Below are 115,343 nucleotides of genomic sequence, written 5' to 3'. Positions count from 1 at the left end.
GGACCTCGACGCGCTGGGCGAGGACGGACCAGAAGGCGACGAGGTTGGCGTCGATGCCGGAGTGCGGCTGGACGTAGGCGTGACGGGCGCCGAAGAGTTCCTTGGCGTGCTCGGCGGCCAGGGACTCGACGGTGTCGACGTTGCGGCAGCCGGCGTAGAAGCGGCGGCCGACGGTGCCCTCGGCGTACTTGTCGCTGAACCAGTTGCCCATCGCGAGGAGGGTGGCCGGGGAGGCGTAGTTCTCGGAGGCGATCAGCTTGAGCATCTCGCGCTGGTCCTGGACCTCCTGGCCGATGGCGTCGGCGACGCGCGGCTCGACGGCGCGGATCACGTCGAGGGCGGCGCGGAATGCCGTGGACTGGGTGGACAGGGGCTGCTGCTCTGACATGGCGGCCTCCGGGCTGCGTGGCTTGTGGCGGTCACGGATCACGGTTCGGCCCAGGCGCACGGCACTTGGTCACTCACAGGCCGCTCCCCGATGGTCCGTCCCATCCCAGCGCGCCAGTCACGGCCTGTCGGCCAGCCTACCGGCCGGGGTGAGCGGCGCCGGTGCGGCGTCCACCATGCGAGCGACGGCTTCGAGGTCCGGTCGCGGGTTCCGGGCCTCGAAGCCGTGGCAGCGGACTACGTCAGAACAGCAGGTCGGCGAGGCGGTCGATCTGGTCGGGGTCCGAGGCCCAGCAGTAGAGCATCACCTCGTCGGCGCCGATGCCGAAGTAGGCGTCGGTCGCCTCGCGGATCTGCCGGGGGGTGGTGAGCATGCCGCTCTCCATGTACGCGACGTGCTCGCTGAACGCGTAGTAGTCGCGGAGGTTGCCACGGGCCCGGTCCAGGGTGCTGTCGGGGCCCAGGGCGACGTTCGCCTGGGCGACCAGGCGCGGGCGGCCCAGGCGGTCGTGCCTCTGCCAGGCCGTCTCGGCGTCGCGGAACAGCTTGGACATGAAGGAGGGCGGCAGGGCGGCGCCGAGGAAGCCGTCACCGAAGCGGCCGACCCGTTCGAGGGCGGCGGGAGCGAAGCCGCCGAACAGGACCTCCGGGCCGCCGGGGGTGGCGGGGGCGGGGCCGATGGGGCCGACGCCTTCGCCGTACGGCTCACCGGACCAGGTGCGGCGCAGCAGGGTCATCTGCTCGTCGAGGCGGCGGCCTCGGCTGTGGAGGTCGATACCGGCCGCCAGGCAGTCGTCCTCGCGTCCGCCGACGCCGATGCCGAGGGTGAAGCGGCCGCCCGAGAGGCGGTCGAGGGTCGCGGTCTGCTTGGCGAGCAGGGCCGTGTTGTACAGAGGCGCGATGAGGACCTCGGTCTGGACACGGATGCGGGACGTGGCGCCGGCGAGGACCGCGAGGGTGACGAGGGGTTCGGGGTTGTCGTAGACGAGACGGTCGAGCAGGCCCAGGGTGCTGAAGGGGCCCGCGTCGGCGCGCCGGGCCCAGGTGAGCAGGTGGGCGGGGTCGTCGACGGGCAGGCCGAGGCCGATGTTCATGGGAGTGTCCTCCGGAGGGCGTAAGGGATCCGCCGGTCGGCCGGATCCTGTGCCGCCCCTCCGTGGCGCCGCGCGCTGTGCGCGGACCTGCTCTCGTTCTGCGGCGATGGTTCCAGAGAGCGTGTGCTTCAGAGTGCGAGGACGGTAACGCGGTGAGGCCCGGCGTGACAACGCGTTTTCGGCACACTCGCCAGAGGCGCCATCACGGCACGGCCTCGTGGACCCACTCCGCCGAAAAGGCCCGGCGGCCCCCTCGGGAAGTCCGGCTAACTGCCGTTCCACTAGCCGCCCTTGAGGGAGGGGACGAGTTTTCGGTCCTTGTCCGCGACGGCCTGGCGCCCTTGCCGAGGGTGTGGCTGCCGTGGCGGGCGGGCGGGCCCGGACCGCCGAGCGCGATGGTGCCCGGGCGAATGAGTCGGTGTGCGGCCGCCGTGTTCGCGTCTCCCGCCGGGCCGGGCTGTGGGCCTGGTGTGCCGATTTCCGACGTCCGGCGGGGAGCCGAGAGATCAGTAAGAGCTCGACCGGAAGCGGCCCACCCTTCACCCCCTGGCCTAAGGTCCCTTTGTGCTCTTTGGAATGGTGTGCGCTCTCGGTGCTTCCGCCTGCTTCGGAACGGCCACCGTGTTGCAGGCGATGGCGGCGCGGACGGCGGACGCGAGCGACGGCGGCGACGGGTCGGCGTTCGCGGTGACGTTGTTCCTGCGGGCGGTGCGGCAATGGCGGTATCTGGCGGGGCTGGCACTGGACGGGGTGGGGTTCCTGCTGCAGATCGCCGCGCTGCGTTCGGTCCCGATCTACGCCGTCGGTGCGGCGCTCGCGTCGAGTCTCGCGGTGACCGCGGTGGTCTCCGCGCGGCTGCTTCGGGTTCGGCTGAACAGGAGCGAGTGGGGTGCGGTCGGGGTGGTGTGCGCGGGGATGGCGCTGCTGGGGATCGCGTCCGGGACCGAGGGCGGCCGGAGCGCGCCGGCGGCCCTGGGGTACGTGATGCTCGGGGCGTCCCTGGCCGTGCTGGGGCTGGCGCTCTCGGGCGGGAAACTCCCGGAGCGGGAGCGGGCATTGGCGCTCGGGCTGGGCGCGGGGTGCGGGTTCGGGGTGGTCGAGGTGACGGTACGGCTGATCGACTCGCTCGCCCCCTCGGAGCTGTTGACCAACCCCGCGGCCTACGCGCTCCTCGTCGGCGGGAGTGCGGCCTTCCTGGCGCTCACCTCGGCGCTGCAGCGGGGCTCGGTGACCACGGCGACCGCGGGGATGGTGATCGGGGAGACGATCGGGCCCGCGCTGGTAGGGGTGGTGTGGCTCGGGGACCGCACCCGGGAGGGGCTGGGGTGGGTGGCGGTGCTGGGCTTCGCCGTGGCCGTCGCGGGGGCGTTGGCGCTGGCCAGGTTCGGGGAGGCGCCGGCAGAGGCGGAGTGACGGTGCCGTTCACTCCGATTCTCCCTGGTGAGTTCCGGGCGGATCCCAGGCGCCTTCCGGCCGGCTTCGGGGCGGATCTCATGCGGCTTCCGCACGACTCCAGGCGACTTCCGATTGCTTTCCGTAAATGAGCTCGCCGAATTCCGGAAAAGTTACTCCCGGTACCACTCGACAGAGCACACCAAGGCGACCGAAAGTCCAATAAAGGGCCACGATCCGGACACTCGAAAAACATCGTTGAAAATTTGAACGTGCTGTGAAGAAGCTGCGTACTGAGTGCCGTGAGCAGCAATCCCGTCACCGTCACCGTGGCCTATCACGTGGTGCCGGGCCGTGAGGCCGACTTCCACTCGTGGGGGTGGGCCATGCTGGCCGCGAGTTCGGCTCAGCCGGGCTTTCTGGGGGGTGGCGTCCTTGTCGACCGAGAGGCGGAGTGGCATGTGGTCTATCGCTTCGCCAGTGAGGGAACGGCCCGGGCCTGGGAGGATTCGGCCGCCCGGACCCAGTGGCATCTCCGGGCGGTGGACTTCGCCCGGCAGACGGAGCGCAGGAGCGTGCGGGGCTCCAAACTGTGGTTCGACTCCCAGACCGCCATGCCGAAAGCGCCCACCCCGCCGGCGAAATGGAAGCTCTGGTTCGTGAACATGAGCGCGGTGTTTCCGCCGGTGCTCCTGTTCAATCTGATCGCTCTTCCTTATCTCGGCGGACTTAATCCGCTTGTCCGCACGTTGCTGTTGTGCCTGTGTGTGACGGCTCTCGTCACCTGGATTCTTATGCCCCGGCTTCAGCGTTTCCTCAAGAAATGGCTGTATCCGCCGCTCCAGGCCCTCCGCGGACGGCACAAAAGACGGACCGCATAGGTCCGGAACGAACCGAGGGAGGTGGGCGGGTGAAGACCCTGCTCATCGACAATTACGACTCGTACACGTACAACCTGTTCCAGCTGCTCGCCGAGGTCAACGGCGAGGAACCGGTTGTGGTCCTCAATGACGCGGTCGCCGCGATTCCCGATCTCGGGGAATACCTCGCGGCATTCGACAACGTCGTGGTGTCGCCCGGACCGGGGCACCCGGCCGAGCCGCGCGACTTCGGCCTGAGTGCCGCTGTACTGGCCGAGTCGTCCATTCCCGTGCTGGGTGTCTGCCTGGGGCACCAGGGCATCGCGCTCGGGGAGGGAGGCCGGGTGACAGCCGCACCGGAGCCGCGGCACGGGCATCTGTCGTCGGTCCGGCACGACGGACGGGATCTGTTCCGGGGCCTCCCCCAGGACTTCACCGCGGTCCGCTACCACTCGCTGGCCGTGTCCGAGCCGCTCCCGGAGGCACTGGAGGCCACCGCCTGGGCCGAGGACGGCGTACTGATGGGGCTCAGACACCGCAGCCGGCCGCTGTGGGGTGTGCAGTTCCATCCGGAGTCCGTACTCACCGACTACGGCCACCGCATGCTCGTCAACTTCCGTAATCTCACGGCGGAACGGGCCCGCAGGCTGCGCACGAAGAACACCGCCGTGCCGCCTCCCGAGGCGACGATCCCCCGGTCCTCGTCGGTCATTCCGCGCCCTCGGCGGGCCGCTCCCGCCTACCGTCTGCACACCCGGCGGATCGCGGGCGCCGTCGACACGGAGGCCGCGTTCACCCGGATGTACGCGGCGTCACCGCGGGCGTTCTGGCTGGACAGCGCGCTCGTCGAGGAAGGGCGGTCACGCTTCTCGTTCTTCGGTGACGACAGTGGTCCGCTCGCGGAGTTCGTCCGCTACGACGTCGAGAGCGGCCGATGCGAGATCGAGCGGGCCGGGCGGCCGACGCGGAAGGTCACGGCGAGTGTCTTCGACTATCTCGGACGGCAGTTGACGAGCCGTCGGGTGGACGGGTCCGGGCTGCCCTTCGACTTCACCGGGGGCTATGTCGGCTACTTCGGGTACGAGACGAAGGCCGACTGCGGCTCGCCCAACCGGCACTCCTCCGAAGTCCCGGACGCCTGCTGGCTGTTCGCCGACCGTCTGATAGCCGTGGACCATCTGAAGAGGTTCACCTACGCGGTCTGTCTGGCCGAGGACACCCCGCAGGCCGCGCGGGAGGCCGAGGACTGGCTGGAGAGCGCGCTGGCCCAGCTGACCTTCGTCGCCACCGAACCCGACGAGACTCCCTCGCCCGGCAGCAGGGCCGTACCCGACGGCGGGGCATCGTCCGGCGGCGGGGCGTTGCGGGGCAGGACCCCGTCGTCCTCCGCTCGGCAGACACCGTCCGCGCAGTCCGATCCCGACATCGGCGCCGCCGAGCCGTGGCTGGTGCGGGACCGGGCGACCTATCTCGCCGACATCGAGTCCTGCGCGCGTGAGCTGCGGGCGGGTACGAGCTACGAGGTCTGTCTGACGAACGCGGCCCGGTTACCCGCCCCGCCGGACCCGTACGCGTTCTACCGGGTGCTGCGCCGGGTCAACCCGGCGCCCTACGCAGCGTTTCTGAGGTTCGGGGACGTCGACGTGGCCGGTTCGTCGCCGGAGCGGTTCCTGCGGATCACCGGCGACGGGGTCGCCGAGGCGCGGCCCATCAAGGGCACCGCGCCTCGTGGTAGCGGGCCGGAGGAGGACGCCCGGCTTCGGGACGCGCTCGCGTCGGACCCCAAGACGCGCGCCGAGAACCTGATGATCGTCGACCTGCTCCGCAACGACCTGGGGCGGGTGTGCCGGACCGGGTCGGTGCGGGTGACGAGGCTGATGGCCACGGAGACGTACGCGACGGTGCATCAGCTCGTCTCGACCGTGGAGGGGCGGCTGCGCAAGGGGATCGACGCGGTGGACTGCGTGCGTGCCTGCTTCCCGGGCGGCTCGATGACGGGGGCGCCGAAGCTGCGCACCCTGGAGATCATCGACTCCCTGGAGACCGAGGCCCGCGGTGTCTACTCCGGCGCCCTCGGATATCTGGGGTGCGGAGGGGGCGCGGATCTCAACATCGTGATCCGGACGGCGGTGTTCGCCGACGGGCTGATGCATCTGGGCGCCGGGGGCGCGATCGTCCTCGACTCCGATCCGGTCGCCGAGTACGACGAGATGCTGTTGAAGACGGCGGCCCAGATGAGAGCCCTGCACCTGCACACCGCGGACCGGATGGCGGAGCAGCGGCAACAGACGGCGGTCCACGGGGAACGCACGGCCACTGAGGAGTCCCTCCGATGACGATTCAGCAGACCGCGCCGTCATCATCACCGCCACCGTTTCCGTCCCCGTTTCCGTCATCGGCACCGGCTGTGTCTCCGGTCGGCTCCGACGTACCCGGCAACCTCGCGGCCCAGCTCGCCGATCTCGCCGAGCGGCGGGGCTGGGTCGAACGGCCCGCCTTCCACCAGGGCCACCGGGCCTGGACCCACGGTGAGGTGCACGCGCTCGCGGCCCGGGCGGCCACCGTGCTCGCCGGTCATGGCGTCACCGCGGGTGACCGGGTGGTGCTGGCGTTGCCGGACGGGATCGCATGGGTGGTGGCCTTCCTCGGCATCGCGCGCCTCGGTGCGGTCGCCGTGCTCGTCAACCCCGAACTCCCCGCGGCGGACCACGCGTTCATGGCCATGGACACCGGCGCCGCGCTGTGTGTGACGGGGCCGGGGCTGGAGGACCGGTTCGCCGACCGGGCCCGGCTCGGTGCCGACCAGTTGCTCGCGCTCACCTCCTCCGCCGAGCCGGCCCCCGCCCATCCGGTCGACGCGCACACACCGCTGTACGTCCAGTACACGTCCGGCACGACGGGCAGTCCCAAGGGGGTCGTGCACACGCACGGCGACCCGAAGGCGTACCACGACCTGATCGGCCGGCGGCTGCTGCGGATCACCGGGGACGACGTGACCCTGTCGGTGTCGAAGCTGTACTTCGCCTACGGATTCGGGAACGCGTTCGTCTTCCCGCTGTTCTCCGGTTCGTCCGCGGTGCTGGTGGACCGACGCCCGACCCCGGCCGCCGTGGACGAGCTCGTGGTCCGGCACCGGGTGACGCTGCTCTACTCGGTGCCGTCCGCGTACGCCGCGCTGGTGGCCGACCGGGGCCGTGGACACGGGACGTGCTTCGCCTCGGTGCGGGCCGCGGTGTCGGCCGGCGAGGGGCTGCCGGGGGAGCTGGGGAGGCAGGTCACTGAGCTGCTCGGGGCGCCGGTGCTGGAGCAGATCGGCTCCACCGAGTCCGGTCACGCCTTCTGCGCCAACAGCTTCGACCACAACCGTCCCGGCACCGTCGGCCGCCCCGTGCCCGGCTTCGAGGTGGAGCTGCGCGACCGCGCGGGCGCCTCGGTCCCGGACGGCACGGAGGGCGAACTGTGGGTGCGCGGACCGACGGTGACCTCCGGTTATCTGAACCGGCCCGAGGAGACCGGGCGCACCCTGGTCCGCGGCTGGCTGGCCACCCGTGACCGGGCGGTCCGCGAAGCCGACGGCACCTACCGGCACCTGGGCCGCGCCGACGACATGGAGATGGTCGGGGGGATCACCGTCTCCCCGCTGGAGGTGGAGGCCGTACTGCGTACCCACCCGGCGGTGAAGGAGGTCGCGGTCGTGACCGTCACCGACGGGACCGGAGTCGGCCGGCTGCGCGCGTTCGTCGTACCCGCCGCCCCGCAGGACATCGGCCTGCAGAGCCTTCAGTGCCTGCAGGAGGACCTCCTCCGGCTCGCCCGGGAGCGGCTGGCCGCGTTCAAGGTGCCCAGAAGCGTGAGTCTCGTCCCCTCGCTCCCCCGCACCCCCACCGGCAAACTCCGCCGCCACCTGGTCCGTCAGGGCGCCTGGTGACCACCGCACAGGCGCCGCAGAGGCACGACGGACCCACCCGCAGACGTACCGCAGAGAGGAACGGCCCCATGCGAGAGCAGCAACCCCCCTTCGCCGACCGGGGGTTCTATCTGGGCCCGGTGTTCCGCCGGGCGGCCGACCGCCACGGCGCCGTGTTCGTCACCCTGGACCGGCCCCTGGACACCCACCCGGCCCTCGGTGTCGACCTCACCTACCCGGTGCTCGCGGACGTCGTCGAGGACCTGTCCGGCCGGCTGTGGGAGGCGGGTGTACGGCCCTCGGAGCAGGTGATCGTGCACAAGACGGACAACGTCGACATCGTGCTGCTGACCTGCGCGATCGCCCGTATCGGCGCCGTGCCGGTGCTGCTCTCGCCCGGCCTGGCCGGTGAGGTGGTCGGGGAGCTGATCGAGCGGCTCCGACAGCCGTGGCTGGTGACCGACGGGGCCAAGCTGGCGGGGCCCCTCAAGGGGGTGGGGCTGCGGGTGCGGCAGGTCCTGTCGGTGGACGCGGCGCCGGGGGCCGAGTCCCTGGCGCAGTACTCCGGCGCCGAGCCGCCGCCTCCCGTGCGCCTGCACCCCCGTGAACCGGCCCTGATCACCCACAGTTCGGGCACCACCGGACTCCCCAAGCTGGCGGTGCACTGCGCGAACACCATGTGGAACCGGCTCGTTCCGCAGAAGGCCATGGGCTGGCCGACGCGTGGGGAGACAGCGGCGCTGCACATGTCGTTCGTCCACTCGCGCTTCTACCATCTGCTCGGTGTCCTGCTGCACTTCGGCAGCCCGCTGGTGCTGATCACCGACCCGGACCCGGCCGCCGTGGCGCCGCTCTTCACGCGGCACCGGCCCGGCATCGTGGAGACGCATCCCAACACCTTCGTGCTGTGGGAGGAGTTGGCCGACGCGCCCGGGGCGCCCCTGTCGCGGGTGCGGTCGTACGGCTCGACGTTCGACGCGATCCATCCGCGGACGGTACGGCGGCTGCTGGACGCCTCGAAGCGCCGTACGCCCTGGCTGATCCAGTTGTACGGGCAGAGCGAGACCGGGCCGGTCGCCTTCCAGTGGTTCACCCGGCGCAGTGCCGCACGCGCGGACGGGCGGCGGGTCGGCATCGGGATACCGGGCTTCACACGCGTGCGGGTCACGGGGCCGAGCGGTGAGCGGGTCGCCGCCGGCACCACCGGCCGGATCGAGGCCCGTACCCGGGGGCGGATCCTCACCTACCTCGGTATGCAGGACCGCTACGACCGTCAACTCGACGACGGCTGGTGGGAGATGGGCGACATGGGCTACCGGAGCCGGCTGGGCGGTCTGCATCTGATCGACCGGGAGATCGACCGGATCGACTCCGTGCACAGCAATCTGGAGGTCGAGGACACCCTGATGGAGCGGCTGGAGGAGCTGCGGGAGGTCGTCATCGTGCCGGGCGCCGACCGGGAGCCGGTGCCGGTGGTGTGTGTGCGGGGCGAGCAGCCGCTGGACCCCGAGCGCTGGCGGGAGGCGACGGCCGACCTGCCGGCGATGGCCGAGCCGCGGCAGTGGCGGTTCGAGGAGCTGCCGTTGACCGCGACCTGGAAGGTGAAGCGGGTCGAGATCACCCGGATGCTGGCGGAGGGTGCGCGCGCGTGACACCGGTCGTGGTGGTCGGTGCCGGACCGGTGGGTCTGTCCGCCGCGCTCGCACTGCGGGCGCGGGGCCTGCCGGTCGTGCTGCTGGAGGCGGACCCGAAGGACCGTGAACGGCCGGGCAGCCGGGCCCTGTTCGTGCACCGGGAGACCCTCGCGCTGCTCGACGGGATGCTGCCGGGGCTGGCCGACGAGATCACCTCGTACGGGCGGACCTGGGGGACCAGGCGGACCCTGTACCGGGGGCGTGAGGTGTACTCCCGCACCCATCCGCCGAGGCCGGGCCGACCGCCCTTCACCAGCCTGCGCCAGGTCGACACCGAGCGCTTCCTGCGGGCCGCGTGCGAGCGCGCGGGCGTGGAGTTCGTGTGGGACGCGCGCGTGCTGGGCGTCCGCACGACGGCGACCGGGGTGCGGCTGAGCTGCGCGGACGGGCGGGAGTGGAGCTGCGCGTACGCGGTGGCCGCCGACGGCGCCCGGTCGGTCGTGCGGGGCTCGCTGGACGTCGCCATGGAAGGGGAGCGGGGCGAGGGCTTCCATGTGGTCGTCGACGTGGCCGACGTTCCCGGTGCCGGGCTGCCGCTGGAGCGGGTCTTCCACTACGAGCATCCGGGGGTCGGCGGCCGCAGTGTGATGCGGGTGCCGTTCACCGGTGGCTTCCAGGTCGACCTCCAGTGCCGGGACGACGACCTGGAGGAGGAGTTCGGGACCGAGGAGGCCGTTCGGCGTTGGCTGCCGGGGGTCGTGGGCGAGGGGTACGGCGAGCGGATCCTGTGGGTGTCGACGTACCGCTTTCTGCGCAAGGTGGCCGTCTCGTTCACCGATCCGCACCGGCGGGTGCTGCTCGTCGGGGAGGCGGCGCATCTCTTCCCGCCGTTCGGGGCGCGGGGCATGAACAGCGGCATCGCGGACGCGGCGGCCGCCGCGGAGGCGATCGCCGGCGGTTCGGTCGAGGAGTTCGCCGACGTACGGCGGGCCGCCGCGCTGTTCAACAGTGCCGCCGCCGGTGCCGCGCTGGACCATCTGCGGCCCCGGCGCCGGATCGTCCGGGTCGGACAGCGGGCGGCGGCGGCGCTCGCGCCCGTACTGCCGTGGTGCGGGTCGTGGCTGGAGCACGCGCCCTACGGGCCGCGGCACGGAGCGCCGGTGAACGCCGGCGGCAAGTACTGAGGGAGGAAGGAACCGCTGTGACACAACCGGTCGTCGCGGAGGGCCTGTTGGCATGGTCACCGAGCCGGGGGCTGACCCCGGCGTCGGTGTCGACGGCGCCTCTGCTGGTCGCGGACTCCTGGCTCGTACGGGACGGCAGGGTGCGCGGGTTCGAACGGCACCGGGAGCGGTTCCTGCGGGCCTGCGGCGAGGCCGGCGGACCACCGTTGCGCCGGTTGCTGGAGTTCTGGCGGGACATGGCCGACACGTTGCCGCGTACGGGTGAGTGGTTCCCCCGGGTCGAACTCGGGCCCCGCTCCCTGGAGTTGCGGCTGCTCCTGCGGCACGCGCCCCCGCTCGGGGCGGGTGTGCGGGTCTGGGCCGCGGGCCAGTCCGATCCGCGAATCGTGCCCCGGCGCAAGGGCCCGGACCTCGGCACCCTCGCCCGAGTGCGCGAGCGGGCGGCCGGACAGGGCGCGGAGGAGGCGGTGCTGGTCGTGCCCTCCGGCACCGTGCTGGAGGCGGCCACGGCCAGCGTCCTGTGGTGGGAGGACGACACCCTGTGCCTGCCTCCGCCCAGGCTGCCGGTCCTGCCCGGGGTGACCGTCGCCCTCGTTCAGGAGCGGGCCCGGCGCGACGGGATCCACGTCGCCCACCGGGAGCGGACCGTGGCCGAGCTGGACGGCCGTGAGGTGTGGCTGGTGAACGCGCTGCACGGAATCCGGCCGGTGACGGGATGGACCGGAGGGACTCTGCGGGCGGCGCCGGCGGTCCGCGCCCCGGAATGGCGGGCCTGGCTGGACGACATCATGGAGCCGCTGCCGAGTTACTGAATTCCCTCACCGGAAAGGCGCCGCATCGAAGAGGACGCGGCGCCTTTCCGGGTGCCTGAATTCAGCTGTTCCGCAACTCCTCTTCGGCTCTTCTGCGGCTTTTCTTCAGCTCTTGGGCTTCGGCTGATAAGCCCCAGGTGCCATTCGGGTCGCGATGGCGATCCGGTTGTACGCGTTGATGACGGTGGCCGCCCAGATCAGTGCGGCGACCTGTGTCTCGTCGAAGACCTCCGCGGCCTCGGCGTAGACCGCGTCCGGCACCTGGCCGTCGTGCACGAGGGTCACGGCCTCGGTCAACGCCAGTGCGGCACGCTCGCGGGCGGTGAAGAAGGGGGTCTCCCGCCAGGCGTTCAGGGCGTAGACGCGCTGCTCGGTCTCCCCCGCCGCGCGGGCGTCCTTGGTGTGCATGTCGAGGCAGAACGCGCAGCCGTTGATCTGGGAGGCGCGGATCCGGATCAGTTCCAGGAGTTCCGGTTCGACCTTGGCGTCCTGGGCCGCGGAAACGGCGGCGACATGCAGGGAGCCCATCGCCGAGGACACGTCGGGGGTGATTTTCTTCAGGGCCACACGGGATATGGATTCACTGTTGCTCATGGGGGCGACTCTATCCGCGCAATCGGATTCGGGAATGATGAACAGCCCAAACAGACGGCGCAATTACGGGCGGTGTTATTCGGGCAACGCCGCGCACAGCGCTTCCAGGGCGCCCGACCATGCGTGGTCCGGCGGTGTCCCGTATCCGACGACGAGCGCGTCGCGCCGCTCGACGGTCGCCTCGGGATGCTGGTAGCGGTGCAGTCCGTGCACCGCGAGGCCCCGCCAGGCCGCCGCCCGCAGCGTCGCCTGTTCTGTGCCCGGCGGCAGCCGCAGCACCACGTGCAGGCCGGCCGCGATCCCGGTGGCGTGGACCTGCGGGGCCCGCCGTGCGAGCTCGGCCACCAGGGCGTCGCGGCGGCGCCGGTACCGCAGCCGGGCGGCGCGCACATGACGGTCGTAGGCGCCGGAGGCCATGAACTCGGCGAGGGTCAGCTGGTCCAGGGAACCGCAGCTGTCGATGCCGCCCTTGGCCGCGAGCACCTCCTCCATGAGGCCGGGCGGCAGCACCAGCCAGCCCAGCCGCAGACCGGGGGCGAGGGACTTGCTGGCCGTGCCCGCGTAGACCACGTGATCGGGGTCCAGTCCCTGGAGGGCGCCGACGGGCTGGCGGTCGTAGCGGAACTCGCCGTCGTAGTCGTCCTCGACGACCAGCCCGCCCGTGCTGCGCGCCCAGTCGACGACGGCCGCCCGCCGGTCGCGGTGCAGGGTGCCGCCCATCGGGAACTGGTGGGCGGGCGTGAGCAGGGCCGCGCCCTGGTCGGTCAACTCCCCGGGATCCGTGCCGCGTTCGTCGAACGGCAGCGGCACGCTCCGCAGACCGGCGCCCGCCAGCAGTTTCCAGTGCACGTCGAGGCCGTACGACTCCACGGCCACCGTGCGCGCGCCCCTGGCCCTCAGCACCGCGCCGAGCATGCGCAGTCCGTGCGAGATCCCGGCACACACCAGGATGCGATCGGGGTCGGCGCGCACGCCGCGGGCGCGGGCGAGGTAGCCGGCGAGAGCGGTACGCAGTTCGACACGGCCGCGCGGGTCGCCGTAGTCGAGAGCCTGGTAGGGCGCGGTGGCGAGGGCACGGCGGGCGGCCTTGAGCCACTGGGTGCGGGGGAAGGAGGCGAGGTCCGGGGTGCCGGGATCCAGGTTGTAGGCGGGCCGATGCGCGGGCGGAGAGCCGGGGGTGCGACGGGCTGCGGCCACGGGGGTCACGGGCAGGAGGCCGGATGCGCCAGGGCGAAAAGCGGAAGCAGAAACCGCAGACAGGCCCGACGCGCCGGAGCCGGAGCCATGAACGGTCCGCGCCCCAGAGCCAAAGCCCCCACCCGCACCCGCACCCGGAACGTTCCGCAGGCCGGAGAAGGCGAGGTGCGTCTCGGCGGTGGGCGGAGGGCGTTCCGGGGTGACGGGGTGGGCGGTGGAACCGGAGGGTGGCGTGAGGGTCCGTTCGGCCACCCGGGTGCCCGAGCCCTGGCGGGCCGCGAGCCAGCCCTCCGCGACGAGGTCGGCGTAGGCGTCCGCGACCGTGTTGCGGGCGATGCCCAGGTCGGCGGCGAGGGAGCGGGAGGAGGGCAGCCGGGTGCCCGGGGCCAGGCGGCCCGTACGGACGGCCTCGCGGAGGGCGTCGGTGAGGCCGCGACGGATGCCGGGCCCGGTGGGTTCCAGGTGGAGGTCGACGCCGAAAGTGGCCCAGGGTTTCGCCATGGAAGTGGACCATACTCCTGGGCTGCCCTGCTCCTAGGGTCGAGGCATGACCACAGCGCGAACCGACTCCAACGCCCCCGAACACCAGCCCCGTCTCGCCTGGGCCCAGCACGCCCCCGAGGTCTACAAGGCGATGCTCCGCCTCGACACGGCCGCCCGGCAGGGCCTGGACCCGAGGCTCCTGGAGCTCGTGAAGATCCGCGCCTCGCAGCTCAACCACTGCGCGTTCTGCCTCGACATGCACTCCAAGGACGCCCTCGCCGCCGGGGAGAGCGTCGAGCGGATCGTCCAGCTCGGCGCGTGGGAGGAGTCGGCGCACTTCTACACGGAGAAGGAGCTCGCGGCCCTGGCGCTGACCGAGGCGGTCACGGTCCTCACCGACGGCTTCGTGCCCGACGAGGTGTACGCGCACGCCGCCAAGCACTTCGAGGAGGCCGAGCTGGCCCAGTTGATCGCCGCGATCACCGTGATCAACGCGTGGAACCGGTTCGGCGTGACCTGCCGTATGGTCCCGGGGCACTACGAGGCGGGGAAGCACCAGTGAGCCGTACGGACCTCCTCGACCGCGAGGTCGCCCAGGCCCTGTCCGCGCTCAGTGCGGCCGCGAAGGAGGGGCTCGGCGATCCGGCCCTCGCCGAACTCGTCGTCATCCGGGCCTCGCAGCTCAATCACTGCGCGTTCTGCCTGGACATGCACCTCACGATCGCCCGTGAGCACGGGGTGAGCGAGAGGCAGCTGGACCTGCTGGCCGCCTGGGAGGAGGCCGAGGGCGTCTACGACGAGCGTGAGCGGGCCGCGCTCGCGCTGACGGAGGCGGTGACCGTCCTGACGGAAGGGTTCGTGCCGGACGCCGTCCTCGCCGGAGCGGCCCGGCACTTCGACGACCGTCGGCTCGCCCATCTCATCGCCCTGATCGTCGCCATCAACAACTGGAACCGGGTGATGGTCAGCCGCCGGATCCCGCCGGGAGGTCATCGGCCATGAGCAAGGTGGACGTCTTTCGCGCCCTGCACCACCACCGTCTCCCGGACGACCCCCTCGTCCTGCCCGGCCCCTGGGACGCGGCCGGCGCGCGGGTGATGGAGGAGGCGGGGTTCCCGGCGCTCGCGACGCCCAGCGCCGGGATCGCGGCGTCGCTCGGCCACCGGGACGGTGCCACGCCGGCCGGCGAGATGTTCGCCGCGGTGGCGCGCGTCGCCGGGGCCGTGGACATCCCCGTGTCGGCCGACGTCGAGGGCGGGTACGGGCTGGTGCCGAAGGAGCTGGTGGAGCGGCTGCTGGAGGCGGGGGCCGTCGGCTGCAACCTCGAGGACTCCCACGCGGGTGTCCTCAAGGACCCGCACGAGCACGCCGAGTGGCTCGCCGAGGTGCGGCACGCGGCCGGTGACCGGCTGTTCGTCAACGCGCGCGTGGACACGTTCGCCCACGGCGACGGCGATCCCGGAGAGGCGATCGGGCGGGCCGCGCTGTACGTCGCCGCGGGCGCCGACTGCGTCTATCCGATCGGCGCCCCGGTGGGCGTACTGCCCCTGTTGCGGTCCGGCATCCAGGGGCCGCTCAATGTGTTCGGACTCCTGGACGGCGAGGGCCCCTCGCCCACCGCGCTCGGTGAACTCGGGGCCACTCGTGTCACGTTCGGGCCGGCCCTGCAGCGCCGGGCGGCGCTGGCGCTGCGCGGGATGGCCGACGAACTGAGGCGCTGAACGGGGTCAGGACAGCCACGCCTTCCAGGTGGACGGGTGGCTGTCCACCCACTTCTTCGCCGCGTTCTCCGGCGTCAGCTTCTGGTCGGCGATCATCAGGGAGACCTCGTTCTGGTCCTCGGTCGTCCACTTGAACTTCTTCAGGAGGGCCGCGGCCTTGCCGCCGCTCTTCGCGAAGTCCGTGTTGAGGTACTTCTGGAGCGGGGTGTGCGGATAGGCGCAGGTGATCTTCGCCGGGTCCGCGTCGCAGCCCTCCTTGTAGGCGGGCAGTTTCACCTCGGTCATGGGGACCTTCTCGAACAGCCACTGCGGGGCGTACCAGTAGGACAGGAAGGGCTTCTTCTCCTTGGCGAACTGTTTCATCTGGGTGATCTGCGCAGCCTCCGAACCGGCGAACACCACCTGGTAGTCCAGGTCCAGGTTCGTCACCAGCGCCTTGTCGTTGGTGACGTAGGACGGGGAGCCGTCCATCAGCTGGCCCTTGCCGCCGCTCTCGGCGGTGCGCAGCTGGGAGGCGTACTTGTTGAGGTTCTTCCAGTTGGTGACGTCCGGGTGCTGCTTGGCGAAGTACGTCGGGACGTACCAGCCGATGTGTCCGGTCACGCCGAGTCCGCCGCCCGGCGTGATCGTCTTCTTGTCCTTGACGTACCGCTGTTCCTGCTCGGGGTGGCCCCAGTCCTCCAGGATGGCGTCGACGCGGCCCTGGCTGAGCGCGTCCCAGGCGGGGACCTCGTCGACCTGGACGGTGTCGACGCGGTAGCCGAGCTTGTGTTCGAGGAGGTACTGGGCGACGGCCACGTTGGCCTGCGCGCCGACCCAGGACTGGACGGACAGGGTCACCGACTTGGCGCCCTGGGCGTTGGCGAAGGGCGAGGCCTGCTTGGTCATGTCGGCGGCTCCGCAGCCGGTGAGGAGCAGCAGGGCGCCGCCCACGGCGATCGCGCGTGCACGCATGTCAGGCTCCCTTCCTGGTGCGGCGTTCTGTCGGCTGGGTGACCCGGTCGAGCATCAGGCCGAGGCAGACGATGGCCGCGCCGGCGACGAGTCCGGTAGCCAGGTCGCCCTGGGCGAGTCCGAAGACGGTGTCGTAGCCGAGTGCGCCGCCGCCGACCAGGCCGCCGATGACGACGACGGCGAGGACGAGGACCACGCCCTGGTTGACGGCGAGCAGCAACGCGGGCCGGGCGAGCGGGAGTTGGACCTGCCGCAGCTGCTGCCGGCTGGTCGCGCCGAGCGACCTCGACGCCTCCATGGCGGCCGGGTCGACCTGGCGCAGGCCCTGCGTGGTGATGCGGACGACGGCGGGCAGCGCGTAGACGACGGCCGCCGCGGCGGCGGGCGCGCGGCCCACGCCGAACAGCGCGACGACCGGGATCAGGTAGACGAACTGCGGCATCGTCTGGAAGACGTCCAGGACGGGCCGCAGCAGTCGTTCGACGCGGTCGCTGCGGGCCGCGGCGACGGCGGTCGCGAAGCCCAGCACGAGGGTGACGGCGACGGCCGCCAGGACCTGCGACAGGGTGTCCAGCGCGGGTGTCCACACACCGAGCACGCCGATCGCGGCCATGGCGAGGACCGCGGTGAGCGCGGTGCGCCAAGTGCCGATCAGCCAGGCCAGGGTGGCGACGATGAGCAGGACGGACCACCAGGGCAGTGCCTGCAGACCGTCGCGGACCGGGTCGAGGATCCAGGTGGTGAAGTGGGCCGCCCAGTCGGCGGTGCCGCCGATGAGGGGGACGCCGGAGTAGAGGTGGCCGGTCATCCAGTCGACGGCCCGGTTGACGGGCTCGGCGATGTTCAGGGTCCAGGAGCCGGGCCAGTCGAGGCGGCCCGCCAGGCGTCCGACGACCGCCACGGCCACGGCGGCGACGAGGGCGTAGGCCCAGCCCGCGCGACCGGGCCGCTCGATCCCGTCGCCCGCCGCTGCGGTCACCCGGTCCAGGACGACGGCCAGCAGCACGATCGGGATGCCGGCCGCGAGGGCCGCGCCCACGTCGACCGAGGCCAGCGCCTGGTAGACGCGGTCTCCGAGGCCGCCGGCGCCGATCACGGACGCGATGACGGCCATCGACAGCGCCATCATGATCGTCTGGTTGAGGCCGAGGAGGAGCTCCTTGCGGGCCAGCGGGATACGGGCGGTCAGCAGCCGCTGCCGGGCGGTGGTGCCGAGCGACTCGACCGCTTCCAGCACCTCCTTGTCCGCGCCCTGCAGGCCGAGCGCGGTGAGTCGGGCCATGGGCGGGGCGGCGTAGACGACGGTCGCGAGGACGGCGGCCGGGACGCCCATGCCGAAGACCAGGACCACCGGGAGGAGGTAGGCGTAGGCGGGCATGACCTGCATGGTGTCCAGGACCGGGCGCAGGATCCTGTCCATACGGTCGGACAGTCCGGCGGCGAGCCCCAGCAGGGCGCCGACGACGACCGAGGCGAGGACGGCGACGACCATCAGGGCGAGGGTCTGCATGGTCGGGACCCACATGCCGAGCAGACCGCAGGCGAGGAACGCCGCCGTCGTGCCCAGGGCGAGCCTGACACCGGCGACACGCCAGGCCACGAGGGCGCCGAACGCGGTGACACCGGCCCAGCCCGCGCCGAGCAGGACCAGGTACACGGCCCGTACGGAGATGACGACGGCGTTGCTGACGTAGCCGAAGAAGTAGAGGAACAGGGGATGGCTGTCCCGGTTGTCGATGATCCAGTCGCTCACCTTGCCGAGCGGGCCGGTGAGGTCGACGGTGAGGGCGTCGGGCCAACTGCCGCTGGCCCATTGGGCGTTGGCAAGGGGAACGAGAACGGCCGCGGCGAGGGCGATGAGCAGGAGCTTGTGGACCGCCCGGTGCTTCAGCAGGCCGCTGGGGAGGGTGCGGGGCGTGGACGCGGTGACGGTCGCCATCAGACGGCCTCCTTGCGGAGCTCCGTTCCGGCCACGACGTCGATGAGACGCTCGTGGTCGACGACGCCCAGGCAGCGCCCGTTCTCCACGACGCACACCGGCCGGCCGCTCCGGGCGACGACCTTGATGGCGTCGGCGACCACGGCGTTCGGGGCCAGTGCGCCCGGGTGGTCCGGGCCTGCGCAGCCGCCGGTCCGCATGGCCCTGCGGACCGTCATGACCTGCTCGCGCGGCACGTCCCGGACGAACTCGCGGACATAGTCGTCGGCCGGGGAGCCGACGATCTCCTCCGGGGTGCCCATCTGGACCACCCTGCCGTCCCGCATCAGGGCGATGCGGTCGCCGAGTTTGAGGGCCTCGTTCAGGTCGTGGGTGATGAAGACCATCGTGCGGCCCTCCTCACGGTGCAGGCGGACGACCTCCTCCTGCATGTCCCGCCGGATCAGCGGGTCGAGGGCGCTGAACGGCTCGTCGAACAGCAGGACCTGGGGGTCCACCGCCAACGCCCGTGCCAGACCGACGCGTTGCTGCTGGCCACCGGACAGCTGGGAGGGCTTGCGCTGTTCCATGCCCTCCAGGCCGACCTTCGTGACGACCTCGGCGGCCCGCGCCCGGCGCTCGGCCTTGCTCATGCCCTGGATCTCCAGGCCGTACGCCACGTTGTCGAGGACCGTGCGGTGCGGGAGGAGACCGAAGTGCTGGAAGACCATCGCGGCGCGGTGCCGGCGCAGTTCACGCAGCCGGGACTTGTCCATCGCGCGGACGTCCTCGCCGTCGATGCAGATCGTGCCGGCCGTCGGTTCGATGAGGCGGGTCAGACAGCGCACCAGCGTGGACTTCCCGGAGCCGGACAGGCCCATGACGACGAAGACCTCGCCCTTGCGGACATCGAAGCCGACGTCCCGGACGGCGGCCGTGCAGCCGGTGCGGGCGCGCAGGTCGGCGGGGTCGAGGGCGGCCAGTTCGGCGTCGGCGGGGACGCGTTCCGCCTTGGGGCCGAAGACCTTCCACAGGCCGTCGACGGAGAACACCGGCTCCGTGGTCGGCGGCTTGTCCAGGGTCGCGGTCGTACTCATCACACACCACCTCCGAGCAGGTCAACGGCTTTCTCACCGACCATGAGCACCCCGATCATGGGGTTCACGGCGGTCATGGTCGGGAACACGGACGCGTCGGCGATCCGGATGCCGTCCAGCCCGCGGACCCGCAACTCGGGGTCGACGACGGCCTGTTCGTCCTCGGCGGCACCCATACGGCAGGTGCCGGCCGGGTGGTACACGGTGTGCGCGACCTTGCGGGCGTACTCGCTCAGCTCCTCGTCACCGGTGACGTCGGGGCCTGGGCACACCTCCCGCTTCAGCCAGCCGGCGAGCGGTTCGGTCCGCGCGACCTCGCGGGCGATCCTGATGCCGTCGACGAGGGTGCGGCCGTCGTGGTCGTCCTCGTCGGTGAAGTACCGGAAGTCGAGGGCGGGCTTCACGGCCGGGTCCGCACTGGTCAGATAGAGACGGCCGCGGCTCTTCGGCTTGGGGATGTTCGGGGTCATCGAGACGCCGTACGCCGGGCGTTCGTAACCGAGACGTTCAGGGTTGTCCGTGAAGGGGACCTGGTAGAAGTGGAACATCAGGTCAGGGCCGGCGTGGTCGGGGTCGCGGCGCACGAACAGGCCCGCGTCGGAGTCCATCGCGGAGTTCTCGGGGATCGGTCCGTTCGTCTCCCAGACGATCACCGACTCGGGATGGTCGAGGAGGTTCTCGCCGACGCCCGGCAGGTCGTGCACGACGGGGATGCCGAGCGCTTCGAGGTCCTTGCGGGGGCCGATGCCCGAGTGGAGCAGCAGCCGGGGCGAGTCGACGGCGCCCGCGCACAGGACGACCTCGCGGCGGGCCCTGATCAGGGTCTCCTCGCCGTCCTTCGCTCGCACGTGGACGCCTCGCGCGCGCGTGCCGTCGAGCTCCAGTTTGTGGGCCCAGGTCTCCAGCAGGATCGTGAGGTTCTGCCGCTCGTCCATCACCGGGTGCAGATACGCCACCGACGCCGAGGAGCGCTTGTTGTTCTCCGGGTGGTAGGCGAGGTCGAAGAAGCCGACGCCGTCGTCGAACGGCTTCTTGTTGAAGCCCTCGACGCGGGGGACGTCCAGCGCCTTCTGGGCCGCGTCGACGAAGTCGCGGGCGATGGCGTTCCGGTCCTTCTCGTCGACCGGGACGATGTTGTTCTTCAGCCGGGCGTAGTACGCCTCCATCGGCACCGCGCCCCAGCCCTTGGCGCCGGCCTCCTCCCACTCGTCCCAGTCGGAGGGCAGCGGCTTGAAGGCGATGAGGGTGTTGTGGGAGGAACAGCCGCCCAGGACCCGTGCGCGGCTGTGCCGGATGTGGGAGTTGCCGCGCGGCTGCTCGGTGGTGGGGTAGTCGTAGTCGAGCTCGCCGCCGAGGAGGCCCATCCAGCGGCGCAGGGTGAGGACGTCGTCTCTGCCGACGTCGCTGGGGCCGCCCTCGATGACGGCGACGGTCACATCGGGGTTCTCGGTGAGCCGGGAGGCTATGACGGAGCCTGCCGTTCCACCGCCGATCACGACGTAGTCGTATTCGTTCTCGTGCATGGGGGTACTCCAGGAGAGTCTTGCGTGGGGGGAGAGGGGAAGACGGGTGGGGACTCAGGGTCGGTGGTCCGGTGGCCGATCGGATCGGCCTCTGAACCCCGGCGGCACGATGACCCAGGACCCGCCTGGCTCAGTGACCGACTGCCTCAGTGGCCGAGTGACCGACCGACCCGGTGACCGACCGGCTCAGCCTGCGAACCACCGCACCGGCTTCGGCGCCAGGTTCTGGTAGACGTGCTTGGTCTCGCGGTACTCGGCAAGCCCGGCGGGACCGAGTTCACGGCCCACTCCGCTCTTGCCGAAGCCGCCCCACTCCGCCTGCGGAAGATAGGGGTGGAAGTCGTTGATCCAGATGGTTCCGTGGCGCAGCCGTCCCGCGACCCGGCGGGCGCGTCCGGCGTCGGCGGTCCAGACGGCACCGGCGAGGCCGTACTCGGTGTCGTTGGCGAGGGCCACGGCCTCCTCCTCGGTCCGGAAGGTCTCGACGGTGAGAACCGGCCCGAAGACCTCCTCCCGGACGACCCGCATCTCGCGGTGGCAGCGGTCGAGGACGGTCGGCTCGTAGAAGTAGCCGTCCTCCGGGCGTTCCGCGGCCGGCTTGGGCCGCTGCCCGCCGGAGCGCAGCACCGCGCCCTCCTCCAGTGCGGAGGCGACGTACGCCTCGACCTTGGCGCGCTGCTGCTCGGAGACCAGGGGCCCGCACTCGACGCCGTCCTCGGTACCGCGGCCGAGGCGGATCTGCCCGGCCCTGCGGGCGAGTTCGGTGACGAAACGATCCCTCACCGACTCCTCGACGATGAGGCGGCCGCCCGCCGAGCAGACCTGGCCGCTGTGGATGAACGCGGCGTTGAGGGCCTGGTCGACGGCGGTGTCGAAGGCCTCGGGGGTGGCGCAGGCGTCGGCGAAGACGACGTTGGGGTTCTTGCCGCCGAGTTCGAGGGCGACCTTCTTGACGCTGGGAGCGGCCGCCTGGGCGACCTTGGTGCCGCTGATCAGGCCGCCGGTGAAGGAGACGAGATCGACGTCGGGGTGCTCGGCGAGCCGGGCACCGACGGTGTGGCCCGGCCCGGTGACGATGTTGGCGACGCCCTGAGGCAGACCGGCCTCGGCCAGCAGCTCGATGAGCGCGATCGTCGTCATCGGGGTGATCTCGCTCGGCTTGACCACGAAGGTGTTGCCGGCGGCGAGCGCCGGGGCGATCTTCCAACTGGCCTGGAGGAGCGGGTAGTTCCAGGGGGTGATCAGCGCGCACACACCGACGGGCTCGTGCACGACGACGCTGTGGATGTCGGGCGAACCCGCGTCCACGACCCGGCCGGGCGCCTCGGCGGCCACGAGGTCGGCGAAGTAGCGGAAGGCGTCGGCGACACAGTCGATGTCGACCCGGCCCTCCTCCACGGTCTTGCCCGCGTCCCGGCTCTCAAGGAGCCCGAGTTCTTCGCGGTCGCGTACGAGAAGATCGGCGACGCGGCGCAGCAGTGCGGCGCGTTCGGCGACCGGAGTCAGCGGCCAGGCGCCCTGGCCGCCGTCGAAGGCCTGGCGGGCGGCGGCGACCGCCAGGTCGGTGTCCTTCTCGTCGCCCTCCGCGACCACGGCGAACGGTCGCGCGTCAGCGGGGTCGAGAATCTCGCGGGTGGCTCCGGAAACGGCTGCACGCCATTCGCCGCCCGCATGGATGGTCTGCGGCTCCTGCCGCGCCTGCTGTCCGGCCATGATCGATGTTGCCTTCCGTTCCAGTTCAGTGCCCCTGCGTCACACACATGCCACTCACCGGGACCGTCATCGCCTGCCCATGACCTCCCATTGCATGCGCAATCGATGGCCGAAAGTGTGCTGGGTCACTGAACATGCGGCCAAATGGTGTAAATCGTACGCTGGACCTGCCCCCATGGAGGTGACGCCATGGCACGGAGAGCATGGATCCGTACGGCGGTGAGTGCCGCCCTGCTCCTGTCACCGGGCCTCGCCCCGGTCGCCGCCGCCGCTACGACCGCCGACGGCCCGAGCGCACGCGAGCTGGTCCACCAGGCGAAGAAGAACCTCCTCGACGCCGAGTCCGTCCATCTGAAGCTGACGGACCGCGGCGCGGACACGAAGACCAGCAGGACGCAGCCCACCTCGATGGACCTCGCCCTCGACCAGGACGGCAACTGTGCCGGATCACTGCGGATGGGCTCCGGTGGCGGCGGCGTCGAGATCATCAAGCGGGGCGACGAGGTGTGGATGAAGCCGGACACCGCGTTCTGGAAGGCGCAGGTGCCGGGCGGGCAGGGTGACGCGGTGGCCGAGCTCTTCAAGAACCTCCCCCACTCTCAACTTCGTTCGAGCGGGGGGACCCCCATCATCCACGGCTCCACGCACGACGCCATGCTGCGGGGCATGGCCGACACCTGCGATCTGACGTCCTTCCAGAAGGACATCACCGGCGACTCCTCCGACCCGGGGCGGCTCACGAAGGGCAGGGAGACGAGGATCGACGGCACGGACGTGATCCCGCTGAAGGGCACGTCGGAGGGCAACTCGGTTGTCCTGTACGTCACTTCGGACTCTCCGCACCGGCTGGTGCGGGCCACCCAGAAGGGTGCCGGAACCGACACGACCCTGTCCCTCTCGGACTACGGCGAACCGGTCCCGTCGAAGACGCCGTCGGCGGACGACAGCGTGGACGTGGGGAAGCTGCAGGACGAGTTGCAGGGCGTGTGACACGGCCGGACACCACCGAGCGGGGCCGGGGGTGAGCCTTCGACCGTCACCGCAGCCCGGGTGTGTCGTGTCCAGCGCGGCCGTCCCGTCGGTGGCCCGGAGTCCGGTGAGGTCGGCGCGGAGTTCGCGTACGGCGTTCAAGCGCCTCGGCGGCCTCGTCGCGCCAGGGCGTCGAACCGTGGTGGCTCTCGGCGTGCGCGTGGCTCATGGAGACGCACCGCCGCCGGGGAAAACCGGGACGGTCACGGGCCACCTGTCCGGTGCGGGCGGACGCCCCCGCGCGCGGCCTCGCCCTACGGCCGACCGGTCCGGACATTCACGCACTATCGCGTTCGCCCGGAAACGAGTACTGTCGCGTTCTGCCCGCCGCTGTACCAACCGCCCCCGACCGCACCCGAGTTGACCGAGGAGCCGCCGTGCTCTCCCTCCTGAACCCGGTCGTCGGCCTGCTGATGCTCCGCGGCATCGTCACCGACACCGAACCGGCCGGTGAGCGCCGCGTGCACATCGAGGGCGACACCCTCGCCGGGCCCGACGTCCGCCCCGGACAGCAGGTGCGCAGCCCGACGCGTCGCCGTACTCCCTGTGGCGCCACGCCCCTTCCGGCGGCGTCGAGTTGTCTGCGCCACTCCACACCGGGACGGCGGGCGGCGGGCAGGTGTGTCGTCCCGCCGGGCCCGCGCGCTCGTACGCACTCCTTACCGTGAGGGGCGGCTCTGCGGATGGCGGACTCAGCCGGACTCAGCCGCACTCCGTGTCCGCCGGGCAGAAGGAGCTCAGTGCCCGGGTGAGCGGCTCGCGCACCAGGGCGGACGCGAGCGGTGCGGGGCCGGTGGCACGGATCGCGTACAGCGTGCCGTCGGCGGCCTCGAAGCGGTGGTCGACGACCTGGCGGGCACCGAGGTCCGGGTCGTCGTAGCGGTAGGCGAGTTCGGCCCAGGTGGTGCCGGAGGCCCGGTCGAGGACCTGGTAGCCGGGCTGGCGCGAGAAGCCGTAGCCGGGGTCGTTCTCGGCCAGTTCGAGTGAGCGGGCCGGGGTGTCCTCCACGAGCCGGAAGATCTGCAGCCGGCGGCCGTCCGCGGGGGCGTCGTAGACGACGACGGGAGCGAGTCGGCCCTGCTTCTGGGTACGGGTCCAGCCCCGGGGGACGTCGATCGTGTAGCCGACGGGGTCCCGGGTGCGGCGGTACGTGCCGGTGGCCGTGGAGGTGGAAGGCGACGAGGACGAGGCGGCCGAGACACTCGGGGCCGGACCGGATCCGGTGCGGGCCCCGAGGGAGGTGTCCCGGATGAGGAACCAGACCCCCGCGCCGACCGAGACCCCGACCAGGACGGCCACGGCGAGGGCGCCCAGCACCCGCCGGATTCGATGCGGCGCGGGCGGCGTCCGGGGCGGGGCGGTGACGGCCACCGTCCAGGAAGGCGCGAGCGGCGAGGACTGCGTCGGCGCGGCTCCCGCCCACGGTGGGACGAACGAGGTCTGCGTCTCCGCGGAAGCCCACCGCTGCGCGGCTCCCGTCTCCTCCGCGGCGGCCCACCGCGGTGCGACCCCCGTCTCCCCCGAGCTCCAGGCCGCCCGGCCTCTCTCCTCGCTCGGTGCGCGTTCCGCTCCGGAACCGGAGCTGTCGCCGTTCCAACCGCTCATCGCGAAACCCCCGGTTCACACCGTCTGGTACTGCTTCGACCGTAGGGCGAAAAACGGCCACGGGCCCCGCTCCGGAAGGAACCGGAACAGGGCCCGCGCAAGGTCGTGACAGAGCCGTCGAGAAAACCCGGACGGGCGGAACTCAGATGAGGCCGAGGGCGCGAACCGCCTCGCGCTCCTCCTCCAGCTCCTTCACCGACGCGTCGATGCGGGCGCGGGAGAACTCGTTGACGTCCAGGCCCTGGACGATCTCGTAGACGCCGTCCTTGGTGGTGACGGGGAAGGACGAGATCAGGCCCTCCGGGACGCCGTAGGAACCGTCGGACGGGATGCCCATGGACGTCCAGTCGCCGTCCGCGGTGCCGTTGACCCAGGTGTACACGTGGTCGATGGCGGCGTTGGCGGCGGACGCGGCGGAGGACGCGCCACGGGCCTCGATGATGGCCGCGCCGCGCTTGGCGACGGTCGGGATGAACTCCTCGGCGAGCCACTTCTCGTCGTTGACGGTCTCGGCGGCGTTCTTGCCGGCGACCGTGGCGTGGAAGATGTCCGGGTACTGGGTGGCCGAGTGGTTGCCCCAGATGGTCAGACGCTTGATGTCGGCGACCGTGGTGCCCGTCTTCTTCGCGAGCTGGGTCAGCGCGCGGTTGTGGTCGAGGCGGGTCATCGCGGTGAAGCGCTCGGCCGGTACGTCCGGGGCGGCGGCCTGGGCGATCAGGGCGTTGGTGTTGGCCGGGTTGCCGACGACCAGGATCTTGACGTCGTCCGCGGCGTTGTCGTTGATGGCCTTGCCCTGCGGCTTGAAGATGCCGCCGTTGGCGGAGAGCAGGTCGCCGCGCTCCATGCCCTTGGTGCGGGGGCGGGCGCCGACGAGCAGGCCGACGTTGGTGCCGTCGAAGGCGACGTTCGGGTCGTCCGTGATGTCGATGCCCGCGAGGAGCGGGAAGGCGCAGTCGTCGAGCTCCATGGCGGTGCCCTCGGCGGCCTTCAGCGCGGGGGTGATCTCCAGGAGGCGGAGCTTGACCGGCACGTCCGCGCCGAGCAGCTGGCCGGAGGCGATGCGGAAGAGCAGGGCGTAACCGATCTGGCCGGCCGCGCCGGTGACGGTGACGTTCACGGGAGTGCGGGTCATGGCGTTCTCCGTATGACAGCTGGCGGTGGGGCGTCCCTGCCCCGGACGTTTGATCGATCTCTTGGCGTCAAGAGAGATCCAGCGGTCAGGCTATCGCGCATCCGGGATGCCGGACATCCGCCTCCATGTGGCCCACCCCACACGCCGCCGGAAGAACGGCCGACAAAAGAGGCGGCCGCCCGTCCGGGAGAGGGTGGACGAGAGCGGCCGCCGTATGGGGTTGCCGGTTTTCCGGACTCCCGTGGGGGTACTGGTCCGCGTGCCCCCGATCCGGGAGCCCATGCGCACTCCCCGAAGATTTGACCGTCCGTGAGCGCGGGGCGTCCCGTCAGCCGGTGCACCCCTGCTGTCCGGAAGCCAGCGTCACGCACGCCTTCGCCGCACTCGCCGCCTTCACGGCGACCATCGGTGTGTAGGCGATCGTGTCCCCGACCTCGGTGATGCTCTCGCTCTTCTCGGACACCTTTCCGGCGCTCACCTCGACCGCGTCCCCCTGCCCGGCCTGGGTGATCCGCCCCCACGCCGCCCCGCAGGTCTCGCTGTACCGCACCTCGACGACGGTCGCCCCCACGGTCGCGGTGCTGGCGGTGGTCACCAGATTCCCGCTGCACCCCATGGCCTCGGCGTCCTTGCCGGTGCACCCCTCGACGCTGCACTTGACCCCGGCCGGCAGCGACACAGAGGCGCTGACGGACGGTGACGGAGATGTGCCGGCTCCTTCGTTCTTCTTGTCCCGGCCGACGTCGGTCAGGAAGAACACGGCGGCGACCACGACCAGAACCCCGACGGCTCCCGCGAGGAACATCGTCAGCCGCCGTTTCCCCGAGCCGCCGGAGCCGTCCGCGGGACGCGCGTCCTGAGGCTGCGCGTCCTGTGGCTGGTCGTACGGTCCCGGTGTGCCCGGCGTCCGTCCCGGACCGTCGGAGGAGCCGGATGCGGGCGTGGGTGTGGGCGTGGGCGTGGGTCCGGCGGTCTGCGACGGCCCCTGGTATCCGGCGATGCCCCAGGAGTTCGCACCGGAGGAGCCACCGCGTACCTCGGCGTTCTCGGCGTCCCGAGCGGGCCGGGTCTCCGGCGGCGCCGGCTGCGGCGGCACCGTGGGGGCGACTCCCGCCGGTCCCGCCACCCCTGGCGTCGCCGTCGCGCTGCCGCTCCTGCGGGCCGCCTTGCCGCCCTTGACGTTCGCGGGCGGCGCCCCGAACTCGCCGAGCGCGGCCCGCGCCTGGGAGATCCGGATGGCTTCCATGGTCATGTCGTGGCGCATCTCCGAACGGCTCCAGGCGCGTTCGGCGAGCTCCCACATCGTGGTCAGGTGAACGGGATTGGTGCCGGTCACCTCGGCCAGGGCGACGATCGCACCCTTCGGCGCGAGCAGTCTGCCGTTGAGATAGCGCTCCCAGGACGTCTTGCTGTAGCCCGTGCGGTCGGCGACGGCCGCGATGCTCAGGCCGCTGCGGTCCACGAGCCGCCGCAGCTGGCTCGCGAACTCCCTGACCTGCGGATCCAGTTCATCGGGCAAGGCCCTCCAACGAGGCATTGCTCCCCCCCTCTTCCCCCCGGTCGGTGCGGCTGTTCCCCGCATTTCCCCGTGCGTGGTGCCCTCTGCCGAGTCCCCGTTGTGGCTACCCACAAGGATGCGTCCCCTAAGGATCTCAGTTCCGCGGGTGGGGGGCGTACGGGAGCATCGACAAGTTCGACACGTTAGCTTCAGCTTCGAACAGCGCCGTATCAAATGCGCAAACTTGTCAATACATCACCACAGGAGGCACACACCGGAAATAACGCCGGTCACGGCAGTTTCCGGTTCACCCGGAGGCCACGACCCCGGCGATCCCGATCAGCAGCAGGACGGCGAGCAGCAGTACGGCGGACAGCAGCAGCCGGTTCATCCCGCCGCCCTTCTCCCGGGGCGGCTCGTCCCACCACGGCAGGGTCGGGTCGTCCTCGTACCCCTCTCCGGCGTCGGGCGGGGGCGCCGTGGCCGGCCGGGGCCAGGCCTGGACCGCCAGTTCCCAGCGCACGGCGAGGCGTTCGGTGTCGGTGCCGTCGAGCCCCGCGATCCGGCACAGGGCGGCGACGGCCTGGCGGGGCGGCGGCTGGGTGGCGTTGAGATAGCGGTGCCAGGAGGACTTGCTGTACGCGGTGCGGGCGCCCAGCGAGACGAGGCTGAGCCCCGTGCGGTCCTTGAGCCGCCTGAGCTGCTCCACGAAGTGCCGCACCTCCGGCGGCAGATCGTCGGGCAGCGCCTGCCAGCCACTCATCGCCCACCTCCACGGCGTCCACACCTGTTTCCAGGACCTGCTTCCAGGCAATTGACGACGTCAGAGACCTGATCGGTTCCTGGAACCGGGACGGCTGTGGCAGGTCCCGCACACCGTGCCGGAACCGTCACCGCTGTGACACAGCGCACTGACAGCTGTTGAACAGCCGGTTCACGGCACGGAAGGCTGGGTCGTGACGGCGGTCCGTCCCTCATCGGGGGTGGGGGCGGACCGCTGTCGCAGCCGGGGGTTCAGCTGCTGCTGACCGTGAAGTGCAGGGTGTCCTTGAGGAACGGGATCACCAGCCACGGGTGCGGCTGCACCATCATCGCCAGCAGGACGATCGCGGTGCCGAGTCCGCCGTAGGTGGCGATGTCGGTGAAGCGGGAGCGCACCGCGAGCATGCCGACATCCGGCAGCAGCCAGCGCAGCACGGCACCGACGAGCAGGGCGACACCGATCAGGAGTGTGCCGACGCGGAACTGGTCGAGGGCGGTCAGCAGCAGGCCGAGTCCGACCGCCGCGAGCACGGCGAGGATCGGCCACTGCCGGGCGGGCGCGGGCGCGTCCCGCGGTGCGGCCCGGCCACCGCCCTCGGGCCGCGCGGTGTCCCGGGTGAACAGCGGAAAGCGCCGGGTCGCCCGGCGCGGCTGCCCGTCGACGTCGGGCGCGCTGATCGCGTCCCGTACGACGATCCCGGCCTGCCCCTCGGGATCCCGCTCCCCGCCGGCGCTCGGCTCCTCGACGGCGCCGGACTCCTGGGGCTCCTTCACCTCGGCCGCCTCCGTGCTGCCCGGCTTCCGGGACCCACTCGCGTCAGCCGACACTGCGCTCCGCCGCCTCCACCACGTTGACGAGCAGCTGGGCGCGGGTCATCGGGCCGACGCCGCCGGGGTTCGGGGAGACGAAGCCGGCCACCTCGGCGACACCGGGGTGGACGTCGCCGACGATCTTCCCCTCGGCGTTGCGGGAGACACCGACGTCGAGGACGGCAGCGCCCGGCTTCACGTCCTCGGGACGGATCAGGTGGGCGGAACCGGCGGCGGCGACGATGATGTCGGCTCGCTTGAGGTGCGACGACAGGTCACGGGTGCCGGTGTGGCACTGGGTCACGGTCGCGTTCTCGCTGCGGCGCGTGAGCAGCAGGGGCATCGGGCGGCCGATGGTCACGCCACGTCCGACGACCACGACCTCTGCGCCCTTGATCTCGACGCCGTAGCGACGCAGCAGGGTGAGGACGCCGTTGGGGGTGCAGGGCAGCGGCGCGGGCTCGTTGAGGACGAGGCGGCCGAGGTTCATCGGGTGCAGCCCGTCCGCGTCCTTGTCCGGGTCCATGAGCTCCAGGATCCGGTTTTCGTCGATGCCCTTGGGCAGCGGCAGCTGGACGATGTAACCGGTGCACGTCGGGTCGTCGTTCAGTTCGCGGACGACGGCCTCGATCTCCCCCTGCGTGGCCGTTTCCGGCAGTTCACGCTGGATGGAGGCGATGCCGACCTCCGCGCAGTCGCGGTGCTTGCCCGCGACGTACTTCTGGCTGCCGGGGTCGCTCCCGACGAGGATCGTGCCGAGGCCGGGCGTGACGCCCTTCTCCTTCAGCGCCGCCACGCGGGCGGTCAGATCGGACTTGATCGCGGCTGCGGTGGCCTTGCCATCGAGAATCTGGGCGGTCATGCCCCCATCCTCGCGGATGACCCGGCCCCGGTTCCAATCCGGGTTCCACCGGGGCCCCGTCCATGATCGGCGAGGTTGCACTTGCACAACACATACGGAATGCCGCTGGACAACAACAGACCTGCCTAGAACGATATGTGGCGCAGTGTCGCGGTGGGTGTTCGGGGGCAAACCGCTCAGACCATGACGTTCCTCCGCGCAGTCCGCATTGTCCCCAGCTCGCTCGACGGAGGATCATCATGAGTTTCGGCTCGCCCAACAACCCTTACGGACAGCCGCAGGACCCCAAGCAGCAGCCCCAGCAGCAGCCCGGCTACGGCTACCCCCAGCAGCCGCCGCAGCAGCAGCCGCCCCAGCAGCCCGGTTACGGCTACCCGCAGCAGCCCCCGCAGGGTGTGCCGCCGCAGCAGGGCTACCCGCAGCAGCCGGGTTACGGCTACCCGCAGGCGCCGCAGGTCCCGGCCTCCGCCTACGGCTACCCGCAGCAGCCGGGCTACGGCGCGCAGCCCCCGTACGCGAACTGGGGCCAGCGCTTCCTCGGCACCCTGGTCGACATGCTCGTGTTCGTGGTGCCGTACATCATCGTGGGCGTCGGAGCGGCCAACAAGACGGCGGCCCTGATGATCATCGGCTACCTCGGCATCATCGGCCTCGCGATCTGGCTGCTGATCATGGAGGGCCGTACCGGCCAGACGCTCGGCAAGAAGGCGCTCGGCATCCGACTGGTGCGGGAGATCGACGGCCAGCCCCTCGGCGTCGGCATGGCCTTCGTCCGCCGTCTCGCGCACTTCCTGGACAGCCTCGCGTGCTACCTCGGCTGGCTCTGGCCGGCCTGGGACGCCAAGCGTCAGACCTTCGCCGACAAGGTCTGCTCGTCCATCGTCATCCGTACGAACTGAGCGCCGCTTCACCACCATTGACGGCAGATCGCCCATGGCCTTCTCGCCGTACTCTCCCCGGGGCCGTGTCACGCCGTGACACGGCCCCGGGGCGCTGCGGTACTTCCTGGAGGTCGGGCAGTATGAGGTGCAGGGCCGCGTTCCCCACCCCGGTACCGCCGTATCGCGACCGCTGCCCCGCGCCGGGCGATAGCCTCTCCCCGTCAACTGGCGTGACACGAGAGCACGTTGTGAACGGAAGAGGCAGGTCGGGGGCGTGACAGACATATCGGCGGTCGGTGACTCCGCGCTGCGGCAGGTGGGTGCGGCGCCCCTGCTGCCCGCCGACCCCGGGCGGATCGGACCGTACGTCCCGCTCGGGCTGCTCGGCAGCGGCGGCATGGGCCGGGTCTACCTGGCCCGGCACGCCGACGACAGCCCCGGGCTCGCCGCCGTGAAGGTGATCCGGCCCGAGTACGCCGAAGGGCCGGACTTCCGGCGTCGGTTCGAGCGGGAGGCCGCCGTGCACGGGCGGGTCAGGACACCGCGCGCACCGCACCTGATCGGCACCGGATTCGACGACACACTGCTGTGGATGGCCACCGAGTACCTGCCCGGACTCGGCCTCTCCGACGCGCTCCGCGAGTGCGGGCCGATGCAGCCGGCCGGGGTGTGGCGGCTGGTGGCGGAACTCGGTGAGGCCCTGTCGGCGCTGACCGCCTCCGGGGTCGTCCACCGGGATCTCAAGCCGTCCAACGTGATCCTGTCCCCCCGGGGCGCGCACGTCATCGACTTCGGCATCTCGTTCGCCGCCGACAGCAGCGCGATCACCACGACCGGCAACCGCGTCGGCACGCCCGCGTACATGGCGCCCGAGTATCTGCGCGAGGGCCGCTGCGACGCCGTCTCCGACGTATTCTCCCTCGGCTGCACCCTCGTCTACGCCGCCACCGGGCACGCCCCCTTCGGCGACGGGACCGGCGTGGACGTCATGCACCGGGTCGCCTTCGAGGCACCCGACGCCGAGGTCATGGCCGAACTCGCGCAGACGGACCCCGCGTTGGCCGCGTTGCTGTCCGCCTGCCTCGACAAGGACCCCGCCGGGCGCCCCACCCCGCGGCAGCTGACCGACGCCGCCACGGCCGCCGGGCACGGCCGCGCCGCCCACTGGCAGGAACCGCTGGCCTCCCGGCTCCTGGACCGGCAGCAGGGGTGCGCGGCCCTGGAGGGCGTGTCCGTCCGGCAGGGCGGACATCTCCGCACGCCGACCGCGCCCGTCCTCTCGCCCGTCGCCGCTCCGGCGAGCGCCGGGAACGGCAGACGGCGCAGGTCCTTGCTGACCGTCGCCGCGGGTGTCGCCGTCGGGGCCGTGGCCGTCGGCGCCTTCCTGCTCACCCGGCCGGGCCTCGACTCCCCGGCCGCAGCCGCCCCGACGTCCGTCGGCAGCAGCAGTGCCGCACCGGCCTCGTCCCGGCCCAGCGTCTCGGCCTCACCCTCCGGCAAGGCCGACGGCAAGAAGGACAGCGAGGACAAGGGCCAGAAGGGCACCGGCGGGGTAAGCAGCGGCGAGCCCGGGAGCACGCCGTCCGCGACGGCCACCCGCGCCGGTGACAGCACGGGCACGGGCGGTGGCAGCAGCACCGCTCCCACCCCCACCGCCACGGTCACGAAGACCACGGCACCCCCGGCCACCCCCGCCTGGATCTCCGGCTGCACCTACTACTCCGGCACCGAACTCACCGACTACGGCGACACGGGCCAGCGGGTCGTCCAGGTGCAGTGCATGCTCACCAAGCGCGGCTACAGCGTCGGCGGTTCGGGCGTGGACGGCGAGTTCGGCAAGGACACGCAGTCCGCGGTCAAGCAGTTCCAGAGCGCGAAGGGGCTGGAGGTGGACGGCCAGGTGGGGCCCAACACCTGGGCGGCGCTGCGCAGTTCGACGTAGCGTCGCCCTCTGGGCGGGTCGGTGTCAGTGGAAGAAGTGCCGCGTCCCCGTGAAGTACATCGTGACGCCGGCCTTCTGCGCGGCCTCGACGGTCAGCTCGTCGCGGAGCGAACCACCTGGCTGGACAACGGCCTTGACGCCCGCCTCGGTCAGGACCTCAAGCCCGTCCGGGAACGGGAAGAACGCGTCCGAGGCCGCGAACGAACCCCGCGCCCGCTCCTCGCCCGCCCGCTCGACGGCGAGTTTCGCGGAGTCGACGCGGTTGACCTGGCCCATGCCGACGCCGACCGAGGCACCGTCCTTGGCCAGCAGGATCGCGTTGGACTTCACCGCGCGGCAGGCCTTCCACGCGAAGGCGAGGTCGGCGAGGTCGGACGCGGAGAGCGCGTCGCCCGTCGCCAGCGTCCAGTTGGCCGGGTCGTCGCCGTCGGCCTGGAGGCGGTCGGTGACCTGGAGCAGCACGCCACCGTCGATCGGCTTCAGCTCGACCACGTTGGACGGGCCGGCCGGGGTCTTCAGCACGCGGAGGTTCTTCCGCTTGGCGAGGATCTCCAGCGCGCCCTCCTCGTAGTCGGGCGCGACGATGACCTCGGTGAAGATCGGGGCGACCTGCTCGGCCAGCTCCTTCGTCACAGGGCGGTTGACCGCGATCACGCCGCCGAACGCCGACAGGGGGTCACACGCGTGCGCCTTGCGGTGCGCCTCGGCGACGTCCGAACCGATCGCGATACCGCACGGGTTGGCGTGCTTGATGATCGCGACACAGGGCTCGGCGTAGTCGTACGCGGCACGGCGGGCGGCGTCCGTGTCCGTGTAGTTGTTGTACGACATCTCCTTGCCGTGCAGCTGCTCGGCCTGCGCGAGACCGCCACCGCTGCCGTCGACGTAGAGCGCGGCCGGCTGGTGCGGGTTCTCGCCGTAGCGCAGGGTGTTCTCGCGCTCCCAGGTCGCGCCGAGGAAGTCGGGGAACTGCGACTCGTCGACCGGCGCGTACTCGCTCGCGAACCAGCTCGCGACCGCCACGTCGTACGACGCCGTGTGCTGGAAGGCCTCCGCCGCGAGCCGCTTGCGGACGGCGAGGCCGAAGCCGCCGTCCTTGACCGCGGCGAGGACGTCCGCGTACCGCGCGGGGCTGGTGACGATCGCGACGGACGGGTGGTTCTTGGCGGCCGCGCGGACCATCGACGGGCCGCCGATGTCGATCTGCTCGACGCACTCGTCGGGGGTGGCACCGGACGCGACGGTCTCGCGGAACGGGTAGAGGTTGCTGACGACCAGGTCGAACGGCTCGATGCCCAGCTCGGCCAGCTGCTGCCGGTGGTCCTCCAGCCGCAGGTCCGCGAGGATGCCGGCGTGCACGCGCGGGTGCAGGGTCTTGACGCGGCCGTCGAGGCACTCGGGGAAGCCGGTGAGCTCCTCGACCTTGGTGACGGGGACGCCGGCGGCGGCGATACGGCCCGCGGTGGACCCGGTGGAGACGAGTTCCACGCCGGCCTCGTGCAGCCCGCGGGCGAGCTCTTCGAGCCCGGTCTTGTCATAGACGCTGACGAGCGCGCGACGGATGGCCCGCTTGCCGTTCTCGATGCTCTCGGCGGTCACTGGATAACTACCTTTCGTCCCTCAATGCGATGGCCGTTGCGGGCGATCCGCCCCACGACCTCGACGAGCAGTCTTCGCTCGACTTCCTTGATGCGCTCGTGCAGAGCGCTCTCGTCGTCCTCGTCCCGGATCTCCACCACGCCCTGGGCGATGATCGGTCCGGTGTCGACGCCGTCGTCGACGAAGTGGACGGTGCAGCCGGTGACCCTGGCTCCGTACGCGAGCGCGTCGCGCACTCCGTGGGCCCCCGGAAAACTGGGCAGCAGCGCGGGATGGGTGTTGACGAACCGCCCGCCGAACCGGGCGAGGAACTCCTTGCCCACGATCTTCATGAACCCGGCGGACACCACGAGGTCCGGTTCGTGGGCGGAGACGGCCTCGGCGAGCGCGGCGTCCCACTCCTCGCGGGTCTCGTGGTCCCTGACCCTGCACACGAAGGTCGGCAGCCCGGCCCGCTCGGCCCGCGCGAGCCCCTCGATGTTCTCCCGGTCGGCGCCGACGGCCACGATCTCGGCGCCGTACTCCTCGGGCCCGGCCTTCGCGATGCCGTCCAGCAGCGCCTGAAGGTTCGTACCGGATCCGGAGACCAGCACGACCAGGCGCTTGACCGGCTTGGCCTGCACGGCCACGGGCTTGGCGGCCACGGCGGGGCCCTTTCTCGGGGGAGCGTTTGTAGGGTCGTACGAATGCTTCGGGCCCCCGGATACGGGGAAGTCTACGAAGCGGCCGAACGTCAGCAACGATACCGGCACACCGGAAGGCCCCCACGGGACGGGGGCGTGGCCGGAAGGTAGCGTCTGGGAGGGACCGGTACGGGAACGCGGGTGACGTGCGCTGCGTTCACGGGATGACGGCTCGCGTCGGCGGGCCGGACGAACCGTTCCCGTTCGTTTCACGTAGCCATGCACGCCACATCCTTCAAGGGGAAGACGCTCACTTGATGTCGGACCGCAGCCTGCGACTCCTCACACTCCCCCGGCAGTCCGTGCAGGGAGGGGAGCGCAGCGGCATGCTGCTGCGGGAGCAGCCCGCCTCGCCGCCGGACGCGCCCTCGGGCCCTTCCGGCAAGAAGAACGGCGACGACCGGGGCGGTACGGCCGACAAGGACAACCCGTTCGCCCCGCCGCCCGAGGGCACCCCGGACCGCCCCTGGCAGCCGCGCCGCCCCGAGGGCTCGGACAGCGACCAGGACCAGGGCGGTGGGAAGAGCGGCTACACCCCGTGGGGCAGTCAGTGGAGCGACCGCCAGCCCGGCCGCTCCGACGGCGGCTTCGGCCAGCGCCAGGGCTCCGGTCCCGGCGGGAGCCCCGAAGGCCAGGGCACCACGGGTCCGAACCAGCGCTGGGACCCGACGGACCCCGCCCAGCGCCGCGCCCGCTACGCACTGCTCTCCGGTATGTGGGCCTTCTTCTTCGCCCTCTTCGGCTGGCCCTACGTGGCCCTGCTGCTGGGCGCTCCGGCCCTGTACTGGGCCATCAGCGCCCTGCGCGCCAAGCCCGGCACCGCCGACCCCGACACCCCGGTCCCGCCGCAGTCGGCCCGCCCGCAGACCACGGCGGCGATGAGCGGCCTGGTCACGTCCTCCCTGGCGCTCGTCCTGGTGGCCTCCGGCTTCGTCATGCAGTTCGTGTACAGCGACTACTACACCTGCAGGAACGACGCCCTGACCAACACGGCGCAGCAGTCCTGCTCCGACCTGCTCCCGAAGGGACTGCGCAACCTGCCGGGCATGGACAACTGAGTCGGTGGTCCGGCGGTCGGTGGTCCGGCGTTCAGTCGCCGGCCGGGGGCTCTTCGAGAGGTTTCTCCAGCGGTGTGGACGCCTCCTTCAGCGCGGCCCAGCGGCTCTCGCGTGACACATCCTCGTGCCAGGGCGTGAGCGAGGGCAGCCCAGCCCCCGCCATGGGCGCGGCGGGCAGGAAGTCGTACGGCTCGTAGGTGTCGTCCTGGTCGTAGGTGTCGGCCCGGTCATCGGTGCCGTGGCGGTCATAGGTCTCGTCCAGGTTGTAGGGGAGGGCGTCCTGCGGGGCGAGCGCCTTCACAGCCTCCACCGGCTCCACCGGTCCGATCCCTTGCACGGCCGCCGTCTTCCGTCGCTGGAGCCACGCCCGCACCCCGCCCCGGGTCCGGCACCGCCAGGCCCGCACCCCGAGGGCCACCGGCACTCCCACCCCGGCGAGCCATGCCAACGCCGCCCCGCCCACCTGCCACCACACCGGCCCGAACCGGGCCAGCGCGCTCACTCCCAGCGGACCTCCGGCCGACGCGGCCAACACGGTGACCGCCACCGCGCACAACACCGCCGCCCACCAGGCGGCCCCCGCCGTCCGCCGCCGTGGCCAGGCCGCGCCCGCCGCATCCCCCTGGCCCGCGCTTCCGGCGCGCCCCACGAACCAGCCGGCCACCACCCCGGCCACCAACGGCACCGCTCCCGCCGCCCAGTGCACCGGCCCCCCGGTCCCCGGCTCCGGCACCACCGCCAGCAGCGGGAACGGCGGCAACAGCGGCGCGGGATCCGACGACAGCGGTCCCACGACATGCCCGGCCCCGAGGACGAACCCGGGCCCGACGGCGTAACTCACCGCCCATACCGCCGCGTTGGGCAACAGCGTCACGCAGAGGAGCAGGACGGCGAACCGGCCCGACCACCCCTCCGTCAGCTGGAGGAACGACGCCCGCGCGGTCCCGCCGTGCACCACCAGCGACACCCCCAGCAGTACTGCCCCGCCTCCGACGAGCACCGCCACCCCGGCCCCCGCGGCCCGAGCCGCGGCGCCGAGCCGTTCCCGGGCCTCCGCCCCGAGGACGAGCCGACGCACTCCCGCGGGCAGCAGCACCAGTACGGCGTCCACCGCCTCGGAGGGACGGCCGTACGCCGTCCACACCCCGGCCCCGGCCGCGCCCATGACGAGGGCCGGCAGGCATACGCAGGTCCACGCCCAGGAGGGCCGCAGTTCCCCGCCGGACGCGTACAGCGCGGCGGCCGCGCCGACGGCGAGGTATCCGAGCACGACCCCGGCCCACGCCGTCCGCGCGGGCACCAGGGGCGACTCCTCGTCCCCGCCGGCCGCGTCCCGCGCCGCCCGGTGCACCAGCCACAACGGCAGCGCGAGCAGCAGCAGGGGGGTGAGACCGACGGGCGCGGGGCCACCGGAGAGCGTGTCCGCGCGGACCAGTTCGGCCCCGTGCGCGAGCAGCCACAGGGCGGTGGCCACGTGCAGCGCGCCGCCCGGCCCGCTGTCGGGATACGGCGAACTGATCCACAGCACGATCACGAGCACGGCGAACGAACCGAGCCCAAGACCGGCAGCCACCGCGCCGCCCAGAAGGCCGGCGGCCAAGCCGGGCGTCCGGTCACGCAGCCGGATGAGCAGGGGCGACAACAACGAGCGGCGAGCGGTCATCAGGATCACGACCGCCATGCTCCCAACGACACGCGCTTTCTCGTCGTAACAGGCGAACCGTCGATGTGTCGCTCAATATACGACTATGTACTTTTTCGTCCGAAGGGGCGCCCTGTGACGCAGAACCCTGCGACCCGCCTCCCCTCGCCGGAGGTGACGGGGCCTCAGCGGGAGCACACGGACCCTCTGCCCGAATCCGAGTCGCCGGCCGCCCCTCTGACGCCCGCTCAGGCATTCGACGCGCTGTACGCGTTCTGCTCCCCCGCCCTCGTCCGGCAGACGTATCTGCTCACCGGCCGCCGCGAACTCGCCCGTGAGTCGGTCGAACGGGCATTCCAACTCGCCTGGGAGCGCTGGCCCGAGGTGGCGGTGGACCGGGACCCGGCAGGCTGGGTACGGGCGATGGCGTACGAGTTCGCACTCTCCCCCTGGCAGCACCTCCGCCCCCGCCACCGGCACCCCGAGGCGCCCGTCGCCGACCCGTCCGACCGCGCGCTGATGGCCGTACTCCAGAAACTCCCGCCGCCGCAGCGCCGCACACTCCTGCTGTACGACGGTGTCGGCCTCGATCTCCCGGAGACGGCGGCGGAGACGGAGGCGAGCACCCCGACGACGGCCGGCCGGCTGCTGCGCGCCCGCGAAGTGGTCGCCACCCGGCTGCCGGAGCTGTCCGATCCCGGCGAGCTGCACCGACGGCTGGCCGAACTGGCCTCCACGGAACGGCTGCGCGCGGCGGTTCCGCGCACGGTACGGACGGGCGGTGAACGCCGGGTCCGCTTCTGGACGCGCGCCGCCATCGCGGTCACGGTGGCACTGATCGGCACGACGGCACTCACGCTGCGGACGGCACCGACCCACTACGAGCCGCCGGTCGCTCCGGGCGCGGAGGTGCAGGGGGTGCCGGCGCGGGTGGCGCAGGGTTCCCTGTCCGACGCCGAGCTGAAGCTGCGGAAGAAGCTGCGCGAGGCGACGGCGAGCGGGCCGGAGAGGCTGGTTCCGGACGGTCGGTGACTGCGGCCCGGCCTCAAGGGGCGCGGGCAACTGCGCGACCGGCCACGACGCACCCGCAGCCGACCGACGACATGCCGGTGGGCCCGCCCTCACGGAGAGGAACGGGCCCACAGACGTCCAGCTGGATACCTGCTCAGCCGGCCAGGATCTCGCGCGCGAGCTTCGCCGTCTCGGTCGGCGTCTTGCCGACCTTGACGCCCGCGGCCTCGAGGGCCTCCTTCTTCGCGGCGGCCGTGCCGGAGGAGCCGGAGACGATGGCACCGGCGTGGCCCATGGTCTTGCCCTCGGGCGCGGTGAAGCCCGCGACGTAGCCGACGACCGGCTTGGTCACGTTCTTCGCGATGAAGGCCGCGGCCCGCTCCTCCGCGTCGCCACCGATCTCACCGATCATCACGATCAGGTCGGTGTCGGGGTCGGCCTCGAACGCGGCGAGCGCGTCGATGTGCGTGGTGCCGATGATCGGGTCACCACCGATGCCGACGGCGGAGGAGAAGCCGATGTCACGCAGCTCGTACATCATCTGGTACGTCAGCGTGCCGGACTTCGAGACCAGGCCGATACGGCCCGGCTTGGTGATGTCGCCCGGGATGATGCCGGCGTTCGACTGACCCGGGGTGATGAGACCGGGGCAGTTCGGGCCGATGATCCGGGTCTTGTCGCCCTTGGACCCGGCGTACGCGTAGAACGCGGCCGAGTCGTGGACCGCGATGCCCTCGGTGATGACGACCGCGAGCGGGATCTCGGCGTCGATCGCCTCGACCACGGCGGCCTTGGCGAAGGCCGGCGGGACGAAGAGGACGGATACGTTCGCGCCCGTCTTCTCGATCGCCTCGGCGACCGTGCCGAACACCGGGATGTCGGTGCCGTCGATGTCCACGGACGTGCCCGCCTTGCGCGGGTTCACGCCACCGACGATGTTCGTGCCGTCGGCGAGCATGAGCTTGGTGTGCTTCATGCCCGTGGAGCCGGTCATGCCCTGGACGATGACCTTGCTGTCTTTGGTGAGGAAGATAGCCATGGCTGTGTCTGTCCCTCTTCCCTTACTTCGCAGCCGCGAGCTCGGCGGCCTTGTCGGCCGCGCCGTCCATGGTGTCCACGCGCTGCACCAGCGGGTGGTTGGCGTCGGAGAGGATCTTGCGACCCAGCTCGGCGTTGTTGCCGTCGAGACGGACGACGAGGGGCTTGGTGACTTCCTCGCCCTTGTCCGCGAGCAGCTGCAGCGCCTGCACGATGCCGTTGGCGACCTCGTCGCAGGCGGTGATGCCGCCGAAGACGTTGACGAAGACCGACTTGACGTCGGGGTCGCCCAGGATGATCTCCAGGCCGTTCGCCATCACGGCCGCGGACGCGCCGCCGCCGATGTCGAGGAAGTTGGCCGGCTTCACGCCACCGTGGTTCTCACCGGCGTACGCGACGACGTCCAGGGTGCTCATGACGAGACCCGCGCCGTTGCCGATGATGCCGACCTCGCCGTCGAGCTTGACGTAGTTGAGGTTCTTCTCCTTGGCGGCGGCCTCCAGCGGGTTCGCGGAGTCCTTGTCCTGGAGAGCCTCGTGCCCCGGCTGACGGAACTCGGCGTTCTCGTCGAGGGAGACCTTGCCGTCGAGGGCGATGACGTCACCGGAGGCGACCTTGGCCAGCGGGTTGACCTCGACCAGGAGGGCGTCCTCCTCGACGAAGGTCTTCCACAGGGTGACCAGGACGTTGGCGACCTTGTCGGCCACCTCGGCCGGGAACTTCGCGGCCTCGACGATCTGGCGCGCGATCTCGGGGGTCACACCCACGTTGGCGTCGATCGGCGTCTTGGCGACGGCCTCGGGGCGGGTCTCCGCCACCTCCTCGATCTCCATGCCGCCCTCGACGGACGCGATGGAGAGGAAGGTGCGGTTGGCACGGTCGAGGAGGAAGGAGACGTAGTACTCCTCCAGGATCTCCGGGGCCGTCTCGGCGATCATCACCTTGTGGACCGTGTGGCCCTTGATGTCCATGCCGAGGATGTTGGTGGCGTGCTCGACGGCCTCGTCGACAGTGGCGGCAAGCTTGACGCCACCGGCCTTGCCGCGGCCGCCGACCTTCACCTGGGCCTTGACGACGGACTTGCCACCGAGGCGCTCGGTGGCTGCGCGGGCCGCCTCAGGCGTGTCGATGACTTCACCGGCCAGCACCGGTACATCGTGCTTGGCGAAGAGGTCCCTCGCCTGGTACTCGAACAGGTCCACGCGCTTCCGTCCCTATCAGTGATCTCGCGGTTCGTTGTCTGCGTGGGCGTGCCGCGAGGGCAACGTGACGTCTGCTTCGTCTGTCAGTCACAAGGGAGGCGCACACGGTGTCCGAGCGCGCGGCATGTCCGTCTCGCAGGTTATCGCTGCTTGCGGGGGGCCCCTAAATCGAGGGTCACACCTGAGCGGTGATACCTGTCACATGATGCCGCACTCACTGGCACGGGGTGCCGCGTGTGAGGGGCGGAGGGGGGGCGGGATGCGGGGGGGGGTGCGCGGCGGGTCTTGACGGTTCGTGGCGGGCCTTGGCGGCCGTCCCTGGAGGTTCTTGGCGGCCTGTGGCGCGGCCCGTGGCAGCACCGGCGGCGCTCGCGGGGTGACGGGGGCCGTCGGATGCCATGGGGGGATGGGTGGGCATGGGTGGGCATGGGTGGTGACATGACCTGGGTGGCCATGGGGAAGGGCCTCACCGGGGTGGGGTTACCCGGTGAGGCCCCTTGATCAGGCCCTATGAAGGGCCTGGGGCGGTCGATCCCCACCCCAATGGGGACCTCTTCGCCCCGCCCGTGAGGTTCCGGCGAGGACAGACCGACGGCATTCGGCCGTCCGGGGACCATCGCCTCACGGAGTCAGTGGTTCGCCGCGGGATGCCTACGGCGATGCGGGGAGGTCAGTGGCGGTACTGGGGGTTCCTGCGCTGCGCGCGCAGTGCCGGGGTGGAAGGGTCGGGCCGCACTCTGACCGGGGGCGCGGGTGAGGTCGGCGTGCTCGGCGCGCGGTGGTGGGGTGGCGGGGTCTTCGGGCCGCACGCTGGTCGCGGGCGCCGGTGAGGTGGGCATGCGCGGCGAGCAGTGACGGGGTGGCGGGGTCTTCGGGCCACACCCTGGTCGCGGGCGCGGGTGACGGCGGCGTGCTCGGCTCGCGGTGGTGGGGTGGCGGGGGCTTTGGGACGCACCCTGGTCGTGGATGCCGGTGAGGTCGGCATGCTCGGCGCACGGCGGCGGGGTGGTGGTGGGGCGGTGACCGGCTGGGCCGTTCGGGTGGTGGGGTCGGCGACGGGGCGGACGGTCCCGGTGGCACCGCGTGCAGGCGCCACGGCGTCACCGACGACTCCGGCCGCCGTGACGATGGAACGGTGGAAGTTCTTGTTCATGAGTGCGTCAGATCTCTGGATCTTGAGGAGGCCTGGAGAGGCATGCGGCATGGGGGCATCCGGAGCACAGGGCTGGAGGTCGGAGGGGTGTCCGAACTGCGGGGTCAGACCTGTTCCGCCCCGCGCGGCACAGCAGCGGGGGAAGCAGGAGGACCTGCCCTCGCCGCGTCCTAGCCGGGGAAGACGGGGATGTCCCGGTGCCTGTCCCGGGTCCCTGCCGTATCGACGTCCGCGGCGGCACCGGGCACGAGCCGCGACAACGCCCGGTGGATGAGGGTGACGGCATGCGCGTCACCGTGTCGCGACGAGCCGTTGTCCACCGCCGACTTGCCGCCCAGGGCACCGCCCGGGACGTTGGAGGGCGCCTGATGACCGGGCGCGGGAGCGGCGGAGGAGGTGGCGCGGTGGGCGGAGTCGTGCGTGACAGCCTTGATCACGGTGTCCCCACCGGCGAACCGCGGCCCGTACACGGCACCGCCGCCCACGGGGCCCTCCTCATCGGCCGACGTCATTAAGGCGTGACCTCCCGGCACCGAAGTGACGGGCGCCGGCACGGGCAGGGTCTGGATCGGAACCCCGGGCAGGGTCGGCCACGACGGGGACTGCGGGAACGACGGCAGCGTCGGCAACTCCGGCAGCGAGGCCGACGGCGATATCCCGACCGTCTCGACCAACCCCGTGGTCACCGTCTCGACCAGATCACCGACCGGCCGCACGACCTGGTCCCCCACCGCCCCCACGAGGTCCTCGGTCACCGGACGAAGAACCCTGCCGTCGGCCGGCTGAGCGAGAGCGCCGGTGAGCGTGTCGGTGACGGTGTCGAGGTCGGGGACACGGGCGCTGGAGGTACCGGAGCGGCGATCGTCGGGCTCAGCCGTGCCAGGGACGGGGACAACCGGCTTGAGGGCACGGCCCTTTGCCGGACCCACGCGTGTACGAGCAACCGGGCCCACGCCCGTGTCCGCAGCCGCGCTCGCCCCCAGGGCCGTAGCCGGGTCGTCCGCACCCGCACCCACGATCCCCGTCTTGGCCGCCGGTTTCACCAGACCGGTGACCGCGTTACCGGGCAACGCCCCGATACCGTCCGCCGCCTGCGCCTGCTCCCCGCAGAGGAAGCCGAGCACGAGCAACCCGCCCACCAGCAACCCCACTTGCAGCGCACGCCGCCCGACCGCCACGCGCAGCACGCGCACGGCGACACCGGGAAATGCTGCTGACAGGGTCAAGAGAGGGCGGATCTTTCCGTGCGACGGAACCAAGCGAAAGGGAAGGGAGGGGAAACGGAACGGAAGCGTGAAGACTGTGGAGAGTCCGATCCTTGCACGGCGCGCCCGAGGTTGCGCAAGCCCCTGTTACCGATGCGTAGTCATATCCGTTTCGCCGGCCGAAACAGCAGGTCACCTGGTCGACAAATCCCCAACCGGCGACCCGGGTTCACGCCGTGTCCGGTATCGGGAGCGGCCGCTTCTCGATGGCCGCGGCCATCACTTCCGGGAACAGGTCGGGCGTGCAGGCGAAGGCGGGTGCGCCCAGCGCGGCGAGCGCGGCCGCGTGTTCCCGGTCGTAGGCGGGCGCCCCCTCGTCCGACAGGGCCAGCAGCGTCACGAACTGCACCCCCGACGCCTTCATCGCCGCGACCCGCTTCAGCATCTCGTTGCGTATCCCGCCCTCGTAGAGGTCGCTGATCAGCACCATCACCGTCTCCGCGGGCCGGCTGATCTGCGACTGGCAGTACGCCAGCGCCCGGTTGATGTCCGTGCCGCCGCCGAGCTGCGTCCCGAACAGCACGTCCACCGGGTCGTCGAGCTGATCGGTGAGGTCGACGACCGCCGTGTCGAAGACGACCAGCCGCGTGTCGATCGACCGCATGGACGCCAGCACCGCCCCGAACACGGACGCGTAGACGACGGATGCCGCCATCGACCCCGACTGGTCGATGCAAAGAACGACCTCCTTCTTCACCGACCGCGAGGCCCGGCCGTATCCGACGAGCCGCTCCGGCACGATCGTCCGGTACTCCGGCAGGTAGTGCTTCAGGTTGGCCGAGATCGTGCGGTTCCAGTCGATGTCGTGGTGGCGCGGTCTGTTGATCCGCGCACTGCGGTCGAGAGCACCGGTGAGCGTGGCCCGGGTGCGGGTGGCGAGCCGCTTCTCCAAGTCGTCGACGACCTTGCGCACGACGGCACGGGCCGTCTCCTTCGTCGTCTCCGGCATCGCCTTGTTGAGCGACAGCAGCGTGCCGACGAGATGCACGTCGGCCTCCACCGCCTCCAGCATCTCCGGCTCAAGGAGCAACGTGGACAGCCCGAGCCGGTCGATCGCGTCCCGCTGCATGACCTGGACGACGGACGAAGGGAAGTACGTCCGGATGTCCCCCAGCCACCGCGCCACGGACGGCGCCGACGCCCCGAGCCCGGCCGAACGGTCCCTGCCCGTCTGCCCTTTCCCGTCCCCCCTGCCGTAGAGCGCGGTCAGCGCTCCGTCCATCGCGGCATCCTGCCCAGTGAGCGCGCGCCCGGTCCCGTCGGCCGACTCCCCGCCGAGCACGAGCCGCCAGCGCCGCAACCGCTCGTCGGCCGGGTCACCCCCGCCCCCCGCCGTCCGCGGTACCTCGGTCGTCATCCCGCCACCCCCGCAAGGTCGTTGTCGTCGGAGTCCGCCAAGTCGCCGTCATAGCCGCCCGGGTCGGCACGATCACCGGGGTCGTCGTCCAGGCCGAGCAGCAGTCGCACCACCGGCAGCACGGCGTCGGCGCGGCCGATGTCGAGGTCGTCCCCGAAGCCCGGTATGCCGGTACCGGTCCCCGCCGCGCTTCCCCGCTGACCCGGGCCCCGCCGGACCAGCTCGCCCAGCGTCCGGCGCACTCCCGGCTCGTACGCCGAGAACGTGCGCCGCAGCAGAGGCAGCACATCGGTGAACGCCTCCGCCGACACCCCGGTGAGCCACGCGTCGACCAGTCCGAGCAGCCGCTCGTCGTGCACGAGCAGCATTCCGCCACCGGAGCCGCCCCCGACGAACCCCTCGATCCAGGCAGCCGCGTCCCCCGGCGGCGTCCCCGGTGACAGGACGAGCCCCATGAGCCGCGCCACCTCGTCCTGCGCCAACTCCCCGTCGTCCAGGAGCAGCCGCACCGCCCTCCCCCGGACGACACCGGACACGGTGTCCCGCCCGGAAAGCACCCTGAGCACCACGAACCAACGGCCCCGCAGTCCCCCGGCGTCCACCGCCGACACGGCAGCGCTGTCCGGAACACCCTGCGCCGCTACGGCCGTCGGGGCGTCCTCGCTGTCCCGTCCCGGTATGCCGGCGGGCGGAGCACTCGCGTCACCGCCCTGCCCCGGCGAGGTCATCTCGCCCAGCAGCCCCACGGCTCCGTGCACCGCGTCCACATGGCCGCGCATCTCCTGCGCCGCGTCCGCGTCGAGTGCGGCGCAGGCCGGGGGCAGGCCGACGAAGACCCGTTCGGCGAGGCCCGCCGCGACCTCCGCCAGTGCCCCGGTGTCGGTTCCGCGCACATCGCCGTAACGGAGGGAGCGGACGAGGGCCGGCAGGGCCTGGGCGAGGTGGCCGACGTCCGTGTCAAGCGCGGCTCGATCGGCGAGGACCTGCATCACCGTCGGCAGGGCGCCCGGGAGTTCGGCCAGCAGACAGCGCTCGGCGAGAGCCGTGACGTCGGCGAGGCCCGGCGCGGCGACGGCGTCCGTCTCCGCCTTGGCCGTCGCGGCAGCGAGCACGGTCGTGCCCCACACTCCCGCCTCGGCGATCCGCACGGACAACTCCGGTTCCCACCGCAGCCGCCACGTCTCCCGGAACGTGCCCGTGCTCCCCCGCGAGACCCCCTGCTCACCCCACGCCACGCCCAGCAGCCGCAGCCGGTGCAGCAGGGTGCTGCGCTCGGCGTCGGTCTCCTTGCGCAGATCGAGCTCCAACTCCCGCTCCAGCGCCTCCGGTTTGAGCCGCAGGCGCCGCTGGATCCGGTCGAGGTCCCGCTGCAACGGCACCGCGGGCGCGGCTTGCGGTACCTCTCCCAGTACGTCGCCCACGACCAGCCGGTCGTGCACCAGCGCCAGCGGGACGTCCGAGCCCTCGCACATCACCGCCCGCACCGCGTCGGTCGTCTCGGTGAGACCGGGCAGCGGCCGTCCGCGCATCGCGGCCAGGGTCTCGGCCAGCCGTACGGCCTCGATCACATGTGCCGAGGACACGATCCGGTCCTCGTCCCGCAGCAGCCCCGCCACCTTGGTCAGCCACCGCTCGACGGGGCGGTCCGGCGCGCCGAACAGGTGCCCGTACCAGCCGGGCGAGTCGATCCCCGCGCCGTAGCCGCTGTGCCGCGACAGCCTTCGGTACGTCCACGGCACCCACGTCATGTCCGCCTTGACCTTGGGGAGCCCCTTCAACAGCGCCCTGTCGGCTCCGACGGTGCTCCTGCGACGCAGCGCGGGCACATGCCAGGCCCCGCACACCACGGCCACGTCGTCCCCGAACTCCCGCTGCGCCGCGTGTACCTGGAGCCGCATGTACGCCTCCCGGACGAGGTCCCGGTCGTGTCCCCCGGTCCCGTACGTCTCTCGCAACACCCCCATCGCCTCTTCCAGCACGGTGAACGGCTCGAACACGTCGCCCTCTCCCGCGCCCCGGTGTTCGACGACGTCCTCCCACCACCGCTCGGGGTCGTCGTATCCGGCGGCCTCGGCCAGCACACCGAGCGGATCGACTCGTACGGCGTCGTGATGGGCGTGTTCGTCGGCCGGAGCGCCGTCCTCGGGGGCCGGGCGTTCAGCGGACGGTTCTGCGCCGGGTGCGTCCGACGTCTCGGTGGCGGGCTTCTCCGGTCGGTCCGTGGGCCCCTCGTGCCCCGCGTCCTTCCCCCAGGCCAGCGTGTGCGTGGCGGGCAGGTCGATGAAGCGCGCCGGGACCGCGTGTTCCAGCGCCCAGCGGATCGCCACCCACTCCGGGGAGAACTCGGCCAGTGGCCAGAACGCCGACCGGCCGGGCTCGTCCACGGCATGGGCGAGGAGCGCGACCGGCGGCCGCATGTCCTCCTCGGCGGCCAGCGGAATCAGCGCGTCGGCCTCGGGTGGCCCCTCGATGAGAACGACCCGGGGCATGGCCGCGTCCAACGCCGCCCGCACGGACCGCGCCGACCCGGGCCCGTGATGCCGCACCCCGAGCAACAAGGCCCCCGAACTGGCCCCCCGGCGCCCCTGTACGTCGACGCCGCCCGCCCCTCCACCCCCGGACGGGCCCACCCGAGAGCCACCTGCGCTCCCCGACTCCGCAACCCGAGCCATGTCCGCGCTTGCCGACTTGGCAGCCCGAACCCCGTCCCCGCTCCCCGACGCCGCAGCCCCAGCCGCACCCCCGCTCCCCGACCCGCCGGCGCCCGTCACCTCGCCACTCCCGTACCCCTCGCTCTCGGACCCTCCGTTGCCGCTCGTCCCCGCGCTCCCGACCTCATCGGTGTTCATCACTCCGTCCCCCTCCCCTCCGCGGCCACTTGGAGTCGTCCTCGCCGACCGTCCCGGTACCGGTCCCCTCGCCGTACCGCTCAAGACCACTCACAGCCGTCCCCTTTGTCTGCTTACCCTTCGGCAGCCCGTGGCGAAGTCCCGGCGTCCGTCCCCCCAGTACTTCCGTCGCCCGTGATGGACGAGAGGCCGGCCTCCGCCCCCGAGCCACTCCCGCCGACCGACGCCGTCCCCGCCCCAGGGAGTCGTTCACGCACTCACCTCCCGGCAGGCCCGGTAGAAGTCCTTCCAGCCGTCCCGCTCGCGGACGACCGCCTCCAGGTACTCCTGCCAGATGACACGGTCGGCCGCCGGATCGCGGACGACGGCTCCGAGGATGCCCGCGGCCACGTCGCCGGCACGCAGGACGCCGTCGCCGAAGTGGGCGGCGAGAGCGAGCCCGTTGGTGACGACGGAGATGGCCTCGGCCGTGGACAGCGTGCCGCTGGGCGACTTGAGCTTCGTACGGCCGTCGGACGACACCCCGTCCCGCAGTTCCCGGAAGACCGTCACGACGCGGCGGATCTCCGCGGCGCCGTCGGGCGCGGCCGGCAAGTCGAGGGAGCGGCCGATCTGGTCGACGCGGCGCGAGACGATGTCGACCTCGGCCTCGACGCTCTCCGGCAGCGGCAGCACGACCGTGTTGAACCGGCGGCGCAGGGCGCTGGAGAGGTCGTTGACCCCGCGGTCGCGGTCGTTGGCCGTCGCGATGACGTTGAAGCCCCGGACCGCCTGCACCTCCTGGCCCAACTCCGGTATCGGCAAGGTCTTCTCGGACAGGATCGTGATCAGTGAGTCCTGCACGTCGGCCGGGATACGGGTCAGCTCCTCGATCCGGGCCGTCATCCCCTCCGCCATGGCCCGCATCACCGGGCTGGGCACGAGGGCGTCACGGCTCGGACCGTTGGCGAGCAGCTGTGCGTAGTTCCAGCCGTACCGGATCGCCTCCTCCGGCGTGCCCGCCGTGCCCTGCACGAGCAGGGTGGAGTCGCCGCTGACCGCGGCGGCCAGGTGCTCGGAGACCCAGGTCTTCGCGGTGCCTGGCACGCCCAGCAGAAGCAGGGCACGGTCAGTGGCGAGGGTGGTGACCGCGACCTCGACGAGACGGCGCGGGCCCACGTACTTCGGGGTGATCACCGTCCCGTCCCGGAGGGTGCCGCCGAGCAGGTACGTCGCCACCGCCCACGGCGACAGCTTCCAGCGGGCCGGGCGCGGGCGGTCGTCCTGCGCGGCCAGCGCGGCGAGTTCCTGGGCGAAGGCGTCCTCGGCGTGCGGCCGCAACACCTCGGCCGGCTCCCCCTGCTTCGGTTCCACGGATGTCGGTTCAACAGACACAGTCATGGCTGAGGCCCCCTCCAGCTCGGCCGGTTCGGATCTGTGACCAACCGTGCACCACGCCACTGACAATGCGATCCGACCTGCGGAAACGCGCTCGCGAGACGGTCTGCGGGAGCACGGTCCGGGCCGATTGTCAGTGGGGGGATCTACCTTCGATGACATGACTCAGCAGGGGGTGCGCTGGACGGCGGATCAGGTGCTGGCACTGGCTCCTGACCCCGCGTCACGCAAGGCGGGCAGCAAACTCGGCGCGGCCGGTCCGTGGTCCGAGGCGGGGAGTTCCGACGAGGGGACGGTGTGGGGGCTGTGCAAGGGCAGCGGCAGCAAGCCGTATCAGACGGTCATCGACATCGCGGACGCCGCGGGGCCCGCCTACAAGTGCAGTTGCCCGAGCCGCAAGTTCCCGTGCAAGCACGCCCTCGGGCTGCTGCTGCTCTGGGCGGGCGGGGAGGGCGCGGTGCCGCCGGGGCCGGTGCCGGACTGGGCGGAGCAGTGGACGGAGGGGAGAAGGCAGCGCGCGCAGGAGAAGCGGACGGCTGCGGCCGCCGGTTCCGTCGCCGCGTCCGGTGATCCGGAGGCCGCCCGGCGCAGGGCGGAGCGCCGGGCGGCGCGGATCACGGCGGGGGCGACGGAGCTGGAGCAGCGGCTGGCGGACCTGCTGCGCGGCGGCCTGGCGGGGGCGGAGCAGGCGGGGTACGGCATGTGGGAGGAGACGGCGGCCCGCATGGTCGACGCCCAGGCGCCCGGACTGGCCGCCCGGGTGCGGGAGTTGGGGGCGATCCCGTCGTCCGGTCCGGGCTGGCCGGTGCGGCTGCTGGAGGAGTGCGCCCTCATCCATCTCCTCGACCGGGGCTGGCTGCGCCGCGAGGGGCTGCCGGACGGCCTGGCGTCGACGGTCCGGTCCCGGATCGGTCTGCCCGCCTCGGCGGACGGCCCGCCTGTGCGGGACCGCTGGCTGGTCCTCGCCCAGTACGACACGGCGGACACCCGACTGACGACCCGGCGGATCTGGCTGCACGGCACGGACTCAGGCCGCACGGCACTGCTCCTCTCCTACGGCGCCGCCGGCCGCGCCCCCGAACTCGCCCTGCCGGTGGGGTTGGAGCTGGACGCGGAGGTGTCCGCCCACCCCGGCTCCGGACAGCTGAGGGCGAGCCTCGGCGAGCAGTTCGCACCGCCCGCTCCCGCGGTGACCCGGCCGCCGGGGGTGACGACGGAACAGGCGGCGGCCCGCTACGGCGACGCGCTGCGGGACGACCCGTGGCTGGAATCCGTCCCCGTGACCCTGGACCAAGTGATACCGGTCCCGGACGGCAGCTCCTGGCAGTTGGCGGACGCCGACGCCGACTCTGCGCTGCCCCTCACGGCCGCCGCCCGCTCCCGGCCCGGCCTGTGGCGCCTGGTCGCGCTCTCGGGCGGAGCGCCGGTCAAGGTCTTCGGCGAGTGCGGCCACCGTGGCTTCACCCCGCTGACGGCCTGGCCGGAGGGGGCGGGCGAGGCGGTGCGACTGTGCTGAACGGAACGGCTCAAACATCCGACCGGACGGAAAGGAACCGTATGAGCAAGCCCTCCGCTCCCGCGCCGGACGCCTGGGAAGAACTGGTCACCTCGGCCCTGCTCGGCACCGCGCGCCGGACCCCGCCCGGCCTCGCGCCAGGCCCGGAGGCGCCGATGGCGTTGCTGGACGCGGCGGCCGAGGAGACCGTACGGCGGCGGGCCGGGCTGCGGCCGGCGCGCGCGGCGGAGCGGCCGCAGCCGGCGCCCGAGGACACGCGTCCTCCGTTGCCCGCGGCGGCGGCACGCAGGCTAGCGATCCTGCTCGCCGACCGGGCGGGCGCGGGCGGCGGAGGTGGTGGTCGCAGGGGTACGGCACCGGATCTGATGGAGCTGTTGCCGCAATGGCTGTCGACGGCGAACACCCACAGCTACGCGGCACCCCCGCAACTGCTGCCCGCGCTGCTGGACGCGGCCCGTGGCCGTACGGATCTGCGGCCGGCGGCGCTGGCCTTCGCGGGACCGCGTGCCACCTGGCTCGCCCGGCTGAACCCGGACTGGCGGTTCGCCCTGCGCGCGACACCTGGCGGCGGGGCGGCGCTCCCGCCTCCCGAGGACACGGCCGGGGTCCGACAGCTGTGGGAGGAGGGGCTGTTCGCGGAGCGGGTCGCGCTCCTCGCCGCGATCCGCTCCCGGGAAGCGGCCGCCGCGCGCGAGTTGCTCGCCACGACGTGGGCGACGGAGCGGGCCGAGGACCGGCTGATGTTCCTCGATTCGCTGCGGATGGGGTTGGGGCCGGACGACGAGCCGTTCCTGGAGCAGGCGCTGGCCGACCGCAGCCGCAACGTACGGTCCACGGCCGCGGAGTTGCTGTCAGCGCTGCCGGGTTCGGCGCTGGCGGCGCGGATGGCGGTCAGGGCCGGTGCGTGCGTGTCCGTCGACCGCAGCCTGGACACGCCGACGGTCGTCGTCGAGGCCCCGCACGAGTGCGACGCGGGCATGGAACGCGACGGTGTCGTACCCAAGGCGCCCACGGGGAGAGGGGAACGCTCCTGGTGGTTCGGGCAGTTGGTGGAGGCGGCGCCGCTGGGAGTGTGGCCGGGGCGGCTCGGTGGGCGGACGCCCGGAGAGATCGTGGCGTTGCCGGTGGCGGACGACTGGTGCAACGAACTGCACGCGGCGTGGTGCCGGGCCGCCGTGCGGCAGCGGGACGCCGGGTGGGCGCGAGCCCTGCTCGGGGCGCCCGCGGCACCGGAGGCCGGCGGGCCGGGGGCGGTGTCACTGGCCGAGCGGGCCAAGCTGCTGAGCACGTTGGGCTCCGACGAACGAGCCGAGTGGGTGGCCGGTTTCATAGCGACGCACGGGTTGTCGGAGGCGTTTCAGCTGCTGGGGGTGTGTGGGGTGCCGTGGGCCGCGCCGCTGGGGCGGGCGGTCGTCGATGCGCTCAACATCGCTCGGGACGCGGGGAGTTATCCGTGGAGTTTCAGCGGGGTGATGGGACTGGCGGAGCGATGCCTCGACCCGGGGGAGGCAGGGCGGCTGGAGGGACTGATGGCGGTGCCGGACGAGGGGGAGGACGCGAGTCCCGGGGCGGGGGGCTACTGGGCCGAGGCGTTCCAGCGGTTGGTCAGCACGTTGCGGCTGCGCGCGGCGATGCGGGAGGAACTGGAAAGCGCGTGACACCGGCGGGCCCGATCGGGCAGCCACAACAAGCCACCACCCTGGCCAACGACACCGAACAAGAGGCGCCCCCGCCGATGCACGAGGAACTGGAGAGCCCGTGACACCAGCGAAAGGCGGGCGTGGCCGCTACGCCGGGTGACGCACGTTCGCCCGGACCCAGTCCACGATCGACCGGGTCGTCGCCCCCGAGGTGAAGATCTCTGCGACGCCCTTCTCCTTGAGGGGAGGGATGTCGGCCTCAGGGATGGTCCCGTCGCCGAAGACGAGGATGTCCGCCGCGTCGCGGTCCTTGAGGAGGTCGATGACCGCGGTGAAGAGAGTGTCGTGGGCGCCGGAGAGGAAGGAGAGGCCGATCGCGTCGGCGTCCTCCTGGATCGCGGTGCCGACGATCTGCTCGGGAGTCTGGTGGAGGCCGGTGTAGATGACCTCCATCCCGGCGTCGCGCAGTGCCCTCGCGATCACCTTGGCTCCGCGATCGTGGCCGTCGAGTCCCGGCTCGGCCACCACCACGCGGATCGGTCCGGCCGGCACACCCATTACTGCCTCCCTGGAGCGTCTGAGTCCGTTTCTACCGACTAGTACCGCACCGGCCGGAATGTGAACGAACGTTATCGCCGACATCCCGCAACCGGCAGTTTCGTGGTGGACACCGAGGGGGAAATCACATGGTGGGACACGTTCGGGAGCCGCAACGAGGTCGTCTCACCGCCGCGCCGCAGGCCGCGCGTCGCGGCGGTGAGACGTATCGACGACGGCACGAAGGGCACGTAGGACAGGTAAGGCACGACAGCGGGGAGCCTCGTCGCCACACCGACAGGGCGCCACGTGAAGTCACCGGCGCACCACCAGCACCACTGGGCCCAGCACCACTGGGCCCATCGGCACTGCCGACATCATCGGCACCGTCAGCACCACACGCGTCATCCGCACCACCGGTTCCGTCTCCTCCGCCGGCTCACCCGGCGGCGCCGGAACTCCGCGCCGCTCGCCCCACCCACCCCCCGCGCCCCACTCGCGCTCAGTCGACGTCGACGACGACCTCCACCGCGGCTTCCCATGAGTGCACACGGGGGACGGAGTCGTCCTCCCGTGTGCCGACAGGAGGTCGGCCATGAAGGTCACCAAGGCGGCGCTGCCGCTCCTCCCGCTGTGCCAGCGCCTGCTTCCCGGCAGGCTGGCGGGACTCTCCCTGGCCCTCCTGAAGGCGACCGCCCTGGAGATCGCGATCCTCGCGGGGCATCTCCTCCTCTACCCCTCCGGCATCACCCAGGAGCGCCGCTCCCCCCTGTCGCCGCTTCCCGCGTCGGAGGGCGGTGCCGCGCAGCTGCCGGTGGAGGCCAAGCCCCCGGTCGTCCTGCTGCACGGCTTCATCGACAACCGCTCCGTCTTCGTGCTCCTGCGCCGCAGCCTCGCCCAGCACGGCAGGCAGCAGATCGAGTCGCTCAACTACTCCCCGCTGACCTGCGACATCCGTTCCGCGGCGGAGCTGCTCGGCCGCCATATAGAGGAGATCTGCGAGCGCACGGGCAGCACGCGGGTCGACATCGTCGGGCACAGCCTCGGCGGCCTGATCGCGCGCTACTACGTCCAGCGCCTCGGCGGTGACGCCCGGGTCCGCACACTGGTGACGCTCGGCACCCCGCACGCCGGCACCCGGGTGGTGCCGCTGGCGAGCGCGCACCCGATCGTGCGCCAGATGCGCCCCGGTTCGGAGCTGCTGGAAGAGCTCACCCGCCCGGCTCCGGGCTGCCGCACGCACTTCGTGAGTTTCTGGAGCGACCTCGACCACCTGATGGACCCGCTGGAGACCGCCTGCATCGACCATGCCGACCTGGCGGCGGAGAACGTCCGGGTGAGCGGGATCGGACATCTCGCCCTGCCCGTGCACCCCGCCGTCGCGACCGGCATACGGCAGGTGCTCGACACCCCGCGGGCGGGCGAGGAGACGGCCGGCCGCGCAGGCGGACTGACCGTGGCGTAACGGTCGTATCGACCACCGGCCACCGGCCACCGACAGTTCGTCGACAGCCGCCGAACCGGGGGCCGAACCCCGATCGACCGCGGACCGACCTCGAACGACCTTCGAACACAGGGCCAAAGTCGCGCCCGCAGTCCCCCGAAACACCGCCGAATGCCCGTTTCCTGCGCGCCTAAAACCAGTTGAAGATTGTCGCGCCCGTATACCGGCGGGTACAGTCGCCGCACTGCTCTGGCAGCCCCTGTTGTCGAGGCGAAAGAGAAGTTGGTGAACGACCGTCCCCCGCCGGGGATTCTGACCACCCCGGCTCCGGCTTCCGACGCCGCCTCGTCGCCCTACGCGGCGTACGGCACGCAAGAGGCCCAGTACGACGACATCACCATGTACGGCGCCTGTGCCGCTCCCGGTGTCGACGCCTCAGGCATCACCGGCACACACGCCACCGGCAGCTTCGAGACCGACCCGCTCTTCGGCAACATGCCGGGCGACGGCACCGGTTCGTACGACGCGTCGACATGGTCCACGGGCGGCCACCAGACGCTGAACTACGACATGTACGCGGCCCAGCACCACGCCGCCCACGACACCGGCGCGTACGACGCCACGCAGTGGGGCGCCGACCACCAGCACCTCTCCGCGATCCCCCCGCAGGCGAACGGCCCCGATGCCAGCGGTCATTGGGACGCGCGCGCTTGGCTCCAGCCCGACCCCTCCGCGGGCGCGGCCGACCAGACCCAGCACTGGGAATGGGGCACGCAGGCCTTCGACACCGGGGCGTACGACGCCACGCAGTGGAACTCCGACGGCACGGCGGCCGACCCGCAGGGCACCGCCGTCTTCGAGCAGGTCGGGCACGACGAGCACCACGCCTACGACGAGCACCACGCCTACGACGAGACCCACGTGTACGCCGAGGCGAATCCTTACGGCGACGCCTACGCCGAACACGCCTCGCACGACGGCGAGTCGGCCGGCGCTCTCACCGCCACCGGTGAGCTGCCCGCCGTCCACGACCCCGACGCCCTGCTCCTGGACGACCAGGAAGAGGACACCCCGGCCTCCGCTCCGGGCCCCGTCCCCGGGTCACGCGTGGCAGCGCGCAACGCGAACCGCTCCCGTCGCCGTATGCCCGCCAAGCGTTCCGCGCTGCTGACGATCGCCGTTCCCTCGGCGTGTGTCATGGGTGTCGCGGGGATCGCCGCCGCCTCGGTCGGCACGTTCACCGGCGACGACACGGACACGTCGACGACCCTGGCGGACACGACCGCCGTCGCGCCGGTCGCCGCGAACAACAAGCTGGACGACCAGCTCAAAAGCCTTTCGGCCGGTGCGGACGACTTCGCTGACCGGGCCAGCCGTACCCAGGAGCGCATCGACCTCAAGGCCCAGCAGGCGGCCGAGAAGAGGAAGGCGGCGGAGGAGGCGGCCCGCAAGGAGCGGCTGCGCCCGAAGTTCGCGCTTCCGGTCGCCCAGCGTGGCCTCAGCGCCTACTTCGGCCAGGCCGGCGTCAACTGGATGTCCGTCCACACCGGCATCGACTTCCCCGTCTCCTACGGCACGACGGTGATGGCCGCGACCGACGGCACCGTCCGCACGCAGTGGAACAGCGCCTACGGCAACATGATGATCGTGACCGCGAAGGACGGCACGGAGACGTGGTACTGCCACCTCTCCAGCTACCGCGTCTCCTCCGGTACGACGGTCAGGGCCGGCGACCCCATCGCGTACAGCGGCAACTCCGGCAACTCGACCGGCCCGCACCTGCACTTCGAGGTACGGCCGGCCGGCGGGTCCGCGATCGACCCGCTGCCGTGGCTGCGCAGCCACGACCTGAACCCCACGTAGCACCCTGGGCCCAGGCCCCTCCGGGGGAAACCCCGGCTGCTACAGCTTCTCCACCGGCGCGTACCGCAGCAGCAGCCGCTTCGGCTTGGCTTCCCCGAAGTCGACCGTCGCCTCCGAGTTCGCCCCCGTGCCCTGGACCCCGACCACCGTGCCGAGTCCGAACTGGTCGTGGGTGACACGGTCGCCGACGGCCAGGGAGACGACCGGCTTCTCCGAACCCCTGCGCGTCGCGAAGCCTGACGCGCCCGACGCCGAGGAACGGGAGCGGGACGAGGACAGCGAGGCCGCCACACCGGACGCCGGGCCGGAGGAGACCGGAGCGGTCGCCCCGGTGCGCTTCCAGTCGACGTGCTGCGCCGGGATCTCCTCCAGGAAGCGGGATGGCGGGTTGTACGACGGCTGCCCCCACGCGCTGCGCAGGGCGGAGCGGGTCAGATACAGCCGCTCACGCGCGCGCGTGATGCCGACGTACGCCAGGCGCCGCTCCTCCTCCAGCTCCTTGGCCTGGCCGAGGGCGCGCATGTGCGGAAAGACGCCGTCCTCCATGCCGGTGAGGAAGACGACCGGGAACTCCAGGCCCTTGGCGGTGTGCAGGGTCATCAGGGTGATGACGCCGGAGCCGTCGTCGTCCTCGTCGGGGATCTGGTCGGAGTCGGCGACCAGGGCGACCCGCTCGAGGAACGCCGCCAGCCCGACCGGGGCCACCACGTCCCCGTCCCCCGCCTCCCCGGCCTGACCGGCTTCTTCGGCCTGTCCGGCTTCCTGCTCGAACTCCAGGGCCACCGCGGCGAGTTCCTGGAGGTTCTCGATCCGGGTCTCGTCCTGCGGGTCGGTCGAGGCCTGCAACTCGGCCAGGTAGCCGGTGCGTTCGAGCACCGCCTCCAGGACGGTCGCCGGAGCGGCGCCGGACTCGACGATCGTACGGAGCTCCTCCATGAGGACGTTGAACCGCTTGACGGCGTTCGTCGACCGCGCGGCCATGCCGTACGCCTCGTCGACGCGCTTGAGTGCCTGCGGGAAGCTGATCTTCTCGCGCTGGGACAGGGCGTCGATCATCGCCTCGGCGCGGTCGCCGATGCCCCGCTTGGGGACGTTGAGGATCCGGCGCAGCGGCACGGAGTCCTCGGGGTTGGCGAGAACACGCAGGTAGGCCAGGACGTCCCGGACCTCCTTGCGCTCGTAGAAGCGGACGCCGCCGACGACCTTGTAGGGCAGGCCGACGCGGATGAAGATCTCTTCGAAGACACGGGACTGGGCGTTGGTGCGGTAGAAGACCGCGACGTCGCCGGCCTTCGCGTCGCCCGCGTCGGTGAGACGGTCTATCTCCTCCGCGACGAACTGCGCCTCGTCGTGCTCGGTGTCGGCGACATAGCCGGTGATGCGCGCGCCCGCGCCCGCGTTGGTCCACAGGTTCTTGGGGCGGCGGGACTCGTTGCGCTCGATGACGGCGTTGGCGGCGGTGAGGATCGTCTGGGTGGAGCGGTAGTTCTGCTCCAGGAGGATCGTCGTCGCCTCCGGGTAGTCCTCCTCGAACTGGAGGATGTTGCGGATGGTCGCGCCGCGGAAGGCGTAGATCGACTGGTCGGCGTCGCCCACGACGCACAGTTCGGCGGGCGGCAGGTCATGCTCGGCGGGCGGTACGTCCACGGGGTGCTCGGAGGTCCCGACCAGCTCCCTGACCAGCGAGTACTGGGCGTGGTTGGTGTCCTGGTACTCGTCGACGAGGACGTGGCGGAAGCGGCGGTGGTAGTGCTCGGCGACATCCGGGAAGGCGCGCAGGAGGTTGACCGTCGTCATGATCAGGTCGTCGAAGTCGAGCGCGTTGGCCTCACGGAGGCGGGACTGGTACATGGCGTAGGCCTGGGCGAGGGTCTTCTCGAAGCCGTCGGTGGCCTGGGCGGCGAAGTCCTCCTCGTCGATCAGCTCGTTCTTGAGGTTGCTGATCTTGGCGCTGAAGGACTTCGGCGGGAACCGCTTGGGGTCGAGGTCCAGGTCACGGCAGACGAGGGCCATGAGGCGCTTGGAGTCGGCGGCGTCGTAGATCGAGAACGACGAGGTGAAGCCGAGCCGCTTGCTCTCGCGCCGCAGGATCCGCACACACGCGCTGTGGAAGGTCATCACCCACATCGCGTTCGCGCGCGGGCCGACGAGATGCTCGACGCGCTCCTTCATCTCGCCCGCGGCCTTGTTGGTGAAGGTGATCGCGAGGATCTGGCCCGGGTGGACATGCCGCTCGCCCAGGAGGTGGGCGATGCGGTGGGTGAGCACACGGGTCTTGCCGGAGCCGGCGCCGGCCACGATGAGCAGCGGGGTGCCGGAGTGCACGACGGCCGCACGCTGGTTCTCGTTCAGCCCGTCCAGGAGCGCGGCCGGGTCCACCATCGGGCGGGGGGCGCCGTCGCGGTAGTACGCGTCCCGGTCCGGCGGCGCATCGAACTTCCCGCCGAACAGGTCGTCCGGAACGGTCTCCGGTCCGTGCTCGTCCTCGGGTGGCGGCGGAGGCTCCTCCACGTGCCCGCGAGGGGTCTGGAGGTCCGCCAGGAAGCTGTCGTCAAAGAGGCTGCTCATCGCTCTCCGAGTCTAGGGTGCGCCACTGACAGCCCGCCGCCGCCCTGAGAACATCGGCGGAATCCGTGGCCGTACACCGCTCAGGACCGGGGATCTTCCGGGCCTCGCCGTCGCCAGGATCGACGGCGCACGTCACGGCCGTACCGACTGTCACCCCGCCATGGCGAAAATGCGCACCATTCTTCGCAGATCACTGCGTATCGGCCACGCAGAGCGACCGATGGGGCCAAGGTCACGAAAACGTATCGGGCATATCGAACATCAACCTTCACAAGGACCACACGAGTTGGCTACCGTGCTGAACAGGCCGTACGACCCCCTCCGGCGAACGTCGCCGGGCCGCACGGCCTCCGCCGAATCCGCAGCGCCGCGGAGCGCCCGGAGCCGGGAACCCACCGCACACGGGGTGAATCGGCCGACTCCCACGCACGGGAGCGCCGTAGGGCAAACCTTCCGAAGTACGTCGCCCGAACCCTTCCCCAGCGCCCGAACAGCCTGGGGGGACCCCGCCACGAACCCGGTAGGCGGAGCACTGGAAGGAGTCGCCTCCCTTGGCGTCGCACCGCAAGTCGCGTCCCGCCGGAACGCGCGTAGCAGGCATACGGACCCCTGGCCTCGCGACGGCCGCCCTCACCTCCGTGGCCCTGCTGTCCCAGTCGGCGAACGCCGCGCCGGCCGGCGATGACAACCCGAGCCTCGAAGAGGTCGAGAAGAAGATCGACGACCTCTACCGGCAGGCCGAGTCGGCGACCGACGGCTACAACTCGGCCAAGGAGAAGACGGCCAGACAGCGCAAGCAGGTCGACACGCTCCTCGACGATGTCGCCCGGCGCACCCAGAAGCTCAACGAGGCGCGCGAGGAGCTCGGTTCGTTCGCCGCCGCCCAGTACCGCACCGGCGCCGCCGCACCCGACACGGCGACCTTCCTGCTCGCCGACACCCCGCAGGACTACGTCGACCAGACGCAGCTGATGGGCCGCTTGACGAGCCGCCAGAAGGGCGCGGTCGACGACTACGTGTCCGAGCAGTCGGCGACGATGAAGAAGCGCCAGGAGGCCTCTCAGGGCCTTGCGACGCTCAACGAGACACAGAGCGACCTGAGGACCGCCAAGGCGACGGTCCAGAAGAAGCTCGCCCACGCGCGTGAGCTGCTCTCGGAGCTGAACGCCCAGGAGAAGGCGCGCCTCGCGGCGATCGAGCAGGAGAAGCGGCAGGAGGCGGCCCGCAAGGCCGCCGAGCTGGCGCAGCAGCAGGCCGCCGCGGAGCAGGCCGCCCACGGTGGGGCGACGCAGGAGAGCGCGCCGAGCACGTCGGCGGCGCCCGACTCCTCGTACGCCACCAAGGCCGCCAAAGCCCTTGCCTTCGCCCGCGCACAGGTCGGCAAGCCCTATGTCTGGGGCGCCACCGGCCCCGGCTCCTACGACTGCTCGGGCCTCACCCAGGCCGTCTGGAAGGCCGTCGGCGTCTCGCTCCCCCGCGTCACCTACGGCCAGGCCGACGCCGGCACCACGGTCTCCCTGGCCGACGCCCAGCCCGGTGACCTGGTCTTCTTCTACGACGACATCAGCCACGTCGGCCTGTACATCGGCAACGGCATGATGATCCACGCCCCGAAGCCGGGCGCGTACGTCCGTGAGGAGTCGATCTACTACGACGGCGAATCGGCGATCCACAGCGTGGTGCGACCGGCCTGAGACGCCCCCCATGGACAGGCCCTACCGGGCACGGGCCGCCCTGTCTCCGGATTGTCAGGCGGGCGCGCGCTATGCGTTCGGCGCCGCACGCGTGTGTACCGGCCGCCGAGTCCGCGCTACGGCGTGCGCCACCGGGCCGTCACCGCGAAAGCGGCCGCCCGGCAGCGTGCCGCTCTCAGGTCCACAGGACCGCGATGAAGATGTTGGCCGTGGTCAGCGCCCCGACCAGGCCGAACAGGCTCTTGTCGATCTTCTCTTCGTCCCGCTTCACATAGACGAGGCCGAGGATCACGATCAGCAGGGCCAGCTTCACGCCGATCTTGATGTTGTTGACGTGCTGGTCGTCGGCCTGGTTGAGGCCGACCAGGATCACCCCGGTGACCAGCATCGTCGCGGCGCCGTGCAGCATCGCGGGCACGAACCGGGCGGTGCCCTGGCCCATCGCCTTCATCTGGGTGAGGAAGCCGCCCAGCAGTGAGGCGATGCCGATGATGTGCAGGCCGACGAAGAGATGGATGAGTACGTCCATGAGGCCGGAGCTTATGCAGGAGCCGGCACCGGCCCGACACCGCCCCGCCTCACATGACCCGATCTTGCATCACCCGAGCTTGCATATATGCGGCCCATAGCACCCCGTCACCCCCCAGTGCCCGCAAATGATGACTTCGGTCAGCGCACCGCGCGAAGTCGACGGCGCCGTCCCGGGATCACGCTCACCTTCGGTCACCCAGCGATCCCCTGGCAGCACTTCCGCACAACGCGTTACCTCCCGGACACAGTCAGGTTTAGCGTCCTCCACCAGGTGACCGGCTCCCCACCGCCGCCCGGGCCAGGGGCGGCAGTCGGCCACCACCGCCGAGAAGGGTCCGGCGGCGGCCCGCTCCCCCTGTGTGGGCTGCCGCCGGACGCGCACCGATGGGCCCGGGGCAGGCGGTCGACGAAAGGACGTGCAGTCCACGTGGCAGTGCACCGCAAGCCCCGCCCACGCTCGGCCGGCGGCCATACGGTCCGCGCGGCAGCGACGATCGCCCTCGCGGGGGCGGCCACCGCGACGGGCTTCGACGGGACCGGACACGCGGAGCCTCAGCTCTCGCCGACGCAGGTCAAGGCGAAGGTGGACCGGCTGTACCAGGAGGCGGAGGCCGCCACCGAGAAGTACAACGGCGCCAAGGAGAAGGTGCAGGCGGCCGAGACCCGCCTCGACGTCCTGCGGGACGAGGCGGCACGCAGGACGGGGCGACTCAACGAGGCCCGGGACGCACTGGGTTCGATCGCCGCGGCCCAGTACCGCGACGGTGGACTCGACCCCGCGATGCAGCTCGCCTTCTCCGACGACCCCGACCACTACCTGGACGGCGCCGAGTTCGCCGAACGGGCCGGTGCCCGCCAGGCGACCTCCGTGGCGAACGTCCGCCGGCAACTGCGGGAGATCGAGCAGCTGCGCGGGGCCGCACACATCGAACTGACCTCGCTCACGTCACGTCAGGCGGAGCTCAAGCGCCACAAGAAGACGATCACCGCAAAGCTCGACGCGGCACGCAAGCTGCTGTCCCAGCTGCCGGCCGGGACCCGCGCGGAGTTCGCGGAGAACGGGTCCCGCGCCTCACGGGCCTCGACCGGCACGCGCGACGAACTGACGCCGCCGAGCGCGGCCACCGCGCAAGCCCCCAACTCCCGTGCCGCGGCGGCCGTCTCCTACGCCTACGCCAAGCTCGGCAGCCCCTACGTGTGGGGTGCCACCGGCCCGGACGCCTTCGACTGCTCGGGGCTCATCCAGGCCGCGTACCGCTCCGCGGGCATCTCCCTGCCCCGCACGACCTACTCCCAGATCGGCGCCGGCCAGCGCGTCTCCCGCTCCGAACTCCTCCCTGGCGACCTGGTGTTCTTTTACTCCGGCATCAGTCACGTCGGCCTGTACATCGGCAACGGCCGCATGATCCACGCCCCGAACCCGTCGGCACCCGTGCGGGTGGCGCCCATCGACGAGATGCCGTTCGCGGGGGCCACTCGGGTGGTGTGAGCGTCAGACCAGCCGTCGCGCCGTCGCCCACCGGGTCAGCTCGTGACGGTTGGACAGCTGCAGCTTCCGCAGCACCGCCGACACATGGGACTCGACCGTCTTCACCGAGATGAACAGCTGCTTGGCGATCTCCTTGTAGGCGTAGCCGCGGGCGATGAGCCTCAGCACCTCCCGCTCGCGCTGGGTGAGGCGGTCCATGTCCTCGTCGACCGGTGGGGCGTCGGTGGAGGCGAAGGCGTCCAGGACGAACCCGGCCAGCCGCGGGGAGAAGACGGCGTCGCCCTCCTGGACGCGGAAGACCGAGTTGACGAGGTCCGTGCCGGTGATCGTCTTCGTCACATAGCCGCGCGCCCCGCCCCGGATCACTCCGATCACGTCCTCCGCCGCGTCCGAGACGGACAGGGCGAGGAAGCGGACAGGTTGCTCGGCGTCGGCCATCAACGGAGCGCAGCGGCGCAGCACTTCGACCCCGCCGCCGCCCGGGAGGTGGACGTCGAGGAGGACGACCTCCGGGCGGGTGGCGGTGATGACGGTGACGGCCTGGTCGACGTCCGCGGCCTCCCCGACAACCTCGACCCCGGTCTCCTCGGTCCGGCCGATCTCGGCCTGGACGCCCGTACGGAACATGCGGTGGTCGTCGACGAGGACCACGCGCACGTGCCGCCCGCCCGCGCCTTCGGCCGGTGTCGGCTCGACAGGGTCCGTGTTCGCCTCGGTGGGGTCACTCATGACGTCTTCTCCGCCCTCTCCATCTGCAGCTCGACCTCCGTGCCGCCGCCCGGCACCGCACGCAGCCGGGCCGTGCCGCCATGGCGCTCCATGCGGCCGATGATCGATTGTCTGACACCCATCCGGTCGGCGGGTATCGAATCGAGGTCGAAGCCGGGGCCGCGGTCCCGCACGGACACGAAGACGGTCCTGCCCTCGACTTCGGCGTAGACCTGTACGGCGCCGCCCTCGCCACCGTACTTGGCGGCGTTCACCATTGCCTCGCGCGCTGCCTGCATCTGCGCGCCGGTTCTCTCGTCGAGCGGGCAGTCGCCGACGACCACGACCTCTATGGGGACGCCGTGCTTGTCCTCGACCTCGGCGGCGTTGCGCCGCACGGCGTCGGCGAGGTCGGTGGGTTCGTCGGCCTCGTCCTTGCCGGTGCCCTCGGGTTTGTAGAGCCAGGTGCGCAGGTCGCGCTCCTGGGCGCGGGCGAGGCGGCGCACCTCGCTCGCGTTCTCCGCGTTGCGCTGGATCAGGGTCAGGGTGTGCAGCACCGAGTCGTGGACATGGGCCGCGACCTCCGCGCGCTCCTGGGCGCGGATGCGCATCAGGCGCTCCTCGGAGAGGTCCTGGGTCATGCGGACGAGATACGGCCCCGCGAGGAGCGTTATCCCGACGAGGACCGCGAGGGCCGCCTGGAGGACGGAACCGAGGTGGGCTGCGGAACCCTGGAGCACGAAGACGCCGGTGACACCGGCGGTGACGAGGAGGACTCCGCCCGCGGCACGCAGCAGTGTCAGGGTGCGCCGGCGGCGGCCCACCTCCATCCAGCGGGCCCGGCGGGCGTTGTCCGCCTGGCGCCAGACGAGCGCCACCCCGGCGCCGACGAGGACGATCGGCCAGAGGTAGGCCTTGGCGCCATTGCCCACATTGACGTTGCCTACGAAGACCATGGCCACGACGACCATGAGGAGCAGGGCCACCATCTGACCCTTGTCCGGCCGGCGGGCCACGAGTCGGCGGCGGCCGTCCGGCGAGGTCTCGGTGGAGACCAGGGACGGAGGCCGCTGGCCGCCGACCCCGCCGACGCCGAGCGGCACGAAGAACCAGAACGCGGCGTACAGCAGGGCGCCGAGGCCGTCCGCCATGAACAGGCCGACGAAGACGAGCCGCACCCAGATGACGGGCAGCCCGAGGTGCCCGGCGAGCCCCCGCGCCACACCACCCAGCCAGCGTCCGTCACTGCTGCGGTAGAGCTTGCGCGGCGGCCGCGGTTCGACGAGGGGCGCTGTTGCGGCTTCCGGCATGCCATCGATGGTCACACGGCCAGGATGCGGGGGCATCAGGGTTGGCCCCCGAGACTCCCCTGATCTTCGACCGGCGCGCCTTCCGAACGCTTCCCCCGCCCCTCTCAGGGCCGATATCAGGGTCCGGCCAGGGTCGTTCCGACTCCCGTCAGGCCCTCGCGCCCGTCACCATGGACACATGACAGATCACCAGCACGCCGCGGGCGCCGGATCCGGCGGAGGCCCGGACCCGAGCACAGGCCCGGGCGCGGGCCCGCCCGCCGACACCGGCGAGCGCTCCCGCGCACACGGGCGGGCGGGCGCGCGCAAAGAAGGAGGCACGACAGCGGGCACGGCAGCGGGTACGAGGGGAGGCAGGCCGCCCTTCGGCGCGGAGCCGACGGACGAACGGAATCCCCCCGGCAAACCCGCCAACCCGGGCACCCCGGCCCCGGGCACAGCCCAGGACCCCACCCCCGCCCCCACTCCCCTCCGTTTCCGGCGGGACCGGCCGCACAAGGTGCTCGCCGGGGTGTGTGCCGGGCTCGGGCGGCAGTGCGACATGGACCCGGTGATCTTCCGGATCACGCTGACCGTGCTGTCGGCGACCGGAGGCATCGGCCTCATCTTCTACGGCTTCGCCTGGCTCCTCGTCCCGTACGAGGACGAGGACGAGAACGAGGTGCGCAAGCTGCTCACCGGCCGGGTGGACGGCCAGGCCCTCACCGGCGTGCTGTTCGCGCTGGTCGGCTGCGGAGTGTTCCTCACCATGCTGAGCAACACCGGCGTGCTGACCTTCGCCGTCGTCCTCTCCCTGCTCCTCGCGGGAGCCGGTTACTGGTCACGCAACCGCGGCACCCCCGACCCGGACCCGCTCTCCGCCCAGGCCGTCGCCGACGCCCCGCCGGAAGCCCAGGCCCCCCCGGTGCCCGTCGGCTCCCACTCCTGGTGGCGCGACCCCATCGTCAAGGACGGCACCCACGTCGGCGGCACGGGGTATCTGTGGGGCCCGAGGGACTCCCGGGAACGCGACATCGCGGCGGCCGTCTCCATCGGCCTCGGCATCCCTTGGAGCCGTCGCGAGGACACCCGTGCGGCTCTCGTCCGTCAGCCCACGCCCCGCGGTCCGCGCTGGATAGGCGGCTGGGTCTTCCTGCTCGCCCTGCTGGCCGGCGCCGTAGGCACGACAGCGACCTGGGAGCGGCACCCTCTCGGCACCAGTCTTCAGACGGGCCTGGCCTGCGCTCTGATCGTCTTCGGCCTGGGCATGGCCGTCAGTTCCTTCCTGGGCCGCACAGGAGCGGGGTCGGTCTTCCTCGCGATCATCACGGCGGGCCTGCTGGCCACGTCCGCCGCCCTCCCGAGGGACGTCACCACGCACTGGGTCCGTACGACCTGGACACCGGCGGCGGTGACGGACGTCCGCCAGGACTACGAACTCGGCACCGGCGTGGGCACCTTGGACCTGACCCACCTCGACGTCGCCAAGGGCAGGACGGTGGCGGCCCAGGCCGACGTGGGCGTCGGCCGTCTGGTGGTGATCGTGCCGCCGGAGGTGACCGTGAAGGCGAGCATCGACGTGGGAGTGGGCGACATGCAGTTGCCCGGCGACGAGCAGGCGGACGTGGACGTGGAACCGGGCAAGCACAAGGAGATCACCCTGTCACCGACTTCGGGCACCAAGAGCGCCGGCACACTCGACCTCGACCTGCGGGTGGGCATCGGCCAGGCGGAGGTGCGCCGTGCTGCGTCATGAGTTCCAGCCGGGAAGGCTGGTCGCCGGCCTCTTCCTCACCGTCGCGGGCATCACCTACGTCGGCGACGCCGGCGATGCCTGGGAAACCCCGTGGTTCGCGGTGATCCCGATGGTCGTGGGCGGCCTCTGTCTGGCAGGTGCGGTGGGCCTCCTGACCCGGACCGTACGCAACCGACGCGGAAGCCGCCGCGCAGGCACACCGGCCGAGAGCGACCGGACGGCCCCGCCCCCCGCACCGCGCTGAGGCACGGCACAGGGGAGCACGGGACCTTGCACGGAGGCGGCCGTACCACCGCCGCCGGTAGCTCCGCCGACCGGAGCTACCGGTAGCCTCCCGCCCGTTGCCGTCGTCGGGTGCGCAAGGCGGCGTCCACGGAGAACACAGCGGCGCCCGCGAGGACGAGGGGCAGCCAGGCCATCAGATAGGCGAGGTCATTGCCGTAGTAGTAGGGATCGGAGGCCCAGCTCACCGTCAGCCACAGGCTGAGCGAGATCAGCGCGCCGCCCAGTGCGGCCAGGCGGGCGAGGATGCCGAGCAGGGTACCGATGCCGACCGCGAGTTCACCGAAGGCGATGGCGTAGCCGAAGCCGACGGGGTTCTTCAGGGACAGGTCGATCAGCGCGGGGACGGCCGAGGAGTCCCGCACCGAGCGCATCATGTCGCCCACGGAACCCGCTCCGGAGCCCTTCATGAAGGCGCTGTCGGTCAGTTTGTCCAGGCCGGCGTAGATGAAAGTGACACCGAGGAAGATGCGCAACGGCAGTAGGGCGTACTGGCTGATGTTGTCCCGCCAGGACGGTTCTTCGTCGTAGTAGGGGGCATGCGTGTCCGTACGAAAACTATGAGTCATCGCTCTGAGCCGCCTCTCACCAGCGTGCCTAGACCCCTCACAAGACGATACGCAGGAAGGGGCGGCGATGCTCAATGCCGTTCGGACGAGTTTTCGGTCAGGTTCGGGGTGCCGGCCGGCCAAGGGGGCGTGGCGTGGGCATCCACCACCGCGTTCCTCGCTCTCGGCTCCCCCTCCTCAGTCGGTCACATCGATCGCGTACCGGTTCGTCTCCGCCCCCGTCGCGGTCACGACCTGCACCTCCACCCGGCCCGGCTCCACATCGGCCGGCACCGGCACGGTCAGTACGTCGTCCGTGGGGTTGCTGAACCCTCCGGCCACGGGCACCAACGGCACATGCACGTTCACCGGCCCGATCCGCACCACCATCCGGGCCAGCCGGTCCGCCCGCTGGGCCCCCGGCGGCACGAACCCGGCGCCCCGGATCTCGATGTCGTCCCCGGTGCGGATCGGCCCGTCCAGGTCGCCCGCCTCACGTGACCGCACCACGGACAGGATGACCGGCCGCCCGCCCTCGGCGTACTTCCCGGCCACGTAGGTCGCCGCGGACACCAGGACGACCACCGCCAGCCCCCACGGCAGGTCCGGCAACTGGTCCGGCCGCCGCGCCAGCCGCACGGCTGCGAAGAGCAGAGCGACCGCGCCGATGACGACGTACTGGATGTCGGCGAAGGTCCCCCGCCCGGAGTCGTCCGTCAACAGGTCGGCGGCCCGCGGCCGGTCGGCCCGTACCTTCTGCAGCCGCTGCCCGAGCACCCGCAGTCCGACGACCCGCCGCACCAGCACGGCGATCCCGCAAACCACGGCGAGCACGGTCACGACACCGGCGCCGCGAGCCAGGTCGAGCCCGGCGATCAGGGCGTCCCGCTGTCCTGTGTCGGAGGCCGCGGCCAGCCGTCCCACCAGGACGAGCACCGCGTAGGCGACGAACAGCACCCAGGCCACCGCGACGGCCCGGGAGGTGGACAGCCGGTTGTCCTCACCGATCACCGGTGCGAGCACACCGCCGCGGGCCCGGTGGAACCAGGAGGCCACGGTCAGCGAACCCGCCACCACCAGCGCCGCCAGCAGCCCGGCCGTGCGCGCCGCGCTCCACCCGGCGCCGATGGCGGTCAGCGCCTGGACGAGCAGCAGTGCCACCACGCCCGCCCACACCGCGTACGCCGTACGGCGCCACAGCCGCGCGAGCCAGGCGGCCCCCTCCGCCCGGCCCCGTTCGGCCACGACCTCCGCGGACTGGGTCAGTTCCTCGGAGACCCACTGCCGGGAGGCCGACGCGGAGTGCGCCACGGCCGCGGGCAGTCCCTGGCCGGAGGCGAACTCGTCCCGCATCAGGATGAATTCGGCCACCGCTCGACGATGCCCGGCCCGCGCCCCGTGCGGACAGTCCCCACAGGTGCAGCCGCCCTCGTGCGCACCGCCGAACGCACCCCCGTCCGCGCCCTGTCTCGCTTCCTGCACCGCCACGCCCGACGCCTGCCTTCCCACTGATTCGTGAACTTCTGGCCCCACATGACCTCACGGCCCATCGACCGCACAACCCGCAGACTCGCACGGCCGACCGACCGCGGCACCCACAACCCCGCTCCGCCTTGTGGACCGGAAATCCTCGTGTCCCGTCGCCCGCCGCGAATCGGGCCGCAACCCCACGAACGTCCGCCGACAACTCCCCGGCGATGACAGCGAATTGTGCCCTACCGCACACCGCCCCCGTCCGCCAGGTCTGGTCAGCGCGGGTGAAGGAGCGCCCACCGTGTTGACCCGGCTGCGAGAATTTCCCCATGGCCGAGATCATCCAGCGTGACGGAACCTGGGCCTTCGACGGCACAACGGTCAGAATCACGCCGGGACTTCACCGCTCCGTACCGCTGTTCCGGCAGACGTACGGAGAGATCGCCGTGCCCCTGGAGGCCATTTCGGGTGTGGCGTTCGAGCCGGAACGCAAGCGCGGACGGCTTCGGATGCGGCTGCGCGAGGGGGCGGACCCGCTGCTGTACGCGACCGGCGGCCGCCTTCCGGATCCGGCCGACCCGTACCGCCTGATCGTGGACGTCGACCGTGCCGGGGTCGCCGAGTACGTGGCCGAGGAGATCCGCCGCTCCCTCCTCCTGGACCAGATCCCGAAGGAACCGACGAAGACGTATCTGCTCCCCGGCCCGCCGGTCCCGGTCTCGGTGCGCTCCTCCGACGGCACAGTCTCCTTCGACGGCATCCGGGTCCGCATCGACTGGGCGGACACCGCCGACCGCGTCAAGCGCGCGACCGGTCCGCGAATCATCGACGTGGGCGATCTCGTCCAGGTCGAGTGGCTGCCCAACGCCGGGTACGAGGACGGTTTCATGCGGTTCGTGACACGCGAGACGTCGTTCTCGAAACTGCCGCCCGAGAAGGACCCGTACGCCCTCGACCTGTGGGGCAGTACCCGCCGCGACCTGCTCACGGCCCTGGTCGCGACGGCGGTCACGGCCCGGCTTCCGCACCCCTCGGCCCGCGACGGCATCGAGTACGACGGCGAACGCACCGCCCGCCCCCGGCTGACGGCGTCCGCCGTGCCGCCATCGGCCGACCATCACGACGTGCTCCTGCGCAGGCTGCGGGAGTTGGGTGAGCTGCACCGCGACGGCGTGCTCACGGACGAGGAGTTCGCGATGACGAAGGCGGCCGTACTGCGCGGATTCTGACCGTCACGACAGCAGATCCGGCTCGCTCCTGCTGATGTCCTGCCACATCGGCTGGTAGTTGATCCACGCCACCAGGTCCCCACCCAGTTGCTCCCGCGTGGCCACCGCCGCCCGGTGATCGATGACCACCGGTCTTCCGGCCGCCCGGGCGAGCAGCTGTACCTGGCTGGACCGTTCCATCGACACGAACCACCAGGCAGCCGCGTCCACCGAGTCCCCGACGGTCAGCAGTCCGTGGTTGCGCAGGACCAGTGCCTTGCGGGACCCGAGCGCGGTGGCGATCCGGCGGCCCTCCTCGGCGTCGACGGCGACTCCGGTGTAGGCGTCGTAGAGCGCATGGTCCTCGTAGAAGGCGCAGCTCTCCTGGGTGAGGGGGTCCAGGAGGTCGCCGAGCGCGGCCAGCGCCCTGCCGTGCACGGAGTGGCAGTGGGCGACGGCGACGACGTCCGGGCGGGCAGCGTGCACCTGGGAGTGCACGGTGAACGCCGCCTGATTGACGTGATGGCGGCCGTCGAGCACCTGGCCTTCGGAGTTGGCGAGCACGAGGTCGCTCACGGTGACGTGCTTGAACGGCATACCGAACGGGTTGACCCAGAAGCAGTCGGTGAACTCGGGGTCGCGTGCGGTGATGTGTCCGGAGACCCCGTCCTCGAAGCCGAGCCGTCCGAAGATCCGCAGCGCGCCGGCCAGCCGCTCCTTGCGGTGCCGTCGTTCCTCCTCGACGGAGTCGTGCATCGGCGGCATGGCGAACTGGAGCTTCTCGGTGGGCAGCGGCATGGGCGGTGTGGGCCCGAGGGGCGTCCCGTGCATGTGTCCTCCAGCACTGGGGGGCTTTACGGGGCGGAAGTTACCGTCAGTCAGGGCAAGAGAACAGGGCTGATTTGTAAAGATGACGCACGCAATAAATACCTGACAGAAGATGTCCGGTATCGACGAAAGACTGACCGTTATGAACTGGGCAGCTTTCTCCTCCGCCGAACCCGATCTGGCCAGGACCGTCGAAGGCCGCTTCGGCGCCTTCACGCACCACGTCCTCGCCACGCTCCGCAAGGACGGCTCCCCCCGCACCAGCGGCCTGGAGGTCCGCTTCGTGGGCGGCGAGCTGTGGTTCGGCATGATGCCGGACTCGCTGAAGGCGCTCGACCTGCGACGGGACCCGCGGTTCGCGCTCCAGGCGAACCCGGGCGAAGGGCAGTCCCTCGGCGGGGGCGATGTCCGGATCGCAGGGCGGGCGTTCGAGGTCGGGGACGGCGACACGAAGAGGGCGTACACGACGGAGGTGGAACCGCCGGAGCCGTTCCACCTCTTGCGCACCGAACTGACGGAGGTCGTACGGACCCACGTCGAGGACGACACGTATCTGGTCGTCGAGATCTGGAAGCCGGGTGAGCCCCTGCGCACGATCAAACGCACATGATCATGCCCAGCCGGGGCCTACTCCCACTCGATGGTGCCCGGCGGCTTCGACGTCACGTCGAGCACCACACGGTTGACGTCGGCCACCTCGTTGGTGATCCGGGTCGAGATCTTCGCGAGGACGTCGTACGGCAGTCGCGACCAGTCGGCGGTCATGGCGTCCTCGGAGGAGACCGGGCGCAGGACGATCGGGTGACCGTAGGTGCGGCCGTCGCCCTGGACGCCGACGCTGCGTACGTCCGCGAGCAGGACGACCGGGCACTGCCAGATGTCCCGGTCCAGGCCGGCCGCGGTCAGCTCCTCGCGGGCGATGGCGTCGGCGTCGCGCAGCAGGTCCAGGCGCTCCTTGGTCACCTCACCGACGATCCGGATGCCGAGGCCGGGACCCGGGAAGGGCTGGCGCTGGACGATCTCGTCCGGGAGCCCCAGCTCCTGGCCGACCATCCGGACCTCGTCCTTGAACAGCTTGCGCAGCGGCTCGACCAGCTGGAACTCGAGGTCCTCGGGGAGCCCGCCGACGTTGTGGTGCGACTTGATGTTGGCGGTGCCGGTGCCGCCACCGGACTCGACCACGTCCGGGTAGAGGGTGCCCTGGACGAGGAACTCCACGGCCGGACCCGCGTCCGCGATGATCTCGGCCTGCGCCTGCTCGAAGACCCGGATGAACTCCCGGCCGATGATCTTCCGCTTCTCCTCGGGGTCCGAGACGCCCTTGAGCGCGGTCAGGAACCGCTCCTCCGCGTCGACGACGACCAGCTTGACGCCGGTCGCGGCCACGAAGTCCTTCTCGACCTGCTCGGTCTCACCCTTGCGCATCAGACCGTGGTCGACGTACACGCAGGTCAGCTGGGAGCCGATGGCCCGCGCGACCAGGGCTGCGGCCACTGCGGAGTCCACGCCGCCGGACAGCCCGCAGATCGCGCGCTTGTCGCCGACCTGCTCGCGGATCAGGGCGACCTGCTCCTCGATCACGTTGCCGGTGGTCCAGTCAGGCTTCAGACCGGCACCCCGGTACAGGAAGTGCTCCAGGACCTGCTGGCCGTGCGTGGAGTGCATGACCTCGGGGTGGTACTGGACGCCGTAGAGCTTCTTCTCGTCGTTCTCGAAGGCGGCGACCGGGACGACGTCGGTGGACGCGCTCACGGTGAAGCCCTCGGGGGCGGCGGAGCAGGCGTCGCCGTGGGACATCCACACCGACTGCTCGTCGGGGGTGCCCTCGAAGAGGGTGGAGCGGGACCCTGACTGCGTGACGTGCAGGGGCGTACGGCCGTACTCACGCGCGCCGGTGTTGTCGACGGTGCCGCCGAGGGTGGTGGCCATCAGCTGGAATCCGTAGCACATCCCGAAGACCGGGACACCGGCCTCGAACAGCTCGCGGTCAAGGCGCGGGGCGCCCTCCGCGTACACCGACGAGGGGCCGCCGGAAAGGATGATCGCCGCCGGGTTCCGGGCGAGCATCTCCGCGACCGGCATGGTGCTCGGCACGATCTCGCTGTAGACCCGGGCCTCGCGGACACGGCGGGCGATGAGCTGGGCGTACTGCGCGCCGAAGTCGACGACCAGGACGGTGTCGGGGGCGGCTGGGGTCGCTGATGACACGGGTGGCCTTCCGGCGGTGAGCGAGGTGTGTGTGCGGCCGAGTCTACCGGGATGCGCGGGGCCGGATCGGGGCACGCTCCGTCTCAGGATGCGAACCGGGTTGGACACTCCCGTGGTGCCCGGCATACTGCTCCCATGCTCACGCAGACGACCTTCCTGTTTACCTATGGCACCCGGCCCGCCGGCTGCCATGGTCGTGCTGCTTGAGCAACTGACAAGCGACTTCCCAGGCGCCCCGGGCCGACAAGGTCCGGGGCGCCTGGTGTTTTCCGGACCTTGCCGCTCCGGGGCACCCCGTCCACCCCAGACAGAGGAGCCCCCATGACCGCCATCGACGTGACCGGTGCCCGTACCTCCGAGGCCGCCGACGTGATCACCGGAGCGCGTGAGCGCATCGACGCTCTCGACGACCGGATCATCGGTCTGATCCAGGAACGCATGGCCGTGTCGGCCGTCGTCCAGGAGGCCCGGATCACCTCCGGCGGCCGGCGCGTGAACCTCTCCCGCGAGATGGAGATCCTCGGCCGCTACAGCGAGGCGCTCGGCAGGCCGGGCACCTCCCTCGCCATGACACTGCTCGAACTGTGCCGCGGTCGCATCTGAGTTCGGGCCCGGACTCACCCGTACGGCGCGTGACCGGGCCGCGGGGCACCTCGTTGGTGGTGGTGTCCGTGCCAGCCAGGGGCGGGCCCGACAGAACCACGCGTGGCTCGCTGGAGCGATGAGGCGCACGGAACGTGCAGTGCGTCGTGGGACCTCGTTCCGGACAGTGACCGGACTGCAGGGGACAGCAGCCCGGTCACCCAAGAGAAACGGTCGGCCCCGGGGACGCCCGGGGCCGGCCGGCGGGGCAAGTACCGGCACAAGGCTGGGTCAAACGGTTGCGGAGGCCGCGCCCATCCAGCACGATGCCTAGAAAGCCCCCAAACCCCTCCGTAGACACCCGCATTCGCAGTGCGTCGAGGTACTGCCAAAGGTCGAGACCAACCGCGCGCCCCCTGCGCGCCGGGGCGCCGACCGAGGGCACAGCAGTGACAACGGCGCGAAGAGCAAGCGGCGCAACCCCCCGGCGCCGCGCCCAGGCACCGGCGCTGCCCTGACGCCGGTGCTGACGAAAGAAGGGCCCCGCGGCTCCGTCCCGCGGGGCCTTTCGCCTGCCCGGACTCAGACCCGGGACACCGTTCCGCAGCCCTCGTCACGCTTCGGGTCGAGGGTCTCGCTGCGGTCGTACGGGTCCGTCGTCGGGCCCGTGGGGGGCGCCCCGGTCGGGTCGGACGACGTGAAGTCCGGGTGCAGATAGCCGTCGTACACGTCGCAGGCCGAGTTGTTGATGTCCTGGTCCCAGTTGACGATGGAGAGCTTGCCCGGGGTCACCCGGTACTTCGCCGGGTCGGGGATGTCGACGTCGAGGACACGGCGGATGATGGTGCGGGTGACCTCCGTGGAGCCGTTGGTCTGGACGACCGGGTAGACGAAGGTGTAGTCCGCGTGCACGACGACCCAGCCGTTTTCACCGGCCTTGAACGTCATCCTGCCGCGGGTCTTCACGACGTCGCCGACCGGCCGGACCTCCTTGGGGTCGAAGCGGCTGAACATCCACAGCGGGTCGTGCTTCTTGTCCGGCTTGCTCAGGCCGGTCACCAGGAGCCCGCGGACGTCCTTCTGCACCGGGTCCAGGACGTCGAGTGCCGCCGTGGGCCGTTCCCCGCGGAGGGTGGCCGGGTCGAGGTTGGACTCGACCAGGAGCTTCTTGGTCAACTCCAGTACCTGCTGGGTCTTCGCCGCGGACCCGCCGCCGACGGCCTTCGCCTTCGGTACGACGATCCCGGCCGCGCCGTCCGCCCACCGCTTGGCCGGTGATCCGGCGAACGGGTCGTCCAGGGTGGGGATTTCGGGGGCCTCGGCGGAGGGCGCGGCGGTCGGGGCCGCCGTCTCCACGGGCAGCGCGGACGCCACGGCGTCGCCGGCTTCGGAGGATCCCCCGCCGAAGGGGTCGCCCGGCACCAGCGACGGCTTCACCGCCACGACGGCCACCACGACCGCGACGGCCACACCGAGGACGCCCCACAGGCCCCGTCGGCTCTTCTTCTCCTGCCAGGCCGGCCCGGTACGCCAGCCCTCCGGCAGTTCGCCGCGCGCTTCGTCGCGCCGCAGCCGTTCCGTCACTTCGCGGGCTCGCGCGGACGGTTCCTTGGGGGCGGAGTCTCGGATGTCCCGCTCGGAGTCACGGGTGAATTTTTCCCAGACGTCGTCCGGGATCTTGTCGTCTTCTGACACGTGGGTCAGTTCTAGGGCCTCCGAAAGCATGTTCACAAGGAGAACCTGTATGTGACTCAGCACACATAAGGTTTCTGTGAGTGCCCGCACAACCTTTGACCTGTGTCGCGGATCAAACCTCACGTATCAAGGGCACCACCCGCGCCCCACACGCGGAAGCCTCCCTGACGCGTGCTGCGGGTAGCGCAGTACACCTGACTTCCGAGGTCTTCATGAAGCTTCGACGTGCACTGGCCGCCGCGGCGGCGACCGCCGCCATGGCGCCGCTCGCCCTGTTCGCCGCGCCGAGCGCGTTCGCGGACGACTCGCCCTCGCCGGCCGCTGCCGAGAGCAGCCCCGCCGCCGACGACACCACCCCGGCCCCTGCCGACAGCAGCCCCGCGGCCGACGACAGCACCCCGGCCGACGCGGGCAGCACCCCCGCGACCACCACCCCCACCTCGGCCTCCGCTTCCGCCCCGGCCAGCAGCAGCGCCAGCGCGTCCAGCTCGGCCACTGCCACCAGCAGCCCCTCCGCGAGTGAGAGCGGCGAGCCCGTCGACGAGTGCCCGGTCGACGAGAACGGCGACGACATCGTCGACATCAGCGACGTGCTGCACAGCTCGCTGACCGGTCTGCCCGAGAGCGTCGTGGCGGGCAGCGGCTGGACGAACTTCAAGTTCAACGTCAGCAACTCCAGCGACGAGACGATCAAGGACATCCAGCCCTTCGTCGGTGTCGGCGCGGTCGACTGGGACTTCGAGAAGGACTACAGCGACCTCGTCACCGTGCAGGTGAAGCAGGGCGGCAGCTGGGTCGACGTGGCCACGCAGTTCGGCGAGGGCGGCTCGTTCAACGCCTTCAGCCTCGGCGGCGGCGACTCCCTCAGCTACCAGCTGCGGGTGAAGGTCGACCGTGAGGTCCCGAGCGCGGTCGGCATCGCCATCGGCCTCGCCGAGTACTCCGACGACAAGGCCTGCTGGATCTCCGACGACGAGAACTACGGCATCTACTACTTCGAGGTCCTGCCGGCCGGCTCCGACGCCGGCAAGCCGAACGACGCCAAGCCGCAGACCGGCGGCAAGAACCCCATCTCCGACACCAACGACCTCGACGTGGACGGCCAGCTCGCCGAGACCGGTTCCAGCTCGGCCCTGCCGGTCCTCGGCCTCGTCGGCGGGTTCGCCGTCGTCGCCGGTACCGGTGTGGTGTTCGCGGTCAAGCGCCGCAAGGGTGCGATGGGCGCCCACGCCTGAGCCGTGACGCCGTGACGCCATAGGCGCAGCTTCACGCGAGAACAGAGAAGGACCCGCACTCGGAGGGGGGTGCGGGTCCTTCTCCGTGCCGTGGCAGCTCTACGACTTCTTCGGCACCGTCGGCATCCCCAGGAACGGCAGCTTCAGCGCGCCGAACGCGTCCGCCGGGACCGCCGGTGACTTCGGCTCGACCGCGCCGAGACGGACGTAGGCCTCGCCCTGGGCCGGACGCTGGTCCTCCTCGCCCTTGTTGGGCCAGAACGCCATCGCCCGCTCGGCCTGGGCCGTGATCGTCAGCGAGGGGTTCACGCCGAGGTTGGCGGAGACCGCGGCGCCGTCCACGACCGAGATCCCGGGGTGGCCGTACAGCCGGTGGTACGGGTCGATGACGCCGCTGTCGCGGGAGGAGCCGATGGGGCAGCCGCCGAGGAAGTGGGCGGTGAGCGGGGTGCCCATCAGCTCGCCCACGTTGGACCCGGCGAACCCGTTGATGTCGGCGGCGATCGCGGACGCGCTCTGTGCAGCGGCCTTGATCTGCTTGGGGTTGGGGGCGCCGTGGCCCTGCCGTGCGGTGAGCAGGCCCTTGCCCACGCCGTCCGGTTTCAGGTACGTCGTCAGGGAGTTGTCCAGCGACTGCATCACCAGACCGATGATGGTCTTCTCCGACCAGCGACGGTTGGAGAGGGAGCGGGCGACGAGGAGCGGGTGCCGGGCCGCGTTCCGCAGCCAGGCCAGCACCCTCGACGAGCCCTCCGCGTACGGGACCTGGAGGATGGAGAGGCCACCCATCGAGTTGGAGCCCTTGCCGTAGCGGACCGGCTCCACGTGGGTGTTCTCGTCCGGGTGGATGGACGAGGTGATGGCGACGCCCCGCGTGAAGTCGACCTTCGGCTCACCGGTCGCCCTGCGATAGCGGCGGTTGTCGGTCTGGGCACCCACCAGGGCCTCGGAGTTGGTGCGGGTGAGCTCGCCCAACCGGTCCGAGATGTACGGCAGTTGACCGCCCGCCTTCATGCGGTGCAGGAGGGTCTGGGTGCCGTAGGTGCCGGCGGCGATGACGACCTGGCGGGCCTTGAAGGTGCGGCCCCTGTCCTTGCGGCGGTCGTCGGTGGGGAGGGTGACGACGGCGTACCCGCCCTGGGAGTCGTCGGTGACCGACACGACGGTGGTGAGGGGGTGGACGGCCGCGCCCGCCTTCTCGGCGAGGTGGAGGTAGTTCTCGTTGAGGGTGTTCTTCGCGCCGTGCCGGCAGCCGGTCATGCACTCGCCGCACTCGATGCAGGCCTTGCGGGCGGGGCCCGCGCCGCCGAAGTACGGGTCCTCGGCCTGCTCGCCCGGGGCCGCCCTGCTCTTGCCCCCGGCGTCCTCGCCGTCGCCGAAGAACACCCCGACCGGCGCCATGTGGAAGGTGTCGCCGACACCCATCCGCTCGGCGGCGGACTTGAGGTGGACGTCGGAGGGGGTCATCGTCGGGTTGAGCCGTACGCCGAGCATGCGCCGGGCCTGGTCGTAGTACGGCGTCAACTCCCCCTGCCAGTCGGTGATGTCACGCCACTGGGGGTCCTCGAAGAAGGGCTTCGGGGGGACGTAGAGGGTGTTGGCGTAGTTGAGCGAGCCGCCGCCGACGCCCGCCCCCGCGAGGACCATGACATTGCCGAGCAGATGGATGCGCTGGATGCCGAACATGCCGAGCTTCGGCGCCCAGAGGTAGTTCTTCAGGTCCCAGGAGTTCCTGGGGAGGGACTCCCGAGTGAAGCGGCGGCCGGCTTCCAGGACACCTACGCGGTAGCCCTTCTCGGTGAGGCGAAGGGCGGTGACGCTGCCGCCGAAGCCCGATCCGACGACGATGACGTCGTAGTCGTAGGTGTCCTGTGGCACGTGCTCTCCTCGTTGAGAACAGTCGTTCGTCCGGGTGTCCGGGTGTCCGGGTGTCCGGGTGTCCGGTGTTCCTACTTGAACCGGAAGGCCTTCATCAGGCGCAGGCTCCGGGTCATGAACTGCGCGTACTTCTCGTCGTCCATGCCCAGCGAGGGGGCCAGCGGGAGCAGCCGCTGCTGGGCGACCGTCTGGGCCTCGGTGAACTTGAGGATGCCCTCGGAGCCGTGGCGGCGGCCGAGGCCGGAGTCCTTCATGCCGCCCATGGGCGACTGGACGCTGCCGTACGCGGCCGCGTAGCCCTCGTTGACGTTGACCGTGCCGCAGCGCACACGGGCGGCGACGGCGCGGCCACGGGCGCCGTCCTTCGTCCAGACCGAGGAATTCAGCCCGTATGGCGTGGAGTTGGCCAGAGCCACCGCCTCGTCGTCCGTCGTGAAGCGGTAGATCGAGACGACCGGGCCGAAGGTCTCCTCGGAGCAGACCGACATGGGCTCGGTGACACCGTCCAGGATCGTCGGCTCGAAGAAGTACGGGCCGATGTCGGGGCGCGCGACACCACCGGCGACGAGCCTGGCCCCCTTGGCGACGGCTTCGTCGACGTGCCGGGTGACGCTCTCCAACTGCCGCTCCCCCGCCAGCGAGCCCATGTCGGCGCCGTAGGCCAGGGATGTGCCGAGCCGCATCGCCTTCGTACGGGCGGCGAAGCGGTCCAGGAAGGCGTCGGCGACGGACTCGTGGACGTACAACCGCTCGATGGAGACGCAGAGTTGGCCTGCGGAGCTGAAGCAGGCGCGGACGGCTCCGGCGGCCGCCTTCTCGATGTCGGCGTCCTCCAGCACCAGCATGGCGTTCTTGCCGCCGAGTTCGAGGGTGACGCCGACCAGGCGGGCGGCGGCTCCCTGGGCGACCTCGCGGCCGGTGCGGGTGGAGCCGGTGAAGGAGACGTAGTCGGCGTGCCGGACGACCTCGGGGCCCACGACGGGGCCCTCGCCGAGGACGACCTGGAAGACGTCGGCGGGCAGACCGGCCTCGACGAGGATGTCGCGGGCCCACAGGGCGGTCAGACAGGTCTCCGTGTCCGGCTTCATGACGACGGCGTTGCCCGCGACGAAGGCGGGGAGCGCGTCACCGACGGACAGTTCGAGGGGGTAGTTCCAGGGGGCGATCTGGCCGACGACTCCGCGCGCGTGACGCAGTTCGGTGACGCGCGTGAGCGTGGGCATGGCACCGGCGTGCCGCTTGGGCTTCAGATAGGCGGGGGCCTTGCGGCCGTAGTGCCGGGCGGCGACCGCGACGGCCTGGACCTCCTCGTGGGCGTGCAGACGGGCCTTGCCGGTCTCCAGCTGGATGAGGTCGAGGACCTCGGCCTGGCGTTCGAGGACCAGGTCGTGGAAGCGGAGCAGTACGGCCGCACGCTGCCGTACGGGGGTCTGCTCCCACACCGCCTGGGCCCTGCGGGCCGTCTCGAAGGCCTTCTCCACGTCCGCCGGCGTCGACTCGGGCAGATCGGCCAGCTTCTCCCCGGTGAGGGGTGAGTGGTTGGCGGTACGGCCGGAACCGGTCACTCCCTTGGTGAGCTGGGCGACCAGCTCCGGGGTGACCACGTCGGCGGCGGTACGGGCGCCCGCCGGGGCGGGGGCTAGGGGGTTCGTGCCGGTCTTGGCCGGGGCCTGCGCGTCCGTCATGAGCCGCAGGGTATTCGGGAGCGGAGGCTTTGGGTACCCGTCGGTAACGCGCATTCACGTCCCGCGCACACACCGCCAGTGATCGGTGGCAGAGAACCTGCTGATCAGCGCGTTGTGCGGAGACGATCATCCGGATCACCGGGGTCTCACATTCTCCCGATCTCCAGCCGGTCACGGGCGCCCTTGAAGAGCGCGGTGCCCTTCTTCTCCTCGGGAGTGCCCTTGGGCATGTCGACGCGCAGCTGGTACATCCGGTCGTCGTCGGTGCGGACGATCAGCTGCATCACCCGGGTCGGCCGGTCACGCGGGTCGTAGGTGACGTCGGAGAGAGCGGCTTGGGCGCCATGGAAGGACGTGGGGGTGTACTGGCCGGTGGTCCGCTGGTGCCCCTCCCAGCCGAGCGCGGCGTCACGGGCCTCGTCCAGCGGGGAACCAGGTGCCTTGTCGAACTCGGTGAGGCGGATCCGGATGCCGCTGTCCCCGCCGCCGTAGATGTTCTGGCGGACGGAGTCCGCCGCCTCGCCGGTGAGGTACATCCAGTGGTACTGCCGGGGGAGGTAGAGGACGGCGTCCGCGTTCTCCTCCCGGTGCGCGACCCAGCCGCCCTGCCCGCCCGCGGTCCCGTCGGCGAACGAGGTACCGAGCCATATCCCACCGGCGAGCAGGATCCCGACCGGGCCGACGGCCAGGCGGAGGAGGGCGCGGGGGCGGGATCGGGGGGTGGGGGCGGCGGTCGGGGCCGGGGCCGTGAGGGGGGCTGTGAGGGCTTCCTCCGGTGCGGGGGTGGGGGGAACGTCTTCCGGTACGGCGACGGGGCGAGCCTGCGCCTGTGCGGGGGCCTCGGTACGGCTCGCGTCAGGTTCGGCTCCGGCCCCAGCACCGCCGGCGTCCAACCCGGCCTCGGCACCGCCGGCGTCCAACCCGGCCTCGGCACCGCCGGCGTCCAACCCGGCCTCGGCGACGGTGTCGTTCACGTCCGGCCCGGTGTCGCCCGACACCTTCGCCAGTACCCGCGCGACCTCCTCCGCCCCCGGCCGCTGTTCCGGTTTCCTCGCCAGCAGGCCGGCGATCAACTCGGTGAGCGGGCCTGTGTGTTCCGGCTCCGGTGGGTCCTCGGTGAGGATCGCGGCGAGGGTCGCCTCCGGGGTCGTACGGCGGAAGGGGGCCCGGCCGTCGACGGCGGCGTACAGGAGCGCGCCCAGGGACCACAGGTCGGAGGGGGGCCCGGCGTTCGTGCCGGACATGCGCTCGGGGGCGACGTACTCCAGGGAGCCGACGAACTCCCCGCTAGCGGTGAGGGATTCCTCGCCCTGCACCTGGGCGATGCCGAAGTCGGTGAGGACGACGCGGCCGTGCGGGCCGAGCAGGACGTTGGCGGGCTTGACGTCCCGGTGCACGATTCCGACGGAGTGCGCGGCGCGCAGGGCCCCGAGGACGGCGAGGCCGATGCGGGCGGCCTCGGAGGGACCGAGCGGCCCGCGCCGCAACGCCTCGTGCAACGACTCGCCCCGGACCAACTCCATGACGATCCAGGGGAGTCCGCCCTCGCCGTCCTGTTCCTCGACCACCACGTCGTGGATGGTCACGGCGCAGGGATGCTCGACCCGGGCGGCGGCGCGTGCCTCGCGGTGCAGCCGGTGCGCGGCCCGCCGATGTGCCTCGTCCTCCGGCTCGCCGGGCAACCGCGGCTGTTTGACGGCGACTTCACGACCCACCAGCTCGTCCCTGGCCCGCCACACGGTCCCCATCCCGCCGGAACCGATGCGCTCGACGAGGCGGTAACGCCCGCCGACCAGAAGGCCCTTGGGGTCCGTGGAGCCCCCGACATCACTCATGCCTCATCAGTACCCCGCAGGGCCACTTCTTGTCGACGCGAGTCCCGGCCGGGCGGCGAGGCGACGGCGCCCGTGTCGCTCGTGTCGCCCGGCCGGTTCGCGTCAGATGTCGCTCCCGCCCGGACACGGCGTCGCAAGCTGCGTGGTGGCCGGCGGTCAGAGCTTGTCCACGTCCAGGTTCGCGATCGCCGCCCTCGCCACTTCACGTCCCCGCTGGGTGAAGTCGCCCTTGCCGGGATAGCTGACGGTGAGCGTGTACATGTCTCCGGTGGAGGTGCGGTAGTAGAAGAGCTGGAGTTCGCGCGGGCGCGGGTTCTGGCTGTCGGTGGTGTCGTACGTGACGGTGTTCCTGGCGGCCTTCCCACCTTGGTACGTCTGGTCCTCGGGGCGGGTCTTCGGCGCCTCCGGCATGCTGAGGTCGTAGTCCCCGCTCTCCTTGAACTTGCCGTCGTCGGCGTACATCTCGGCGGCCGCGGAGCCCGCGATGGCGTGGGAGGTGTCCTCGGCCCTGCGGTCCAGCTTCAGGCCGATCCAGATGCTGCCGCTGTAGTCGGCGTACGTGATCCAGTGGCCCTTGTCCGTCTTCCGGTCCGGCAGGGTGGCCCGGTACTCCTTCGGCACCGCCAGTGTCGCGGCCACGTCCTTGGTGTGTTTCTTCGTCCAGCCGTCCGGCAGCGGCCCCGCGAACGGATCCGCGAGCAGCAGATACGCACCCACCGCGGCCGCGACGACCGCCGCCCCCAGCCCGAGCCACCCCTTGCGGCCCAGCCGGACACCTCGTGCGGGCGGTGGGTCCTGCGCGAGCCGCACGGGCTGCGTGGGTTCGGGAGCGGGCGGGTCGGCGGCGGCTTCCAGCAGCGCACGGACCTGCGCGGCGTTCGGGCGGCGCGCCGGGTCCTTCTGGAGGAGGCCGTTGACGGCGTCGGCGAGCGGGCCGTGCGCGGAGGCGGGCGGTGCGGGTGTGGCGTTGAGGACGGACTGGAGGGTCGCGGGGGTGTTGCTGCGACGGAACGGCGAGACGCCCTCCGTCGCCGCGTACAGGACCACCCCGAGGGACCACAGGTCGCAGGCCGGGCCGGGACGCTGGCCGAGGACCCGCTCGGGGGCGATGTACTCGGGCGAGCCGACGAAGCCGCCGGTGTCGGTCAGGCTGGTCTCGCCCTCGATCTGGGCTATGCCGAAGTCGGTGAGGACGACCCTGCCGTACCGGCCGAGCAGGACGTTGTCCGGTTTCACATCCCTGTGCAGGATGCCCGCCGCGTGCGCGGCCTCCAGTGCGCCGAGTACGTCGAGGCCGATTCTCGCCGCTTCCCGCGCCCCGAGCGTGCCCTCCTGCAGCGCGTCGCCCAGCGAACGGCCCCTCACCAGCTCCATCACGATCCACGGCCGGTCGTCCACGACCGCCACGTCGTACACGTTCACGACGGAGGGATGGTCGAGCCGGGCCGCGGCACGCGCCTCGCGCCGCATCCGCTCAAAAGCGTTTGCCTGTTCGCGCCGGGGAAGATGCTCCGGGATGCGGGGTTCCTTGACGGCCACCTCACGGTCCACCGTCTCGTCCTTGGCCCGCCACACCGTACCCATGCCACCGTGCCCGAGCTTGGCGAGCAGCCGGTAACGACCCGCGATCAGCCTGCCGACGCCCGGTTCGGGCCGCTCACTCGGCTGCAGGTCCGGCTGCGCGTGCGACGGCGGGGCCGACACCTGGGCCGACGTGGGTCTGGGAGGTTGCAGAACGTAACTCGTCGTCTCGTCGGGCTCGTGGCCGACTCCCCCGCTGCTGCTCATGGGTTCATCCATATCGCGCCAGAGGCCTCCGCTTCCACAGGGAACGCGTTCCGGTCACAGACCCGTGACTCGCGACGCGGCCTATCACCCCCTATGTCCGCACGAAGGTGTCCAACGCGACGTCGAAGTACTCCTTCGCCTCCCGCACCTTGCCGACGGGCGCCGACACCCACACGTCGTACAGCCGCCCGTCCTCCTCCCAGCACAGGTCGTAGGTGTGCCGGGCACCCTCAGCCGCGCTGAAGCCGTCCCAGGTGAACTCCCAGAGCGCGGCGGGGTGTCCGCGGTGCGTGGTCGAGGTGACCCGGCCGGCGCGGTAACCGGGGTTGGTTCCGGGCCCCTTGGCCGCGGCGCGCCGCATCACCTCCAGCGGGCCGCCGACCTCGGGCGCGGTGACCTTGATGCCGAGGCGGAAGACCTCCCCGGGCGACAGGTAGAAGACCCGCTTCCCCTGCACCTGACGGGTGAACCCGTCCGGCACGGCGAGCGCGAACCCGGCCGGCTCCTCGGCGACGCGGTAGCCGGAGGGAGCGGAAGGGAGGGGCGCGGCGGGCGGACGAGAGGAGGCGCCCGTGGGAGTCCCGGGTCCGGACGCCTCCGTGGACGTCACGGGCGCGGAACCGCCCGTGGGTGTCGCAGGCGCCGAACTGCTCGTCGTCGTACGGCCGCCACCGTCCCCCCGGTCCATCAGCAACGCCGCCGACACCCCCGCTCCCGCCACCGCGGCAACCAGCAGCCCCGCCATGAGCACGCGCCGCCCCGACCGCGCCTGCCCCGCGGACCCACCGCTCCCGGACCGTTCCGGCGCCGGGGACCGCCCTGGCGAGGACTCCCGCCGCGCCGCGGACCGTCGTAGCGGGACATCCCGCTGGGTCGGCGTGTACGACCGCTCGGGCGCCCGGCGCGGCGGCGTACGCCCCGTCTCCCGGAACGCGCGCAGCATCCGCTCGGCCTCCACGGCGTCCAGCCGCCGCCCGGGATCCCTCTCCAGCAGGCCGCGTACGACGGGAAGGAGCGGCGCGGCCTGTGTGGGCGGCCGGATCTCGTCGATGACGACGGCGTGCAGGATGCCGCCCAACGAGTCGCGGCGGAACGGCGATTCGCCGCTCAGGACCGTGCACAGCAGCGCGCCCAGCGACCAGAGGTCGGCCTCCGGGCCGGTCGCGGCGCCGGACATCCGCTCGGGCGCCGTGTACTCGGGCGAGCCGACGAAGGAGCCGGTCTCGGTGAGCGTGGTGGCGCCCGCGACCTGGGCGATGCCGAAGTCGGTGAGGACGATCCGGCCGGTGCCGGACTCGACGAGGACGTTGGCGGGTTTGATGTCCCGGTGCAGGACCCCGGCCGTGTGCGCGGCGTGCAGCGCGCTCAGCAGGTCGGCGCCGATCCGGGCGGCCTCCGCGGCATCCACCGGACCCTGCGCGGAGATCCGGTCGGCGAGGGAGCCGCCGTCGATCAACTCCATGACGATGTAAGGCCGTTCGTCCTGCTCGACGACGTCGTGGACCACGATGACGTGCGGATGCCGCAGCCGGGCGACGGCACCGGCCTCGCGCAGGGTGCGGTCGCGCTGGAGCCGGGCATCCTCGGCGGAGAGCGTCTCGTCGAGCGGGATCTCCTTGACGGCCACCTGCCTGCCGAGCAGCTGGTCGGTCGCCCGCCAGACCACGCCCATGCCGCCGCGCCCGATCCTCGCCTCCAGGCGGTATCGGCCCGCGATCACACGGAAGGTGTCCCCCTCGGTCCCCATGCGCCCCATCATGCCGCAGCGGATGAACGCCCTCCGGGACGGTGACCGGCCAACTCCGTCAGCTGTTCGGCTCGATCCAGCTCTGGAGCACGGTCTGGAACTGCTTGCTGGTGGTCGGCCAGCTCTTCGCGGGCGACGACATGTAGATCGCGTACTCGGCGCCGTCCCGGGATATGTACGTCTCCTCCACGGCCCTGCGCGGCCCGGGGAAGGGGATGTCCTTGGCCAGCGCGGTCCAGGTGTACTCCCACCGGGCGCCCGTGCGGTCCCGGTAGGTGTTCTCGACCATGCTCACGAGCTGGTAGTCCTTGAGCCCCTGGATCTGCAGTTGCAGGCTGCGCTGGTGCGCGAGGGGATCGAGGAAGTCCGGCGCGGTGTCGACGGCGATCCGGATGAAGTGCCTGCCGTCGTCCGGCGAGTAGTCGATCTGGGTCAGGCCGTCGGCGGGGGTCCCGAAGACCGACCGCTTCCAGCCCTTGGGCAGATACACGGTGAAGCCCACGGGATCGTTGCGCCGCTGCCAGCCGGCCGGGACCCCGCCGCTCGTGCTCTTCGTCGGCGTGGTGCTGGGCGCGGCACTCGACGAGCCCGGCGTACCGCCCTTGTCTCGCCCCTCGTCCCATGTCTGCAGCCCGATCGCGGTCCCCGCACTGACGATCGCGGCGAGCGCGACGACCAGCGCGAGGGAACGCAGGCGCCGGCGCCCGGACTGAGCCACGGGACCTGTGCCGGTCTGGTGCGGGGGGCCGATGCTCGTGACACCGGTCGCCTGCGGGTACGACGGTCCCGAACCCGAGGAGTACGACGGTCCCGTGCCGTGGGGGTACGTCGGTCCCGAACCCGAGGGGTACGAGGGTCCCGAGCCGGGGGCGTGCGGCGGGCCCGAGCCCGAGGGATACCCCGTGCCGCTGACCGGCGTACCCGTGACCGATGTGTTCGGCCCACTGTGGGATCCGCTGTACGCCCCCGGCTCATGGCGGGAACCCACATGTTGCGTCGGCACATATGCCTGGGCCGCGTTCGGTCGCCGACCCTCCGCCGCCTCGGCGAGCATCTGCTCGGCCTCGGCCGCTCCGGGCCGTACGGCGGGGTCCTTGTGCAGCAGGGCGGCGATGACGGGCCCGAGCGCGCCGGCGTTGCGCGGCTCGTCGGGCTGTTCATCGACGACCGCCTGCATGGTGGTCAGCGGGGTCGTACGGCGGAACGGCGACCGTCCCTCGACCGCCGTGTACAGCGTGGCACCCAGCGCCCACAGATCGGCGGACGGGCCGGGGTCGGCACCGCGGACCCGCTCGGGGGCGAGGTAGTCCACCGAACCGACGACTTCTCCGGTGCGGGTGATGGTGGTGTCGCCCTCGATCTGGGCGATGCCGAAGTCGGTGAGCAGGACGCGGCCGTCCTGCGCGAGGAGAACGTTGCCGGGCTTCACGTCCCGGTGCAGTACCCCGGCGGAGTGCGCGGCGCGCAGGGCCCGCAGCACCCACAGCCCGATCCGGGCCGCCTCACGTGCCTCGACCCGGCCGTCCTCCTTGACGGCGTCGGCCAGCGAGCGGCCCTCGACCAGCTCCATCACGATCCACGGCCGGCCGTCGTGATCGAGCACGTCATGCACGGTGACGACGGCCGAGTGGTTGATCCGGGCGGCCGCACGGGCCTCGGCACGGGTACGGGCGAGCAGGACACCTTGGTCGCTCTCGGAAACGTAGAGCGCGGCGGTCAACTCCTTGATCGCCACGGCCCGGTGCAGTACCTCGTCGTGGGCACGCCAGACCCGGCCCATGCCGCCCTTGCCTATCGGGTCGGCGAGCCGGTAGCGCCCCGCCAGCAGCAGGCCCTGCATCTGATCCACGTTTCCCCGCAATGCTCTTGACCCAGTCAGACTAAGGACCGGCCCGCGCCGAGGGGAACCAGGGGGGCGTCAAGGAGACCTCACTGTGACGGTTGTCGCTTCCGCGAAGCACCAGTGAACCGAGGGCGCCGGTACGGCGTCCGACGGCGGTGCACTTCAGCCGGCAACCTTCCCGCGGGGACCGCCGCGACCGTCAGCCGGTGACCTGATACGTGGCCGAAGCCTGGTCGTACAGCCGGCTCACCTCGTCCCGCTCCGCCTCCGGGCCGCGGACCTGCACCACGTGGTACTTGCCGCCGATCAGTATCGCGAGGTTGCGCACGTACAGCTCGCGCCCGTCGTCGCCGGTCCAGGTGAACTGTCCCTCGGCCATGCTCTTCGTGCCCACCTGGATCGACTTCAGCCCGGTGGCGGTGGCCCAGCTGGAGTCGCGGTAGGGCTGGAGCTCGGGTTCCTTCTCCCGCTGGTAGACCATCGGGTCGCTGCCGTCCGCGGCCGCGGTGTCCCGGCCCGGGATGACGATCAGCTCGAAGCTGCCCTGCGAGTAGACCACTTGGCCGCGGCCGTTCCTCGGGGTGCGGGTCCAGCCGTTGGCCACGGCGACCTTGAAGCCCTCGGCGTCCGTACGCAGGATGAATCCGTCGGCGACCTCGGGCCCGGCGGTCTGCGTCTCGGCGGCGCTGGTCCTCGACGGCGCGGGGGTGGTCTGGTCGGGCCGTGGCTCGCTGCTGGCCTCCGGGGACTCCGCGGGACCGGCCTGACTGGTGGTACCGGTCCGCTGGGCGGCGCCCTTGTCGTCGGGGTTCGACCTGGGCATGAAGTACATGGCGTACGCGATCGCCGCGGCCAGCGCCAACAGGATGAACAACAGCAGGGTGCGGCCGAGGCGCCGCGGCGAGGGGGCGGCCTCCTCCCGGGCCCGCTTGTGCCGTCCGTGCGCACTGGTCGCGGGCAGCCCGGCACGCCGCCTGCGCACCAACTCGCCCCGGCGGCGCACGATCGGCAGCCGGCTCGCGTTTACGGGCGGTGCGGCGACGACATGCACGCCGGCCTCCGGCTCCGGCGCGGACCGCACCAGCGACCGCACCCAGCCCCGCAGTTCCTCGAACTCCAGCCGCTCGGTCGGGTCCTGCCGCAGCAACGACTCCACGACCGGCCTCAGCGGCCCGCACTCCTCCGCGAAGGCGGGCGGCTCGGCACACACCAGCTGCACCAGCTCGGCCGTCGACTCCTCGGGGTAGGGCGCATGCCCCTGGACGGCCCGGAACAACAGCGCCCCGAGAGCCCACAGGTCGGTCGCGGGCCCGATGGGCGCGGCGAGCTGCCAGTTCTCGTGCACCGGCCCGGCCTGCTCCGGCGCCCACCGCTCGGTGACGGGCCCGACCACAGCCATCCGGGCCTGCCGGGCCCGCTCGGCGGCGAGCGCGGTGGCCGGTCCGCGGCGGGCGGGGGGTGCCACGGGGGTGAGGTCTTCCCAGCGGGTGGGGGCGGAGTCTTTGGAGAGCTCAGCCGCAGGACCACCGGCAGACGCGGCCCCGAGCGCGGGAACGTGACCTTCGACCGCGGGTGCCGCACCCCCCTGAGCCATCCCGCCGCCCCCGCTGCGCGGCGCGGCTCCGTGCCAGGAGGTGGGCCGCACGCCATAGGCGTCGGCTGTCTGGCCCTGAGGAAGGGGGCCGGGCAGGTGCTCGATCCCGTTCCCGGCCGGATACGGGGGCTGTGCCACACCGCTCGTCGAGGGGTACGGCGACGGGGCGAAACCGTTCGCCGACGGGTACGGCGACTGTCCCGCACCGTCCGCCGACGAGTATGTCCGAGCTGCGCCGTTGCCCTGGTCGGCGGTCGGGTCGTCGTCCGGTACCGGGCGTGCTCCCGGGAGGGCCGCGCGGCCGCTCTGTGTTTCCTGGACCCGGGCCGCTGCTCGTGCGCCCGCGCGATACGCGGCGATCGCTCCCGCCCGCGCCGCCCTGATGTCCGTACCGCCGTCGGGGTCCCGTCGGACCAGCGCGGCGGACGAACCGCCCCCGTCCGCCGCCTCCACTCCGGCGCTGGGCAGCCCGCGGGCCTCCCGCGCCTCGATCGCCGCCCGCCGGGCCGCCTCGGGGTCGGAATCGGTCTCACCGAATCCGGCCGCGGCACCCGGTGCCCCGTCACCCGCCCCCGGACCGCCCGCTGCGCCAGGCACCCCGGCGACCCCGGACCTGCCCGCGGCACCGAACCCACCGGCCGCGGTCACGGACTGCCCGGGCCCCCCGTGACCACCAGATCCCCTACGTCCGTCCGCCGCACCCGGGCCGTCGGTTCCGCCCGGGCCACCGGGTCCACGGAACCCTCCGTCCGGCCTCGGGGCAGCCTCGACCGAACCGTCACCCGGCCCCGTGCCCGCCCCAGCCCCGAACTCCCCGTCCCCGGCGCCCCATTCGCCCGCCTCGGCCGGCACCGGGTCGTAGCCGCACAGTGCCTCCTCCGCCGCGCCGACCGCGAGGCCCGTCAGCATGACCCGGCCGTCGTCGCAGACAAGTACCGTGCGGGCGGTGATGTTGCGGTGCACCCAGCCGTGCGCGTGCAGCACCCGCAGCGCCATGAGGACGTCGGAGGCGATCTCGGCCGCCCGGTACGGCGACAACGGCTTCTCGGCGAGCAACGCCGACAGCGGCCGTGCGGACACCAGTTCGCTGACGATCCACAGCGAACCGCCCTCGGCGAACACGTCGAAGACCTGGTCGAGCCGAGGATGGTCGGGGATCCGCGCGGCGGCCTGCGCCGCGTCCACCGCTCGCCGAACCGCAGGCTCCGTGGGCCGGCGTGTACCGCCCCGCCCCGAGGTCCGCCGCGCGGCACGGGGGTCCCGGGCCGTGAACCCCTCGGGCAGCCCCTCCGCGTCGAGCACCTCCGCCTCGACGACCTCGGGCAACGGAATCTGCCTGACGAGGACTTCCTGGCCGCTGTAGGTGTCGAAGGCGCGCGAATCGGTGAGTTCGTACTCGTCGGACGGAGGCAGCGGCAAGCGGTAACGGTCGGCGAGTACCCGACCCGCATAGTCGTCCACGTTGCCTCCCCCAGCCGTCCGGTTGGTCAATTCCGTTCGTCTTCGCGCCCGTTCCGTCCCGAACGTGGATGCGGACGGTCCACGAACACTCACGATACGTGCCGGAGGCAACTCGCAAAGAGGGGATGCCAGATCTCACGGCCCAAACATGGGACCGCTCACCGCACGGCGCGTCACGACTTCGGTTCGAAGGTGCGAGCGAGCGTCTGCCATGTGTCCTTGCGCAGCTCAGTGCCCCAGTTCGCGGCTTTCGCCGTGTACATCAGGGCATATCCGAGATGGCCGTTGACGACGAATCCGCGGTCGATCGTCCGGTACTTCGTCCCGCTCTCCTCATAGGTGAACTCCCAGTCGGCCGTGTTCCAGCCCCGGTAGTTCACCTTCTCTATTCGGATCTTGGTGTACTGCGAGCGGCGCATGCCCTGCTCCTGGCTCTCCCAGTCCGCCACCGGGTCGCCCTTCGGCGTGCTGGTCCAGGCGACGAGCAGCTTCTGCCCGTCGGGCCCGGTGAACCGGTCGCCCGCGGAACTGCCGGTCTGGAACTTCCACCCCGCCGGCAGCCCTATCGAGTAACCCTGGCTCCCCTTGTGCGTCGAAGCCACCGCGGCGTCGCCGGCTGTGCCGCCTGAGCCGTTGGAACCCTCCGGACTCTGGCCGCTCTCCTGCCCGCTCGGCGAGTTGGTGGCCCCCGCTCCCGCACCCGTGTCCGGCGAGACGGACGTCGCGGCCTCGTCGGTCCGGGTGCCGCCGCTCTCGTCCTCCTTGGTGTCGGCGCCGGCGCTCGATCCCGCCGACACCTTGGTGCCGCCCTTGGCCCCGTCGGTACTGTCGTCCCCGCCGAGCGTGAGAGCCAGCACCGTGCCGATGACCGCGAGCGCCACGACCACGGCGATGATGACCAGCGTCCGCCGGGGCACCACGTCCGTCAGCGGCGCCCTGGGCACCGGCCTCGGCGCCAGGTCCGGCGGCGGCGTCATCACGGGCCACCCCGAACTCCGCCCGTCCGAGGCGGCGTCGGCCTGCTGTGTCTTCCCGTCCCGGGCCCCGGGCGCCTCACCGGAAGCCGACACCGAGGCCGACGCCGCCTCGGACGCGGCCGCCGCACTCGCGGCACCCTTCGCCTGCGACGCGGAGGAAGCGGCAGCGACAGGAGCAGCCGGAGACGCGGAGGAATCAGGGGAAGCGGAAGTCTTGGGCGCCGCCGGAGAAGCCGGAGCCGCAGCCGACGTGGCCTCGGAAGCCTGGGCGGGTACCTTCCCGCCGCCCGAACCCGCCGTACGGTTACTGGACTTGGTCCTGGACGCGGCCGCTGACGTCGCCGCCGCCCCGGCGACCTTCCGCACGGAACGCAGCGCCCCGCGCAACCGCTCGCCGCCCGCACGCTCCTCCGGCTGCGCCGGCAAGGGCACCACCCTCGTCGCGTCCGGTGCCGGCTCCGGCTCGGCCACCTTCGGCTCGGGCGCATGGATCACCGCGGTGAGCATGGTCCGGGCGCGGTCGTCGTCCAGCCGCTGGGCGGGGTCCTTGGTGAGCAGGCCGTAGATGACGTCCTTCAACGGCCCCGCGTTCTTCGGCTCCTCCAGCGGCTCGGTCATCACCGCCGTGAGCGTCGCGATCGCGGACCCCTTGTCGTACGGCGGGGCGCCCTCGACCGCCGCGTACAGCAGCCCGCCGAGCGACCACATGTCGGCCGCGGGGCCCGGCTTGTGCCCGCGGGCCCGCTCCGGGGAGATGTAGGAAGGTGCACCGACGAGCATGCCCGTGGAGGTGATGGACGGGTCACCCTCGACCTGGGCGATGCCGAAGTCGGTGAGCACGACCCGGCCGTCCTCGGAGATCAGCACGTTGGACGGCTTCACGTCCCGGTGCAGGATGCCCTCGCGGTGCGCGGACCGGAGCACGTCGAGTATCGCGAGGCCCACCTCCGCCGCACGCTTCGGCTCCAGCAGGCCGTCCTCGCGGATGACCTCGGCGAGCGACTTGCCCTCGACGAGCTCCATCACGATCCACGGCCGGTCGTCCTCGTCGACCACGTCGAACACGGTCACCGCGCTGGTGTTGCGGATCCGTGCGATCGCCTTGGCCTCCCGCAGCGTGCGCGTGATCAGCCTGCGCTTCTCGTCCTCGTCGATACTGGACGGGAACCGCAGTTCCTTGACGGCCACCGTCCTGCCCAGGGTCTCGTCCTCGGCGCGCCACACCGTGCCCATGCCTCCGCGGCCGAGCACTCCTCCCAGCCGGTACCGCCCGGCGAGGAGACGGTCGTTCTCGTCCTGCCGGGATGCTCCCGCCCGCTCCGCGTCCGACATGCGTCCCCTCATGAACCCGCCCTGACAGAACCTCCATTGTCCCTCACCCGACAAGTGCCCGACGCCCCGGGTGCCCCTGGCTCCGCCCCGCCCGCGGTAGGGCCCGGCAATGCCGACACACAGGTCCCGTCGCCCCACGGCCCCCCTAGCTCCACAACCCCCTCCCACCGACTTCCCCTCCAACCCCCACCACCCCCAAGCGCCCCACCACCCGACCCGCATGATGGACCCGACAAGAAAGGCCCCCCCATGCCACCGCTCCGGACACTCCTGGCGGTCCCGGTGTCCCTGGCGCTGCTCGCCCTGGCCCCGGTGGCCTTCTCTGCTCCCCCAACCCCACCCCCGACCCCGGCCTCGTCCCCCGCTCCCGCCCCGGTCGCGGCCAAGAACACGGCCCCGCCCACAGACGCACTGCTCCCCTTGCTGGTCACCCAGGGCGACGCACCCGCCGCGGCGCTCCTGGCCCGGGAGCAGAGCGGCACGCGTTACGCCGAGGCGGGTCCGGGAATCGCCCGCGCCGACCACTTCCGCGCCGGCAGCATCACCAAGACCTTCATCGCCACGGTCGTCCTCCAACTGGCCGCGGAACACCGGCTGAAGCTGTCCGACACCGTGGAGCAGCACCTGCCGGGCCTGGTGCGCGGTGCGGGCAACGACGGCCGCGCACTGACCCTGCGCGCACTCCTCACCCACACCAGCGGCCTGAGGGACTTCACCGCGGACACCCGGGGCTTGGTCCCCCTCACCCCTCGTCAGGCCGTCCGCATCGCGCTCACCCACCCCCCGGCCGCCCCCGGCCGCTACTCGTACTCGAACACCAACTACGTCGTGCTCGGCATGGTGATCCAGCAGGTCACCGGTCACTCCTACGCCGCCGAGGCCGAGCGGCGCATCATCGCTCCGCTACGTCTGACGGGCACCTCCTTTCCCGGCTCGCACGCCTCCCTCCCCTCCCCGCACGGCCGCGCCTACACCGCCGACGGGACGGACGTCACCGCACTCGACCCCCGGGTGGCCGGAGCCGCCGGCGAGTTGGTGACCACGCTCGCCGACCTGGACCGCTTCTACACGGAACTGCTCGGCGGCCGGCTGCTCTCCCCGAACTGGCTGCGCGAGATGACGGACACCCGCACCGCACACGGCCAGTACGGCATGGGACTGTTCCCGGTGAAGCTGCCGTGCGGCACGACGGTGTGGGGGCACAACGGCCGCATCACCGGCAGCTACGTGCGCACCGCAGCCACGGTCGGCGGCCGTCGTGTCCTCACCTTCCGTGTGAACACGACGTCGATCGCGGATCCCGACCTCGAACCGGCCCTGCTCGCCGCCGAGTTCTGCCCCCGCATCTCGTAGAACGACCGGGTTCCGAACGAAGATCCCGACTCACGACACTCGTTCGAGTGACGCCGACCGGCCGGCCCCGCCCCGCCCCGCGCAGCCGGGCCGGCCCAGCCCGGGCCGGCCCACCCCCGCCCAACCTCGGACGGACTGCAGGGGACTACAGCGGACTACAAGGGCGCGATGTCCGGCGCCCCCAACCGCGCCGCGTCCGCCGTCAGGTCGTCGGGCTGTCGCTGCGACTCCCGCTCGGCCTCCACCCGCTTCTCGTAGTGCTCGACCTCGCGCTCGATCTGGTCCTTGTCCCAGCCCAGCACCGGCGCCATCAGCTCGGCGGCCTCGCGGGCGGAGCGCACGCCCCGGTCGAAGGTCTCGATGGAGATGCGGGTGCGCCGGGTCAGCACGTCGTCCAGGTGCCGCGCACCCTCGTGCGAGGCGGCGTAGACGACCTCGGCGCGCAGGTAGTCGTCCGCGGCGTGCAGCGGCTCGCCCAGTGTGGCGTCCGAGGCGATGAGGTCGAGGACCTCCTCCGCGAGGGCGCCGTAACGGTTCAGCAGGTGTTCCACGCGGACGACGTGCAGCCCGGTGCGGCCCGCGATCCGTGCCCGCGCGTTCCACAGCGCCCGGTATCCCTCGGCGCCCAGCAGCGGCACGTCCTCGGTGACGCACTCGGCGACCCTGGCGTCGAGCCCGTGCACCGCCTCGTCGACGGCGTCCTTGGCCATCACGCGGTAGGTCGTGTACTTGCCGCCCGCCACCACGACGAGTCCCGGCACCGGATGGGCCACGGTGTGCTCGCGCGAGAGCTTGCTGGTGGCGTCCGACTCACCGGCGAGCAGCGGCCGAAGGCCCGCGTACACGCCCTGTACGTCGTCCCGCGTGAGCGGCACGGCGAGTACCGAGTTCACGTGTTCCAGCAGGTAGTCGATGTCGGCGCTGGACGCGGCGGGGTGCGCCTTGTCGAGGTCCCAGTCGGTGTCGGTCGTGCCGATGATCCAGTGCCGGCCCCAGGGGATGACGAACAGCACGGACTTCTCGGTGCGCAGGATCAGCCCGCTGGAGGAGTTGATGCGGTCCTTGGGCACGACGAGGTGGATGCCCTTGGAGGCGCGGACGTGGAACTGTCCCCGCTCCCCGACCATCGCCTGGGTGTCGTCGGTCCACACCCCGGTCGCGTTGACCACCTGCTTGGCGCGGATCTCGTACTCGCCGCCCGCCTCGACGTCCTGCACCTTGGCGCCGACCACGCGCTCGCCCTCGCGCAGGAACCCGGTCACGCGCGCACGGTTGGCGGTCTTCGCGCCGTAGGCGGTCGCCGTGCGCACGAGGGTCGCCACGAAGCGGGCGTCGTCCATCTGGGCGTCGTAGTACTGGAGTGCCCCGACCAGTGCGTCCTTCCGCAGGGCGGGCGCGACGCGCAGGGCGTGACGGTGGCTCAGGTGCCGGTGCGTGGGCAGACCCCGGCCGCGCCCGCGGGCCATCGACATGGCGTCGTAGAGCGCGACGCCCGAGCCGGCGTACCACCGCTCCCAGCCCTTGTGCTGCAACGGGTACAGGAAGGGAACCGGCTTCACGAGATGCGGCGCGAGCCGCTCCAGCAGCAGTCCGCGTTCCTTCAACGCCTCGCGTACGAGGGCGAAGTCGAGCATCTCCAGATAGCGCAGGCCGCCGTGGATCAGCTTGCTGGAGCGGCTGGAGGTGCCGGACGCCCAGTCACGCGCCTCGACCAGCCCCACGGACAGGCCTCGGGTCACCGCGTCGAGCGCGGTTCCCGCACCGACCACGCCGGCTCCCACCACCAGGATGTCCAGTTCACGCTCGGCCATTGCTGCGAGTGACTCGGCGCGTTGCGCCGGGCCCAGTGTCGCTGTCCTCACCACTGCCTCCCGCTGTCGGTCACGTCCGCCCCGCACGTATCCACCCGTGCCCAAAGTCTGACCGGGTTGCCCGACTTCGGCCACCAGTCGCCCTCAGCCTGTGGATAACTTTCACCGTCGTGTACCCCAAAGGCCACACAAGACCGCAGACGACGGCCCCTCATGCCCTCGGGCCGCCCCTCAGGCCGCCCTCAGCCGCTCGGACTCTCCGACCCGACGGAAGACACACGGAACCAATCCCGTATTTCGGTCATATTTACTCCTAGTCTGACATTGCGCTCGCTCATCCAGTCCACAGGGCTTGCGCACCTGTCCCGCTTCGGTTACTGGGAAGGACGGCCCCCGCCATGCCCGCAGATCTCGCCGTGATCGGACTCGGCCCCTACGGACTGCCGCTGGCCCAGGCCGCCGTCGCCGCCGGCATCCCCACCCTCGGCTACCGCACCGGGCCCGAGGCCGGCTCCCTCAGCCCCGCCGAACTGCGCCGAATGCTCTCGGGGGGCTTCCGGACGGCCGCGGGCCCCGCCGAACTCGGCCGGGTGCGTACGGCGGTCATCTGCGCGCCGACCCCGCCGGACCCGGACGGCCGTCTGGACCTGAGCCAGGTCGAGGCGGCGGCCCGTACCCTCGCCGAGCGCCTGCGCCCGCACACCACGGTGATCCTGGAGTCCCCCGTCCCCCCGGGCACCACCGAGGAGTTCCTGCGCCCGATCCTCGAAGAGGGCTCGGGCCTGCGCGCGGGCCGCGACTTCCACCTGGCCTACTCCCCGAGCCGCGTCGACCCGGGCAACCGCGACTTCACGCCCGCCAACACCCCCAAGGTGATCGGCGGCCTCACGCCCGCGTGCACGGAATCGGCCGCCGCGTTCTACTCGCGCCTGACCGACAAGGTGGTACGCGCGCGTGGCCCACGCGAGGCGGAGACGGTCCAGCTCCTGGAGACCAACTTCCGGCACGTCAACATCGCCCTCGTCAACGAGATGGCCGTCCTGTGCCACGACCTCGGCGTCGACCTGTGGGACGTCATCCGCTGCGCGGAGACGAAGCCCTTCGGCTTCCAGGCGTTCCGTCCCGGCCCCGGCGTCGGCGGCCACGCGGTCTCCCGCGACCTGACCGGCGGCGGCCCCGCGGGCGGCCGCACCCTGCGCATGGTCGAACTCGCACGGCAGGTCAACGACCAGATGCCCCGTTACGTCGTCCAGCGTGCCGCCGCCCTGCTCAACGAGCACGGCAAGTCCGCGCGCGGCGCCCGGATCCTCCTCCTCGGCGTCACCTACAAGCCCGACCTCGCCGACCAGCAGGGCACCCCCGCCCAGGAGGTCGCCGTACGCCTGATGGAACTCGGCGCCGCCGTCAGCTACCACGACCCGCACATCCCGTCCTGGAGCGTCCTGGACCGCCCGGTCCCCCGCGCGGACTCCCTCTACGAGGCGGCGGCCGACGCGGACCTGACGATCCTGCTCCAGCAGCACCGGACGTACGACCTGCAGGGACTGTCGGTGAAGGCGCAGCTGCTGCTGGACACGCGGGGGGCTACGCCGACAGGGGCGGCGCATCGGCTGTGAAGGGGCCGCGCGCGTGTCTACGACCTACCGCTTGTGCTGCGAGTCGGCCACCGTGACCTCGACGCGCTGGAACTCCTTCAGCTCGCTGTACCCGGTCGTGGCCATCGCCCGGCGCAGCGCTCCGAAGAAGTTCATCGAGCCGTCGGGAATGTGCGACGGGCCCGCCAGCACCTCCTCGATGGTGCCGACCGTGCCGAGGTCGACCTTCTTGCCGCGCGGCAGTTCCTCGTTGACCGCCTCCATGCCCCAGTGGTTGCCCTTGCCCGGCGCGTCCGTCGCGCGGGCGAGCGGCGAGCCCATCATGACCGCGTCGGCGCCGCAGGCGATCGCCTTGGGCAGGTCGCCGGACCAGCCGACACCGCCGTCGGCGATCACGTGGACGTACCGGCCGCCGGACTCGTCCATGTAGTCACGGCGGGCGGCGGCGACATCGGCCACCGCCGTCGCCATCGGCACCTGGATGCCCAGCACGTTGCGCGTGGTGTGTGCCGCGCCGCCGCCGAAGCCGACCAGGACGCCCGCCGCGCCGGTGCGCATCAGGTGCAGGGCCGCCGTGTACGTCGCGCAGCCGCCGACGATCACCGGGACGTCGAGCTCGTAGATGAACTGCTTCAGGTTCAGCGGCTCGTGCGAGCCGGAGACGTGCTCGGCCGAGACCGTCGTACCGCGGATGACGAAGATGTCCACGCCCGCGTCCACGACGGCCTTGGAGAACTGTGCCGTGCGCTGCGGGGAGAGCGCGGCCGCGGTGACCACACCCGCGTCGCGCACCTCCTTGATGCGCTGCCCGATCAGCTCCTCCTTGATGGGAGCGGCGTAGATCTCCTGCAGACGGCGGGTGGCGTTGTCCACGTCCAGCCCGGCGATCTCGTCGAGCAGCGGCTGCGGGTTCTCGTACCTCGTCCACAGTCCTTCGAGGTTCAGCACGCCCAGGCCGCCGAGCTCACCGATGCGGATCGCGGTGGCCGGGGAGACGATGGAGTCCATGGGGGCGGCCAGGAAGGGCAGCTCGAACCGGTAGGCGTCGATCTGCCAGGCGATCGAGACCTCCTTCGGGTCGCGCGTACGGCGGCTGGGGACGACGGCGATGTCGTCGAAGGCGTACGCCCGGCGGCCGCGCTTGCCGCGCCCGATCTCGATCTCAGTCACGATGTGTGGCCTTTCCCTGATGCGTTCAGCGTCTTCCAGTATCGCCGACGGGTACGACAAGGGCGGCCCCGGATGCCTCCCGGGGCCGCCCGTTGCCGACCGATGCCTACTTGCGGCTGTAGTTCGGCGCCTCGACCGTCATCTGGATGTCGTGCGGGTGGCTCTCCTTGAGGCCCGCGGAGGTGATCCGCACGAAGCGGCCCTTGGTCTCCATCTCGCCGATGGTGGCCGCGCCCACGTAGCCCATGGTCTGGCGCAGTCCGCCGACGAGCTGGTGCAGCACGTTGGCCAGCGGGCCGCGGTAGGGCACCTGGCCCTCGATGCCCTCGGGCACGAGCTTGTCGTCGGAGGAGACCTCGGCCTGGAAGTAGCGGTCCTTCGAGTACGACCGGCCCTGGCCGCGGGACTGCATGGCGCCGAGCGAGCCCATGCCGCGGTACGACTTGAACTGCTTGCCGTTGATGAACTGCAGCTCGCCCGGGGACTCCTCGCAGCCGGCCAGCAGCGAGCCCAGCATCACGGCGTCGGCACCGGCGGCGAGGGCCTTGCCGATGTCGCCGGAGTACTGCAGGCCGCCGTCGCCGATCAGCGGGATACCCGCGGAGCGGGCGGCGAGGGAGGCCTCGTAGATGGCGGTGACCTGCGGGACACCGATACCGGCGACCACGCGGGTGGTGCAGATGGAGCCCGGTCCGACACCGACCTTGATGCCGTCGACACCGGCGTCGATCAGCGCCTGGGCGCCGTCGCGGGTGGCGACGTTGCCGCCGATCACGTCGACGCCGACGCTCGACTTGATCTTCGACATCCAGCTGAGGGCGTTGCTGTTGTGTCCGTGCGAGGTGTCGACGACCAGGAAGTCCACGCCGGCCGCGGCGAGCGCCTGGGCGCGCTCCAGGGCCTCGGGGCTGGCGCCGACGGCGGCACCGACGAGGAGCCGTCCCTCGGAGTCCTTGGCGGCGTTCGGGTACTTCTCCGCCTTGACGAAGTCCTTGACGGTGATCAGGCCCTTGAGGACACCGGAGTCGTCGACGAGCGGCAGCTTCTCGATCTTGTGCTTGCGCAGCAGGTCGATGGCGTCGGTGCCGGAGATACCGACCTGGCCGGTGACCAGCGGCATCGGCGTCATGACCTCGCGCACCTGACGGCTGCGGTCCGACTCGAAGGCCATGTCCCGGTTGGTGACGATGCCGAGGAGCTTGCCGGCCGGGTCGGTGACCGGGACGCCGCTGATACGGAACTTGGCGCACAGGGCGTCGGCCTCGGCGAGGGTCGCCTCCGGGTGCACGGTGATCGGGTCGGTGACCATCCCGGACTCGGACCGCTTCACCAGGTCGACCTGGTTGACCTGGTCCTCGACGGAAAGGTTGCGGTGCAGCACGCCGACGCCGCCGAGGCGGGCCATCGCGATGGCCATGCGGGACTCGGTCACCTTGTCCATGGCCGCCGAGAGCAGCGGGATGTTCACCCGTACGTTGCGGGAGATCCGGGACGAGGTGTCGACCGCGCCGGGGAGCACCTCTGAGGCGCCCGGCAGCAGCAGCACGTCGTCGTAGGTCAGCCCGAGCGTCGCGAATTTCTCGGGCACTCCGTCGACGTTTGCAGTCATGACACCTTCCCCAAATGGCCTTGATCGGTGCGGATGTCCATGCTAACGGGAAGCAGGGGTGGCACATTCCACAGCGTGGACCGGCTCCTGGCTTCGTATGTTCGTACGGAACGCACGCACCCGCTGTTCAACCGGGCACCTACTGCTCGGCCAGGGCCCGCAGCCTGCTCAGCGCCCGGTGCTGCGCCACCCGGACCGCACCGGGTGACATTCCCAACATCTGGCCCGTCTCCTCCGCCGTCAGCCCCACGGCGATGCGCAACAGCAGCAGCTCGCGCTGGTTCTCGGGGAGGTTGGCCATCAGTTTCTTGGCCCATTCGGCGTCGCTGCTCAGCAGGGCCCGCTCCTCGGGGCCGAGCGAGTCGTCGGGCCGCTCGGGCATCTCGTCCGAGGGAACGGCCGTGGAACCGGGGTGCCGCATCGCGGCGCGCTGCAGGTCGGCGACCTTGTGCGCGGCGATGGCGAAGACGAACGCCTCGAAGGGGCGCCCGGTGTCCCGGTAGCGGGGCAGGGCCAGGAGGACGGCTACGCAGACCTCCTGCGCGAGGTCCTCCACGAAGTGCCGGGCATCGCCCGGGAGACGGGACAGCCGGGTGCGGCAGTAGCGCAGGGCCAGTGGGTGGACATGGGCGAGCAGGTCGTGCGTGGCCTGCTCGTCCCCTTCCACGGCACTGTGGACGAGCGCACCGATCGCCCCATGGGGATGAGCAGCCTCGTCGTCACGCATCGGTCCATGGTGCCCCGGCGTCGAAGGATCCGTGGCATCGCGCTGGTCGTTGTGCACCGAAGCGTTATGAGCAGGTGCGCCGGAACTCATCTCCTGCGCCCTCCCCTTCCGCTCGATCGAATCGTCCCCGAGAGACTCCACATCTCAAGGATGCGGCATCCGCGCCGAAACAAGGAGCGGGCACCGACGGAGTCACTTGACGGACCTCGCAACCGCGCCCCGACAGAGGCGCGGGGAACCGCGCGACCAGCCACGAACAACCCGCAGTCTTACTACGACCTCGGGCGCCGAAATGCTCAGCGCACCAGGCCCCAACGGAACCCGAGTGCGACGGCGTGCGCCCGGTCCGAGGCCCCGAGCTTCTTGAACAGCCGGCGGGCGTGCGTCTTGACGGTGTCCTCGGAGAGGAAGAGCTCACGCCCGATCTCCGCGTTGGACCGGCCGTGACTCATTCCTTCGAGTACCTGGATCTCACGCGCTGTGAGCGTCGGTGCCGCGCCCATCTCGGCGGACCGCAGTCGACGCGGAGCCAGCCGCCAGGTCGGGTCGGCGAGCGCCTGCGTCACGGTCGCCCGCAATTCCGCACGCGACGCGTCCTTGTGCAGATAGCCGCGCGCACCGGCGGCGACCGCGAGCGCCACGCCGTCCAGGTCCTCCGCGACGGTGAGCATGATGATGCGCGCACCTGGGTCGGCGGACAGCAGCCGGCGCACGGTCTCGACGCCGCCCAGACCGGGCATGCGTACGTCCATCAGAATCAGGTCCGAACGGTCCGCACCCCAGCGGCGGAGGACTTCCTCGCCGTTGGCCGCGGTCGTCACGCGCTCGACGCCGGGCACGGTCGCGACCGCGCGGCGGAGCGCCTCTCGGGCAAGCGGGGAGTCGTCGCAGACGAGGACGGATGTCATGGCCGTCCTCCGCAGCTGATGCACGTCACCTTGAGCCTCCAGGCTGGTACGAAATCGTCACCTGTGCGGTCGAACGTCTCGGACGCCTGCCCGAGCACTTGTTGCCTTCAACCGCTTCCGCACTCTCAACGACGGTCACCCGAAAGAGTTACGGGGCTGTGCACTGTCTTCGGCACTCTACGTGAGGGCTCGGACACGGTGCAGACATGTACAGCGGACCCACAACGTTTCATCACAACCCATGCCCCATTCAGACCCTTTTCTTCCCATTTCCTGGTGTCTGAGGCTAGATTCGCAATGAGTCATATTTTCATCTCCTTAGATCGTAGACGTACGGTCATGGACACCGCACAGTTCGACAACCTCCCAGATCGGTTACAAGGGGTCACGCAATGGCAGATTTCTCCCGCCTTCCCGGACCGAACGCGGACCTGTGGGACTGGCAGCTCCTGGCTGCCTGTCGCGGCGTGGACAGCTCGCTCTTCTTTCACCCGGAGGGCGAGCGCGGTGCGGCTCGAAGCGCTCGCGAGAACTCGGCCAAGGAGGTCTGCATGAGATGCCCGGTGCGCGCGCAGTGCGCGGCGCACGCGCTGGCGGTGAGAGAGCCGTACGGCGTCTGGGGCGGGCTGACCGAGGACGAGCGCGAGGAGCTCATGGGACGGGCCCGGCACCGGTTGGTGTCCGCGGCATCCGTCGGGAGCGGCGTATCGAACAACTGAAGGAACGTTTCTCCAGAAAGGGCACGCGACCGCGTGCCCTTTCTTCCGCTTCCGGTCCCGCTACTTCCGGCCCGCGGCGACCGCGAGCTGTTCCAGCGTCGCCGCCACCGCCGGCACCTGCGCCAGGTCGGGCAGGGTGAGCGCGACGATCTCCCGCCGGACCGCCGGTTCCAGCGCGACCGTGCGCACACCTCGGGGGCGTACGGACTCGATCGCCAGCTGGGGCAGGACGGCGACGCCGAGGCCCGCGCCCACCAGGCCGACCACCGCCGGATAGTCGTCGGTCGCGAAGTCGATGCGGGGCGTGAAGCCGGCGCCCTCGCACACCTCGACCAACTGGCCTCGGCAGCGCGGGCATCCGGCGATCCACGGCTCCCCGGCGAGCTCCCCGATGGCCACGGACCCCGCGCCCGCGAGCCGGTGCCGCTCCGGTACGAGGGCGACGAGCCGGTCGGTCAGCAGGGGCCGTACGACGAGGTCGTCCCACTCGTCGCCGCCCGCGGCCCCCTCGTACCGGAAGGCGAGCGCGAGGTCGCAGTCGCCCTCCCGCAACAGGCCGACGGAGTGCGGCGGTTCGGCCTCCTCCAGGGAGACCCGGGTGCCGGGGTGCGCGGCGCGCAGGGCGGCGAGGGCGGTCGGGACGAGGGTGGAGCTGCCGCTGGGGAAGGAGACCAGCCGGACCCGGCCGGCCCGGAGCCCGGCGATGGCGGCGACCTCCTCCTCGGCGGCCGTGAGTCCGGCCAGGATCCCGGCGGCGTGCCGCACCAGCGCCCCGCCCGCCTGCGTCAGCCGCATCTCGCGCCCGCTGCGGACGATCAACGGTGTGCCGACGGACGCCTCCAGGGCCTTCATCTGCTGGCTCACCGCGGGCTGGGTGCAGCCCAGTTCGCGACCCGCGGCCGAGAAGGAGCCGGTGGCGGCGACGGCACGCAGGACACGGAGATGACGGGCTTCGATCACCTTCCGAGGATAAGCGTCTCTTTGGCAGATCGCCGAATAATGCACAGCACCTTTGGGTACCGATCGCCTACCGTGCCGCCATGAAGCTTTTGTCGGTGAATCTGGGCCGTGCGAAGGCCGTGCCGTACACGGACAACCCGGAAGGCCTGACCGGGATCGACAAGCGGCCGGAGCAGGGGCCGGTGCGGGTGACCGCGCCCGGTCCCAAGGGCATCGGAGGCAGCGCGCTCGCCGGGGACGCGGTGTGCAAGAAGCAGCACCACGGCGGTGACGACCAGGCCGTGTACGCGATGGCGCGCGAGGACATGGACGACTGGGAGCGCGAGCTGGGGCGTGAGCTGGCGAACGGCTTCTTCGGTGAGAACCTCACGACCCTCGGTGTGGACGTCTCCGGCGCGCGGATCGGCGAACGCTGGCTGATCGGATCCGAGGTGGTGCTGGAGGTCACCAGCGCGCGGATCCCGTGCGGCACCTTCCAGGGCCACATGGACGAGCGGAGGTGGGTGAAGCGGTTCACGCAGAGAGGCGCGCCCGGGGCGTATCTGCGGGTGATCGAGCCCGGTGAGATCCGTGCCGGGGACCCGGTCGAGATCGTGCGCCGGCCGGACCACGAGGTGACGGTCGCCCTGGTGTTCCGGGCGATGACCACCGAACGGCCGCTCCAGCCACGGCTGCTGGCGGCGGGCGGGGCACTCCATCCGGAGCTGCTGAGGTCGGCGCGCGAGTACGTGGCGAAGCACAGCGCGTGACCGGTCCTCGGCCCGCGCGTCCGCACCGGTCCGGAGGCCCTGTGGACCAGTCGGACGCACCTGGTCCGGGTCACTAACCTTGCGCCATGACAACGGCATTGATTACGGGATCGACCGCGGGCATCGGTGCCGCGTTCGCGCGGCGGCTGGCGGCTGACGGGCACAACCTGGTGCTGGTGGCCCGCGACACCAAGCGGCTCCAGGAGCAGGCGACCGAGCTCCACGACCGTCACGGCATCGAGGCGGAGGTCCTCACCGCCGACCTCGCCACGGACCCCGGCATCGAGGCGGTCGTCGCCCGTCTCGCCGACCGCAGGTCCCCCGTCGACCTCCTGGTCAACAACGCGGGCTTCGGCAACAAGGGCCGTTATCTCGACGTCTCCATGGCCGACGAGCTGAAGATGCTCAAGGTGCACTGCGAGGCGGTGCTGCGGCTGACGTCGGCGGCCGCGGAGGCGATGCGGGAGCGGGGGCGGGGCGGTGTCGTGAACGTCGCCTCGGTGGCGGCCTTCGTGCCCCGCGGGACGTACGGCGCCTCGAAGGCGTGGGTCGTGCAGTTCACGCAGGGCGCGGCGAAGGACCTGGCGGGCAGCGGGGTCCGGCTGATGGCCCTGTGCCCGGGGTTCGTGCGGACCGAGTTCCACCAGCGGGCCGGGATGGGCACGGACAACATCCCCGGCTGGATGTGGCTCGACGCGGACAAGCTGGTCGCCGCCGCCCTCGCCGACCTGGCCCGCGGCAAGTCCCTGTCGATCCCGGACCCCCGTTACAAGGCGCTCATGGGGGTCGTGAAGCTGGCGCCCCGGGGGTTGCTGGGCGGGGTCACGTCGAGGACGGGGCGGAAGTACGGGCCGCAGTAGGTCCGACTCGCGCGCGCTGACGCCCCAGGGCGGACAATGGGGGCGTACTACCGGACCCAGGGGGGCCGGAGGTGACGGTGTCATGACGTTCGTACAGCTCATCGAGTGCAGGACCAGCCGTTTCGACGAGATGGACCGGCTGATGGACACCTGGGTCGAGCGGACCAAGGGGAAGCGCACCGCGACGCACGCGATGGTCGGGAAGGACCGGGCCGACGCGTCGCACTTCGTCGAGATCGTGGAGTTCCCGTCGTACGAGGACGCGATGCGCAACTCCGGGCTGCCGGAGACGGAGAAGATCTTCCAGGACATGGTCGCGCTGTGCGACGCGGTGCCCACGTTCACGGATCTCGACGTGGTGCGCGACGAGCAGCTCAACACGGTCGTCGCACGGGAGTTCTTCGAACGGGCCGGGCGCGGTGACACCGCGGAGTTGTTCGAACGGTACGACGAGGACTACCTCGAACACGATCCCGCGAATCCCGGGGACCAGGGGCTGGCGGCTTCCCGCGAGGTGTACGAAGGGTGGCGGCGGGCCTTCGAGTTCACCTTCCGGGTGGACGACCAGATCGCGCAGGACGACCGGGTGTGCACTCGCTGGACCTGGGCCGGGAAGCACACCGGTGAGTTCGCGGGCATCGCCGGGACCAGGCAGAACGTGACCATGACCGGGACCACCTGGCACCGGTTCCGGGACGGGAGGATCTGCGAGGGATGGTGGCAGTACGACCGGGCGGGGCTGATGGAACAGCTGGGAGTGCTCGGAGGATGACGGCACGACTCCCGTGACCCGCGAAGGGGAAAGCCCCCGCTCCCTCACGAGGGGGCGGGGGCTCCTTTTCGAGCGCTGGGCTCAGTGGGAGTGGCCGTGGCCGTGACCACCGGCGGCCGGCTCCTCCTCTTCCTTCTTCTCGACGACCAGGGTCTCGGTCGTGAGGAGGAGGGAGGCGATGGAGGCGGCGTTCTCCAGGGCGGAGCGGGTGACCTTGACCGGGTCGATGACGCCGGCCTTGACCAGGTCGCCGTACTCGCCGGTCGCGGCGTTGAAGCCCTGGCCCTTGTCGAGCTCGGCGACCTTGGAGGTGATGACGTAACCCTCCAGGCCGGCGTTCTCGGCGATCCAGCGCAGCGGCTCGACGACGGCCTTGCGGACGACGGCGACACCGGTGGCCTCGTCGCCGGTCTTGCCCAGACCGCCTTCGAGGACCTTGGCGGCGTGCACCAAAGCGGAGCCACCACCGGAGACGATGCCCTCCTCGACCGCGGCGCGGGTCGCGGAGATGGCGTCCTCCAGACGGTGCTTCTTCTCCTTCAGCTCCACCTCGGTGGCGGCGCCGACCTTGATCACGCACACGCCGCCGGCCAGCTTCGCGAGGCGCTCCTGGAGCTTCTCGCGGTCCCAGTCGGAGTCCGTGTTCTCGATCTCGGCCTTGATCTGGGCGACGCGGCCCGTGACCTCGGACGAGTCGCCGGCACCGTCGACGACCGTGGTGTCGTCCTTGGTGACGGTGACGCGGCGGGCGGAGCCGAGCACGTCCAGGCCGACCTGGTCGAGCTTGAGGCCGACCTCCTCGGAGATGACCGTGGCGCCGGTGAGGACCGCCAGGTCCTGGAGCATCGCCTTGCGGCGGTCACCGAAGCCGGGGGCCTTGACGGCGACCGCGTTGAAGGTGCCGCGGATCTTGTTGACGACCAGGGTCGACAGGGCCTCGCCGTCGACGTCCTCGGCGATGATCAGCAGCGGCTTGGAGGCACCCGACTGGATGACCTTCTCAAGGAGCGGCAGCAGGTCCTGGATCGAGGAGATCTTGCCCTGGTTGATCAGGATGTACGGGTCGTCGAGGACGGCCTCCATACGCTCCTGGTCGGACACCATGTACGGAGACAGGTAGCCCTTGTCGAAGGCCATGCCCTCGGTGAAGTCCAGCTCCAGACCGAAGGTGTTGGACTCCTCGACGGTGATGACACCGTCCTTGCCGACCTTGTCCATCGCCTCGGCGATGAGCTCGCCGACCTGGCTGTCCTGGGCGGACAGACCGGCCACGGCGGCGATGTCGGACTTCTCGTCGATCGGTCGGGCGGTCGCGAGGAGTTCCTCGGAGATCGCGGCCACGGCCGCGTCGATGCCCTTCTTGAGCAGCGCCGGGGAAGCACCCGCGGCGACGTTCTTCAGGCCCTCGCGGACCAGCGCCTGGGCGAGCACGGTGGCGGTGGTCGTACCGTCGCCCGCGATGTCGTTGGTCTTGGTCGCCACCTCCTTCACCAGCTGCGCGCCGAGGTTCTCGTACGGGTCGTCGAGCTCGACCTCGCGGGCGATCGTGACACCGTCGTTGGTGATGGTGGGGGCGCCGAACTTCTTGTCGATGACGACGTTGCGGCCCTTGGGGCCGATCGTCACCTTGACCGTGTCGGCAAGCTTGTTGACGCCGCGCTCGAGGGCGCGACGGGCGTCCTCGTCGAACTTCAGGATCTTCGCCATGGGAGCGGTTCAGCCCTCTCGAAAACGTGGGTGAAACGAACTGCGCCCCTGACACCCGGCTTCATAAGGTCGCGGGGGCCCGGGGCGCAGCTCACAAGCAAAATTTGCTTGGGGTGCTGGGAATTCTGGGGGTGACCCCCCAGACCCCCTTTACTTCTCGATGATCGCGAGGACGTCGCGAGCCGAGAGGACGAGGTATTCCTCGCCGTTGTACTTCACTTCGGTGCCGCCGTACTTGCTGTACAGCACGATGTCGCCGACGGAGACGTCGAGCGGAAGACGGTTACCGTCCTCGAACCGACCCGGGCCAACGGCCAGGACGACGCCCTCCTGGGGCTTCTCCTTCGCCGTGTCCGGGATGACCAGGCCAGAGGCGGTGGTCTGTTCGGCGTCGAGCGGCTGGACCACAATGCGGTCCTCGAGCGGCTTGATGGCAACCTTGGAGCTGGTGGTCGTCACGATCCGACCTCCCCCTTCGGAGATCTCACGGGGTTAACTGTCTGAGGTGGCGACCAGGTGGATCCGTCGTCGCGGGTGCCGGACCTGCCCGTCGCTGTGTTGGCACTCTCCAGGGGGGAGTGCCAGACCCGAGACTATGACCGCGGTTAGCACTCGGTCAAGCGGACTGCTAATTCGGCGCGCGGGCTGTGCGGAATTCGGGTGCGGGTGGGTGGGGGTGGCCGTCCTGAGGGCGCGCCCCCAAACCCCCGCTTTCGGCCCGAAGGGCCTCGTCCTCAAACGCCGGACGGGCTGACTGCGCCTACAGGTAATCCTCCAGGCGCGCCACCGTCAGTCCCCGTCGCTCCACCTCCCGCAGCAGCGCCGTCGTCCGTTCCGTCAGGGTCGGGCCCGTCGTCTCTCCCGACGTCACCGACACGATGTCGCCTGCCCTCAGCCCCCGGGTCTCCCCCTCCACCGGCACGCTCCACAGCACGATCGCCGAGAGTCCGCAGTCGGCCGCCGCACGGAGGGTGGTGGCGTCGTACGTGCCGTAGGGCGGGCGCAGGAACCGGGGCCGGATGCCGAAGCGGGACCTCGTCTTGTCCTGCTGGCCGCAGATCTCGGCGCGCTGGCCGGTGTACGGCAGGCCACGCAGGGCGGGGTGGTCGAGGGTGTGGTTCTGGATGCTCGCGCCGACCGACTGGAGGCGCGCGAAGTGGCCGTACCCAGGGCCGACGACGCTGTCCGTGAGGAACATGCTGACGGGGAGCCGCAGTTCACGGACCATGTCGACGAACCGCGGGTCCCGTTCGGCACCGTCGTCGTAGGTGAGGAAGACGACCTTGTCGGACGTCCGGACCCGTTTCACCACCGGCGGGACCCCCCGGCCCACGGCCGCGCGCCGGGCCGGGGGTCGCGGGGGCGCGGGCAGCGGGGCGGCGAGGCCCCAGCGGCGGTACGGCTGTCCGTGCGCCCCGGCCGGCCCGTACGACCCCACCCGCTGCGCCGCCTTCCTGCCCAGCCGTTCGATGGGGTCGACGGACTGGGCGCAGCCGGTGAGCAGGAGGGCCGCCAGCCCGGCGGCGACCAGTGTCCGCGGTCTCACAGGTAGTCCTCGATGCGTGCGACGGCGTATCCCTCGGCCGTGACCTTGTCCAGGAAGCGGCGGACCATGTCGGGCATCGTGCCCTTCCAGTCCTCGCGGCCACGGAAGTGACTGAGCACGATGTCGCCGGGGTGGATCTTCTGGTCGTCCTCGCGGTACTCCCAGTGGTCGACGTAGACCTCCTCGTTCCAGATCGGCGCGTACCGGACACCGCAGGACTTCGCGGCGCGCAGGGTGTCCTCGTTGTAGTTGCCGTAGGGCGGGCGGAAGAGCGCGGGCCGGGTGCCGTACTGCTTCTCGACGACGTCCTGCATGCCGCAGATCTCGTGCTTCTGGCGGGCGTACGAGAGGGCCGGCAGGTAGGGGTGGTGGAGGGTGTGGTTGTTGAGCACGACCCCGGCGTCCCGCATCTTCCGGAAGTACCCGTAGTCGTCCTTGACCAGGTAGTCGCTGAGGAAGGCGGTGTACGGGATCTTCAGCTCGCTCATCATCCGCAGGAACGCGGGGTCCTTCTCGGCGCCGTCGTCGATGGTGAGGAAGACGATTTTCTGCCGGGTGGGGATCGTGGTGAAGACCGGCGGAAGCCCCTGCTCCTCGTGGCCGTCGACCTCGAAGCCGTGGCGGGTGGTGATGTGCGGTTTCTGCGCGGGCGCGGGCGGGGCCGTGAGGGGGGCACTCTTCAGGCCCCAGCGCCTGGCGACGGCGGTCCGGGCCTGCTCGGCGCGCCACTTGGCGGTCTGGATACGCATCTTGTCGGCCTGGAGGTCGGCTGCGGGGGCCGGGGGCGCCTGGAGGGGCTGCTGCCGCCGCGCGTCGGTCCCGTCCGGCCGGGCGCAGCCCGAGACGAGGGCGGCCGCCGCCAGGAGGACGAGTCCGCCACGGATCGCCACCAAAAAAGCACCGTTTTTATAGTTTTGTCCTACCGTTCCCATGAGGCCGGATCCTCGCAGGCCACGGCATCGCGCTCGGGCCGACACCGCCGCCCCGAGCGCGCCGTCCTCCGACTGGCCCACAATGACCCGGTGAACGACCTCGACCTCCTCCTCACCCCCGAAGGCCGCGCTCTCCTCGACGACGTGCGGGGCACCGCGCCCGCCGACGAACTCGCCGTGGCGACCCGGCTGCGCCGCGGGCACCCAGCCGAACTGGTCTCCGCGGCACTCGGCCAGGCCCGGCTGCGGCAGCGGGCGGCGGCGAAGTTCGGAGCCGAGGACGCGAACCGGATGTTCTTCACGCCGAACGGCGTCGAGCAGTCGACGCGGGCGAGTGTGGCGGCCTACCGGGCGGAGCGCCTGCGGGCCCTGGGCGTGACCTCCGTCGCCGACCTGTGCTGCGGGATCGGCGGTGACGCGATCGCGCTGGCCCGGGCCGGGATCCGGGTCCTCGCGGTGGACCGGGACCCGCTGACGGCGGCGGCCGCACGGGCGAACGCGGACGCGCTGGGACTCGCAGGCCTGATCGACGTACGGGAGGCGGACGTCACGGAGGTCGACACGGCCTCGTACGACGCCGTGTTCGTGGACCCCGCACGGCGTGGCGGGCGCGGGCGGATCTTCGATCCGGAGGCCTACTCGCCGCCGCTGTCATGGGCCGTGCGAGCGGCCCTCAAGGCCCCGCACGCCGCGCTGAAGGTCGCTCCCGGCATTCCGCACGAGGCGGTCCCCGCAGCGGCCGAGGCGGAGTGGATCTCCGACGGCGGGGACGTGAAGGAGGCGGTGCTGTGGTTCGGCACCGCGCCGGGCGCCGTACGGGCCACCCTGCTGCCGGGACCGCGGACGCTGCTCGGCCGGGGGCTCCCCGATCCCGAAGTCCGTTCCGTGGGGCGGTACTTGTACGAGCCGGACGGCGCCGTCATCCGGTCCCATCTGGTCGCCGACGTGGCCGAGGAGGTGGACGGCGGGCTGATCGACCCCACCATCGCGTACGTCACCGCCGACGCACTGCACCCGACCCCGTACGCCACCGCCTACGAGATCACCGACCGACTCCCCTTCAACGTCAAGAAGTTGAAGGCGCTGCTGCGCGAGCGGGGGGTGGGGATCCTGACCGTGAAGAAGCGGGGGTCGGCCGTCGAGCCGGAGGAGCTGCGGCGGAAGGCTCTGCCGAAGCAGCACGGGCCGCACTCGGCGACCGTGTTCCTGACCCGGGTCGCGGGGGCACCGACCATGCTGATCGGCGCCCCCGCGACGGCGGTCACCGGTGCAGGACCGTCCTGAGCGTCTCCAGGTGCGGGTCGACGCCGACCGGGCCCGACCGTGCCGGGATGGCCGCCGTACCGTCCCCGGAGCGCAGGGACTGGCTGCTCGTCCGGGTGCTCGCGGGGTCGTCGCCGTTGTAGTACTGCGTGTACGTGACGTAGGAACCGTTCGCGGCGGCCGAGGCGCCCGCGCTGCTCAGCGCGCCCGCCGTGACCGAGCCGGTGCCGCCGAAGGCGATCACGGAGTTGGTGCTCCCGGACTCCCGCAGCAGATAGCTCGTCACAGCGCTCGACAGGGTGGGGCGTGAGGTCCACAGCACGGGGCCGAAGATGTTCATCGCCGAGGCCGCGGACAGTCCGTCCCGCCAGGAGCCGGAGTAGGCGAGCGCCACGTTGCTCGGCGCGCTCCACCAGAACTTGGCGAGGTTCACCGAGAGGGCTTCCTTCGTGCTGCCCGTGATCGGGTAGTACGAGGACGAGGAGGGCCACCTGGAGAACGACGTGTGGGTCAGGGCGTACTTGGCGTCCGCGCCCACCGTGATGACCATGGTCTTGTTCGGGTTGATGCCGTTCAGGTACGACTTCACCGACGAGGACAGCTTCTTGCCGTTGCTGAGGACGAGGCCGCCCGCGCTGCTCGTGCCCTGGGCCCCGGCCGCTGCCGCCGCCGGGAGGGACGCGTAGGCGTCCGTGCCGGAGGCCAGGAAGACGTACTTCGGGCTGGTGCTGATGGTCTTGGCCACGGCGACCGAGGTCGCGAAGCGGTCCGCGCCGGTCAGCCGCTTGGGCGTGAAGCCGAGCGCCTTCACCTGGGTGGTGACGGAGCTGCTCAGGATGGACGTGTTGCCGACGAGGTAGACGTTCGCGCCGGGCTTCAGCACCCGCTTCAGCTCGGCCTTCACCGCCGCGGACAGCCCCGTCTTGGGGGTCGGCAGGACCGGCCCCTGCTTCTTGCCGGCCAGCGCGGGCGCGGTGAGCGCGTACGCCGTGCTGTCCCGGTTGGTCAGCACCGCGGCCTTGGCGTCCATCAGACCGGGGACGTGTCCGCCGACCTTGTTCCAGGTCCAGCGCGAGCCGGCGATGGTGCTGGTGTAGCTGTCGGCGCCCCAGATCCGGGCGGTGGTGTTCTTCCGCATCGGCTGCCAGCTGGGGTTGCTGCCCTGCGGGGTGCCCGGAACGGCCGTCACGCCGCCGGTGGCCAGGTCGACGTACGCGGTGGTGTGCACGTCGGCGCTGTCGTCGGTGGTGTGAGCGTCGAAGACGATGCGCGTGCCGGTCGGCGACCAGGACGGGTTGACGGCGTAACCGGGGGCCGTGGTGACCTGCTTGACGCCGGTGCCGTCGGCCTTCGCGGTGAAGATCTGGAGCTTGCCGTCGGTGTCCTTGCGGACGAAGGCCAGCTTGGTGCCGTCGGGCGAGAAGGCGGGCTGCGCCGCGTTGGCCAACACGCGCTTGACCGTCTTCGCGGACGGGTCGTAGACGTTGACACCGGCGTTGTCGTAGCAGTTGCCGGTACGGCGTTCGAAGGCGAGCAGGCCGGACGGGCTCGCCGTCGGGTCGCTGTCGCAGACGGTGGACGGTTCCTGGGCCGACGTCAGCAGCGGGCTGGGCGCGTAGGAGCCGTCGGAGGGGCCGTAGGCGAGCTGGCCGCCGGTGGAGAAGACGACGTAGCTGCCGCCCCACCAGTAGGTCAGGTCCTCGTAGACGGCGCTGGAGCGCATGCCCTCGGCCGTGGGCAGCGTGAACTTCGAGCCGCCGCTGGGGCGGATGCTGGTGAGGTCCTGGCCGTTGGCGGTGACGAAGCGGCTGCCGTCCGGGGCCCAGGCCCCGTCGGAGCCGTATCCGGCGTTCGGGACCTGGGCGGTCGCTCCGGTGGCCGGGGTGACGAGCACCGGTCCGTCGGTCAGGATCCGGCCCTCGGTGCCCGGCCAGGGCCCCGCGTCGTCGGCGGCGGCGCCCGGCGCGGCGGCCAGGGTGCCCACCGCGGCGAGAGCCACCGCGGTCGCGAGCGCCGCGGCACGGCGGCGCGTGAACAGTCTCACGTTGTCATCCCCCACATGGTCTTCACAGCCTCACCACAGAGGCTGGATCACTGTAGATCGCGACCCGAACACAAAGGGAACGAATTTACTGATGAACAACCGTTCGGAAATGGATTACTGACCACACTCCCGCGCCCTGTCCAGCAACAGCTCCCTCTCCCGTTCGTTGCGGGTCAGCGCGGCCGCCCGTTCGAACTCGACCCGCGCCTCCGACTCGCGCCCGAGGCGGGCGAGCAGGTCGCCGCGCACGCTCGGCAGCAAGTGGTAGTCGTCCAGGGCGGGTTCGTCGGCGAGGGCGTCCACGATCTCCAGGGCCGGGCCCGGCCCTTCGGCCATCGAGACGGCGACCGCGCGGTTGAGTTCGACGACCGGGGAGGGGGCGCGGGCGGCGAGCAGACCGTAGAGGGTGGCGATGGCCCGCCAGTCGGTCTCCTCGTAGGAGTACGCGTGCGCGTGGCAGGCGGCGATGGTGGCCTGGAGGACGTAGGGGCCGGGGGCGCCGGTGGCCGTGGCGTCGGCGCGGGCCAGGGCCTTGATGCCGCGGGTGATGAGCATGCGGTTCCAGCGGCTGCGGTGCTGGTCCTTGAGCAGGACCGGTTCGCCCCGCGGTCCGGTGCGGGCGGCCGTGCGGGAGGCCTGGAACTCCAACAGGGCCGCGAGGCCGTGCACTTCGGGTTCCTTGGGCATCAGCGCGGACAGCAGGCGGGCCAGACGCAGGGCGTCCTCGCACAGGGACGGGCGCAGCCAGTCGTCGCCGGCGGTTGCCGCGTACCCCTCGTTGAAGATCAGGTAGATGACGTCCAGGACGGAGCCGAGCCGGGCCTCGCGGTCGGGGCCGTAGGGCACCTCGAAGGCGATGTTCTTCGTGGCGAGGGTCCGTTTGGCGCGCACGATGCGCTGGGCGACCGTCGCCTCCGGGACGAGGAAGGCGCGGGCGATCTCGGGGGTGGTCAGGCCGCCGAGGAGGCGCAGGGTGAGGGCGGTGCGGGCCTCCGCGGACAGCACCGGGTGGCAGGTGGTGAAGACGAGCCTGAGCAGGTCGTCGTCGATGTCCTCGGGGTCGGCGGGCTCCTCCGGCGGGGCGGTCTCCGTCAGGTCCCGGCCGATCTCGGCCAGCTTGCGGGCGTAGTTCTCCCGGCGGCGGACCAGGTCTACGGCCTTGCGCCGCGCGATGGCCGTGAGCCAGGCGCCCGGGTTGTCGGGGACGCCGTCGCGCGGCCACTGCTCCAGCGCGGCGACCAGCGCGTCCTGCGCGAGCTCCTCGGCGATGCCGACGTCCCTCACGACACGGGTGACACCGGCGATGATGCGCGGCGACTCCATGCGGAAGACGGTCTCGACGGAGGATCGGGCGTCGGTGCGGGAGGGCTGTGAGGTGGTCACAGCCCCCCATTCGACACCGCTACGGCCGTGGAGCCAAGGAAGCGGGCTCAGCCCTCCATGATCTCCCGCACCTCGCAGGTGACCGTCCAGTGCTCCTCGTGCACCTTCAGGAAGCGCTTGGTCCACTCGATCGCCTCGGCCATGTCCTTGGCCTGGACGATCGCGTACCCCCCGACGACCTCCTTCGCCTCGGTGAAGGGCCCGTCGGTCACCGACAGCTGCCCCTTCTCCCACCGCACCCGGGTCCCCTGGGCGGTCGGCGTGAGCCCGGCGGTGTCCAGCAGCACCCCGGCCTTGGTCATCTCCTCGATCAGCTCGCCCATGCGCTGCATCAGCGCGTCGCTGGGGCCCTCGGCGGGGGCGGTCTTCTCGTCGATCTGGATCATCGACAGATAACGCGGCATGGTGACTCCTCGGTCGCTGCGGGGCCGGTCCTTCCCGGCCTCTCACCAGTGCGTCGACCGGGAGAGACCGGGATCGACAGGCCCCGCGGACTTCTTCGGAGATTTTTTCCAGGGCCGTGTCCCAGGGCTCTGGAACACGGCTCTGACCTGCTACGACAGGACGCCGCCGAACCACGCCTTCGCGTACGGCGCCCCGACCGTCCGGGGGCCGAAGGTGAACGCCGCGTCCGTCACGATGCCCGCCGGACGCCCCCGCAGCGACCAGACCGCGCCTTCACCGGTGTTCTCGCCCTCACTCATGTTCTCGCGGGGCGCCGACGCCGCGAGGTCCGCGTAGCCGTTGCCGTTGATGTCGAGGAGGCTGACCGAGCC

92 protein-coding genes and 1 riboswitch (2 of these 93 cut by a window edge) are annotated in these 115,343 nt (G+C 71.4%); of the genes, 36 read left to right on the top strand and 56 right to left on the bottom strand.

Going from position 1 to position 115,343, the window contains the following annotated elements; genetic code table 11:
* Positions 1-388 carry the 5' end (the start) of a glycine hydroxymethyltransferase gene (locus OHT57_RS30950; protein ID WP_328749858.1) on the bottom strand. Its footprint begins 1,064 nt before the window's first position, so the window shows 388 of its 1,452 coding nt (coding positions 1-388); its start codon is at positions 386-388; its stop codon lies off the left edge, out of view.
* Positions 389-429: 41 nt separating this feature from the next.
* Positions 430-519, bottom strand: a riboswitch (ZMP/ZTP riboswitch).
* Between the two features lie 110 nt (positions 520-629).
* Positions 630-1,481: an LLM class flavin-dependent oxidoreductase gene (locus tag OHT57_RS30945; RefSeq protein ID WP_328749857.1), complete on the bottom strand. Its 852-nt coding sequence runs from the start codon at positions 1,479-1,481 to the stop codon at positions 630-632.
* A 576-nt stretch (positions 1,482-2,057) separates the two neighbouring features.
* Between OHT57_RS30945 and OHT57_RS30940 the strand changes: the two genes are divergently transcribed.
* The 7 genes from OHT57_RS30940 to OHT57_RS30910 all read left to right on the top strand — a co-directional run bounded on the left by OHT57_RS30940 (position 2,058) and on the right by OHT57_RS30910 (position 11,270).
* Positions 2,058-2,894, top strand: coding sequence for a hypothetical protein (locus OHT57_RS30940; RefSeq protein ID WP_328753371.1), 837 nt, complete (start codon positions 2,058-2,060; stop codon positions 2,892-2,894).
* 281 nt (positions 2,895-3,175) lie between these two features.
* A complete protein-coding gene (locus tag OHT57_RS30935; protein WP_328749856.1) occupies positions 3,176-3,754 on the top strand; it encodes an antibiotic biosynthesis monooxygenase in 579 nt (192 codons plus the stop codon).
* 29 nt (positions 3,755-3,783) lie between these two features.
* Positions 3,784-6,069, top strand: coding sequence for a chorismate-binding protein (locus tag OHT57_RS30930; protein WP_328749855.1), 2,286 nt, complete (start codon positions 3,784-3,786; stop codon positions 6,067-6,069).
* Positions 6,066-7,661: a benzoate-CoA ligase family protein gene (locus tag OHT57_RS30925; protein WP_328749854.1), complete on the top strand. Its 1,596-nt coding sequence runs from the start codon at positions 6,066-6,068 to the stop codon at positions 7,659-7,661. The genes OHT57_RS30930 and OHT57_RS30925 overlap by 4 nt, the downstream gene beginning before the upstream one ends.
* Positions 7,662-7,729: 68 nt before the next feature.
* Entirely contained in the window at positions 7,730-9,292 is a 1,563-nt protein-coding gene (locus OHT57_RS30920; RefSeq protein ID WP_328749853.1) for a class I adenylate-forming enzyme family protein, read from the top strand.
* Positions 9,289-10,458 (top strand): FAD-dependent oxidoreductase, encoded by a 1,170-nt coding sequence (locus OHT57_RS30915; protein WP_328749852.1) that lies wholly within the window; start codon positions 9,289-9,291, stop codon positions 10,456-10,458. The genes OHT57_RS30920 and OHT57_RS30915 overlap by 4 nt, the downstream gene beginning before the upstream one ends.
* A 17-nt stretch (positions 10,459-10,475) precedes the next feature.
* Entirely contained in the window at positions 10,476-11,270 is a 795-nt protein-coding gene (locus OHT57_RS30910) for an aminotransferase class IV (RefSeq protein ID WP_328749851.1), read from the top strand.
* Between the two features lie 105 nt (positions 11,271-11,375).
* Here OHT57_RS30910 and OHT57_RS30905 read toward each other — a convergent pair whose 3' ends face one another.
* Together OHT57_RS30905 and OHT57_RS30900 are read right to left on the bottom strand one after the other, a co-directional pair.
* Positions 11,376-11,864: a carboxymuconolactone decarboxylase family protein gene (locus OHT57_RS30905; RefSeq protein WP_328749850.1), complete on the bottom strand. Its 489-nt coding sequence runs from the start codon at positions 11,862-11,864 to the stop codon at positions 11,376-11,378.
* 75 nt (positions 11,865-11,939) lie between these two features.
* Positions 11,940-13,562 carry an aminotransferase-like domain-containing protein gene (locus OHT57_RS30900; RefSeq protein WP_328749848.1) on the bottom strand — a complete coding sequence of 541 codons (1,623 nt, stop codon included), beginning with the start codon at positions 13,560-13,562 and terminating at the stop codon, positions 11,940-11,942.
* 46 nt (positions 13,563-13,608) lie between these two features.
* Between OHT57_RS30900 and OHT57_RS30895 the strand changes: the two genes are divergently transcribed.
* The 3 genes from OHT57_RS30895 to OHT57_RS30885 are packed head-to-tail and all read left to right on the top strand — an operon-like array spanning position 13,609 to position 15,265.
* The gene (locus OHT57_RS30895) at positions 13,609-14,106 is read left to right on the top strand and encodes a carboxymuconolactone decarboxylase family protein (RefSeq protein ID WP_328749847.1); all 498 of its coding nucleotides are present in this window, start codon (positions 13,609-13,611) and stop codon (positions 14,104-14,106) included.
* The gene (locus OHT57_RS30890) at positions 14,103-14,546 is read left to right on the top strand and encodes a carboxymuconolactone decarboxylase family protein (protein WP_328749846.1); all 444 of its coding nucleotides are present in this window, start codon (positions 14,103-14,105) and stop codon (positions 14,544-14,546) included. The genes OHT57_RS30895 and OHT57_RS30890 overlap by 4 nt, the downstream gene beginning before the upstream one ends.
* The gene (locus OHT57_RS30885; protein WP_328749844.1) at positions 14,543-15,265 is read left to right on the top strand and encodes an isocitrate lyase/PEP mutase family protein; all 723 of its coding nucleotides are present in this window, start codon (positions 14,543-14,545) and stop codon (positions 15,263-15,265) included. The genes OHT57_RS30890 and OHT57_RS30885 overlap by 4 nt, the downstream gene beginning before the upstream one ends.
* A gap of 6 nt (positions 15,266-15,271) precedes the next feature.
* On the opposite strand, the gene OHT57_RS30880 is transcribed toward OHT57_RS30885, so the two are convergent.
* The 5 genes from OHT57_RS30880 to OHT57_RS30860 form a co-directional block, all read right to left on the bottom strand.
* Positions 15,272-16,219 carry an ABC transporter substrate-binding protein gene (locus OHT57_RS30880; protein WP_328749843.1) on the bottom strand — a complete coding sequence of 316 codons (948 nt, stop codon included), beginning with the start codon at positions 16,217-16,219 and terminating at the stop codon, positions 15,272-15,274.
* 1 nt (position 16,220) lies between these two features.
* Positions 16,221-18,158, bottom strand: a complete 1,938-nt coding sequence (locus tag OHT57_RS30875) for an ABC transporter permease (RefSeq protein WP_328749842.1) — start codon at positions 18,156-18,158, stop codon at positions 16,221-16,223.
* On the bottom strand, positions 18,158-19,234 hold the full coding sequence (locus OHT57_RS30870; protein ID WP_328749841.1) for a quaternary amine ABC transporter ATP-binding protein: 1,077 nt from the start codon (positions 19,232-19,234) through the stop codon (positions 18,158-18,160). Before OHT57_RS30870 ends, OHT57_RS30875 begins: the two co-directional genes overlap by 1 nt.
* The gene (locus OHT57_RS30865; protein ID WP_328749840.1) at positions 19,234-20,757 is read right to left on the bottom strand and encodes a GMC family oxidoreductase; all 1,524 of its coding nucleotides are present in this window, start codon (positions 20,755-20,757) and stop codon (positions 19,234-19,236) included. Before OHT57_RS30865 ends, OHT57_RS30870 begins: the two co-directional genes overlap by 1 nt.
* 186 nt (positions 20,758-20,943) lie before the next feature.
* Positions 20,944-22,470: an aldehyde dehydrogenase family protein gene (locus OHT57_RS30860; RefSeq protein ID WP_328749839.1), complete on the bottom strand. Its 1,527-nt coding sequence runs from the start codon at positions 22,468-22,470 to the stop codon at positions 20,944-20,946.
* 189 nt (positions 22,471-22,659) lie between these two features.
* Here OHT57_RS30860 and OHT57_RS30855 point away from each other — a divergent pair, with 189 nt between their 5' ends.
* On the top strand, positions 22,660-23,460 hold the full coding sequence (locus OHT57_RS30855) for a hypothetical protein (RefSeq protein ID WP_328749838.1): 801 nt from the start codon (positions 22,660-22,662) through the stop codon (positions 23,458-23,460).
* A gap of 416 nt (positions 23,461-23,876) precedes the next feature.
* Positions 23,877-24,167 (top strand): hypothetical protein, encoded by a 291-nt coding sequence (locus OHT57_RS30850; protein WP_328749837.1) that lies wholly within the window; start codon positions 23,877-23,879, stop codon positions 24,165-24,167.
* Positions 24,168-24,201: 34 nt separating this feature from the next.
* On the opposite strand, the gene OHT57_RS30845 is transcribed toward OHT57_RS30850, so the two are convergent.
* From OHT57_RS30845 to OHT57_RS30820, 6 genes are all read right to left on the bottom strand, one after another.
* Positions 24,202-25,104 carry a hypothetical protein gene (locus tag OHT57_RS30845; protein WP_328749835.1) on the bottom strand — a complete coding sequence of 301 codons (903 nt, stop codon included), beginning with the start codon at positions 25,102-25,104 and terminating at the stop codon, positions 24,202-24,204.
* Positions 25,105-25,246: 142 nt separating this feature from the next.
* Entirely contained in the window at positions 25,247-26,236 is a 990-nt protein-coding gene (locus tag OHT57_RS30840; protein WP_328749834.1) for a malate dehydrogenase, read from the bottom strand.
* Between the two features lie 328 nt (positions 26,237-26,564).
* Complete coding sequence (locus OHT57_RS30835) at positions 26,565-27,755, bottom strand: helix-turn-helix domain-containing protein (RefSeq protein ID WP_328749833.1); 1,191 nt, start codon at positions 27,753-27,755, stop codon at positions 26,565-26,567.
* 286 nt (positions 27,756-28,041) lie between these two features.
* The gene (locus OHT57_RS30830) at positions 28,042-28,497 is read right to left on the bottom strand and encodes a helix-turn-helix domain-containing protein (RefSeq protein WP_328749831.1); all 456 of its coding nucleotides are present in this window, start codon (positions 28,495-28,497) and stop codon (positions 28,042-28,044) included.
* Between the two features lie 251 nt (positions 28,498-28,748).
* Entirely contained in the window at positions 28,749-29,270 is a 522-nt protein-coding gene (locus OHT57_RS30825; protein ID WP_443053503.1) for a DUF3017 domain-containing protein, read from the bottom strand.
* A 43-nt stretch (positions 29,271-29,313) separates the two neighbouring features.
* Complete coding sequence (locus tag OHT57_RS30820; protein WP_328749830.1) at positions 29,314-30,168, bottom strand: bifunctional methylenetetrahydrofolate dehydrogenase/methenyltetrahydrofolate cyclohydrolase; 855 nt, start codon at positions 30,166-30,168, stop codon at positions 29,314-29,316.
* Positions 30,169-30,407: 239 nt separating this feature from the next.
* On the opposite strand from OHT57_RS30820, the gene OHT57_RS30815 reads away from it, so the two are divergent.
* The gene (locus tag OHT57_RS30815; protein ID WP_328749829.1) at positions 30,408-31,067 is read left to right on the top strand and encodes an RDD family protein; all 660 of its coding nucleotides are present in this window, start codon (positions 30,408-30,410) and stop codon (positions 31,065-31,067) included.
* A 256-nt stretch (positions 31,068-31,323) separates the two neighbouring features.
* Positions 31,324-32,991 (top strand): serine/threonine-protein kinase, encoded by a 1,668-nt coding sequence (locus OHT57_RS30810; RefSeq protein ID WP_328749827.1) that lies wholly within the window; start codon positions 31,324-31,326, stop codon positions 32,989-32,991.
* Between the two features lie 24 nt (positions 32,992-33,015).
* Here the strand turns inward: OHT57_RS30810 and purH are convergent, their stop codons facing one another.
* Together purH and purN are read right to left on the bottom strand one after the other, a co-directional pair.
* The gene (gene purH, locus OHT57_RS30805; protein WP_328749825.1) at positions 33,016-34,590 is read right to left on the bottom strand and encodes a bifunctional phosphoribosylaminoimidazolecarboxamide formyltransferase/IMP cyclohydrolase; all 1,575 of its coding nucleotides are present in this window, start codon (positions 34,588-34,590) and stop codon (positions 33,016-33,018) included.
* Positions 34,587-35,234 carry a phosphoribosylglycinamide formyltransferase gene (gene purN, locus OHT57_RS30800; RefSeq protein WP_328749824.1) on the bottom strand — a complete coding sequence of 216 codons (648 nt, stop codon included), beginning with the start codon at positions 35,232-35,234 and terminating at the stop codon, positions 34,587-34,589. The genes purH and purN overlap by 4 nt, the downstream gene beginning before the upstream one ends.
* 296 nt (positions 35,235-35,530) lie before the next feature.
* On the opposite strand from purN, the gene OHT57_RS30795 reads away from it, so the two are divergent.
* Positions 35,531-36,331 (top strand): hypothetical protein, encoded by an 801-nt coding sequence (locus OHT57_RS30795; RefSeq protein ID WP_328749823.1) that lies wholly within the window; start codon positions 35,531-35,533, stop codon positions 36,329-36,331.
* Positions 36,332-36,362: 31 nt separating this feature from the next.
* Here OHT57_RS30795 and OHT57_RS30790 read toward each other — a convergent pair whose 3' ends face one another.
* Entirely contained in the window at positions 36,363-38,012 is a 1,650-nt protein-coding gene (locus OHT57_RS30790; RefSeq protein WP_328749821.1) for a cell division protein PerM, read from the bottom strand.
* Positions 38,013-38,108: 96 nt separating this feature from the next.
* On the opposite strand from OHT57_RS30790, the gene OHT57_RS30785 reads away from it, so the two are divergent.
* Entirely contained in the window at positions 38,109-39,005 is an 897-nt protein-coding gene (locus tag OHT57_RS30785; RefSeq protein ID WP_328749820.1) for a sigma factor-like helix-turn-helix DNA-binding protein, read from the top strand.
* Positions 39,006-39,138: 133 nt separating this feature from the next.
* Here the strand turns inward: OHT57_RS30785 and sucD are convergent, their stop codons facing one another.
* From sucD to OHT57_RS30755, 6 genes are all read right to left on the bottom strand, one after another.
* A complete protein-coding gene (gene sucD / locus OHT57_RS30780; RefSeq protein WP_328749818.1) occupies positions 39,139-40,023 on the bottom strand; it encodes a succinate--CoA ligase subunit alpha in 885 nt (294 codons plus the stop codon).
* Positions 40,024-40,045: 22 nt separating this feature from the next.
* Entirely contained in the window at positions 40,046-41,224 is a 1,179-nt protein-coding gene (gene sucC, locus OHT57_RS30775) for an ADP-forming succinate--CoA ligase subunit beta (RefSeq protein WP_328749817.1), read from the bottom strand.
* 1,323 nt (positions 41,225-42,547) lie between these two features.
* Entirely contained in the window at positions 42,548-43,603 is a 1,056-nt protein-coding gene (locus OHT57_RS30770) for a hypothetical protein (protein ID WP_328749816.1), read from the bottom strand.
* A gap of 208 nt (positions 43,604-43,811) precedes the next feature.
* Positions 43,812-44,999 carry a VWA domain-containing protein gene (locus tag OHT57_RS30765; protein WP_328749815.1) on the bottom strand — a complete coding sequence of 396 codons (1,188 nt, stop codon included), beginning with the start codon at positions 44,997-44,999 and terminating at the stop codon, positions 43,812-43,814.
* Positions 44,996-47,671 carry a DUF5682 family protein gene (locus OHT57_RS30760; protein WP_328749814.1) on the bottom strand — a complete coding sequence of 892 codons (2,676 nt, stop codon included), beginning with the start codon at positions 47,669-47,671 and terminating at the stop codon, positions 44,996-44,998. The genes OHT57_RS30765 and OHT57_RS30760 overlap by 4 nt, the downstream gene beginning before the upstream one ends.
* A gap of 426 nt (positions 47,672-48,097) precedes the next feature.
* Complete coding sequence (locus OHT57_RS30755; protein ID WP_328749813.1) at positions 48,098-49,228, bottom strand: ATP-binding protein; 1,131 nt, start codon at positions 49,226-49,228, stop codon at positions 48,098-48,100.
* Positions 49,229-49,385: 157 nt separating this feature from the next.
* On the opposite strand from OHT57_RS30755, the gene OHT57_RS30750 reads away from it, so the two are divergent.
* Together OHT57_RS30750 and OHT57_RS30745 are read left to right on the top strand one after the other, a co-directional pair.
* Positions 49,386-50,741, top strand: coding sequence for an SWIM zinc finger family protein (locus tag OHT57_RS30750; protein ID WP_328749811.1), 1,356 nt, complete (start codon positions 49,386-49,388; stop codon positions 50,739-50,741).
* A 41-nt stretch (positions 50,742-50,782) separates the two neighbouring features.
* Positions 50,783-52,399 carry a DUF5691 domain-containing protein gene (locus OHT57_RS30745; protein ID WP_328749809.1) on the top strand — a complete coding sequence of 539 codons (1,617 nt, stop codon included), beginning with the start codon at positions 50,783-50,785 and terminating at the stop codon, positions 52,397-52,399.
* A 129-nt stretch (positions 52,400-52,528) separates the two neighbouring features.
* On the opposite strand, the gene OHT57_RS30740 is transcribed toward OHT57_RS30745, so the two are convergent.
* Positions 52,529-52,939, bottom strand: a complete 411-nt coding sequence (locus tag OHT57_RS30740) for a cobalamin B12-binding domain-containing protein (RefSeq protein ID WP_328749808.1) — start codon at positions 52,937-52,939, stop codon at positions 52,529-52,531.
* Positions 52,940-52,999: 60 nt separating this feature from the next.
* Here OHT57_RS30740 and OHT57_RS30735 point away from each other — a divergent pair, with 60 nt between their 5' ends.
* From OHT57_RS30735 to OHT57_RS30725, 3 genes are all read left to right on the top strand, one after another.
* Entirely contained in the window at positions 53,000-53,173 is a 174-nt protein-coding gene (locus tag OHT57_RS30735) for a hypothetical protein (protein ID WP_328749806.1), read from the top strand.
* Positions 53,174-53,513: 340 nt separating this feature from the next.
* The gene (locus tag OHT57_RS30730; RefSeq protein ID WP_328749805.1) at positions 53,514-54,383 is read left to right on the top strand and encodes a lipase family alpha/beta hydrolase; all 870 of its coding nucleotides are present in this window, start codon (positions 53,514-53,516) and stop codon (positions 54,381-54,383) included.
* Positions 54,384-54,647: 264 nt separating this feature from the next.
* Positions 54,648-56,225 carry a M23 family metallopeptidase gene (locus OHT57_RS30725; protein WP_328749803.1) on the top strand — a complete coding sequence of 526 codons (1,578 nt, stop codon included), beginning with the start codon at positions 54,648-54,650 and terminating at the stop codon, positions 56,223-56,225.
* Positions 56,226-56,264: 39 nt separating this feature from the next.
* Here the strand turns inward: OHT57_RS30725 and pcrA are convergent, their stop codons facing one another.
* Positions 56,265-58,793 (bottom strand): DNA helicase PcrA, encoded by a 2,529-nt coding sequence (gene pcrA, locus OHT57_RS30720; protein ID WP_328749802.1) that lies wholly within the window; start codon positions 58,791-58,793, stop codon positions 56,265-56,267.
* A gap of 551 nt (positions 58,794-59,344) precedes the next feature.
* Here pcrA and OHT57_RS30715 point away from each other — a divergent pair.
* Complete coding sequence (locus tag OHT57_RS30715; RefSeq protein ID WP_328749800.1) at positions 59,345-60,487, top strand: C40 family peptidase; 1,143 nt, start codon at positions 59,345-59,347, stop codon at positions 60,485-60,487.
* A gap of 175 nt (positions 60,488-60,662) precedes the next feature.
* Here the strand turns inward: OHT57_RS30715 and OHT57_RS30710 are convergent, their stop codons facing one another.
* Positions 60,663-61,016 carry a hypothetical protein gene (locus OHT57_RS30710; RefSeq protein WP_328749799.1) on the bottom strand — a complete coding sequence of 118 codons (354 nt, stop codon included), beginning with the start codon at positions 61,014-61,016 and terminating at the stop codon, positions 60,663-60,665.
* Between the two features lie 429 nt (positions 61,017-61,445).
* On the opposite strand from OHT57_RS30710, the gene OHT57_RS30705 reads away from it, so the two are divergent.
* On the top strand, positions 61,446-62,507 hold the full coding sequence (locus OHT57_RS30705) for a C40 family peptidase (protein WP_328749798.1): 1,062 nt from the start codon (positions 61,446-61,448) through the stop codon (positions 62,505-62,507).
* Positions 62,508-62,510: 3 nt separating this feature from the next.
* On the opposite strand, the gene OHT57_RS30700 is transcribed toward OHT57_RS30705, so the two are convergent.
* Positions 62,511-63,236 (bottom strand): response regulator transcription factor, encoded by a 726-nt coding sequence (locus tag OHT57_RS30700; RefSeq protein ID WP_328749797.1) that lies wholly within the window; start codon positions 63,234-63,236, stop codon positions 62,511-62,513.
* Positions 63,233-64,561: an ATP-binding protein gene (locus OHT57_RS30695; RefSeq protein ID WP_443053502.1), complete on the bottom strand. Its 1,329-nt coding sequence runs from the start codon at positions 64,559-64,561 to the stop codon at positions 63,233-63,235. Before OHT57_RS30695 ends, OHT57_RS30700 begins: the two co-directional genes overlap by 4 nt.
* A gap of 142 nt (positions 64,562-64,703) precedes the next feature.
* Here OHT57_RS30695 and OHT57_RS30690 point away from each other — a divergent pair, with 142 nt between their 5' ends.
* Together OHT57_RS30690 and OHT57_RS30685 are read left to right on the top strand one after the other, a co-directional pair.
* Positions 64,704-66,260 (top strand): PspC domain-containing protein, encoded by a 1,557-nt coding sequence (locus OHT57_RS30690; RefSeq protein ID WP_328749794.1) that lies wholly within the window; start codon positions 64,704-64,706, stop codon positions 66,258-66,260.
* Positions 66,247-66,504, top strand: a complete 258-nt coding sequence (locus tag OHT57_RS30685) for a hypothetical protein (RefSeq protein WP_328749792.1) — start codon at positions 66,247-66,249, stop codon at positions 66,502-66,504. Before OHT57_RS30690 ends, OHT57_RS30685 begins: the two co-directional genes overlap by 14 nt.
* 76 nt (positions 66,505-66,580) lie before the next feature.
* On the opposite strand, the gene OHT57_RS30680 is transcribed toward OHT57_RS30685, so the two are convergent.
* Positions 66,581-67,111 carry a DoxX family protein gene (locus OHT57_RS30680; protein ID WP_328749791.1) on the bottom strand — a complete coding sequence of 177 codons (531 nt, stop codon included), beginning with the start codon at positions 67,109-67,111 and terminating at the stop codon, positions 66,581-66,583.
* Positions 67,112-67,288: 177 nt separating this feature from the next.
* A complete protein-coding gene (locus OHT57_RS30675; RefSeq protein ID WP_328749790.1) occupies positions 67,289-68,578 on the bottom strand; it encodes a hypothetical protein in 1,290 nt (429 codons plus the stop codon).
* A 314-nt stretch (positions 68,579-68,892) separates the two neighbouring features.
* On the opposite strand from OHT57_RS30675, the gene OHT57_RS30670 reads away from it, so the two are divergent.
* Positions 68,893-69,792, top strand: coding sequence for a DUF4429 domain-containing protein (locus OHT57_RS30670; protein WP_328749789.1), 900 nt, complete (start codon positions 68,893-68,895; stop codon positions 69,790-69,792).
* 3 nt (positions 69,793-69,795) lie between these two features.
* Here OHT57_RS30670 and OHT57_RS30665 read toward each other — a convergent pair whose 3' ends face one another.
* The gene (locus OHT57_RS30665; protein ID WP_328749787.1) at positions 69,796-70,602 is read right to left on the bottom strand and encodes a class II aldolase/adducin family protein; all 807 of its coding nucleotides are present in this window, start codon (positions 70,600-70,602) and stop codon (positions 69,796-69,798) included.
* 139 nt (positions 70,603-70,741) lie between these two features.
* Between OHT57_RS30665 and OHT57_RS30660 the strand changes: the two genes are divergently transcribed.
* The gene (locus OHT57_RS30660) at positions 70,742-71,209 is read left to right on the top strand and encodes a pyridoxamine 5'-phosphate oxidase family protein (RefSeq protein WP_328749786.1); all 468 of its coding nucleotides are present in this window, start codon (positions 70,742-70,744) and stop codon (positions 71,207-71,209) included.
* A gap of 17 nt (positions 71,210-71,226) precedes the next feature.
* On the opposite strand, the gene guaA is transcribed toward OHT57_RS30660, so the two are convergent.
* Positions 71,227-72,807 carry a glutamine-hydrolyzing GMP synthase gene (gene guaA, locus OHT57_RS30655; RefSeq protein ID WP_328749785.1) on the bottom strand — a complete coding sequence of 527 codons (1,581 nt, stop codon included), beginning with the start codon at positions 72,805-72,807 and terminating at the stop codon, positions 71,227-71,229.
* Between the two features lie 321 nt (positions 72,808-73,128).
* Between guaA and OHT57_RS30650 the strand changes: the two genes are divergently transcribed.
* A complete protein-coding gene (locus OHT57_RS30650; protein WP_328749783.1) occupies positions 73,129-73,410 on the top strand; it encodes a chorismate mutase in 282 nt (93 codons plus the stop codon).
* A 561-nt stretch (positions 73,411-73,971) separates the two neighbouring features.
* On the opposite strand, the gene OHT57_RS30645 is transcribed toward OHT57_RS30650, so the two are convergent.
* The gene (locus OHT57_RS30645; protein ID WP_328749782.1) at positions 73,972-75,114 is read right to left on the bottom strand and encodes a hypothetical protein; all 1,143 of its coding nucleotides are present in this window, start codon (positions 75,112-75,114) and stop codon (positions 73,972-73,974) included.
* Positions 75,115-75,296: 182 nt separating this feature from the next.
* Here OHT57_RS30645 and OHT57_RS30640 point away from each other — a divergent pair, with 182 nt between their 5' ends.
* Positions 75,297-76,319, top strand: a complete 1,023-nt coding sequence (locus OHT57_RS30640; RefSeq protein WP_328749781.1) for an LPXTG cell wall anchor domain-containing protein — start codon at positions 75,297-75,299, stop codon at positions 76,317-76,319.
* Between the two features lie 99 nt (positions 76,320-76,418).
* Here the strand turns inward: OHT57_RS30640 and OHT57_RS30635 are convergent, their stop codons facing one another.
* The 8 genes from OHT57_RS30635 to OHT57_RS30600 all read right to left on the bottom strand — a co-directional run bounded on the left by OHT57_RS30635 (position 76,419) and on the right by OHT57_RS30600 (position 92,459).
* Complete coding sequence (locus OHT57_RS30635; RefSeq protein WP_328749780.1) at positions 76,419-78,197, bottom strand: GMC family oxidoreductase; 1,779 nt, start codon at positions 78,195-78,197, stop codon at positions 76,419-76,421.
* Between the two features lie 71 nt (positions 78,198-78,268).
* Positions 78,269-79,882, bottom strand: a complete 1,614-nt coding sequence (locus OHT57_RS30630) for a succinic semialdehyde dehydrogenase (protein ID WP_328749779.1) — start codon at positions 79,880-79,882, stop codon at positions 78,269-78,271.
* Between the two features lie 146 nt (positions 79,883-80,028).
* Positions 80,029-81,717, bottom strand: coding sequence for a serine/threonine-protein kinase (locus OHT57_RS30625; protein ID WP_328749777.1), 1,689 nt, complete (start codon positions 81,715-81,717; stop codon positions 80,029-80,031).
* Positions 81,718-81,873: 156 nt separating this feature from the next.
* Positions 81,874-83,505, bottom strand: a complete 1,632-nt coding sequence (locus OHT57_RS30620; protein ID WP_328749776.1) for a serine/threonine-protein kinase — start codon at positions 83,503-83,505, stop codon at positions 81,874-81,876.
* 91 nt (positions 83,506-83,596) lie between these two features.
* On the bottom strand, positions 83,597-85,252 hold the full coding sequence (locus tag OHT57_RS30615; protein ID WP_328749775.1) for a serine/threonine-protein kinase: 1,656 nt from the start codon (positions 85,250-85,252) through the stop codon (positions 83,597-83,599).
* A gap of 58 nt (positions 85,253-85,310) precedes the next feature.
* Positions 85,311-87,092, bottom strand: a complete 1,782-nt coding sequence (locus OHT57_RS30610) for a serine/threonine-protein kinase (protein WP_328753369.1) — start codon at positions 87,090-87,092, stop codon at positions 85,311-85,313.
* 202 nt (positions 87,093-87,294) lie between these two features.
* Entirely contained in the window at positions 87,295-90,150 is a 2,856-nt protein-coding gene (locus OHT57_RS30605) for a protein kinase (RefSeq protein WP_328749774.1), read from the bottom strand.
* A gap of 173 nt (positions 90,151-90,323) precedes the next feature.
* The gene (locus tag OHT57_RS30600) at positions 90,324-92,459 is read right to left on the bottom strand and encodes a serine/threonine-protein kinase (protein ID WP_328753368.1); all 2,136 of its coding nucleotides are present in this window, start codon (positions 92,457-92,459) and stop codon (positions 90,324-90,326) included.
* A gap of 249 nt (positions 92,460-92,708) precedes the next feature.
* On the opposite strand from OHT57_RS30600, the gene OHT57_RS30595 reads away from it, so the two are divergent.
* Complete coding sequence (locus OHT57_RS30595; RefSeq protein WP_328749772.1) at positions 92,709-93,812, top strand: serine hydrolase domain-containing protein; 1,104 nt, start codon at positions 92,709-92,711, stop codon at positions 93,810-93,812.
* Positions 93,813-93,967: 155 nt separating this feature from the next.
* On the opposite strand, the gene OHT57_RS30590 is transcribed toward OHT57_RS30595, so the two are convergent.
* Positions 93,968-95,674, bottom strand: a complete 1,707-nt coding sequence (locus OHT57_RS30590; protein WP_328749771.1) for a glycerol-3-phosphate dehydrogenase/oxidase — start codon at positions 95,672-95,674, stop codon at positions 93,968-93,970.
* A gap of 347 nt (positions 95,675-96,021) precedes the next feature.
* Here OHT57_RS30590 and OHT57_RS30585 point away from each other — a divergent pair, with 347 nt between their 5' ends.
* Positions 96,022-97,239, top strand: a complete 1,218-nt coding sequence (locus OHT57_RS30585; protein ID WP_328749770.1) for a nucleotide sugar dehydrogenase — start codon at positions 96,022-96,024, stop codon at positions 97,237-97,239.
* Positions 97,240-97,263: 24 nt separating this feature from the next.
* Here OHT57_RS30585 and OHT57_RS30580 read toward each other — a convergent pair whose 3' ends face one another.
* The 4 genes from OHT57_RS30580 to OHT57_RS30565 all read right to left on the bottom strand — a co-directional run bounded on the left by OHT57_RS30580 (position 97,264) and on the right by OHT57_RS30565 (position 101,632).
* Entirely contained in the window at positions 97,264-98,388 is a 1,125-nt protein-coding gene (locus tag OHT57_RS30580; RefSeq protein ID WP_328749769.1) for a GuaB3 family IMP dehydrogenase-related protein, read from the bottom strand.
* Positions 98,389-98,494: 106 nt separating this feature from the next.
* Complete coding sequence (gene guaB, locus OHT57_RS30575; protein WP_328749768.1) at positions 98,495-99,997, bottom strand: IMP dehydrogenase; 1,503 nt, start codon at positions 99,995-99,997, stop codon at positions 98,495-98,497.
* Between the two features lie 139 nt (positions 99,998-100,136).
* Positions 100,137-100,724 (bottom strand): sigma-70 family RNA polymerase sigma factor, encoded by a 588-nt coding sequence (locus tag OHT57_RS30570; protein ID WP_328749767.1) that lies wholly within the window; start codon positions 100,722-100,724, stop codon positions 100,137-100,139.
* A 296-nt stretch (positions 100,725-101,020) separates the two neighbouring features.
* A complete protein-coding gene (locus OHT57_RS30565) occupies positions 101,021-101,632 on the bottom strand; it encodes a response regulator transcription factor (protein WP_003948568.1) in 612 nt (203 codons plus the stop codon).
* Positions 101,633-102,024: 392 nt separating this feature from the next.
* On the opposite strand from OHT57_RS30565, the gene OHT57_RS30560 reads away from it, so the two are divergent.
* On the top strand, positions 102,025-102,351 hold the full coding sequence (locus OHT57_RS30560) for a WhiB family transcriptional regulator (protein WP_328749766.1): 327 nt from the start codon (positions 102,025-102,027) through the stop codon (positions 102,349-102,351).
* 60 nt (positions 102,352-102,411) lie between these two features.
* On the opposite strand, the gene OHT57_RS30555 is transcribed toward OHT57_RS30560, so the two are convergent.
* The gene (locus tag OHT57_RS30555) at positions 102,412-103,311 is read right to left on the bottom strand and encodes a LysR family transcriptional regulator (RefSeq protein WP_328749765.1); all 900 of its coding nucleotides are present in this window, start codon (positions 103,309-103,311) and stop codon (positions 102,412-102,414) included.
* An 80-nt stretch (positions 103,312-103,391) separates the two neighbouring features.
* Between OHT57_RS30555 and OHT57_RS30550 the strand changes: the two genes are divergently transcribed.
* The 3 genes from OHT57_RS30550 to OHT57_RS30540 all read left to right on the top strand — a co-directional run bounded on the left by OHT57_RS30550 (position 103,392) and on the right by OHT57_RS30540 (position 105,692).
* The gene (locus OHT57_RS30550) at positions 103,392-104,060 is read left to right on the top strand and encodes an MOSC domain-containing protein (protein WP_328749764.1); all 669 of its coding nucleotides are present in this window, start codon (positions 103,392-103,394) and stop codon (positions 104,058-104,060) included.
* An 86-nt stretch (positions 104,061-104,146) separates the two neighbouring features.
* Positions 104,147-104,920, top strand: coding sequence for an SDR family NAD(P)-dependent oxidoreductase (locus tag OHT57_RS30545; protein ID WP_328749763.1), 774 nt, complete (start codon positions 104,147-104,149; stop codon positions 104,918-104,920).
* Positions 104,921-105,002: 82 nt separating this feature from the next.
* Entirely contained in the window at positions 105,003-105,692 is a 690-nt protein-coding gene (locus tag OHT57_RS30540) for an ester cyclase (RefSeq protein WP_328749762.1), read from the top strand.
* Between the two features lie 81 nt (positions 105,693-105,773).
* On the opposite strand, the gene groL is transcribed toward OHT57_RS30540, so the two are convergent.
* The 4 genes from groL to OHT57_RS30520 form a co-directional block, all read right to left on the bottom strand.
* Positions 105,774-107,399 carry a chaperonin GroEL gene (gene groL, locus OHT57_RS30535; RefSeq protein ID WP_328749760.1) on the bottom strand — a complete coding sequence of 542 codons (1,626 nt, stop codon included), beginning with the start codon at positions 107,397-107,399 and terminating at the stop codon, positions 105,774-105,776.
* A gap of 150 nt (positions 107,400-107,549) precedes the next feature.
* Complete coding sequence (gene groES / locus OHT57_RS30530; protein WP_007384130.1) at positions 107,550-107,858, bottom strand: co-chaperone GroES; 309 nt, start codon at positions 107,856-107,858, stop codon at positions 107,550-107,552.
* A 301-nt stretch (positions 107,859-108,159) separates the two neighbouring features.
* Positions 108,160-108,975 carry a polysaccharide deacetylase family protein gene (locus tag OHT57_RS30525; RefSeq protein ID WP_443053632.1) on the bottom strand — a complete coding sequence of 272 codons (816 nt, stop codon included), beginning with the start codon at positions 108,973-108,975 and terminating at the stop codon, positions 108,160-108,162.
* Positions 108,942-109,877 (bottom strand): polysaccharide deacetylase family protein, encoded by a 936-nt coding sequence (locus OHT57_RS30520; RefSeq protein WP_328749758.1) that lies wholly within the window; start codon positions 109,875-109,877, stop codon positions 108,942-108,944. Before OHT57_RS30520 ends, OHT57_RS30525 begins: the two co-directional genes overlap by 34 nt.
* 90 nt (positions 109,878-109,967) lie before the next feature.
* Here OHT57_RS30520 and OHT57_RS30515 point away from each other — a divergent pair, with 90 nt between their 5' ends.
* Positions 109,968-111,161 (top strand): class I SAM-dependent methyltransferase, encoded by a 1,194-nt coding sequence (locus OHT57_RS30515; protein WP_328749757.1) that lies wholly within the window; start codon positions 109,968-109,970, stop codon positions 111,159-111,161.
* Here the strand turns inward: OHT57_RS30515 and OHT57_RS30510 are convergent.
* The 4 genes from OHT57_RS30510 to OHT57_RS30495 form a co-directional block, all read right to left on the bottom strand.
* On the bottom strand, positions 111,139-113,184 hold the full coding sequence (locus OHT57_RS30510; RefSeq protein WP_328749756.1) for a cell wall-binding repeat-containing protein: 2,046 nt from the start codon (positions 113,182-113,184) through the stop codon (positions 111,139-111,141). The genes OHT57_RS30515 and OHT57_RS30510 overlap by 23 nt on opposite strands.
* Positions 113,185-113,298: 114 nt before the next feature.
* Positions 113,299-114,567 (bottom strand): RNA polymerase sigma factor, encoded by a 1,269-nt coding sequence (locus tag OHT57_RS30505; RefSeq protein WP_328749755.1) that lies wholly within the window; start codon positions 114,565-114,567, stop codon positions 113,299-113,301.
* A gap of 47 nt (positions 114,568-114,614) precedes the next feature.
* A complete protein-coding gene (locus OHT57_RS30500; RefSeq protein WP_328749754.1) occupies positions 114,615-114,971 on the bottom strand; it encodes a YciI family protein in 357 nt (118 codons plus the stop codon).
* Between the two features lie 150 nt (positions 114,972-115,121).
* Positions 115,122-115,343, bottom strand: the final stretch of a protein-coding gene (locus OHT57_RS30495) for an FG-GAP-like repeat-containing protein (RefSeq protein ID WP_328749753.1). The gene runs 1,188 nt beyond the window's last position; only the last 222 of its 1,410 coding nucleotides appear in the window; its start codon lies off the right edge, out of view — the gene reads right to left on this strand; its stop codon occupies positions 115,122-115,124.

Source organism: Streptomyces sp. NBC_00285 (assembly GCF_036174265.1).
Classification (GTDB): domain Bacteria; phylum Actinomycetota; class Actinomycetes; order Streptomycetales; family Streptomycetaceae; genus Streptomyces.
Note: the sequence above shows the minus strand (reverse complement) of the source record. Positions and strands in the feature narration are given on the sequence as shown.

Bases quoted from the DNA above. Each gene is read 5' to 3' on its own strand.
- OHT57_RS30945 (WP_328749857.1), bottom strand. From the start codon at position 1,481: ATGAACATCGGCCTCGGCCTGCCCGTCGACGACCCCGCCCACCTGCTC.
- OHT57_RS30940 (WP_328753371.1), top strand. From the start codon at position 2,058: ATGGTGTGCGCTCTCGGTGCTTCCGCCTGCTTCGGAACGGCCACCGTG.
- OHT57_RS30925 (WP_328749854.1), top strand. From the start codon at position 6,066: ATGACGATTCAGCAGACCGCGCCGTCATCATCACCGCCACCGTTTCCG.
- OHT57_RS30920 (WP_328749853.1), top strand. From the start codon at position 7,730: ATGCGAGAGCAGCAACCCCCCTTCGCCGACCGGGGGTTCTATCTGGGC.
- OHT57_RS30905 (WP_328749850.1), bottom strand. From the start codon at position 11,864: ATGAGCAACAGTGAATCCATATCCCGTGTGGCCCTGAAGAAAATCACC.
- OHT57_RS30900 (WP_328749848.1), bottom strand. From the start codon at position 13,562: ATGGCGAAACCCTGGGCCACTTTCGGCGTCGACCTCCACCTGGAACCC.
- OHT57_RS30895 (WP_328749847.1), top strand. From the start codon at position 13,609: ATGACCACAGCGCGAACCGACTCCAACGCCCCCGAACACCAGCCCCGT.
- OHT57_RS30885 (WP_328749844.1), top strand. From the start codon at position 14,543: ATGAGCAAGGTGGACGTCTTTCGCGCCCTGCACCACCACCGTCTCCCG.
- OHT57_RS30880 (WP_328749843.1), bottom strand. From the start codon at position 16,219: ATGCGTGCACGCGCGATCGCCGTGGGCGGCGCCCTGCTGCTCCTCACC.
- OHT57_RS30875 (WP_328749842.1), bottom strand. From the start codon at position 18,158: ATGGCGACCGTCACCGCGTCCACGCCCCGCACCCTCCCCAGCGGCCTG.
- OHT57_RS30870 (WP_328749841.1), bottom strand. From the start codon at position 19,234: ATGAGTACGACCGCGACCCTGGACAAGCCGCCGACCACGGAGCCGGTG.
- OHT57_RS30865 (WP_328749840.1), bottom strand. From the start codon at position 20,757: ATGCACGAGAACGAATACGACTACGTCGTGATCGGCGGTGGAACGGCA.
- OHT57_RS30860 (WP_328749839.1), bottom strand. From the start codon at position 22,470: ATGGCCGGACAGCAGGCGCGGCAGGAGCCGCAGACCATCCATGCGGGC.
- OHT57_RS30855 (WP_328749838.1), top strand. From the start codon at position 22,660: ATGGCACGGAGAGCATGGATCCGTACGGCGGTGAGTGCCGCCCTGCTC.
- OHT57_RS30845 (WP_328749835.1), bottom strand. From the start codon at position 25,104: ATGAGCGGTTGGAACGGCGACAGCTCCGGTTCCGGAGCGGAACGCGCA.
- OHT57_RS30840 (WP_328749834.1), bottom strand. From the start codon at position 26,236: ATGACCCGCACTCCCGTGAACGTCACCGTCACCGGCGCGGCCGGCCAG.
- OHT57_RS30830 (WP_328749831.1), bottom strand. From the start codon at position 28,497: ATGAGTGGCTGGCAGGCGCTGCCCGACGATCTGCCGCCGGAGGTGCGG.
- OHT57_RS30820 (WP_328749830.1), bottom strand. From the start codon at position 30,168: ATGACCGCCCAGATTCTCGATGGCAAGGCCACCGCAGCCGCGATCAAG.
- OHT57_RS30815 (WP_328749829.1), top strand. From the start codon at position 30,408: ATGAGTTTCGGCTCGCCCAACAACCCTTACGGACAGCCGCAGGACCCC.
- OHT57_RS30795 (WP_328749823.1), top strand. From the start codon at position 35,531: ATGTCGGACCGCAGCCTGCGACTCCTCACACTCCCCCGGCAGTCCGTG.
- OHT57_RS30790 (WP_328749821.1), bottom strand. From the start codon at position 38,012: ATGGCGGTCGTGATCCTGATGACCGCTCGCCGCTCGTTGTTGTCGCCC.
- sucD (WP_328749818.1), bottom strand. From the start codon at position 40,023: ATGGCTATCTTCCTCACCAAAGACAGCAAGGTCATCGTCCAGGGCATG.
- OHT57_RS30765 (WP_328749815.1), bottom strand. From the start codon at position 44,999: ATGACGACCGAGGTACCGCGGACGGCGGGGGGCGGGGGTGACCCGGCC.
- OHT57_RS30760 (WP_328749814.1), bottom strand. From the start codon at position 47,671: ATGGCTCGGGTTGCGGAGTCGGGGAGCGCAGGTGGCTCTCGGGTGGGC.
- OHT57_RS30755 (WP_328749813.1), bottom strand. From the start codon at position 49,228: ATGACTGTGTCTGTTGAACCGACATCCGTGGAACCGAAGCAGGGGGAG.
- OHT57_RS30750 (WP_328749811.1), top strand. From the start codon at position 49,386: ATGACTCAGCAGGGGGTGCGCTGGACGGCGGATCAGGTGCTGGCACTG.
- OHT57_RS30745 (WP_328749809.1), top strand. From the start codon at position 50,783: ATGAGCAAGCCCTCCGCTCCCGCGCCGGACGCCTGGGAAGAACTGGTC.
- OHT57_RS30740 (WP_328749808.1), bottom strand. From the start codon at position 52,939: ATGGGTGTGCCGGCCGGACCGATCCGCGTGGTGGTGGCCGAGCCGGGA.
- OHT57_RS30730 (WP_328749805.1), top strand. From the start codon at position 53,514: ATGAAGGTCACCAAGGCGGCGCTGCCGCTCCTCCCGCTGTGCCAGCGC.
- pcrA (WP_328749802.1), bottom strand. From the start codon at position 58,793: ATGAGCAGCCTCTTTGACGACAGCTTCCTGGCGGACCTCCAGACCCCT.
- OHT57_RS30710 (WP_328749799.1), bottom strand. From the start codon at position 61,016: ATGGACGTACTCATCCATCTCTTCGTCGGCCTGCACATCATCGGCATC.
- OHT57_RS30700 (WP_328749797.1), bottom strand. From the start codon at position 63,236: ATGAGTGACCCCACCGAGGCGAACACGGACCCTGTCGAGCCGACACCG.
- OHT57_RS30695 (WP_443053502.1), bottom strand. From the start codon at position 64,561: ATGCCCCCGCATCCTGGCCGTGTGACCATCGATGGCATGCCGGAAGCC.
- OHT57_RS30690 (WP_328749794.1), top strand. From the start codon at position 64,704: ATGACAGATCACCAGCACGCCGCGGGCGCCGGATCCGGCGGAGGCCCG.
- OHT57_RS30680 (WP_328749791.1), bottom strand. From the start codon at position 67,111: ATGACTCATAGTTTTCGTACGGACACGCATGCCCCCTACTACGACGAA.
- OHT57_RS30670 (WP_328749789.1), top strand. From the start codon at position 68,893: ATGGCCGAGATCATCCAGCGTGACGGAACCTGGGCCTTCGACGGCACA.
- OHT57_RS30665 (WP_328749787.1), bottom strand. From the start codon at position 70,602: ATGCACGGGACGCCCCTCGGGCCCACACCGCCCATGCCGCTGCCCACC.
- OHT57_RS30660 (WP_328749786.1), top strand. From the start codon at position 70,742: ATGAACTGGGCAGCTTTCTCCTCCGCCGAACCCGATCTGGCCAGGACC.
- OHT57_RS30650 (WP_328749783.1), top strand. From the start codon at position 73,129: ATGACCGCCATCGACGTGACCGGTGCCCGTACCTCCGAGGCCGCCGAC.
- OHT57_RS30645 (WP_328749782.1), bottom strand. From the start codon at position 75,114: ATGCTTTCGGAGGCCCTAGAACTGACCCACGTGTCAGAAGACGACAAG.
- OHT57_RS30640 (WP_328749781.1), top strand. From the start codon at position 75,297: ATGAAGCTTCGACGTGCACTGGCCGCCGCGGCGGCGACCGCCGCCATG.
- OHT57_RS30630 (WP_328749779.1), bottom strand. From the start codon at position 79,882: ATGACGGACGCGCAGGCCCCGGCCAAGACCGGCACGAACCCCCTAGCC.
- OHT57_RS30625 (WP_328749777.1), bottom strand. From the start codon at position 81,717: ATGAGTGATGTCGGGGGCTCCACGGACCCCAAGGGCCTTCTGGTCGGC.
- OHT57_RS30620 (WP_328749776.1), bottom strand. From the start codon at position 83,505: ATGAGCAGCAGCGGGGGAGTCGGCCACGAGCCCGACGAGACGACGAGT.
- OHT57_RS30615 (WP_328749775.1), bottom strand. From the start codon at position 85,252: ATGGGGACCGAGGGGGACACCTTCCGTGTGATCGCGGGCCGATACCGC.
- OHT57_RS30610 (WP_328753369.1), bottom strand. From the start codon at position 87,092: ATGCAGGGCCTGCTGCTGGCGGGGCGCTACCGGCTCGCCGACCCGATA.
- OHT57_RS30600 (WP_328753368.1), bottom strand. From the start codon at position 92,459: ATGTCGGACGCGGAGCGGGCGGGAGCATCCCGGCAGGACGAGAACGAC.
- OHT57_RS30595 (WP_328749772.1), top strand. From the start codon at position 92,709: ATGCCACCGCTCCGGACACTCCTGGCGGTCCCGGTGTCCCTGGCGCTG.
- OHT57_RS30585 (WP_328749770.1), top strand. From the start codon at position 96,022: ATGCCCGCAGATCTCGCCGTGATCGGACTCGGCCCCTACGGACTGCCG.
- guaB (WP_328749768.1), bottom strand. From the start codon at position 99,997: ATGACTGCAAACGTCGACGGAGTGCCCGAGAAATTCGCGACGCTCGGG.
- OHT57_RS30570 (WP_328749767.1), bottom strand. From the start codon at position 100,724: ATGCGTGACGACGAGGCTGCTCATCCCCATGGGGCGATCGGTGCGCTC.
- OHT57_RS30565 (WP_003948568.1), bottom strand. From the start codon at position 101,632: ATGACATCCGTCCTCGTCTGCGACGACTCCCCGCTTGCCCGAGAGGCG.
- OHT57_RS30560 (WP_328749766.1), top strand. From the start codon at position 102,025: ATGGCAGATTTCTCCCGCCTTCCCGGACCGAACGCGGACCTGTGGGAC.
- OHT57_RS30550 (WP_328749764.1), top strand. From the start codon at position 103,392: ATGAAGCTTTTGTCGGTGAATCTGGGCCGTGCGAAGGCCGTGCCGTAC.
- OHT57_RS30545 (WP_328749763.1), top strand. From the start codon at position 104,147: ATGACAACGGCATTGATTACGGGATCGACCGCGGGCATCGGTGCCGCG.
- OHT57_RS30540 (WP_328749762.1), top strand. From the start codon at position 105,003: ATGACGTTCGTACAGCTCATCGAGTGCAGGACCAGCCGTTTCGACGAG.
- groL (WP_328749760.1), bottom strand. From the start codon at position 107,399: ATGGCGAAGATCCTGAAGTTCGACGAGGACGCCCGTCGCGCCCTCGAG.
- OHT57_RS30520 (WP_328749758.1), bottom strand. From the start codon at position 109,877: ATGGGAACGGTAGGACAAAACTATAAAAACGGTGCTTTTTTGGTGGCG.
- OHT57_RS30500 (WP_328749754.1), bottom strand. From the start codon at position 114,971: ATGCCGCGTTATCTGTCGATGATCCAGATCGACGAGAAGACCGCCCCC.